The 113621-nt window shown below is 62.1% G+C and carries 107 protein-coding genes (2 of these 107 only partly in view); 60 read left to right on the top strand and 47 right to left on the bottom strand.

The features are described 5' to 3' along the window. A protein-coding gene (locus ACFT1A_RS10270) for an SEC-C metal-binding domain-containing protein (protein WP_378446887.1) crosses the window boundary here: on the top strand, positions 1–903 show its 3' end. It extends 1020 nt beyond the left edge of the window; 903 of the gene's 1923 nt are visible here — the last part of the coding sequence; the start codon falls outside the window, past its left edge; its stop codon occupies positions 901–903. 36 nt (positions 904–939) lie between these two features. On the opposite strand, the gene ACFT1A_RS10265 is transcribed toward ACFT1A_RS10270, so the two are convergent. Next, entirely contained in the window at positions 940–2370 is a 1431-nt protein-coding gene (locus ACFT1A_RS10265) for a coniferyl aldehyde dehydrogenase (RefSeq protein WP_378446886.1), read from the bottom strand. Positions 2371–2479: 109 nt separating this feature from the next. On the opposite strand from ACFT1A_RS10265, the gene ACFT1A_RS10260 reads away from it, so the two are divergent. The 5 genes from ACFT1A_RS10260 (at position 2480) to ACFT1A_RS10240 (ending at position 8185) form a co-directional block, all read left to right on the top strand. Continuing rightward, positions 2480–3277 carry an enoyl-CoA hydratase gene (locus tag ACFT1A_RS10260; RefSeq protein ID WP_378446885.1) on the top strand — a complete coding sequence of 266 codons (798 nt, stop codon included), beginning with the start codon at positions 2480–2482 and terminating at the stop codon, positions 3275–3277. 45 nt (positions 3278–3322) lie between these two features. Then, positions 3323–4843, top strand: coding sequence for an acyl-CoA synthetase (locus ACFT1A_RS10255; protein ID WP_378446884.1), 1521 nt, complete (start codon positions 3323–3325; stop codon positions 4841–4843). 120 nt (positions 4844–4963) lie between these two features. Then, positions 4964–6130: an acyl-CoA dehydrogenase family protein gene (locus tag ACFT1A_RS10250; RefSeq protein WP_007729538.1), complete on the top strand. Its 1167-nt coding sequence runs from the start codon at positions 4964–4966 to the stop codon at positions 6128–6130. Between the two features lie 44 nt (positions 6131–6174). Beyond that, complete coding sequence (gene fabG / locus ACFT1A_RS10245) at positions 6175–6915, top strand: 3-oxoacyl-ACP reductase FabG (RefSeq protein WP_214880049.1); 741 nt, start codon at positions 6175–6177, stop codon at positions 6913–6915. A 73-nt stretch (positions 6916–6988) separates the two neighbouring features. Then, the gene (locus tag ACFT1A_RS10240) at positions 6989–8185 is read left to right on the top strand and encodes a CaiB/BaiF CoA transferase family protein (RefSeq protein WP_378446972.1); all 1197 of its coding nucleotides are present in this window, start codon (positions 6989–6991) and stop codon (positions 8183–8185) included. A 6-nt stretch (positions 8186–8191) separates the two neighbouring features. Here the strand turns inward: ACFT1A_RS10240 and ACFT1A_RS10235 are convergent, their stop codons facing one another. Then, positions 8192–9412 (bottom strand): acetyl-CoA C-acetyltransferase, encoded by a 1221-nt coding sequence (locus ACFT1A_RS10235; protein ID WP_378446883.1) that lies wholly within the window; start codon positions 9410–9412, stop codon positions 8192–8194. Between the two features lie 308 nt (positions 9413–9720). On the opposite strand from ACFT1A_RS10235, the gene ACFT1A_RS10230 reads away from it, so the two are divergent. Beyond that, positions 9721–10911, top strand: coding sequence for an acyl-CoA dehydrogenase family protein (locus tag ACFT1A_RS10230; RefSeq protein WP_378446882.1), 1191 nt, complete (start codon positions 9721–9723; stop codon positions 10909–10911). Between the two features lie 77 nt (positions 10912–10988). On the opposite strand, the gene ACFT1A_RS10225 is transcribed toward ACFT1A_RS10230, so the two are convergent. Further along, positions 10989–12659, bottom strand: coding sequence for a chitobiase/beta-hexosaminidase C-terminal domain-containing protein (locus ACFT1A_RS10225; protein WP_378446881.1), 1671 nt, complete (start codon positions 12657–12659; stop codon positions 10989–10991). A gap of 182 nt (positions 12660–12841) precedes the next feature. Between ACFT1A_RS10225 and ACFT1A_RS10220 the strand changes: the two genes are divergently transcribed. Further along, positions 12842–13732, top strand: coding sequence for a LysR substrate-binding domain-containing protein (locus ACFT1A_RS10220; RefSeq protein ID WP_378446880.1), 891 nt, complete (start codon positions 12842–12844; stop codon positions 13730–13732). Here the strand turns inward: ACFT1A_RS10220 and ACFT1A_RS10215 are convergent. Further along, a complete protein-coding gene (locus ACFT1A_RS10215; RefSeq protein ID WP_378446879.1) occupies positions 13666–14610 on the bottom strand; it encodes a LysR family transcriptional regulator in 945 nt (314 codons plus the stop codon). The two genes, ACFT1A_RS10220 and ACFT1A_RS10215, sit on opposite strands and share 67 nt — an antisense overlap. A 187-nt stretch (positions 14611–14797) precedes the next feature. On the opposite strand from ACFT1A_RS10215, the gene ACFT1A_RS10210 reads away from it, so the two are divergent. Genes ACFT1A_RS10210 through ACFT1A_RS10185 form a run of 6 tightly spaced genes read left to right on the top strand, consistent with a single transcriptional unit; the run spans position 14798 to position 20842 of the window. Continuing rightward, positions 14798–16357 carry an AMP-binding protein gene (locus ACFT1A_RS10210; protein WP_378446878.1) on the top strand — a complete coding sequence of 520 codons (1560 nt, stop codon included), beginning with the start codon at positions 14798–14800 and terminating at the stop codon, positions 16355–16357. Beyond that, the gene (locus ACFT1A_RS10205) at positions 16354–17400 is read left to right on the top strand and encodes an MBL fold metallo-hydrolase (protein WP_378446877.1); all 1047 of its coding nucleotides are present in this window, start codon (positions 16354–16356) and stop codon (positions 17398–17400) included. Before ACFT1A_RS10210 ends, ACFT1A_RS10205 begins: the two co-directional genes overlap by 4 nt. A gap of 38 nt (positions 17401–17438) precedes the next feature. Further along, positions 17439–18200: a crotonase/enoyl-CoA hydratase family protein gene (locus ACFT1A_RS10200; protein WP_283302961.1), complete on the top strand. Its 762-nt coding sequence runs from the start codon at positions 17439–17441 to the stop codon at positions 18198–18200. Beyond that, positions 18197–19009 (top strand): enoyl-CoA hydratase/isomerase family protein, encoded by an 813-nt coding sequence (locus ACFT1A_RS10195; protein ID WP_378446876.1) that lies wholly within the window; start codon positions 18197–18199, stop codon positions 19007–19009. Before ACFT1A_RS10200 ends, ACFT1A_RS10195 begins: the two co-directional genes overlap by 4 nt. Before the next feature lie 30 nt (positions 19010–19039). Further along, the gene (locus tag ACFT1A_RS10190; RefSeq protein WP_378446875.1) at positions 19040–19942 is read left to right on the top strand and encodes a LysR family transcriptional regulator; all 903 of its coding nucleotides are present in this window, start codon (positions 19040–19042) and stop codon (positions 19940–19942) included. A 3-nt stretch (positions 19943–19945) separates the two neighbouring features. After that, complete coding sequence (locus ACFT1A_RS10185) at positions 19946–20842, top strand: LysR family transcriptional regulator (protein ID WP_378446874.1); 897 nt, start codon at positions 19946–19948, stop codon at positions 20840–20842. On the opposite strand, the gene ACFT1A_RS10180 is transcribed toward ACFT1A_RS10185, so the two are convergent. The 5 genes from ACFT1A_RS10180 to ACFT1A_RS10160 all read right to left on the bottom strand — a co-directional run bounded on the left by ACFT1A_RS10180 (position 20839) and on the right by ACFT1A_RS10160 (position 27038). Next, positions 20839–21801 (bottom strand): NAD(P)H-dependent flavin oxidoreductase, encoded by a 963-nt coding sequence (locus ACFT1A_RS10180; RefSeq protein WP_378446873.1) that lies wholly within the window; start codon positions 21799–21801, stop codon positions 20839–20841. The genes ACFT1A_RS10185 and ACFT1A_RS10180 overlap by 4 nt on opposite strands. Continuing rightward, positions 21798–23495 (bottom strand): class I adenylate-forming enzyme family protein, encoded by a 1698-nt coding sequence (locus ACFT1A_RS10175; RefSeq protein WP_378446872.1) that lies wholly within the window; start codon positions 23493–23495, stop codon positions 21798–21800. Before ACFT1A_RS10175 ends, ACFT1A_RS10180 begins: the two co-directional genes overlap by 4 nt. Further along, positions 23492–24256, bottom strand: coding sequence for an SDR family NAD(P)-dependent oxidoreductase (locus ACFT1A_RS10170; RefSeq protein ID WP_378446871.1), 765 nt, complete (start codon positions 24254–24256; stop codon positions 23492–23494). Before ACFT1A_RS10170 ends, ACFT1A_RS10175 begins: the two co-directional genes overlap by 4 nt. Before the next feature lie 53 nt (positions 24257–24309). Next, on the bottom strand, positions 24310–25440 hold the full coding sequence (locus ACFT1A_RS10165) for a thiolase family protein (protein ID WP_317552091.1): 1131 nt from the start codon (positions 25438–25440) through the stop codon (positions 24310–24312). Between the two features lie 134 nt (positions 25441–25574). After that, on the bottom strand, positions 25575–27038 hold the full coding sequence (locus ACFT1A_RS10160; protein WP_378446870.1) for an MFS transporter: 1464 nt from the start codon (positions 27036–27038) through the stop codon (positions 25575–25577). A 195-nt stretch (positions 27039–27233) separates the two neighbouring features. Here ACFT1A_RS10160 and ACFT1A_RS10155 point away from each other — a divergent pair, with 195 nt between their 5' ends. Then, positions 27234–28391, top strand: a complete 1158-nt coding sequence (locus ACFT1A_RS10155; protein ID WP_378446869.1) for an acyl-CoA dehydrogenase family protein — start codon at positions 27234–27236, stop codon at positions 28389–28391. A gap of 66 nt (positions 28392–28457) precedes the next feature. On the opposite strand, the gene ACFT1A_RS10150 is transcribed toward ACFT1A_RS10155, so the two are convergent. From ACFT1A_RS10150 to ACFT1A_RS10140, 3 genes are read right to left on the bottom strand one after another with little or no spacing between them, the layout of a single operon-like run. Then, on the bottom strand, positions 28458–29678 hold the full coding sequence (locus ACFT1A_RS10150) for a CoA transferase (protein ID WP_378446868.1): 1221 nt from the start codon (positions 29676–29678) through the stop codon (positions 28458–28460). Between the two features lie 31 nt (positions 29679–29709). Beyond that, positions 29710–30708 carry a MaoC family dehydratase gene (locus ACFT1A_RS10145; protein ID WP_378446867.1) on the bottom strand — a complete coding sequence of 333 codons (999 nt, stop codon included), beginning with the start codon at positions 30706–30708 and terminating at the stop codon, positions 29710–29712. Then, positions 30705–31580: an HpcH/HpaI aldolase/citrate lyase family protein gene (locus ACFT1A_RS10140; RefSeq protein WP_378446866.1), complete on the bottom strand. Its 876-nt coding sequence runs from the start codon at positions 31578–31580 to the stop codon at positions 30705–30707. The genes ACFT1A_RS10145 and ACFT1A_RS10140 overlap by 4 nt, the downstream gene beginning before the upstream one ends. 199 nt (positions 31581–31779) lie before the next feature. Here ACFT1A_RS10140 and ACFT1A_RS10135 point away from each other — a divergent pair, with 199 nt between their 5' ends. From ACFT1A_RS10135 to ACFT1A_RS10115, 5 genes are all read left to right on the top strand, one after another. Beyond that, the gene (locus ACFT1A_RS10135; protein WP_003940468.1) at positions 31780–32931 is read left to right on the top strand and encodes an acyl-CoA dehydrogenase family protein; all 1152 of its coding nucleotides are present in this window, start codon (positions 31780–31782) and stop codon (positions 32929–32931) included. Between the two features lie 31 nt (positions 32932–32962). Then, the gene (locus ACFT1A_RS10130) at positions 32963–33709 is read left to right on the top strand and encodes a GntR family transcriptional regulator (RefSeq protein WP_003940169.1); all 747 of its coding nucleotides are present in this window, start codon (positions 32963–32965) and stop codon (positions 33707–33709) included. Positions 33710–33767: 58 nt separating this feature from the next. Continuing rightward, positions 33768–34220 (top strand): MaoC family dehydratase, encoded by a 453-nt coding sequence (locus tag ACFT1A_RS10125; RefSeq protein ID WP_378446865.1) that lies wholly within the window; start codon positions 33768–33770, stop codon positions 34218–34220. Positions 34221–34260: 40 nt separating this feature from the next. Further along, complete coding sequence (locus ACFT1A_RS10120; RefSeq protein ID WP_378446864.1) at positions 34261–35457, top strand: acetyl-CoA C-acetyltransferase; 1197 nt, start codon at positions 34261–34263, stop codon at positions 35455–35457. A 61-nt stretch (positions 35458–35518) separates the two neighbouring features. Further along, entirely contained in the window at positions 35519–35908 is a 390-nt protein-coding gene (locus tag ACFT1A_RS10115; RefSeq protein WP_378446863.1) for an ArsR/SmtB family transcription factor, read from the top strand. A 7-nt stretch (positions 35909–35915) separates the two neighbouring features. Here ACFT1A_RS10115 and ACFT1A_RS10110 read toward each other — a convergent pair whose 3' ends face one another. The 3 genes from ACFT1A_RS10110 to ACFT1A_RS10100 all read right to left on the bottom strand — a co-directional run bounded on the left by ACFT1A_RS10110 (position 35916) and on the right by ACFT1A_RS10100 (position 38145). Then, the gene (locus ACFT1A_RS10110) at positions 35916–36413 is read right to left on the bottom strand and encodes a hypothetical protein (protein WP_378446862.1); all 498 of its coding nucleotides are present in this window, start codon (positions 36411–36413) and stop codon (positions 35916–35918) included. A 111-nt stretch (positions 36414–36524) separates the two neighbouring features. Continuing rightward, positions 36525–37175, bottom strand: a complete 651-nt coding sequence (locus ACFT1A_RS10105; protein ID WP_378446861.1) for a pyridoxamine 5'-phosphate oxidase family protein — start codon at positions 37173–37175, stop codon at positions 36525–36527. A 16-nt stretch (positions 37176–37191) separates the two neighbouring features. Continuing rightward, positions 37192–38145, bottom strand: a complete 954-nt coding sequence (locus tag ACFT1A_RS10100) for a DNA-3-methyladenine glycosylase family protein (protein WP_378446860.1) — start codon at positions 38143–38145, stop codon at positions 37192–37194. Positions 38146–38190: 45 nt separating this feature from the next. Between ACFT1A_RS10100 and ACFT1A_RS10095 the strand changes: the two genes are divergently transcribed. Beyond that, positions 38191–38742 (top strand): ribonuclease H, encoded by a 552-nt coding sequence (locus ACFT1A_RS10095; protein WP_317552080.1) that lies wholly within the window; start codon positions 38191–38193, stop codon positions 38740–38742. Positions 38743–38747: 5 nt separating this feature from the next. Here ACFT1A_RS10095 and ACFT1A_RS10090 read toward each other — a convergent pair whose 3' ends face one another. From ACFT1A_RS10090 to ACFT1A_RS10080, 3 genes are all read right to left on the bottom strand, one after another. Continuing rightward, the gene (locus ACFT1A_RS10090) at positions 38748–39746 is read right to left on the bottom strand and encodes an MDR family oxidoreductase (RefSeq protein WP_378446859.1); all 999 of its coding nucleotides are present in this window, start codon (positions 39744–39746) and stop codon (positions 38748–38750) included. Positions 39747–39826: 80 nt separating this feature from the next. Beyond that, positions 39827–40960, bottom strand: a complete 1134-nt coding sequence (locus tag ACFT1A_RS10085; protein WP_378446858.1) for a 12-oxophytodienoate reductase — start codon at positions 40958–40960, stop codon at positions 39827–39829. 4 nt (positions 40961–40964) lie between these two features. After that, positions 40965–41492 (bottom strand): nuclear transport factor 2 family protein, encoded by a 528-nt coding sequence (locus ACFT1A_RS10080; protein ID WP_378446857.1) that lies wholly within the window; start codon positions 41490–41492, stop codon positions 40965–40967. Between the two features lie 125 nt (positions 41493–41617). Between ACFT1A_RS10080 and ACFT1A_RS10075 the strand changes: the two genes are divergently transcribed. Continuing rightward, positions 41618–42523, top strand: coding sequence for an amidohydrolase family protein (locus tag ACFT1A_RS10075; RefSeq protein WP_378446856.1), 906 nt, complete (start codon positions 41618–41620; stop codon positions 42521–42523). A 43-nt stretch (positions 42524–42566) separates the two neighbouring features. Here ACFT1A_RS10075 and ACFT1A_RS10070 read toward each other — a convergent pair whose 3' ends face one another. Both ACFT1A_RS10070 and ACFT1A_RS10065 read right to left on the bottom strand, forming a co-directional pair. Then, complete coding sequence (locus ACFT1A_RS10070; protein WP_283302923.1) at positions 42567–43310, bottom strand: SDR family NAD(P)-dependent oxidoreductase; 744 nt, start codon at positions 43308–43310, stop codon at positions 42567–42569. 27 nt (positions 43311–43337) lie between these two features. Beyond that, a complete protein-coding gene (locus tag ACFT1A_RS10065) occupies positions 43338–44276 on the bottom strand; it encodes a 3-oxoacyl-ACP reductase (protein WP_378446855.1) in 939 nt (312 codons plus the stop codon). Positions 44277–44549: 273 nt separating this feature from the next. Between ACFT1A_RS10065 and ACFT1A_RS10060 the strand changes: the two genes are divergently transcribed. Together ACFT1A_RS10060 and ACFT1A_RS10055 are read left to right on the top strand one after the other, a co-directional pair. Then, positions 44550–44693, top strand: a complete 144-nt coding sequence (locus tag ACFT1A_RS10060; RefSeq protein WP_378446854.1) for a hypothetical protein — start codon at positions 44550–44552, stop codon at positions 44691–44693. 68 nt (positions 44694–44761) lie between these two features. Continuing rightward, positions 44762–46357: an acyl-CoA synthetase gene (locus ACFT1A_RS10055; protein WP_378446853.1), complete on the top strand. Its 1596-nt coding sequence runs from the start codon at positions 44762–44764 to the stop codon at positions 46355–46357. Between the two features lie 56 nt (positions 46358–46413). Here ACFT1A_RS10055 and ACFT1A_RS10050 read toward each other — a convergent pair whose 3' ends face one another. The 3 genes from ACFT1A_RS10050 to ACFT1A_RS10040 all read right to left on the bottom strand — a co-directional run bounded on the left by ACFT1A_RS10050 (position 46414) and on the right by ACFT1A_RS10040 (position 49204). Beyond that, positions 46414–47661 (bottom strand): Nramp family divalent metal transporter, encoded by a 1248-nt coding sequence (locus ACFT1A_RS10050; RefSeq protein WP_378446852.1) that lies wholly within the window; start codon positions 47659–47661, stop codon positions 46414–46416. A gap of 127 nt (positions 47662–47788) precedes the next feature. Continuing rightward, complete coding sequence (locus ACFT1A_RS10045; RefSeq protein ID WP_003939809.1) at positions 47789–48280, bottom strand: nuclear transport factor 2 family protein; 492 nt, start codon at positions 48278–48280, stop codon at positions 47789–47791. Positions 48281–48328: 48 nt separating this feature from the next. Further along, on the bottom strand, positions 48329–49204 hold the full coding sequence (locus ACFT1A_RS10040; protein WP_378446851.1) for a TIGR03619 family F420-dependent LLM class oxidoreductase: 876 nt from the start codon (positions 49202–49204) through the stop codon (positions 48329–48331). Positions 49205–49342: 138 nt separating this feature from the next. Between ACFT1A_RS10040 and ACFT1A_RS10035 the strand changes: the two genes are divergently transcribed. The 4 genes from ACFT1A_RS10035 to bphC all read left to right on the top strand — a co-directional run bounded on the left by ACFT1A_RS10035 (position 49343) and on the right by bphC (position 53513). Then, positions 49343–50251, top strand: coding sequence for an IclR family transcriptional regulator (locus tag ACFT1A_RS10035; RefSeq protein ID WP_378446850.1), 909 nt, complete (start codon positions 49343–49345; stop codon positions 50249–50251). A 76-nt stretch (positions 50252–50327) separates the two neighbouring features. After that, positions 50328–51197, top strand: coding sequence for an alpha/beta fold hydrolase (locus ACFT1A_RS10030; protein WP_019745379.1), 870 nt, complete (start codon positions 50328–50330; stop codon positions 51195–51197). A gap of 181 nt (positions 51198–51378) precedes the next feature. Continuing rightward, positions 51379–52557, top strand: coding sequence for an acyl-CoA dehydrogenase family protein (locus ACFT1A_RS10025; RefSeq protein ID WP_378446849.1), 1179 nt, complete (start codon positions 51379–51381; stop codon positions 52555–52557). Between the two features lie 35 nt (positions 52558–52592). Continuing rightward, a complete protein-coding gene (gene bphC, locus ACFT1A_RS10020) occupies positions 52593–53513 on the top strand; it encodes a biphenyl-2,3-diol 1,2-dioxygenase (protein WP_007732786.1) in 921 nt (306 codons plus the stop codon). Positions 53514–53577: 64 nt separating this feature from the next. Here the strand turns inward: bphC and ACFT1A_RS10015 are convergent, their stop codons facing one another. From ACFT1A_RS10015 to ACFT1A_RS10005, 3 genes are all read right to left on the bottom strand, one after another. Then, positions 53578–54891 (bottom strand): bifunctional o-acetylhomoserine/o-acetylserine sulfhydrylase, encoded by a 1314-nt coding sequence (locus tag ACFT1A_RS10015; RefSeq protein WP_378446848.1) that lies wholly within the window; start codon positions 54889–54891, stop codon positions 53578–53580. Between the two features lie 38 nt (positions 54892–54929). Then, the gene (locus ACFT1A_RS10010; RefSeq protein ID WP_007732784.1) at positions 54930–55445 is read right to left on the bottom strand and encodes an OsmC family protein; all 516 of its coding nucleotides are present in this window, start codon (positions 55443–55445) and stop codon (positions 54930–54932) included. Positions 55446–55686: 241 nt separating this feature from the next. Beyond that, entirely contained in the window at positions 55687–56448 is a 762-nt protein-coding gene (locus ACFT1A_RS10005; RefSeq protein ID WP_378446847.1) for an enoyl-CoA hydratase-related protein, read from the bottom strand. Positions 56449–56564: 116 nt separating this feature from the next. On the opposite strand from ACFT1A_RS10005, the gene ACFT1A_RS10000 reads away from it, so the two are divergent. Continuing rightward, the gene (locus tag ACFT1A_RS10000) at positions 56565–57158 is read left to right on the top strand and encodes a TetR/AcrR family transcriptional regulator (RefSeq protein ID WP_378446846.1); all 594 of its coding nucleotides are present in this window, start codon (positions 56565–56567) and stop codon (positions 57156–57158) included. Position 57159: 1 nt separating this feature from the next. On the opposite strand, the gene ACFT1A_RS09995 is transcribed toward ACFT1A_RS10000, so the two are convergent. Then, positions 57160–57831, bottom strand: a complete 672-nt coding sequence (locus tag ACFT1A_RS09995; protein ID WP_378446971.1) for a TetR/AcrR family transcriptional regulator — start codon at positions 57829–57831, stop codon at positions 57160–57162. A 274-nt stretch (positions 57832–58105) separates the two neighbouring features. On the opposite strand from ACFT1A_RS09995, the gene ACFT1A_RS09990 reads away from it, so the two are divergent. From ACFT1A_RS09990 to ACFT1A_RS09925, 14 genes are all read left to right on the top strand, one after another. Then, positions 58106–58909, top strand: coding sequence for an SDR family NAD(P)-dependent oxidoreductase (locus tag ACFT1A_RS09990; RefSeq protein WP_019745372.1), 804 nt, complete (start codon positions 58106–58108; stop codon positions 58907–58909). A 64-nt stretch (positions 58910–58973) separates the two neighbouring features. Continuing rightward, the gene (locus tag ACFT1A_RS09985) at positions 58974–60095 is read left to right on the top strand and encodes a DUF5938 domain-containing protein (protein ID WP_378446845.1); all 1122 of its coding nucleotides are present in this window, start codon (positions 58974–58976) and stop codon (positions 60093–60095) included. A gap of 72 nt (positions 60096–60167) precedes the next feature. Beyond that, entirely contained in the window at positions 60168–61688 is a 1521-nt protein-coding gene (locus ACFT1A_RS09980; protein ID WP_378446844.1) for an AMP-binding protein, read from the top strand. A 205-nt stretch (positions 61689–61893) separates the two neighbouring features. Next, positions 61894–63273, top strand: coding sequence for an MFS transporter (locus tag ACFT1A_RS09975; RefSeq protein WP_378446843.1), 1380 nt, complete (start codon positions 61894–61896; stop codon positions 63271–63273). Positions 63274–63412: 139 nt separating this feature from the next. Beyond that, positions 63413–63955, top strand: a complete 543-nt coding sequence (locus ACFT1A_RS09970) for a VOC family protein (RefSeq protein ID WP_378446842.1) — start codon at positions 63413–63415, stop codon at positions 63953–63955. Positions 63956–63957: 2 nt separating this feature from the next. Beyond that, positions 63958–64722 (top strand): SDR family NAD(P)-dependent oxidoreductase, encoded by a 765-nt coding sequence (locus ACFT1A_RS09965; RefSeq protein WP_378446841.1) that lies wholly within the window; start codon positions 63958–63960, stop codon positions 64720–64722. After that, the gene (locus ACFT1A_RS09960; RefSeq protein ID WP_378446840.1) at positions 64712–65632 is read left to right on the top strand and encodes a 3-keto-5-aminohexanoate cleavage protein; all 921 of its coding nucleotides are present in this window, start codon (positions 64712–64714) and stop codon (positions 65630–65632) included. The genes ACFT1A_RS09965 and ACFT1A_RS09960 overlap by 11 nt, the downstream gene beginning before the upstream one ends. After that, positions 65619–66047: a hypothetical protein gene (locus tag ACFT1A_RS09955; protein WP_378446839.1), complete on the top strand. Its 429-nt coding sequence runs from the start codon at positions 65619–65621 to the stop codon at positions 66045–66047. Before ACFT1A_RS09960 ends, ACFT1A_RS09955 begins: the two co-directional genes overlap by 14 nt. Next, on the top strand, positions 66047–66481 hold the full coding sequence (locus tag ACFT1A_RS09950; RefSeq protein WP_378446838.1) for a hypothetical protein: 435 nt from the start codon (positions 66047–66049) through the stop codon (positions 66479–66481). The genes ACFT1A_RS09955 and ACFT1A_RS09950 overlap by 1 nt, the downstream gene beginning before the upstream one ends. Beyond that, the gene (locus ACFT1A_RS09945) at positions 66478–67473 is read left to right on the top strand and encodes a dihydroxyacetone kinase subunit DhaK (protein WP_378446837.1); all 996 of its coding nucleotides are present in this window, start codon (positions 66478–66480) and stop codon (positions 67471–67473) included. The genes ACFT1A_RS09950 and ACFT1A_RS09945 overlap by 4 nt, the downstream gene beginning before the upstream one ends. Before the next feature lie 30 nt (positions 67474–67503). Beyond that, complete coding sequence (gene dhaL, locus ACFT1A_RS09940; protein ID WP_378446836.1) at positions 67504–68136, top strand: dihydroxyacetone kinase subunit DhaL; 633 nt, start codon at positions 67504–67506, stop codon at positions 68134–68136. Next, positions 68133–69026, top strand: a complete 894-nt coding sequence (locus ACFT1A_RS09935) for a 3-keto-5-aminohexanoate cleavage protein (protein WP_378446835.1) — start codon at positions 68133–68135, stop codon at positions 69024–69026. The genes dhaL and ACFT1A_RS09935 overlap by 4 nt, the downstream gene beginning before the upstream one ends. Next, a complete protein-coding gene (locus tag ACFT1A_RS09930; RefSeq protein ID WP_378446834.1) occupies positions 69019–70749 on the top strand; it encodes an IlvD/Edd family dehydratase in 1731 nt (576 codons plus the stop codon). Before ACFT1A_RS09935 ends, ACFT1A_RS09930 begins: the two co-directional genes overlap by 8 nt. Further along, positions 70736–71491 carry an SDR family oxidoreductase gene (locus tag ACFT1A_RS09925; RefSeq protein ID WP_378446833.1) on the top strand — a complete coding sequence of 252 codons (756 nt, stop codon included), beginning with the start codon at positions 70736–70738 and terminating at the stop codon, positions 71489–71491. The genes ACFT1A_RS09930 and ACFT1A_RS09925 overlap by 14 nt, the downstream gene beginning before the upstream one ends. A 5-nt stretch (positions 71492–71496) precedes the next feature. Here ACFT1A_RS09925 and ACFT1A_RS09920 read toward each other — a convergent pair whose 3' ends face one another. From ACFT1A_RS09920 to ACFT1A_RS09910, 3 genes are all read right to left on the bottom strand, one after another. Beyond that, positions 71497–72282 carry an IclR family transcriptional regulator gene (locus ACFT1A_RS09920; RefSeq protein WP_378446832.1) on the bottom strand — a complete coding sequence of 262 codons (786 nt, stop codon included), beginning with the start codon at positions 72280–72282 and terminating at the stop codon, positions 71497–71499. Between the two features lie 92 nt (positions 72283–72374). Then, entirely contained in the window at positions 72375–73931 is a 1557-nt protein-coding gene (locus ACFT1A_RS09915) for an alpha/beta fold hydrolase (RefSeq protein WP_378446831.1), read from the bottom strand. Positions 73932–74007: 76 nt separating this feature from the next. Further along, positions 74008–74775: a MerR family transcriptional regulator gene (locus ACFT1A_RS09910; RefSeq protein WP_378446830.1), complete on the bottom strand. Its 768-nt coding sequence runs from the start codon at positions 74773–74775 to the stop codon at positions 74008–74010. 174 nt (positions 74776–74949) lie between these two features. Here ACFT1A_RS09910 and ACFT1A_RS09905 point away from each other — a divergent pair, with 174 nt between their 5' ends. Further along, positions 74950–75897, top strand: a complete 948-nt coding sequence (locus ACFT1A_RS09905) for a TauD/TfdA dioxygenase family protein (protein WP_378446829.1) — start codon at positions 74950–74952, stop codon at positions 75895–75897. 26 nt (positions 75898–75923) lie between these two features. On the opposite strand, the gene ACFT1A_RS09900 is transcribed toward ACFT1A_RS09905, so the two are convergent. Then, entirely contained in the window at positions 75924–76304 is a 381-nt protein-coding gene (locus tag ACFT1A_RS09900; protein WP_378446828.1) for a nitroreductase family deazaflavin-dependent oxidoreductase, read from the bottom strand. Between the two features lie 109 nt (positions 76305–76413). Between ACFT1A_RS09900 and ACFT1A_RS09895 the strand changes: the two genes are divergently transcribed. The 7 genes from ACFT1A_RS09895 to ACFT1A_RS09865 all read left to right on the top strand — a co-directional run bounded on the left by ACFT1A_RS09895 (position 76414) and on the right by ACFT1A_RS09865 (position 83363). After that, entirely contained in the window at positions 76414–77088 is a 675-nt protein-coding gene (locus ACFT1A_RS09895) for a TetR/AcrR family transcriptional regulator (protein WP_378446827.1), read from the top strand. A gap of 195 nt (positions 77089–77283) precedes the next feature. Beyond that, entirely contained in the window at positions 77284–78756 is a 1473-nt protein-coding gene (locus tag ACFT1A_RS09890; protein WP_378446826.1) for an aromatic amino acid ammonia-lyase, read from the top strand. Positions 78757–78855: 99 nt separating this feature from the next. After that, the gene (locus ACFT1A_RS09885) at positions 78856–79971 is read left to right on the top strand and encodes an ABC transporter ATP-binding protein (RefSeq protein ID WP_378446825.1); all 1116 of its coding nucleotides are present in this window, start codon (positions 78856–78858) and stop codon (positions 79969–79971) included. Then, positions 79968–80618 carry an ABC transporter permease gene (locus ACFT1A_RS09880; RefSeq protein ID WP_378446824.1) on the top strand — a complete coding sequence of 217 codons (651 nt, stop codon included), beginning with the start codon at positions 79968–79970 and terminating at the stop codon, positions 80616–80618. Before ACFT1A_RS09885 ends, ACFT1A_RS09880 begins: the two co-directional genes overlap by 4 nt. Further along, positions 80615–81355, top strand: coding sequence for an ABC transporter permease (locus ACFT1A_RS09875; RefSeq protein WP_378446970.1), 741 nt, complete (start codon positions 80615–80617; stop codon positions 81353–81355). The genes ACFT1A_RS09880 and ACFT1A_RS09875 overlap by 4 nt, the downstream gene beginning before the upstream one ends. An 11-nt stretch (positions 81356–81366) precedes the next feature. Beyond that, positions 81367–82275 (top strand): ABC transporter substrate-binding protein, encoded by a 909-nt coding sequence (locus ACFT1A_RS09870; RefSeq protein ID WP_378446823.1) that lies wholly within the window; start codon positions 81367–81369, stop codon positions 82273–82275. Positions 82276–82592: 317 nt separating this feature from the next. After that, the gene (locus ACFT1A_RS09865; protein WP_378446822.1) at positions 82593–83363 is read left to right on the top strand and encodes a hypothetical protein; all 771 of its coding nucleotides are present in this window, start codon (positions 82593–82595) and stop codon (positions 83361–83363) included. Between the two features lie 22 nt (positions 83364–83385). Here ACFT1A_RS09865 and hutG read toward each other — a convergent pair whose 3' ends face one another. From hutG to ACFT1A_RS09810, 11 genes are all read right to left on the bottom strand, one after another. Beyond that, the gene (gene hutG, locus ACFT1A_RS09860; RefSeq protein WP_378446821.1) at positions 83386–84354 is read right to left on the bottom strand and encodes a formimidoylglutamase; all 969 of its coding nucleotides are present in this window, start codon (positions 84352–84354) and stop codon (positions 83386–83388) included. Positions 84355–84377: 23 nt separating this feature from the next. Next, positions 84378–85568, bottom strand: a complete 1191-nt coding sequence (gene hutI, locus ACFT1A_RS09855; RefSeq protein ID WP_378446820.1) for an imidazolonepropionase — start codon at positions 85566–85568, stop codon at positions 84378–84380. Between the two features lie 37 nt (positions 85569–85605). Then, complete coding sequence (gene hutU / locus ACFT1A_RS09850; RefSeq protein ID WP_317552059.1) at positions 85606–87279, bottom strand: urocanate hydratase; 1674 nt, start codon at positions 87277–87279, stop codon at positions 85606–85608. A gap of 51 nt (positions 87280–87330) precedes the next feature. After that, entirely contained in the window at positions 87331–88767 is a 1437-nt protein-coding gene (locus ACFT1A_RS09845) for a purine-cytosine permease family protein (RefSeq protein WP_378446819.1), read from the bottom strand. 202 nt (positions 88768–88969) lie between these two features. Next, on the bottom strand, positions 88970–90334 hold the full coding sequence (locus ACFT1A_RS09840) for an FAD-binding oxidoreductase (protein ID WP_378446818.1): 1365 nt from the start codon (positions 90332–90334) through the stop codon (positions 88970–88972). Between the two features lie 16 nt (positions 90335–90350). Then, entirely contained in the window at positions 90351–91424 is a 1074-nt protein-coding gene (locus ACFT1A_RS09835; protein ID WP_378446817.1) for a histidinol-phosphate transaminase, read from the bottom strand. Beyond that, positions 91421–93001 (bottom strand): histidine ammonia-lyase, encoded by a 1581-nt coding sequence (gene hutH, locus ACFT1A_RS09830; RefSeq protein ID WP_378446816.1) that lies wholly within the window; start codon positions 92999–93001, stop codon positions 91421–91423. Before hutH ends, ACFT1A_RS09835 begins: the two co-directional genes overlap by 4 nt. A 110-nt stretch (positions 93002–93111) precedes the next feature. Continuing rightward, complete coding sequence (locus ACFT1A_RS09825) at positions 93112–93903, bottom strand: IclR family transcriptional regulator (RefSeq protein WP_378446815.1); 792 nt, start codon at positions 93901–93903, stop codon at positions 93112–93114. 91 nt (positions 93904–93994) lie between these two features. Next, entirely contained in the window at positions 93995–94657 is a 663-nt protein-coding gene (locus tag ACFT1A_RS09820; protein WP_317552053.1) for an IclR family transcriptional regulator, read from the bottom strand. Between the two features lie 37 nt (positions 94658–94694). After that, complete coding sequence (locus ACFT1A_RS09815; RefSeq protein ID WP_378446814.1) at positions 94695–95837, bottom strand: CaiB/BaiF CoA transferase family protein; 1143 nt, start codon at positions 95835–95837, stop codon at positions 94695–94697. Between the two features lie 11 nt (positions 95838–95848). Further along, positions 95849–97018: an acyl-CoA dehydrogenase family protein gene (locus ACFT1A_RS09810; RefSeq protein ID WP_317552051.1), complete on the bottom strand. Its 1170-nt coding sequence runs from the start codon at positions 97016–97018 to the stop codon at positions 95849–95851. A gap of 233 nt (positions 97019–97251) precedes the next feature. On the opposite strand from ACFT1A_RS09810, the gene ACFT1A_RS09805 reads away from it, so the two are divergent. From ACFT1A_RS09805 to ACFT1A_RS09780, 6 genes are all read left to right on the top strand, one after another. Continuing rightward, on the top strand, positions 97252–101898 hold the full coding sequence (locus ACFT1A_RS09805; protein ID WP_378446813.1) for an NAD-glutamate dehydrogenase: 4647 nt from the start codon (positions 97252–97254) through the stop codon (positions 101896–101898). Between the two features lie 109 nt (positions 101899–102007). Next, complete coding sequence (gene hutC, locus ACFT1A_RS09800) at positions 102008–102763, top strand: histidine utilization repressor (RefSeq protein WP_378446969.1); 756 nt, start codon at positions 102008–102010, stop codon at positions 102761–102763. A gap of 217 nt (positions 102764–102980) precedes the next feature. Continuing rightward, a complete protein-coding gene (locus ACFT1A_RS09795) occupies positions 102981–104375 on the top strand; it encodes a serine hydrolase domain-containing protein (protein ID WP_378446812.1) in 1395 nt (464 codons plus the stop codon). A 98-nt stretch (positions 104376–104473) separates the two neighbouring features. Beyond that, the gene (locus ACFT1A_RS09790; protein WP_378446811.1) at positions 104474–105553 is read left to right on the top strand and encodes a dipeptidase; all 1080 of its coding nucleotides are present in this window, start codon (positions 104474–104476) and stop codon (positions 105551–105553) included. A 32-nt stretch (positions 105554–105585) separates the two neighbouring features. Next, a complete protein-coding gene (locus ACFT1A_RS09785) occupies positions 105586–106521 on the top strand; it encodes an alpha/beta fold hydrolase (protein ID WP_378446810.1) in 936 nt (311 codons plus the stop codon). An 87-nt stretch (positions 106522–106608) separates the two neighbouring features. Beyond that, positions 106609–107115 carry a ClbS/DfsB family four-helix bundle protein gene (locus ACFT1A_RS09780; protein WP_378446809.1) on the top strand — a complete coding sequence of 169 codons (507 nt, stop codon included), beginning with the start codon at positions 106609–106611 and terminating at the stop codon, positions 107113–107115. Here ACFT1A_RS09780 and ACFT1A_RS09775 read toward each other — a convergent pair. After that, positions 107106–107684: a GNAT family N-acetyltransferase gene (locus ACFT1A_RS09775; RefSeq protein WP_378446808.1), complete on the bottom strand. Its 579-nt coding sequence runs from the start codon at positions 107682–107684 to the stop codon at positions 107106–107108. The genes ACFT1A_RS09780 and ACFT1A_RS09775 overlap by 10 nt on opposite strands. Positions 107685–107898: 214 nt before the next feature. On the opposite strand from ACFT1A_RS09775, the gene ACFT1A_RS09770 reads away from it, so the two are divergent. Beyond that, a complete protein-coding gene (locus tag ACFT1A_RS09770; protein ID WP_378446807.1) occupies positions 107899–108693 on the top strand; it encodes an SDR family NAD(P)-dependent oxidoreductase in 795 nt (264 codons plus the stop codon). Between the two features lies 1 nt (position 108694). Here the strand turns inward: ACFT1A_RS09770 and ACFT1A_RS09765 are convergent, their stop codons facing one another. Genes ACFT1A_RS09765 through ACFT1A_RS09750 form a run of 4 tightly spaced genes read right to left on the bottom strand, consistent with a single transcriptional unit; the run spans position 108695 to position 111461 of the window. After that, positions 108695–109153 carry a nuclear transport factor 2 family protein gene (locus ACFT1A_RS09765; protein WP_378446806.1) on the bottom strand — a complete coding sequence of 153 codons (459 nt, stop codon included), beginning with the start codon at positions 109151–109153 and terminating at the stop codon, positions 108695–108697. A gap of 51 nt (positions 109154–109204) precedes the next feature. Next, complete coding sequence (locus ACFT1A_RS09760) at positions 109205–109993, bottom strand: SDR family NAD(P)-dependent oxidoreductase (protein WP_378446805.1); 789 nt, start codon at positions 109991–109993, stop codon at positions 109205–109207. Positions 109994–110023: 30 nt separating this feature from the next. Then, the gene (locus ACFT1A_RS09755) at positions 110024–110320 is read right to left on the bottom strand and encodes a hypothetical protein (protein ID WP_378446804.1); all 297 of its coding nucleotides are present in this window, start codon (positions 110318–110320) and stop codon (positions 110024–110026) included. Next, positions 110298–111461 carry a Rieske 2Fe-2S domain-containing protein gene (locus ACFT1A_RS09750; protein ID WP_378446803.1) on the bottom strand — a complete coding sequence of 388 codons (1164 nt, stop codon included), beginning with the start codon at positions 111459–111461 and terminating at the stop codon, positions 110298–110300. Before ACFT1A_RS09750 ends, ACFT1A_RS09755 begins: the two co-directional genes overlap by 23 nt. 237 nt (positions 111462–111698) lie before the next feature. Between ACFT1A_RS09750 and hsaA the strand changes: the two genes are divergently transcribed. Further along, positions 111699–112865 (top strand): 3-hydroxy-9,10-secoandrosta-1,3,5(10)-triene-9,17-dione monooxygenase oxygenase subunit, encoded by a 1167-nt coding sequence (gene hsaA / locus ACFT1A_RS09745; protein ID WP_378446802.1) that lies wholly within the window; start codon positions 111699–111701, stop codon positions 112863–112865. A 38-nt stretch (positions 112866–112903) separates the two neighbouring features. Continuing rightward, a protein-coding gene (locus ACFT1A_RS09740) for a glutamine synthetase (protein WP_378446801.1) crosses the window boundary here: on the top strand, positions 112904–113621 show its 5' portion. It continues 575 nt past the right edge of the window; 718 of the gene's 1293 nt are visible here — the first part of the coding sequence; the start codon lies at positions 112904–112906; the stop codon falls past the right edge of the window.

Raw genomic sequence — 113621 nt, 5'->3', positions numbered from 1 at the left:
CGCCGAGTCAAGCCGGCAGCGCACTGGCTGGCGGGCAAAGCTTCGGACCGTCTCGGCAAGATCCTGGCCGCTGAGGCGTCGTACGAATCAGCGCACGATCTTGATCCCGACTGGACTCCGGCGATCTTCGATCTGGCGCTACTGGCGGCCGATCGCAGCGATGTGACGCGAGCGCTGGCTTTGCTGGGCCGGATCGAGGGTGGCGAGTCCGAAGTTCTGCATGAGGTTCTTCAGCGCTATGCACCGGCCGAGCATCCTGAGCTCGGTCGAAATGACAAGTGCTGGTGTGGTTCCGGTCGAAAGTTCAAGGTTTGCCATCTCGGTAAGTCCGAGGTGACTTTCGATGACCGGGCCAGCTGGCTCTACGTCAAGGCTCAGTTGTTCTCGCGCACGCCGGAGTACTTCGACGCCGTATTCGATCTCGCGCTCATTCGTGCCGAGCAGTTCAACAGCGAAGAGGCACTGACGCTGGCCGTCGAAGGTGGTTTGGCCGTCGATGCTGCCTTGTTCGACGTCGGCATCTTCGAGGCGTTTGTCGAGCGCCGCGGAGAACTGCTGCCCTCCGACGAGCGGGAACTGGCCGACGAGTGGTTGAAGATTGCGCGCTCGGTGTACAAGGTTGCCTCGACGGAGCCGGGACAGTTGGTGACCCTCAGCGACGTCCGCAACGGGCATCTGGTGAAGGTCACGGACGAGTGGGGCTCGCTGAACCTCGAGCCAGGCACACTCGTGTGTGCTCGTGTTCTTCCGGCCGGGTCCACGATGCGCACCTTCGGTGGCATCGAACCGCTTGCGGTAGAAGACAAGAAAGAGCTGATCCAACTGATCGAGTCGGACGACACCGAGCCGGGTCAGTTGGTGGAGTTCCTCAGCCGAGGCCTTGCCGGTGCGCCTTTCCGGTAGCGCGAACTACCAAAAAGGCGCACGGGGCCGGAGGCCCTAGGGCGTGACCTGAGCCAACATCATCTGCTCGAAACCCTCACCGTAAGGCGGGAGCATTCCCCACTCGCCGCGCGGATCATGCTGCGCTGCTTCGAATACCGTTCGCGCGTGACTGAACTCGAGGAAACCCTCGCGCCCGTGGTAGTGCCCGATACCCGAAGCCCCGACGCCGCCGAAGGGTGCGTCGCTCAGTCCGGGGTGAGACATCGCGTCGTTGATGGTGACGCCACCCGAGACGGTGCGTTCGAGTACGGACTCCTTCTCGTCCAGATCGGTTCCGAAGTAGTACAGCGCCAGCGGCTTCGGACGTGAATTGATGTCCGCGACAACGCTGTCGAGTTCGTCGTACGGCAGGATCACGACGGCCGGCCCGAAGATCTCCTCCTTCATGATCTGTGCGTCGGTCGGAGGGTCGACCACAATTCGCAGTGGGCGTCGACGAGTGTCAGCGGAGAGTTCTTCGTCGGGAACGGTGATGATTCGTGCTCCACGTTCTTCGGCGTCCTCGATGTACCCCTCGATGCGTGCGAGGTGACGATCGCTGACTATCGAGACCATGTCCTTGTTGTCGGCGATGGTGGGGAACAGTCCCGTGAACTGATCGGTGAATGCGCCGATGAACGCTTCCGTGTTCTCGCGTGGGACGTAGATCAGATCGGGAGAGACGCAGAGTTGACCGGCGTTGGTCGACTTCGCGATAGCCAAACGCGAAGCAGCAGAGGTGATATCGGCACTGCGGCTCAAGACGCTCGGTGACTTGCCGCCGAGTTCGAGGGTGACCGGAACAAGGTTCTTCGCAGCATTGGCCATGACCAGCTTGCCGACGGTCGTGCTGCCGGTGAAGACGAGGTGGTCGAAAGGCAGGGACGTCAGCAGATCAGCGACTTCCGGGCCGCCGGTCACCACCGCGACCTCCACGGGGTCGAGCGTTCGTCGCGCCGCCTCGGCCAGGACGGCCGCAGTGTTGGGCACGATCTCCGACGGTTTGAGAACCGCGCGATTTCCCGCTCCCAGAGCGCAGGCGAGGGGACTCAGGAGAGTGAAGAGTGGTGCGTTCCAGGTTCCGATGATGCCGATCGAACCCTTGGGTTGGTACGACACGTACGCCGTGGCACCGAGTTGGTCCTGCATCGCTCCGGTCGCTCTCGGTGAGCGAATCATCCACTCTTCGAGAGAATCACGAACGTGCTTGAGTGAAACCATCGATCCCAGAACGTCATTCATCACCGAGTAGGCCGGAATTCGACCGCCGAAGTCTTCGTTGATCGCTTCGGTCAAATCCTTGTGGTTTGCGACCAGGAGATCGACGACGCGTTGGATGCGCTCGCGTCGTGTCTGCGCGGACGGAAGCCCGGCGGCGCGAGTTGCTTCCTGCTGGGCGCGCAGTATCTGTTCGAGATCGGTGGTGACGGCGACATCGGTGCTCATGGGCACTCCTCGTAGTGGCGAAGTATTGACCGGACCGTATCGACGCGGCGCGAGCGGATGCCCTTTTCGTCTCGTTGACCGGGACGGATTCGATTGGTAGAGAGAACACATGTCGCAGACACAGGTAGAAAACACTGCAGTGAAGATTTCCGTCGAGGAATCGGTGGGACTCGGTTTCCTGACGCTCGATCGGCCGGCGCGCCGCAATCCGCTCTCGGCGGAGACCATGCGCGAGGTGACGGCTGCCCTTCTCGAGTTGGCTGCGGACGAGCGCGTACGGGTTGTCGTCGTGCGCGCCGAAGGCCCGGTGTTCTCCGCGGGCCACGATCTGACGGAGATGATCGGGAGAACCCTCGAGGACGAGCGGGCGATCTTCGACGGCTGTACCGAGATGATGGAGACCGTGCAGCGGATTCCGCAGCCGGTGATTGCCGCAGTCCAGGGCCCGGCTATCGCGGCGGGCTGCCAGTTGGCCGCGTCGTGTGATCTGGTCGTTGCAGCGTCGAACGCTGTTTTCGGTACTCCCGGCGTCAAGATCGGACTGTTCTGCTCGACGCCGATGGTCGCTCTGAGCAGGGCGGTAGGGCGCAAGCGGTCGATGCAGATGTTGCTGACCGGTCAGACGATCGACGCCGAGACCGCTGCGGACTGGGGTCTGGTGAACTTTGTCGTCCCGCCCGAAGACCTTGACCGGGAGGTGCGCGAACTGGCCGCCAAGATCACGACGGCCAGCCCCTTGACGGTGAAGATCGGCAAGCAGGCGTTCTATCACCAGATCGATCTGCCGCAAGCGCAGGCGTACGAGGCGATGGCGGAAACAATGGCAATCAACGCCGTGACCTGCGACGCTCAAGAAGGTATGCAAGCCTTCGTGGACAAGCGAAAGCCCGAATGGCGCAATAAGTAACGATCGCTCTTCCGGTTTAGTTGGACGTCCTATAACCTGAGGCGCATGAGCCTGGATCCACGCACCAACACCGTCGACGGAGTGCTTCGGCGCTCGGCAGCCAAGTACCCCGACCGCGTAGCCGTCGTCTTCGAGGATCGCACCCGCACGTACCGCGAACTCGACGACGCGGTCACCCGGGTCGCGGCCTATCTGCTCGGTCTGGGTCTCGAACACGGCGACCGCGTCGCGGCATACGGAACCAACTCCGATGCCTATGCAATCGGATTCCTTGCTTGTGCGCGAGCAGGTTTGGTGCATGTTCCGGTCAATTACGCACTGAAGGGGGAGGAACTCCGGTACCTCGTGGCGCAGTCGGGCGCCCGCGCGGTGTTGGTGGATCCGGCATTGGCGCCGACGCTCGACTCGGTACGCTCCGACCTCGATCTCGACCACGTGATCGCACTGCGGGACGCGGAACTGTCGGTCGTCACGATCGGTGACGCAGGCGAGGTGCCGGTCTTCGAGCCGCGTGCGACGTCGACGGATCTGGCGCAGCTGCTCTACACCTCGGGTACCACCTCGAAGCCCAAGGGCGCCATGATGTCTCACGGTGCGCTGGTTCACGAGTACGTGTCCTCGGTGATCGCGCTGGGGCTCGACAAGAGTGACAACCCGTTGATCTGCATGCCGATGTACCACTCCGCGGGCATGCACGTCTTCATGCTGCCGTACCTGTCCGTGGGCGCAACGGTCAGTCTGATGCAGGCGCCGGACATCCCGGAGATCCTGCGCCGTGTCGAAGCCGAAAAGATCGGATCGCTGTTCCTGGCTCCGACCGTGTGGGTACCGCTGGCCAACCATCCTGACCTCGAGACCCGCGATCTGTCCTCGCTGAAGAAGGCGCAGTACGGCGCCTCGATCATGCCGGTCACCGTGCTCAATCGCCTGCGTGAGCGTTACCCGGACATCGGCTTCTACAACTGCTTCGGCCAGTCCGAAATCGGCCCACTGGCAACAGTTCTCCAGCCCAGCGAGCATGCCGATCGTCCGTCTTCCTGCGGTCGCGCGGTGTTCTTCGTCGAAACCCGCGTGGTCGACGCCGACGGAAACGACGTCGCCGACGGTGAGTCCGGTGAGGTTCTCTACCGCTCGCCGCAGCTGTGCAACGGCTACTGGGAGAACCCGGAAGCCACCGCCGAGGCCTTCCGTGACGGCTGGTTCCATTCGGGCGATCTGGTCGTGCGGGACGAAGAAGGTTTCATCACGGTCGTCGACCGGATCAAGGACGTCATCAACACCGGCGGCATCCTGGTGGCGTCGCGCGAGGTCGAAGATGCGGTCTACACGCACCCTGCCGTGGCGGAAGTTGCAGTGATCGGTACGCCCGACGAGAAGTGGATCGAGGCCGTCACGGCGATCGTCGTGCTCAAGGACGGCAACGACGAGTTGACGCCCGAGGCGTTGATTGCCCACGTCAAGGAACGGATCGCTCCGTTCAAGGTGCCCAAGCACGTCCGTTTCGTGGCCGAACTCCCGCGCAATCAGAGCGGCAAGCTACTGAAGCGGGAACTGCGCACCGTCTGAGACTTGCTATAGGTTCTGCCTTACCTTCGGTTCGTTTTCAGGTCTTTGACTCCGATTGCCTCACGGTATTGACTTCGGAGGACGGCATGGACTTCGGAAACAGCAAGGTGAGTGGTGAGAATGCAGGTCGATGCAGATGACTTCGCAGATATCTTGGCGACTGCGCGGGAGTTCATCCGAAAGGAAGTCGTTCCGCGTGAGCAGGAGATAGCCGACACCGACGCCATTCCTGAGGACATACGCAAGAAAGCCGCAGCCATCGGGCTCTTCGGCTACGCGATCCCTCAGGAATGGGGTGGGCTCGGACTCGACCTCACCCAAGACGTCGAATTGGCAATGGAATTCGGCTACACGTCCCTGGCGCTGCGCTCGATGTTCGGTACCAACAACGGAATTGCCGGGCAGGTATTGGTCGGCTTCGGTACCGACGAGCAGAAGGCTCAGTGGCTCGAGCGCATCGCCTCCGGTGACGTCGTGGCTTCGTTCGCTCTGACCGAACCGGGCGCGGGCTCCAACCCGGCCGGCCTTCGGACCAAGGCAGTTCTGGACGGATCCGACTGGGTCATCGACGGTAACAAGCGGTTCATCACCAATGCTCCACTGGCGCAGCTGTTCGTGGTGTTCGCACGCACCCGCCCGGCGGACTCCGATGGCCCGGGAATCGCAGTGTTCCTGGTTCCGGCCGACACGCCGGGCGTCACGGTCGGTCCCAAGGACAAGAAGATGGGTCAGGAAGGTGCTTGGACCTCCGAGGTCACCTTCGACAACGTCCGGGTTCCCGAGTCGGCCCTCGTCGGTGGCGACCAGGACACCGGATACCGCGCTGCGATGACGTCTCTCGCACGCGGACGAGTCCATATCGCGGCGCTCTCGGTGGGAGCAGCACAGCGAGCGCTCGACGAATCTGTCGCGTTCTCCGTGGTCACGGAACAGGGCGGTACCGCTATCGGCGACTTCCAACTGGTTCAAGCGATGCTGGCCGACCAGCAGGCAGGTGTCATGGCCGGGCGTGCGATGGTGCGCGAGGTAGCCGCGCGGTACGTCAGCGGTGAGGATCGACGTCTCGGCCCCTCGGCGGCAAAGCTTTTCTGCACCGAGATGGTGGGCAAGGTCGCGGATCTCGCCGTGCAGATCCACGGCGGCAACGGGTACATGCGCGGTGTGCCGGTCGAACGCATCTACCGTGAAGTTCGCCTGTTGCGCCTGTACGAGGGAACCAGCGAGATCCAGCGACTGATTCTCGGCGGTGGGCTCGTGGCACAAGCGAAAAAGCAAAACCAGCGCTGACACCTTTTTACCTGACGAGCTTTAACCTCACGAACGGAGTGGACATGGGATTGTTGGACGGCAAGGTCGCAGTGGTGACGGGCGGAGCACAGGGGATCGGGCTCGAAATTGCGCGCACCTTCATCAAGGAAGGCGCGACCGTCGTCATCGGCGACATCAACGAAGGCGTGGGAACGGCTGCGGTCGCCGAACTCGGCGGAGAGTCGGTCGCCCGTTTCGCTTCCTGCGACGTTCGGGACTCGGGACAGGTCGAGGCAATGCTCGATCTGGCTGAAAGCGCTTTCGGCCCAGTCGATGTCATGGTCAACAACGCCGGCATGACTCGCGATGCCACGATGCGGAAGATGACCGAGCAGGACTTCGACGACGTGATCGCCGTTCACCTCAAGGGAGCGTGGAACGGGACACGCGCTGCCGCCGCCCGCATGCGTGAGCGCGAAACCGGCGCGATCGTGAACATCTCGTCGATCTCCGGCAAGGTCGGCATGCTCGGGCAGACCAACTACTCCGCCGCCAAGGCCGGCATCGTCGGTCTGACGAAGGCCGCGGCAAAAGAGGTCGCGTTCAAGAACGTTCGCGTCAACGCCGTTCAGCCCGGACTGGTCCGCACGGCAATGACCGAGGCGATGCCCGAACGGATCTGGAACGAGAAGCTGGCCGAGATTCCGATGGGGCGCGCAGCCGAGCCTTCGGAAGTTGCTTCGGTTGTGCTGTTCCTCGCGAGCGACCTCTCGAGCTACATGACGGGTACGGTTCTCGAGATCACCGGCGGCCGCCACATCTGAAACGGTCCTGTTCGAGTGCAAGAATTCAGAGTGCAAAACTTCTGGGTGTAAAACTTCTGGGGTGACTACTGACATGGGACAGCCGAACTCGGACCTTCCGCTCGACGGAATCACCGTAGTTGCACTCGAACAGGCGGTGGCGGCACCGCTCGCCACCCGACATCTCGCGGACATGGGTGCGCGGGTGATCAAGATAGAACGCGTTGGCGAGGGTGACTTTGCGCGTCACTACGACCAAGCGGTTCACGGTCAGGCATCACACTTCGTGTGGCTCAACCGTTCCAAGGAATCCATCGCCGTCGACGTGAAATCGGAATCCGGCCGGCAGATCGTTCTCGACCTTGTCGCGCGAGCCGACGTGTTCCTGCAGAACCTGGCTCCTGACGCTGCCGCGAGACTGGGGTTCGGCGCGGAAGAACTGCGCGAGAAATTCCCACGGCTCATCGTGATCGACATGTCCGGCTACGGCAGCGCCGGCCCACGGCGCGAGCGCAAGGCCTACGACATGTTGGTCCAAGCCGAGACCGGAATGATCTCCGTGACAGGCACGCCGGAAACGGCCACCAAGACCGGCATCCCGGTTTCGGACATCGCGGCAGGAATGTACGCGCTGACTTCGATTCTGAGCGCCCTGCTCCGTAGAGAGCGAACGGGCAAGGGAGCGCTCGTCGAGGTCTCGATGTTCGATTCGACCGTCGAGTGGCTGGGTCATCCGATGTACATGAAAATGTATGCGGACAAGCAGATTCCGCGCGTCGGTCTCGGCCACGCGGCCATCGTTCCCTACGATTCGTATCCGACTGCCGACGGCGAGATCCTGATCGGCGTCCAGAACGATCGTGGATGGCGGGCACTGATGGTGGACGTGTTCGAGCGCGAGGATCTGGTCGATCATCCGCGGTACCGCACCAATATCGTGCGCGTCGAAAACCGTGGTGAGGTAGACGAATTGGTGGGTTCTCTGACTCGTCTGTACTCGACGGCAGATCTGGATCAACGCCTGGCCGCCGCTGGTGTTCCGGCTGCGGCACTCAACGACATGGCCGGTCTGCTGGAACATCCGCAGCTGGAGAAGCGTGCCAGGTGGCGGTCCGTGGGCACCGAACACGGTCCGATCGATGCCGTGTTGCCTCCGATGACGTACTCGGATGTCGAAATGCGCATGGGTGATGTTCCAGCTCTCGGCCAGCAGACGGATTCTCTGCTGGCCGAGTTGGGGCGGACCGACGATCAGATCACGAATCTCCGACAAGACGGATCGATCGGTTGACGCTCCCTAGCGTCGAAGGTTCTCGAACACCGCTGCAATCCCTTGTCCGCCGCCGATGCACATGGTCTCGATCCCGTACCGTCCCTGGCGCCGGTCGAGTTCGCGCAGCAGATTTGCAAGGATCCGCCCACCGGTAGCGCCGACAGGATGTCCGAGCGAGATGCCGGAACCGTTGACGTTGAACCGTTCCTCGATGTCCTGGGCGCTCAATCCCCAGGCCTTGGCGCACGCGAGAACCTGGGCCGCGAAGGCCTCGTTGACTTCGATGAGGTCGATGTCGTCGAGTGACAGGTCGACACGGGAGAGTGCCTTCGCCACGGCAGGAACCGGGCCGATGCCCATCCGGTTCGGCTCCACACCGGCCACACCCCAGCTGACCAGTTTCGCGAATGGTCGCAGGCCCAGCCGTTCGGCGTTGGCAACTGTAGTGACGATCGCGGCTGCGCCGGCGTCGTTCTGGCCGCACGCATTACCGGCGGTGACCGTGGCTTCGGGATCGACGCGACCTCGAATGGGGCGCAGTGCAGCGAGATCGGCCAACTGAATCCCTCGGCGCGGATGCTCGTCGCGAGTGACCACCGTCTGCTCACCACGGCGTCCGGGCACCGAAACGGGAATGGTCTCGTCGTCGAAATACCCGCTGTCCTGGGCATGAACTGCCCGCTCGTGTGATCGGACCGCGTAACGGTCCTGCTCGTCGCGAGTGATCGAGTACTCCCGACGCAAGTTCTCGGCGGTCTCGATCATCCCGCCCTCGACCGGGAAGTTGACTCCGCCGGAGTTCGTGCGCGGTTTGGCCAGTCGGTCGTGGAACTCGACGGAAGGGCGCTTTGTGCCCCAACGCATGTCGGTGGAGTAGAACTCGGTTCCGCTCATGCTCTCGGCGCCGCCGGCGATGACCAGTTCGCTCATCCCGGTCTGTACTTGCATCGCGGCGTATATGATCGCTTGCAAACCTGAACCGCAACGGCGATCGAGTTGTATTCCGGGAACGGACACGTCGAGACCGGCGTCGAGTGCCGCGATTCGCCCGATGGCCGCAGCCTCTCCGTTGGCGTAACCCTGACCGAAGATGACGTCGTCGACATCTGTGGACGCAATGCCGGTTCGTTCGACGAGGCCACGCACAACAGTGCCGGCGAGAGTGGTGACGGGAACGTCCTTGAATACTCCGCCGAATCCGCCTACCGGGGTGCGAACGGGTTCACAGATGACTGCGTCGTGCATGGAATGCGCCTGTCTCGAGGAGAGGTGGGGAATGCGTCGCGTGAAGGGACCGATCGAAGGGCCACCGCGACCTGGCCACTCGAATATCCAGCACGCGCGGCGGGATTGTCAACAGTGGGAACGACCTGTTCGGACATAGTTTCCGCCATACGGTTCGTATGCGAAATCGACTTTGACACATATACCGTTCAAGGATTGAATGGACGCACGACCTCTGCTGAGCACGGCTCGCCGCTGGTTGAAAGTTCCTGTAGTCGAATCTGTTTCGTCGACAGGAGAGTGCGAAGTACCGACTGACAGGTGGAACAGTGACTCGTTTGGCGCAGACGGCGGGATTGACCGAAACCCAGACCGACATCGTCGGGGCCGTACGAGAGTTCGTCGATCGCGTCGTCATCCCCGCGGCGCAGGAACTCGAACACTCGGATACGTATCCGACCGACATCGTCAAGCAGATGAAGGACATGGGTCTGTTCGGACTGACCATCGACCCCGAGTACGGGGGAATCGGCGAATCACTGCTTACCTATGCGCTGTGCGTCGAAGAGTTGGCCCGCGGATGGATGAGCGTGTCCGGTGTCATCAACACGCATTTCATCGTGGCTCACATGATTTCCGCGCACGGGACGCCGGAACAGAAGGCGAAGTACCTGCCGCGTCTGGCGTCCGGAGAGCTCACCGGCGCATTCTCCATGTCCGAACCTGCATTGGGTTCGGACGTTGCTGCGATCACCACCAGGGCGCGGCGCACCGAATCGGGCGACTACGTCGTCAACGGCCAGAAGATGTGGCTGACCAACGGTGGTTCGTCGACGCTGGTTGCAGTCCTGGTCAAGACGGACGAGGGCGCGGAGAAGCCGCACAACAATCTGACGACGATATTGATCGAGAAGCCCGCAGGTTTCGGTGAGGTACTCCCGGGCCTGACCATTCCGGGCAAGCTCGAGAAGATGGGCTACAAGGGAATCGACACCACGGAGATGATCTTCGACGGTTTCGAGATCGCAGCCGAAGAGGTTCTCGGTGGCACCCCCGGTTTGGGATTTCGGCACATGATGGACGGCGTCGAGATCGGCCGGGTCAACGTCGCTGCTCGCGCTTGCGGAATCGCCCAGCGCGCTTTCGAACTGGCGGTCACCTACGCCAAGCAACGCGAGACTTTCGGCAAGCCGATCGCCGAGCATCAGGCCATCGCGTTCCGGATCGCCGAGATGGGCACCAAAGTCGAAGCGGCCCATCTGATGATGGTCAACGCTGCCAGGCTCAAGGACTCGGGTGAGCGCAACGACGTCGCCGCAGGCATGGCGAAGTACCTGGCGAGTGAATTCTGCTCGGAGGTCACGCAGGACAGCTTCCGTATCCACGGTGGGTACGGCTACTCCAAGGAATACGAGATCGAGCGGTTGATGCGCGAGGCGCCGTTCCTTCTGATCGGTGAAGGCACCAGCGACATCCAGAAGCAGATCATCAGCAAGGGTCTGCTGCGTACTTACAACTGAACCGAGAAGCGGCACCGCGAAACTTTTGCGGTGCCGCTTCGTCGTGTCGGATCAGCGGGTGAAGTCAACGGGTAACGTCAGCGCTTGAATGCCAAGGTTGTCACTGGTGACCGATTGCCGTATGCGTCAACGGCTTCGACACGAGCTTCGTACGCGGTGCCCGCTGCTGCATCGGGAATCGGAATGTCGAGGCTGTTCGGCCGCGGCATGAAGTAGAAGTCGGAGAGCACCTTCGACGAGACCACCTTCGCTCCGGTGGCCGTGTCCGTGACCTCGACGGCGTAGTGGTGCACCATCTGATCGTCCTTGGCCTGCGCGATCCTCAATGCGGTCGCACCGTTTTCGCCGGTCGTCACCGAGAGCGGGGTGGTCGTGGTGAATTCCGGTGCGTGCGTGTTCCGTGCACCCTGGATGTAGCGGAAGTTGTCCTTGATCTGCTGGTTGGTCGAACCGTCGAGCTTGACCGTCCACCCCGAACCGCTCAGAGTGCCGGCGCTCGAGTACGGCGGCTGCCAACTCGCCGACCACGCGCCGCCGGCGTAGATGTCGTGCTTGTCTGCCGCCATGTTGATGCGGTTGATCTCCGTGCGGTCTTGGTAGACCTCGACGAAGAGTGCTTGGGCCGTGGGAGATTCGAATCGGTTGGCGAGACCGGATTCGGTCACCATCTGATAGCCGTGATCGATTTCGATGTACGACATCGAACCGTCGTTGACCGACGTGAAGTCACGCTGATGGATCGACCGATCGTCGTTGTTGTTCAGATGCGAGTGTCCGGAGAAGAAGATTGCCTGTGGGAAGGCGCTCAAGTCCTCTGTCAGTCGTGGATTCGACGCTTGCTGGCCGTCCATGGCCGTGTTGCTGGCAGGTCGGTGGCCCTGTACGAGAATCGGTTTGGTCAGGTTCGCCGAGTCCGAGGTGATTTCGGTCAGGCGGGACTTCAGCCAATTGCGTTGTGCTGAATCATTGTTGTATGTCTCGGTGTTCACTGTGAAGAGATGGACACCGTTGACGTCGGATTCGTAGTATCCGCCACCGGAATCCGGGAACCACTCTGTCGGGTATCCCGCTCTGATCGCCGCGAGACTTGCATCGTGGTTGCCGTTGGAGATCAGCAGTTGGGTGTCGTTCATACCCTTCCTGGCGAGGTTTGCCTGGAAGATCTCTGCGACGATCTTGTGATCGGGGCCCTTGCCGTCTCCGTTGTCGTTGATCATATCGCCGTTGGACAGGATTGCGTCTGGTTTCGGGAAGATGGAACCGATTGTGTCGAAGAAGCTTTCGTACTTCTTGTCGTTGTTCGCGTGATCGCCGACGTGGACGTCGGACATCACGACGACCTGAGCCAGCGGCTTTTCCGAGGTCTTGATCAGGTAGCCGAACGAGACGGCCGCGCTCGCGTGATCGCCGCGGAAAGCGGCGACAGTGACGTTGGTGTCCTGTGCGATCTGCAACGGATGTCCCGGAGTGGCAGCTTGGCTGTCGGTGGTGGGTGTCGTTCCGTCCAAGGTGTAGCGGACGGTGGCGCCGCGCTCGGCGGTGAAGGTCAGGTCGACGGGGTGCTCGTACCGTCCGCCGGGGACACTGACGCCGGGCGCTGCGGGCGGCGTGTTGTTCTCACCCGAAGAGCTGCCCCATTCGAAGGACGAACTGCCCCAGCCGGGTTCGGCTTGGGGTTCGGCGGGGGCGATGCCGGGAACGGCGAGAGCCGCGGTCACGGCTGCTATCGCGATGGTCGTACGTCTCACGGGGATTCCTTGTCTTCGACGCGGTGGTTCAGACCTATCCGTAATTGGTCTGGACCAATTACGGTAGGTGGCGCCGGGTAGAAGAAGGTGTGTCCTGAATGTCCGATTAATGAAGGGTGCATGAACACCCTGCAGTGCTTGCTACCGGTATACCTGGCTGCGTTTATGGCAAAGTCGACGGCGTGGACCTACGTCAGATCGAGTACTTCCTCGCCGTTGCCGGTGGGGAGTCTCTGTCGACGGCAGCGCAGAATCTGTCGGTCACCAAGCCGTCGCTGTCGCAGGGGATTCGTGGTCTCGAGCGCGAACTCGGAGTCGAACTGTTCCACCGTGTCGGTCGCGGTTTGGTTCTGACGGCAGCAGGTCGGGCGTTGGTAGGGCCGGCCAGGCAGATGATGCGCAGTAGTGCGGCCGCGTTCAATGTCGCGATCGGTACGGCCGACGAGCCGCGTGGGCGGCTCGACATCTTTTCCGCGGCACATGGTCTCGAAGGCCCGATCGCACGCATCGTGGCGAACTTTCGTGAGCAGTGGCCTGGTGTCACCGTACGTGTCGGTGAACTACCGCAGGGTGCGACAACCGAACAGGTCCTGGCAGACGGCGCGTGCGAGGTGGTCTTCAGCTATTGGCCCCCGGACATGTCGGCGCTGTCGACAAAAGTGATCGGGGTGAACGAGTACTGGCTGGCAGTGCCGTCGGGGGTACACCCGGATGTGTGGCCCAATGGCATGAAACCCGCTGCAGGAGAGCCGGTGTCATTGACGGAACTGCCCGATCTTCCGGTGGTGGGCGTGCTCAAACACTCGCGGGCGCGGCTCGCCATCGAGTCGTCCCTGCAGGCTGCCGGTGCCAGGACTCGAATGTCGACGGAGCTGGCGCAGCGGGAGACCGTCGGCGCGTTCGTCTTTGCGGGTTTGGGTATGGCGTTCATGGAGCGTTCGCTGGCCGAGAGATCGGTCGCGTCCGGCGCGGAGATATTTCCGGTGGAGCCGGCGATCTCGCTGAATTACGGCGTCGAATTCGATCCGGAGACGCTCTCCCCGTTAGGCAAGTTGTTCGTCGAAGGCTTGTGAAATGTCGAGAGTTTCTCGATGTACGCGGACCCGGCCGGCGAGAGCGGGCCGTCGCGGTAGACCAAGATCGTCTGCCGGGTGATCGGTGGGAACAGCGAGCGAACCTCAGCTGCCGGGGAGTCTTGTTCGGCGATCGATCTGGGAAGCAGTGCGGCGCCTACGCCTTGGCCGACCATCTCCCGGACGGCAAGGCGATCAGGTACTTCCACCACGATGTTGGTGAGTTCCAGGTCGTCGTCGACCGAATGCCCGCGCCTGGCTGCAGAGGCCTCGACCACCATCGGCAGGCCCGCAACCACAGCGCGTGGAACCGGGTCGGGTAGTTCTGTGGCCAGGTGAACGGGGACAGACAAGACCGTTTCCTGGGTACTCACGGAGATTTCTCGAAGCCCGTCGGAGACACCGGCACCCGGGTGGGCTTCGAGAAACCCGAGTTCACACGCGCCTGCTCTGACCAGTGCTCGCACGTCCTGTGCGTTCGCGGCGGCGTTCGTGGAGAACCGAATTCCGGGTGCCGTCAGATGGAGGCGTCCGGCGACCTCGGCCACCGGGTCGATGGCCAGATCGGACTGGACAGCTAGGGCGAGTTCCCCGGCACGCAAGGTGGTTACCGCAGCCACCGCGGCTTCGGCCCGGGCAACGTCGGACAGCAACGCACGGGCAGACTCGGTGACCGCCAGTCCGACTGTGGTGGGAGTCAAACCGCGAGTGGTGCGCTCGAAGAGTGTGGCTCCGAGTGCTCGTTCGAGGTTGCGTACGGCCTGCGACAGTGACGGTTGCGAGATACGCAGGACGTCCGCGGCCGCAGTGACGCTGCCGTGGTCGACGACGGCGACGAGATACTGCGCGCTGCGTATGTCCATCCCGGGTGCCTGCATCTGACGAATTCTCCCAGATGACGGTGCCCTGGCTGTGGTGACTTGCTGCGACCTGCAGACATAGGTCTGAGCTATGGCTCTGTGCGCCTTCTCGTCTTTGTGGCGCAGGCCATAGCGATGGTCGACTGTTTCAGTACCACTGACCGCGGTTCGCGCTCGGTGAGTACCTGGAACACAGGAGCGTGATGTGAGCGAGCTTCACCTACCCAACCGGATACGCCACTCGGCGTCGACACGGCCGTTCGATCCGGCGATCACGTGCGGCGACCGAGCTTTGACGTGGGCCGAGCTGGACGGCGAGACCAGTGCCTTGGCGAGTGCGTTGGCAGAAGTAACCGCGACGGGCGCTCGTGTCGGCGCGCTACTGCGGATGGGTCTCGAAGGCGCGGAAACCTTCATCGCGTGTGCGAAGACAGGCGCTGTGTTCATTCCGTTGAACTGGCGGCTCAACCCACGCGAACTTGTCGACATCGCCGAGGACGCAGAACTCGACGTCTTGATCGTCGACGACGAGTTCGCAGTGGGCGCGGCAGCGATTTCCACAGCGTTGCCGCACATCGAGGTCATCACCGTGGGAGCCGCAGGGGGTCTGCCGGATTCGCGAACCTGGGCGGAGTTCGTGGCGTCCGGGACGGGCGTCGATCCCGGACTTGGGCACGAGCCAGACGCAGCGGTTCTGCAGCTGTACACGTCCGGGACCACCGGTCGGCCCAAGGGAGTCGTGGCCACGCATCGGAATCTGTACAACGAACCCGCGGGGTTCGACGTGTACGAATTCGGTTCGAATGCGGTGGCACTCGACGCGCTGCCCCTCTTTCACATCGCCGGTGCAGGCTGGATGAGTACGTGCCTGTCCGCCGGAGTGCCTTTGGTGCTGCTCGGAGACATGGCGCCGGCTCGGGTCGCTGATGCCATCGCGACTCACCACGTCACCCACGCATTTCTGGTGCCTGCGGTCATTCAGACGCTGGTAGATCTGCCCACCCTCGACAGTTTCGATCTCTCCAGCTTGCAGGTGGTCGCGTACGGGGCGTCGCCGATCACGCCGGCACTCCTCGCCCACGCGATGAACGTGTTGAACTGCAAATTCGTTCAGCGATACGGGATGACCGAGACAACGGGTTCGGTATCCGTCCTTCGCGCCTACGACCATCATGTGAGTGGGCCGCGATCGGACTTGCTCCGCTCTGCAGGAAAACCGATGATCGGCGTCGAGATCTCCATTCGAGACGTCACGACTGGTGCAGAATTGCCGCCCAACGAGTCCGGTGAGATCGTCGCGCGCAGTAGAAACAACACTCGCGGGTACTGGCGACGTGAACGTGAGACCGCCGAATTGTTCACCCACGACGGTTTTCTCCGAACGGGCGATGCCGGTCATCTGGACGACGAGGGCTATCTGTTCGTCACCGATCGTCTCAAGGACATGATCATCACCGGCGGCGAGAACGTTTATCCGATCGAGGTGGAATCCATTCTGGCCGAACACCCTTCGGTTGCCGAGGTCGCGGTGGTCGGGGTTCCCGACACGCGCTGGGGTGAATCCGTGACCGCAGTCGTCAAACTCGTCGACGGTGCCGCGGTGCCCAGCGTCGAGGAGTTGATTGCTTTCAGCACAGCGAAGTTGGCGTCGTACAAGAAGCCTCGCCAGATCCATTTCGTGGACTCTCTACCTCGCAATGCGAGCGGGAAACTGCTCAAGTCGAGCCTGCGGACCATGCTGAACGCGAGCGGAGAAGCATCATGATCGTGACCGAAGACGTCGGCGTCGCACAACGTGAGGCGTGGGCGAACAAAGTCCTTCCACCGGTGGAGCAGGTACGGGACGGATTGTGGTCGATCCCTGTTCCCATGCCGGACAACCCTTTGCGCTACGTGCTCGTCTACGCACTCGCCCTCGACGACGGACTAGCCCTCATCGACGTCGGTTGGGATCACGAACAGTCGTGGCAGGCTCTGGTCGACGGCATAGCGTCGATCGGATACCACGTTTCCGAAGTGCGGTATGCGGCAATCACACACCTACATCCCGATCACTTCGGCCTGGCGCCGCGCCTTCGGCAGGTCAGCGGTGCAACGCTGGCGATGCACGTGGCCGACGCGACGCTTCTCGGATACCACGGCCCCGAGCAGACTCGCAACGACATCAGTGGTTGGAACTTGCAGTTGTCCGAACTCGGCGCGCCGGCGGAAGTGCTCGACGCCTCTCGGGTCGACCTGGTGCGGTTCGCTGAGCACGAATCCATCGACGTTGTTCTGGGCGATGGGGATTCACTCGACCTACCCGGATGGAATCTTCGCGCCCAGTGGACGCCCGGGCACACCCCTGGACATCTCTGCTTCGTGGAAGAGGACCGGGGGTTGTTGTTCAGCGGCGATCACATGTTGCCGAGGATCAGCCCGAACATCTCCACGATTCCCGGTGAACTCGAGAACCCGCTCCATCGTTATCTGCTCTCGCTCGAGGCGACGACAACCCTTGGTGAATGCGAAGTCCTTCCGGCACACGAATATCGATTCCGGGGGATCGCTGATCGTGCACGTCAATTGATGGGGCACCACGAGGAAAGATTGGCGGAAATTGTGGAGGCGGTGCAGGCCGAGCCCGAGTCCACGGCCTGGGACCTCTCGCGCACGATTTCCTGGTCTCGCCCGTTCGATCAGATGTCGCCGCGGCTACTTCGCCTGGCAGTCCGCGAAACACATGCTCATCTTGTTGTTTTAGCCAAGCGGGAGATCGTGACACCGTCCGGCGGCACGCCCGTGCGATGGAGCCTCCGCGCTCAGTGACCTTTCAAAAAATCTCATCACGGAAGTAGGAACCGAACATGAGCGTCGTGCTCACCGACTTCGCCGACGGCATTGCCGTCATCACACTCAATCGTCCCGAGGCCAAGAACGCGGTCAACCTGGAACTCGCGAAGGCCTTGGCGGCCGCGATCGACGAGTTCGAGGAACGGTCCGATCTCACCATCGGAATTCTGACCGGCGCTGGTGGAACCTTCTGCGCAGGTATGGATCTCAAGGGTTTCGCGCGCGGAGAACGACCATCGCTGCCTGGTCGTGGGTTCGCCGGTTTGACCGAAGCTCCGCCGTCGAAGCCGCTGATCGCAGCCGTCGAGGGTTGGGCACTCGCCGGCGGTTGTGAACTGGCGTTGGCAGCCGATCTGATCGTGGCATCTTCCGACGCGAAATTCGGCTTACCCGAAGTGAAGCGGGGGCTTGCCGCGGCCGCCGGTGGCCTTCTGCGTCTGCCCAAGATTCTCCCGTATCAGCTCGCCATGGAGATCGCTATCACGGGTGACCCGCTCAGTGCCGCCGTGGCGCATCATCACGGCCTGGTCAATCGACTCGCCGAACCGGGGCAGGCTCTGGCTGTCGCACGCGAGCTGGCGGCACGAGTAGCGGCAAACGGTCCGCTGGCTGTGCGCGCGACGAAGCAGGTGCTGGCAATGTCCGCCAAGTACACCGATCCGGATGCCTTTGTCGCGCAACGCGAATTCATCGATCCGGTCTTCGCGTCCCGCGATGCCAAGGAAGGCGCCACCGCATTCGCCGAGAAGCGCTCTCCCGTGTGGAGTGGTTCATGAGTGCCGAAACCGTCGAGCGCGCGGCCGTCAGTATCGAACGCACGGGCGCTGTCGCAACGATCGTTCTCGATCGACCGCATCGCCGCAACGCGCTCGATCTTGACGCCTGGATCGCGCTCCGTGAAGCAGTTCTCGAACTTCAGGAGGACTCGCAGATTCGCTCGGTGATCCTGACCGGCGCGGGTGGCACCTTCTGCGCGGGTTCCGATCTGGACAAACGGGGCTCGTCGCATCCGCTCGATCGGATGCGCGTCATCAACGCAACGGCAGCCGCCCTGGGTGAGTTTCCCAAGCCCCTGGTGGCAAAGGTCGACGGGTTTGCCGTCGGAGCCGGATGGAACATGGCGTTACTCTGCGACTTCGTCGTGGCAGCCAAAGGCGCGAAGTTCAGCCAGATCTTTGCCAAACGCGGGTTGTCGGTCGACTTCGGGGGTTCGTGGATCCTGCCGAGACTGGTCGGACTCCAGCAAGCCAAGCGACTGGTGATGCTTGCCGAGACGATCGACGCTCAGGAAGCCTACGAACTCGGATTGGTGACCTATCTGGTCGAACCGGCCGAACTGGACGAACACGCGTCGACACTGGCGCTACGGCTCGCCGACGGTCCGCCTGCTGCATTGAGTCAGTCTGCGGCCATGCTCGAACATCACACCTCGCTCTCGTTGCGGGAAGCACTCGACAACGAGGCAAGGGCACAAGCCGTCAATTTCGCGACGGACGCTACCGACGCGGTTCGTGCCTTCGTGGAAAAGCGGGATCCGATCTTCACCGGAGAGTGGGCGGTACCAGGGGTAACTCGCGTGGAGTGAGCGACAGATCGCTGGTCGTATGATGAGTGAGTGGACCTGCACTTTGTCACCTACTTCGTCGCTGTTGTCGACCACGGTGGGATAACGAAGGCCGCTCAGGCTCTCTACATTTCGCAGCCGTCTCTTTCACAGGCAATTCGTACGCTCGAGCGTCGACTCGGCGCCACGCTGTTCGACCGGACGGGTAGACGGTTGGTTCTCACCGATGCCGGACGAACTTTCGATCTCGCGGCCAGGCGAATACTTGCCGACGTCGAGCGCGCGAAGGCCAAGGTGACCGCCGTTCGCGAACTCGAGTTCGGCCGTGTGGACGTCGTCTCGTACTCGGCGTTCTCGATCGATCCGATGGTCGAGTTGGTCCGTCGATTTCGGGCCAACTTCCCGAAGATCGTCGTGCGCGTTCTCGACACGTACGGCCCGGCCGGGGTGGACAACGCGTTGCGGCGCGGATCGGCCGAGGTCGGTGTCACCGATCTGAGTATCGGGTACGAAGGATTGGTCACGGCTCCGATCGTCACTCAGGAGTTGGTACTCGCCACGCACGCGTCGTTGTCCGGCCGCTTGGTGGCGCCGTTGATCGATCCGGTGCCTCGAGCGCTACTGCACACTTTGCCTCTCGTCGTCGACCTCGGTGACCAATCGAACCAGTTCCGTGGTTTGCTCAGCGAAGGCGCCGAGAACGTCGTCGTCGATTGTGTCCATCCGGTCACGACGTGGGACCTGGTCCGTCGCGGAATCGGCGCCACAGTTGTTCCGAGAAAGGTTGCACAACAGAAGATGTCGGATGTGTGTGCCTTCTCGTTCGATCCGCCGCTTCGGCGCGACGTCGGCATCGTCTACCGCTCAGGCGAGCAATCGCCGGCCGCTGCAGCGCTCATCGCGACGGCTGCCGAGATGGCCGCGACGTACTCTTCAGCCTCTGGGAAGGACTGAGCGGTGGAATTTCGACAGATGGAGTACTTCCTCGCGGTCGTCGAGAACAAGGGAATCAACGGCGCTGCAGCGGCTTTGGGCGTTGCTCAGCCGACGGTGTCCCAGGCGTTGCGCGGGTTGGAACGTGAACTGGGAGTGAGGCTTTTCCACCGGATCGGGCGCGGAATGGTGCTCAGTGCAGCCGGTCGCAGCTTGGTCGGCCCGAGTCGACAGGTTCTGCGAGACGTTGCAGCCGCGGCGGAACAATTGACTGCATCCGACGGTGCGATTGTCGGTCGACTCGACATCATGGCTTTTCCTGCTCTGACCTCCGGGACGATCGTCGATCTGATCGCGGAGTTCTGTCGACGGTATCCGCAAGCGCGAGTCAGATTTTCGGAACTCGAGCGGGAGGACAATCTGGAAAGTCTCATCCGGGACGGTCACTGCGAATTCGCGGTGGCACATCTGCCGCTCGAGGCCGGCGAAGGGCTCGAGATCGTAGAATTGGGGGAGCAGGAGTACCGCCTGGTCTATCCGGCGGGAACTGATCTACCCGAGGGGCCGGTACGCCTTTCGGAAATGCCGGACATTCCCATGGTGTTCGTTCCTCGCGGGGCGGCGATGGGTGACGCGATCGAAGATTCGATCCGAAAGGCCGGTACGAGAACGGAACTCGCAGTGGTCACGGAGCAGCGGGAGTCGCGGCTACCGATGGTCATCGCTGGGCTCGGCGGTTCGTTGGTCGAGCGCTCGGTGGCGAAATCGATGCCAGGTCAGGTGGTGGAGCGAGCCTGCGAGCCGAAATTCCTTCGTGCGTACGGTCTCGCCTTCGACCCCTCGACTTTGTCGCCGGTGGGACAGGCATTCGTGAGCTTGGTCCACGAATACCTGTCCGACGACTATCTGTCGCAGCCCTAGCGTCGGCAGATACGCTCGCGGGCCGCCTCGTACTCGGATGCGAGACGCTCGACCACTGCATGCGTCGGAAGAACTGCGTCGACCGAACCGATTCCCTGGCCCGCGCCCCAGATGTCGCGCCAGGCCTTGGTGTCGGTATCGGTGGTCGCGAAACTCATTGCGGAAGGATCGGATTCGGCCAAGTTTTCCGGGTCCAAACCGGCGGCAACGATGCTGCCACGCAGGTAGTTCCCGTGTACGCCGGTGAACAGATTGGAGTACACGATGTCCGAAGCGCCGGAGTCGACGATCATCTCCTTGTACGCCGGATCGGCGTTGGCCTCTTCCGTAGCGATGAAAGCCGAACCGACATAAGCCAGGTCGGCACCGGCCGCGAGTGCAGCAAGAATCGAATCACCGTGAGCGATCGCACCCGACAGCAGTAGCGGACCGGCGAACCACTGACGAATCTCCCGAATCAGGGCGAACGGCGACTGTCTGCCGGCATGTCCGCCTGCCCCGGCGGCGACCGCGATCAGCCCGTCCGCGCCTTTCTCGATCGCCTTGCGTGCAAAGCGGTTGTCGATGACGTCGTGGAGAACGATTCCGCCGTACGCATGAACCGCATCGTTGATGTCCGTGCGTGCACCGAGCGAGGTGATGACGATCGGGACCTCGAACTCGGCGATGGTGGCAAGGTCCTCTTCCAGGCGGTTGTTGGACCGATGGACGATGAGGTTGACCGCAAATGGTGCGGAGGGCTTCTCCGGGTGCTCACGATCATGCTCCTCGCGCGCCACCGTGATCAGCTTGAGCCAATCCCGAAGTGCTGACTGCGGACGAGCATTCAGAGCCGGGAAAGACCCGATGATCCCGGACGTGCACTGCGCGATGACGAGGTCGGGCGTCGAGATGATGAACATCGGTGACGCGAGAACGGGTACCCGCAGTTGCGACGTCAGATCTGCGAAGGTTGTCATTTGGAACCTGCCTTGTCGACCGACTCGAGAAGCCTCGACCGGAGATCGGTTTTGAGGACCTTGCCGGCAGCGGAAGTCGGGAGTAGCTCTACCTCGACGACATCGCGAATCTTCTTGTACGGCAGCACTTGCTCGGCGACAAACGCCTTGATCTGCTCGGCGTCGAACTCGGCGCCCGGAATCATCACCACGAAGGCGACGGGTTCTTGACCGTTGCTCCCCACTTCGCGGCCGACGACCGCAGCAGTCGAGATTGCAGGATGCGAGACCAGAATCTCTTCGAGTTCACGCGGATAGACGTTGTACCCCTTGTAGATGAGCATGTCCTTGGCCCGGTCACAGATGAAGAGGTATCCGTCCGAGTCCACGTACGCGATGTCGCCCGTGTCCAACCAGCCGTCGACGAACTGTTCTGCGGTGGTTTCCGGATGTCCGAGATAGCCGTCGGTGACCTGAGGTCCACGTACCCACAGTTCGCCGCGTTCGTTCTCGCCCAGTACGGTCTTCCGGTCGAGTTGATCGCGAATCTGTATCTCGGTGTCGAAGATCGGGAGGCCGACGCTGCTCTGACGGTATTGCGAGCCGTTGATCAGCGGTGCGGCCGTGACCACACAAGTGGCCTCCGTCAGTCCGTATCCCTCGACGACCAGCGCTTTGGGAAATGCGCGGCGGAGCGCAGCGAGCGTGACGCTGTCGATCGGGGCGGCGCCGGAGGACACGACACATACGCTGTCGGTGTTACGCACCGTAGCGTCGGGATGAACCGACAGTGCGTGCCACATGGCGGGAGACCCGGTGAGGTAGGTGGCCCCGTGCTTTTCGATCAGGTCGAGCATCCGGCCGGGTTCGAACCGGCCGGCAAATACCTGAGTGAGCCCGGAAATCAACAGGAACGACGTGTTGAGCAACGAATGTGCGTGGAAGAGAGGTGAGACCACGATGGTCGCACCGGTTCCCGGCGTCGGACCGAGCACGTCGAGGCCGTCGATGCGTCGTGGCGTGACCAGACCGTCGGCACCTGCCTCCAATTCGTGTCCGGTTCTCCAACCACACATCTGCGTGATGTTGCCGACGACGTTGCGGTGAAGAACGCGAACACCTTTGGACACCCCGGTGGTTCCGCCCGTGAACGCGATGTGTGCGATGTCGTCGCTACGGACGGTGGCTGGGGTGAATTCGGTGGGTAGGTCCGCGATGAAGGCGTCGAACGCGACGACCGACTCCGGTGCGTCGAGCGCGCCCTCGGTGTCCTGGACCATCACGATCGTACGTACGGTGGTTCCTGCAGAAGCGGCCAGAAGGACGTGCAGCTGCGAACTCTGAGTGACCGCAGCAACGGCGGACGTCTCTTCGATCTGCTTGCGTAGGCCGAGCTCTGGCTGCAGCGGATTGACCAACGTAACGGTCGCTCCGGCTTGCAGGCAGCCGTAGTAGGCCTGGAGGAACTCGACGCAGTTCCCGAGGTGCATCAACACCACGTCGCCGACGCCCACTCCGGCTTGCCGCAATGCACCGGCGAATTGTGCACTGCGCTGGCCGAGTTCGCGGAATGTGCACGTGCGCTCGCCGTCCACGACGGCGAGGCGATCACCGTACAGTGACGCCATGCTGGGTGCCCAGTAGGCCATGGTGGTATCCGGGTAGTGCATGTTGTGGCGTAGTTGTGGATTGGCGATCACGCTGGCGCCCGTCACCGGGGAGCCATCCGGATAGCGCCGTCGAGCCTGATGGTTTCGCCGTTGAGATAGCCGTTCTCGAGCATGGAGACGGCCAGCTGACCGAACTCGTCGGGGCGACCCAACCGTGAAGGGTTGGGAACCGAAGCTTCGAGGGCGGTGCGCACGTCTTCGCGCAGGCGCGCCAGCAGGGGAGTGTCCATGATGCCAGGAGCGATGGTGTTGACGCGGATTCCTCGGCTGGCGAGATCGCGAGCAGCGGTGACCGTCATACCGACGATGCCGGCTTTGGATGCCGTGTAATTGATCTGACCGATCTGACCTTCGAATGCCGCGACCGACGCCGTCATGACGATGGCACCTCGCTCACCGTCCACGGCGTCGAGTTCGGCCATCCGCTCGGCGCCGAGTCGGAGTGCGTTGAACGAACCGACCAGATTCAGTTTGACGACGAACTCGAAATCCTCGACCGATCCGGCTTTTCCGTCCTTGTCGAGAATGCGCATGCGACGCCCGGCGCCCGCGCAGTGGACGACGCCACGCAGTCCGCCGCGCTCGTGCGCCGCGTCGAGTGCTTCCGCGAATTGTTCGCTGTCGGTGACGTCGGCCGCGGCGAATTGTGCGGCAGCTCCGAGATCGGCCGCCACCTGCTTACCGTCGGAAGAAGGCAGATCGATCAACGTGACCTGCGCCCCGGCGTCGAGCAGTCGTCGAGCGGTGGCCAGGCCGAGACCTGAAGCGCCGCCGGTGATCGCGGTGGAAAGTCCCTCGAGTTTCATGAATCAATTCTTCTTTCCTGCTGGATGACGTGTGGCCCGAAAGCGTTGTCGGGTCAGATCAATTCGAGAATGGTCGCATTGGCCATGCCGCCGGCCTCACACATCGACTGGAGTCCGTAGCGAATTCCCTGATCGCGCATGTGATGTGCCAGGCGAGTCATCAAGATCGCGCCCGATCCGCCGAGTGGGTGCCCGACCGCGATCGCGCCGCCGAGCGGATTCACACGATCTACGGCCGCGCCGGTTTCGGCCTGCCAGGCAAGCGGGACGGGCGCGAATGCCTCGTTGATTTCGAAGGCGCCGATGTCGTCGATGGACAAGCCGGAGCGATCCAATGCCTTTGCGGTGGCGGCAATCGGACCGGTGAGCATGATGACCGGGTCATCGGCCGCGACCACTGCGGTGTGGATACGGACGAGAGGCTTCCACCCGCGTGCCCGGGCGTACTCACTGGTCGTGACGAGTGTGGCGCCCGCTCCGTCGGAAATCTGAGAAGAGTTGCCGGCGTGGATGACTCCGTCGGCGTCGAAGGCCGGGGGCAGCTTCGCGAGCGACTCCAGACTTCCGCCTCGCCGAATGCCTTCGTCCTGGGACAAGCCGGCGATCGGAGCGATCTGCCCTGTGAACGCACCTGCATCGGTGGCGGTGGCCGCGAGGTCGTGTGAGCGAAGTGCGTATTCGTCCAGAGCCGTTCGTGTGAGCGCCCATTTCCGGGCCATCATCTCGGCGCCGGTTCCCTGGCTGAAACTGTCCACCCCGAAGCGTTCGAGTACCGAAGCGGGGAAGTGCTCACCGTTCTTGCTGGCGGTCCCCATCGGTACTCGCGACATCGATTCGACGCCTCCGGCTACGACCACGTCGTTCTGGCCGGAGATGACGGTGGCCGCAGCGAAGGACACTGCCTGCTGGCTCGATCCACAGGCTCGGGTCAGCGTGACACCGGGAACGCTGTCGGGCCAGCCGGCGGCGAGTGCCGCTGTGCGGGCGATGCTTCCGGCCTGCTCGCCGACCTGACTCACGCATCCCCAGATCACGTCGTCGACCGTCGCCGCGTCGAGTCCGGTCCGTTCAGCGAGCGCACGCAGTACGTGTGCGGACAGCTCGGCCGGATGGATCTCCGAGAGGGCGCGGCCGCGACGGCCGATCGGTGTACGTACTGCGTCGACGATGACGGCATCTCGCATGTATCTCTCCTGCTGTTCGTGCCCGGTGTTGCGACTGTGCGGTTGGGGCGTTACTCGAGTCGATCACGAGCGGGACGACCCGGCAATGTCTTTCGGTGAATGGCTGTGTTAGCGAATGGCTATACGTGGAGTACTCAGCCGCGGATGAGCTTGCGGTCGCGTTCGGGGTTGGCGAAGACGAGGACCAGAACCGCGGCGACGACTCCGATGATGCCGATTGCCTGGAAGGACTGGGCGTAGCCGTCGGCCGGTGTTGCAGCGTTGTCCACGATGACTCCCGTTGCGTAGGGAGCAATCAGGCCGCCGATCGACATGATGGCGAGGAAGAATCCCATCGTTCCGGCAGTCTGCTGCGGCGGGCACAGTTCGGAGATCGCAGCGTTGATGAGCGGGAAGGTGATTGCCGAGAATCCGTAGCCGATCGATACCATGGCGACGGCGACGATGGGAGTGGAGATCTGAGGCAGGAACAGGAGGATCGATCCGCAGATCAGAACGCCGACACAGGGGACGATGACACGAACCGTGCGAGAGGTGTAGCCGCGGCCGATCAACTTGTCCGTGACCGAACCGGAGGTGATCATGAGAACCAGACCGACGATCGAGGGCAGCGCGAACATCGAACCGGCTTGCATCGCACTGTATCCGAGGCCGACCTCGAAGTACGACGGCAGCCAGGTGAGAACGACGGTGGTCAGCGCGTAGATGGTGGCGATGAGGAAGCAGCAGCTGACGAAGGTGCGGGAGAGCAGGATCTTGCGCCAAGGAACGTTGGGCTCGGTGACTGCCTTCGTTGCTGTCCCGGCTGCCTCGCTTGCTTCTGTATCTGCATTCTTGGTCGCCTTGACGGCCTTGCTCGTGTACGGGCCCTCGGACCAACCGGCCAGCCAGCAACCCATCCACACGAGTCCGAGGACGGAGAGCGAGAGAACCGCTGCACGCCAGCCGTAATGAACGGCGATGAAGGTCAGTACCGGTGCGAGGGCGATCTTTGCGACAGATGCGGATCCGGCGAGCATTGCGCCGGGAAGGCCGCGCTTGGCCGGCGGGTGCCACGAGTACGCGGCGGTGTGCATCAGTGCCGAGCTGGGACCCTCGGCGAATCCGAGGAGCATGCGCGAGACGATCAACATCGCGAGGCTGGCGCCGAGAACGAGGGGAAGCATGACCACGGACCAGATGGCGGCCAGGATCAACAGCGCCCAACGTAGGGTCAGGTACTTGTTGAGCGGTCCGGCGAGGAATCCACCGATGCAGAACATCAGGAAGAAGAGCGAGCCGACCATGCCGATTTGCGACGACTTCAGTCCGAGCTCACGAGCGAGGGGCTGAGCGATGATTCCGAGGACTGCCTTGTCCGCGTAGTTGACGATGTAGAGGAAGACGACGAGTCCGGTCATCGTCCACGCACGCTTGCGGGTACCGAAGACAGGGACTGCTGACGAATCTGGCGTTGCTGTTGCTTCGGGCTGGACGTCGTTACGCTGTGGCGCGATGGGGGTCACGTGGCGTCCCTTCGAGACTGGTGGGCGGATGCGATCGTGCTCGAAGCGCGGCCTCGAAGCGATCGATGGTGTTGTATTTGCCGGCTGACCCATTCAACGTGTTCTGGATCACTTTGAGCAATGTCGCGTCGATGATCGGAACGATAGCGGTTGCCTATGTATCGCAGGTCAGGCCATATTGGTACGCCCTATCGGAGCCATAGCCGATGAGTGTTGGATCGGATGCGGAACAGTGAGGCAAGGTGAGATCGGGATCACCCTGTTCCCTCGACCGACTGGAGTTCATACATGCAGCGCACCGTGTTCAACGAGGATCACGAGGCATTCCGGGCGACCGTCCGCGATTTCATCGCGAAGGAAGTCACCCCCGTCCACGAGAAGTGGGAAGAGGACGGTTACCCGCCCCGTGACTTCTACCGGCGGCTGGGAGAGCTGGGCGTACTCGGAATTCAGGTGCCGGAGGAATACGGCGGAGGCGGCGAGAAGTCGCTCAAGTTCAACGTCGTCGTCGCCGAGGAAGTTGCTGCCGCCGGGGCGTCCTTCGGCTCGCAGTCGGTGCATACCAACCTGATCCTGCCCTACCTGCTCGAGTACGCGAACGACGAGCAGAAGAGCCGCTGGTTGCCGGGCTTCGCTTCGGGAGATCTGATGTTCGCGATTGCGATGACCGAACCGGGGACGGGTTCGGATCTGGCGAACATCGCGACGACGGCCAAGCTGTCCGAGGACGGTACGCATTACGTTGTCAATGGTTCGAAGACGTTCATCACCGGCGGGGTACTTGCCGATCGCGTCCTGGTTGTGTGCCGCACCGCGCCCAGCACGGCGGAGAACCGACGCACTGGTTTGTCGATTCTGGTGATCGATACGTCGTCACCCGGATACTCGGTGGGGCGCAAGATCAACAAGATCGGTCTCAAGACCTCCGACACTGCGGAGCTTTCGTTCGTCGACGTACAGGTGCCCGTCGAGGACCGACTCGGAGAAGAAGGTGACGGGTTCAGCTATCTGACTCACAACCTGGCTCAGGAGCGGTTGACCATCGCGTTCGGAGCAGCGGCCACCGCGCGCGCCGCGCTTCGCTTTGCGATCGACTACGTCAAGGACCGCAAGGTGTTCGGTAAACCCGTCGCGGCATTCCAGAACACCAAATTCGTTCTGGCCGAATGTGCTACCGAGGTCGATGCCATCCAGCTGGTGTCCGACAACGCACTCGAATGCCATGACCGCGGCACGCTGACGATTCCCGACGCAGCGAAGGCGAAACTGTTCTGCACCGAGGCGGCAGGTCGAGTAATCGACAAGTGCCTTCAACTGCACGGCGGATACGGCTACATCACCGAGTACCCCATCGCACGTCTGTACGCAGACACACGTGTCACGCGAATCTACGGTGGCACAAGCGAAGTCATGAAGACCATCATTGCGAAGGATCTTGGTCTCTGAAGTGCAAGCTACGAACTTTCGGCCTCGGAACGATGTTCCGAGGCCGAAAGTGTTTTCGTGGGTGGGTCAGTTCGCCGGAACCCCGACGACGCCGTCCGCGATCAGCGTCGAGGCGTGATCGGCGTTGGTTCCGAGGATGTCGGCGAGAACCGCGATCGAGTCGCCGCCGACCTCGGAGGCGGGTCCGGTGCCCAGGTGCGCGCCGTCGAACGAGGCGGGGTTGGCGGCAGCCAGATAGCGTCCGATTCGAGGTTGGTCGAGTGCGGAGAACATCGGGTTGTTCTCGAGTTCACCGGATTTCACAACCTCTTCGAAACTGCGGTACCTCTCGAACAGAACTGACGATGTGTCCAGCGCTGCAGCGATCTCGGCGCCGCTGTGTTCCCGGAACCAGTGTGAGAACAGGGCAGTCAGCACCTCTCGATGACGGTAGCGGTCCGCTTCGGTGGAGAAGTCCGCTCCGAGTGCGGTTTCGACGGCGTCGACAGCCGCCGTGGTGCCGGTGACCGACGCAAGGTCGCGGAAATGGCGAGTAGTGAGGGCGACGATCATGAACCGTTCGTCGTCACTGGAGACGAAATCGATTCCGTACGTGCCGTAGACGGCGTTGCCACCGGACTCACGACTGCGGCCGTTCACCTGCACTTCGGTGAGGTAGCCGAGAGTTCCTGCGGTGGCCAACGCGACGTCTTCGAGCGGGAGCGTGATCCGAGATCCATGTCCGGTCGAGTCACGTTGGCGCACTGCGGCAGTGATCGACAGGGCGGCGTAGAGCCCGCATGCGACGTCCCAGGCAGGCAAGGCGTGATTGACAACACCGGCGTAGTCCGCGGGGCCGGTGATCTGTGGAAATCCCAACGCGGCGTTGACCGTGTAGTCGACTCCGGGACTGCCGTCGCGGCGCCCGAGGATCTCGAGAGTGATGACGTCGCTGCGCAACTGGGCCAGGGAGTCGTGGCTCATCCAGTTGCGGCCGCCGGCGTTGGTGACCAGGATTCCGCCGCCAGGTCCCGGAGCCGTGACCAGTTGGCGAATCAGTTCCTGGCCGCGCTCGGCACGCATGTCCACCGAGAGTGAGCGTTTGCCCTTGTTGAGCCCGGTCCAGTAGATGCTTTCACCCTCGGCCGTCACCGGCCATCGGTTGTAGTCGGAGGCTCCTCCGATCGGATCGATCCGGATCACGTCGGCACCGAGTTGTGAGAGAGTCAGCCCGCACAGGGGTGCGGCGACAAAGCTCGAGACCTCGACGATGCGAAGCCCGGACAGCGGGCCTGGGGTCTGAGTCATCTGTGTTCCTCCGGGGTAGAAGAGTGTGCGGTCATGCCATCAACACGGTGAAACGCCAGTCGAGGACCGGAGTTTGTGTTGCAGAAGCATTGTGGGAGAACACGAGTGAACGCAGCTGCACTGCGGTTCCGTGTTCGAGGGGCGACGAACCTTCGACGTGCAGTTCGCTCGAGAGGGTATCGCCCTCGTGAACGGGTCCGGTGTGATCGCACGAGTGCCACCCCAGCACTGTCACCACGTTCGGCAGTGCGCGAGTTGCCTGGGCGAGAGCAATCCCGATGGTGTGGCCGCCGTAGACGAGGCGACCGTGAGTGCCGACGCGCTCGTCGTGGTGCGTTGCTGCGATGTTCAAGCTCAGGCGGGCAAGTTCGGGGGCGCTCGAGACGACGTCGCCGCTGCTACGGAACACGGAGCCCACCAAACCTGATTCGAAGTGCTTGCCGGGCACCCGCTCTCGATATGTGTCGAGGTCCCAGCCACTTGGTGAGACGTACGGAGCCGGTTCGAGCGGACCGATCGCCCCGAGGTCGTCGGCGTGGCGGGTTCTCGTCTCGATCGGGTCGGGGCTCAGCGGGAGCATGGCGCAGCGGTAGAAGTCGAGGACCGTGTTGCCGTTCTGGTCAGCGGACGTCATCCGTAGCGCCGCAAGTCCGGTGGCGGCGCGTCCCGGCTTGGCCGAGTTCTCTCGTAGACCGACCACTTCGGTCCGTGTGTACAGGGTGTCGCCGAGCACGGGGAAGCGGTGGAATCGCAGTCCGCGGTAGAAGAGGTTCGCCTTGACGTGGTGAGTGACCACGGTGGACTGACCGATGGCAATGTCGGTGACCAGTCCTGGATTCGCCACTGGAGCAGCGGAACCCGTGACGCTCGACGACAAGTGCGCGTCGAGGGGCAGGCGCATGCGGTCGCCGAGAATTGCCTGATGGGCGGCGGCGAGTCCACTGGTCAACGTCACCGCGGGGGCTTCGTCGAAGATCTGTCCGTGGGTCAGCTCGTCGAAGTACGGTCCTCCTACGTAGTGCTCGCTCATACGGTGACTCCTTCGGCTCGGGCAAGCGTACGACGCGCTGCCACAGCCACAGCTTCGTCGAGCATCTGACCGTCGAGTTGGGCGGCGCCCGAACCCAGGGTCTCGGCTTCTTCGAGTGCGGTCAATACCCGCCGGGCCTCACTGACGGCGTCCTCCGAAGGGGTGAATGCGCCAGTGGCCGAGTCGATCTGCGCCGGGTGGATGACCCATTTGCCGTCGAATCCGAGAGCGCTGGTCCAGGTCGCAGCGCGCCGGAAGGCGTCGTCGTCGGTGATGCCGAGAAAGGGCCCGTCGATTGCTGCGATGCCGGCCGCACGGCAGGCGATCAGGATTCTGTCCTGGACGGCAAGCCAGTGTTCCGGCAGCGCCGAGCGCGAGCGACCCAGTGCTGCACCGAGATCGGCGTATCCGATGATCGCGCCCTGGAGGCGAGGAGTCGCGCGGGCGATGGAGTCGGCATTCTGGACGCCGAGCGGAGTTTCGATCAGTGCTTGCAAGGTTGTGTGGTGCCCGCCTGCAGTCGCGAGGATCCGTTCGGCCTCGAGCAGCTCGTCGGACGACTCGACCTTCGGGACGATCACGCTGGTCAGCGATTCTCCGAGGGCGCCGCAGGCGATCAGGTCGTCGCGGGCCCACGGCGTTGCCAGGCCGTTGATCCTCACCGAGATGGTGCGCGTCGCACCGAACTCCTGCACCAGCGCGGTGACGAGGGCTCGCGCCAGGTCCTTGTTTGCCGAAGTGACGGCATCCTCGAGGTCGAGAATCACCTCGTCTGCGCTCGATGCGATGGCTTTGCGCGCCTTGCGCTCGTCCGAACCCGGTGCGACCAGGGACGCGCGGCGTCTGGTCGAGCGGTAGTGGTTCTCGTCCATGTGTGTCGATTACCTCGATCTGGGGTTCAAATGTACGGCCAGTTGTGAAAGTGATGAGCTGCCGTGAACGGCGTTGATGTGCACCGAACTGCCTCGATGCTGGCAGTTGCTGCGTATCCATGTCAAGGAGCGGTATTGACATTGCGCGAACAATATCGAAATATGGCCGTACAAACTTTTTTCAAGTCGAGGCGGATTCATGCTCAAGCTCAACGACGAAGAGACATTCCTGATCGAAACCGTGCGCCGGTTCGTCGACCGAGAGGTCAAGCCCACGGTTCAGGAGGTGGAGCACGCGAACGAGTATCCCGAGAAGTGGATCGATCAGATGAAGCAGATCGGGATCTACGGTCTCGCGATTCCCGAGGAGTACGGCGGATCGCCGGTGTCCATGCCTTGTTATGCGCAGGTGACGCAGGAACTGTCGCGAGGGTGGATGTCCCTGGCGGGAGCGATGGGCGGTCATACGGTGGTCGCGAAGCTCATCTCACTGTTCGGTACCGAAGAGCAGAAGGTGAAATACCTGCCGCGAATGGCAACCGGTGAGATCCGGGCAACCATGGCGCTCACCGAGCCCGGCGGTGGCTCCGATCTGCAGGCCATGACGACCAACGCCAAGAGTGACGGCACAGATCTGGTCGTCAACGGGGCCAAGACGTGGATCACCAATGCCCGCCGGTCCGGCGTGATCGCCTTGCTGTGCAAGACCGATCCGAGTGCAAGCCCTCGGCATGCGGGCATCTCGATTGTTCTCGTCGAGCACGGCGAAGGACTGACGGTCTCCCGCGATCTCCCGAAGCTCGGGTACAAGGGCGTCGAGAGTTGTGAATTGTCCTTCGACAACTACCGAATCTCCGAGTCGGCCATTCTCGGTGGCACTCCTGGCAAGGGATTCGGGCAGATGATGAAGGGGCTCGAGACCGGCCGTATCCAGGTGGCCTGCCGTGCGCTGGGCGTCGCCACGGCTGCACTCGAGGATTCGCTTGCCTACGCGCAGCAGCGCGAGAGCTTCGGGCAGCCGATCTGGAAGCACCAGTCGATCGGGAACTATCTCGCCGACATGGCAACCAAGTTGACTGCGGCACGGCAGCTGACCTGGCACGCGGCGCAAATGTACGACAGCGGCGAGCGGTGCGACATGGAGGCAGGCATGGCCAAGCTGTACGCCTCCGAGGTGGCAATGGAAATCGCGTTGTCCGCCGTGCGCATCCACGGTGGTTACGGCTACTCGACGGAGTACGACGTCGAACGGTATTTCCGTGATGCGCCGCTGATGATCGTCGGTGAGGGAACCAACGAAATTCAGCGCAACGTGATCGTTTCGCAGTTGGTTGCCCGCGGCGGTCTGTGACGGCCCGGTGAGCAAGTAGGATCATGTCGCTATGAGCGGTAAGGAAAGAGAGACGGAGCCGGCGTACCAACGCCTCTCTCGTGAGCTTCGTCAGCAGATCTCTGCCGGTACCTACCGCGACGGCATTCAACTGCCCACCGAATCCGAACTGGCGCAGCATCATGGCGTGAGCCGGCAGACGGTCCGCCGAGCCTTTCACGACCTCGTTGCCGAGGGCATCGTGTACCGGGTACCCGGGCGCGGAACGTTCGTGACCGAGAACAGTGGCCGCTATCTCCGTCATCTCGGGTCCATCGAAGATCTCATGAACCTTTCGCGGGACACGACGATGGAAGTAGTCTCACCGCTGCAGCGGCGCGTGGACATCGAGGCTGCCAGTCGGCTTCGGCTCGACACCGACGTCGTGTACACCGTGGTCTTTCGGCGGATACACGAAGGAGTTCCGTTCGTTCAGACAACGGCGCATCTGCCGGAGGCGATAGCTCGTCAGATCATCGACCTACCCGCAATGGCTGCCGGTGCGGTGAGCGCAAATACCGTGATCGGCTTGCTGGAACCGCTGATCGACAGTCCGATTGTCGAAGCAGCACAATCGATCACGGTGTCCCCGGCGACGGCGGACGTGGCCAGGGACGTCGATTGCGAGATCGGGCACGCCATGCTGCGGGTGGATCGGTTGTACTCCAACGCGCAGGGCGTCGCCAACGAGTTGTCGGTGAGTTATTTCTTGCCGGAGCAGTACACGTATCGGGTCACCCTGCGCCGGGGCGCACATTAGAACTGCGCCCGGGCGCTGTAATTTCTCTTTGCTGTTCAACACCTTTCAGGAGAGAACTATGCGAATTTTCAACGGAATCGACGAAGTAGAGACGGCTGTCGGTGAGCACTTGGGCTACAGCGCGTGGTTCCCGGTCACACAGGATCGGATCGACAAGTTCGCCGACGCCACCGAGGATCATCAGTGGATTCACGTGGATCCCGAGCGCGCAGCGCAGGGCCCTTACGGCGGCACCATTGCCCACGGCTATCTGACCCTGTCGTTGTTGCCGGTGCTGGGCGCTCAAGTGATGCGCGTCGACGGAATTTCCATGACCGTGAACTACGGCAGCAACAAGGTGCGATTCCCCGAACCGGTCAAGGTCGGTTCGTCGGTGAGAGCGGGCGCGGAGATTCTCTCCTTCGAGCGCACGGCGAAGGGCGCGACGATTGTCGTGCGGTACACGATCGACGTCGACGACGCGGGCAAACCGGCGCTGGTGGCAGATACCGTGCGCTTGCTGATTGCCTGAGTCCTTTTCCATTCTTCCAGAACGAGATTCGAGGTCAGTTGTGAAACGAGCAGCATTGGTCGCGCCGGTCCGAACCGCAGTGGGCCGCTTCGGAGGGGCACTTCGAGACGTGCCGGCGGAAAGCTTGGCCGCCACCGTCGTCAAGGAGACTGTGCGTCGTAGTGGAATCGATCCGTCTCGCATCGACGACGTCGCGATGGGGCAGTCGTATGCCAATTCGGAGGCGCCGTGCATCGGTAGGTGGGCGGCACTCGAGGCCGGGTTGCCCATTTCGGTGGCCGGCTTCCAAACGGATCGCCGATGCGGAACGGGCCTGCAAGCCATCGTCACTGCGGCCATGATGGTCCAGACGGGTGCTGCCGACGTGGTTCTGGCGGGCGGTGTCGAATCGATGAGCGGGATCGAGCACTACACCACCGGAGCGCGGTGGGGCACCAAAGCCGGTGGGCTGCAACTGTTCGACCGCCTCGATCGTGGTCGCGAGCGCTCGCAACCCGAGTGGCGTTTCGGCCGGATCAGCGGAATGATCGAAACGGCCGAGAACGTCGCGACACGCTGCGGGATCAGTCGGGAAGAGTCGGACGCGTTTGCCGTCGACAGTCACCGAAAAGCAACACTGGCAAGAGATTCCGGCCGGTTCGACGCCGAAATCGTCACCGTCGAACTGAAGGATCGGAAAGGGAACGTCACACAGTTCCGTGCTGACGAAGGGATCCGTTCGGACACCTCACTCGAAACTCTGGCACGGCTGCGTGCGGTAACCGAGGGTGGCGTCGTGACCGCCGGTAACGCCAGCCAACAGAATGACGCTGCCGCAGCGATGTTGGTGGTCGCCGAGGATCGTCTGGACGAACTGGGGCTGGAGCCCATCGGGTTCCTCGACAGTTGGGCCGCGGCCGGTTGTGAACCGGCGCTGATGGGCCTCGGGCCGGTCGCCGCCGTCTCGAAACTGTTCGCCAGGACGGGCGCAGGCTTCGCTGACTTCGAGCTGGTCGAACTCAACGAAGCGTTTGCGTGCCAGGTTCTCGGTGTCGTGAGGGAATGGGGTTTCGAGGACCTCGATCGCCTGAACGTCAACGGTTCCGGCATCTCGCTCGGGCACCCGGTGGGAGCGACGGGTGCGCGTATGGCGACGACGGCCCTTCACGAACTCGGCCGCCGCGGCGGCGGAAAAGCGCTGTTGACCATGTGCATCGGCGGTGGCCAGGGCATGGCGGCCGTGGTGGAGTCTGCCTGACGAGGTCGCGCTTCTGGGTACACTTGCGGCGGGGGATCGGAAGTTCTACGGAGGCAGTCGGTTGACGAATGCAGGTGCAGCAGACACCAGCGGCGCGCTGAGCATCGAGGATGTTCGTCGCGCCAGGGCTGCACTCGAGGGTTTGGACGTCACCAGTTGGTCCGGCCGCTTCGAGCTGCTCTCCGATGCCAACCGTCTGCGTCTGCTGCTCTGCCTTCACCACGCACCGGGTATCTGCGTCACGGATCTGTCCGTGGCGCTGGGGATGAGCGGCACTGCCGTCTCACATGCGCTGCGACTGCTGCGTAGCCAGGGATGGGTGAGCGCGACGCGTGACGGCCGATCGATGCGATACCAACTGGCAGACGACACCGTTCACCAGTTGCTGCATTCGATCGGCGCCACGCATTTTCACGAGGAGTCACACACCCCTGGGCACACGCACGGCTGAGCGGCTCTCAAGGAGTCGCGAAGAACTTCTCGACGGCCGGTGCAGCGTTCGGGTTTCCGTTGGTGATTCCTGCGCCGACTCCGGCAACCGTGCCGATGACTCCACCGACGATGCAGCCGGCGATGAAGTTCGGGAAGATCGACAGGCAGCCGATACCGACGCCGAGGTTGGCTCCGATCAGGGTCGACTGCAGGCCACCGTTGTTCCAACCGATATTGACCTCGTTGGCCATGGTGTCGAACGCGGCCTGCTTCGGATCATTGCCGGGAAAGAGCATCAACGCCGCCTGGCTGTTCGACTCGGCGGTCGGGGTCAGTAAGGGTTGGGACGGATCGAAGCCCGCATTCGGGGGCGCTGCGACGGCAGTGCCGGCTCCGGCGCCGACAGCGGCGACAACGAGAACGGACATCGTGAGAGTTCGGGACAGTTTCATGGGGACGGCCAATCTGTCTGTGTGGAACCGGTCGTGAATGGAGGCGGTGCAGTTCGTTAGCCAGAACTCCACCGTCAGGATCGATCGTGCGGACCTCCTCGGGCACAACGGGACCCGTCGTCTCCGCGCGACGGGCCGTGTTTGGTGGCTACCCGACTCCGTGTGCCCTGAAACCGCCTAGTCTCATTCGTTTTTCGACAAGCGTGCGCGCAGTTCTTCGACCTCGGCAGTAAGGCGATCGACCTCGGCTTGCAAGGGTTGGCGTGCCAGAGCGAGGGATTCGTCCATGCGTTCCTTGTCGAAGCGAGGCGTGATGTTTCGACTGCAGTTCCAGTCGAATGCTTCGACGTCGATGACGATGGAGCGCTGAGCTTTTGCCGTCATGGTGCCGCCGGGAACCTGCAAGAGTTGTTGCAGCAGTTCGGGGTCCTGTTCCGCTTCGATCACCTGCGCGCGCCCGTAGATCTTCAATCTCGTCCGCGTCGGGTAGTCGATGACGAACAGCGAGATGCGATTGTTCTCTTCCAGATTGCCGAGTGTCACGAATTGCTGATTGCCGGGCAGATCGGCGAATCCGATTCGATTCGGACCCAATACATGCAGGAATCCGCGCGGGCCGCCGCGATGTTGGACGTACGGCCAACCGTCGGGCGTCACCGTGGACATGAAGAAGGAATCCACGGATTTCACGAATCCCTGAGCGCGGAAATCGAATTCCATCGGGCCTTCGTCGGGCTGATCGAGTTTCGAACCGTAGACGGTGAAGCTACCGGTCGACCGCTGACGCTCCACCGCGGCGGGTGAGAAGGCGATGTGTGCGTATCGGGTCGACATTTTGCTCTCCTGGTGCTCAGTGCCAGCGGTGGTCGGCAACGGCTGTTCGCGGACCGAACTTGGGTTTGACTGCTTGACCGCTGACCTGCAGCAGTCGTACAGCGCGGTATCGATGCGGTTGGAGGGGAGCGAGGTACTGCACCATCTGGGCGTCGTCGATCGGTTCACCCAGCAGCGACCACCCGACGACCGCGGCGAGGTGATAGTCACCGACCGAGAGTGCGTCGGAATCGCCGAAGGCACGCTGCGCCACTTCGGCGGCAGTCCAGATCCCGACGCCGGGGACCGCTCGCAATCGTTTGGTCGCTTCCGCCCTGGAGAACGTGGATGCCTGCTCGAGGCGGTCGGCGACGCGAGCGCACTGAACGATCGTCTTGGACCTTGCGGGATCGACGTTCGCACGGTGGAACTCCCACGACGGCATTCGACGCCATTGGTCCGCGGTGAGTGGAACGCGCATTCCGTCGGGCGCGGGGCCGGGTGGGCGCTCACCGAACTTGGTCAACAGGCGGCGCCACGCGGCAAACGCGTCGATGCCGTGAACTCGTTGCTCGAGGATCGCTGGTACGAGAGCTTCCATGACGCGGCCGGTGCGGCCGATACGCAGATGAGGGAAGCGTCGATGGGCTTCGGCGAGCTTGGGATGTTCGGGAGCAAAATCTTCGGCTTCGTCGTCGAGACCGAGCAGCGCGTCGGCGCCTTCCAGTAATTCCGTGGCACCGGGACCCCACGCCTGCACGCGGACCGTGTGCCGATCCGACTGCGTGATGCGGTAGGTCACAGGACCCGAAAGTTGGCGGGAAACTCGCCAGATCGCTCCGTCGGCGGACCGCCGATGTGCGGGGTCGCCGGGTCCGCGCTGATGCGGGCTGAGCGTCAGCGCGGCATCGAGTGGTCGCTGAGAAGTCACCGTGACTTCGTCGGCCGGAGATAGCGGCGTCATCGAGGTCAGCGTATCGCCACCGTCCATCCTCCGTTAAGGCGTGTGTCGGTGGCGCAACGTATTGTCCGAGCCATGATCATCGTGAGCACCGACGGATCCTGTCTGCGAAACCCCGGTGGGGCTATCGGCTGGGCGTGGGTCAATCACGAGGGTCCGAGCATGTCCGGCGGAGAAGCGTCCGGCACCAACCAGATTGCCGAGTTGCGTGCCCTCTTCGAGGCCGTCGTCGCGCATCCGGGTGGGGATCCTCTGCTCATCGAATCCGACTCGCAGTACGCCATCAAGTGCGCGTCGGAATGGCTGCCGAGTTGGAAGCGCAAGGGATGGAAGACCGCGAGCGGTGGGGCGGTCAAGAATCTGGAACTGGTGCAGAGCATCGACCGAGCCATCACCGACCGTGTCGGACCGGTGCGCTTTCGCTGGGTGCGCGGGCATGTCGGCAACCACTACAACGAGATGGCCGACAAGTTGGCCGGCGAAGCCGCACGCGCCATCGTCTCGGGGGACATCGCGTCGGTCCCGCTTGCGGCGCCGGTGAAGAAGGAACCGACCGTCGTGAACTCCTCGTACAAAGAGAAGTCCACGACGGCCGAAGAACCGGCAGATTTGTTCACACTTTTCTGAGCGGTTCAGAAACCGTCGGCAACCTGAACCAGCGCCCGGCCCGTGTACTTGCCCTCGCGTACCTGATCGATCACCGAGACGACGTCGCGGACGGCAACGAGGTTCGTGATTTCCTTCAGATGACGTGGCGCAAGGTCGGAGCCCAGACGTGCCCACAGTGCACGACGGGGTTCGATCGGCATCAGTACCGAGTCCATACCCAGCAGTGAGACTCCGCGGAGAATGAACGGCAGCACGGTCGTAGGCAGCGCGGCGCCACCGGTCAATCCGCTGGCAGCGACAACACCGCCGTAATTGATCGTGCTCAGTACGTGGGCGAGGGTCTTTCCACCGACGCAGTCGACGGCCGCCGCCCACTGGGATTTTCCGAGCGGACGGGGCTTGGCGTCGGGATCCTCGGGGAGCCGGCCGATCACCGAAGACGCACCGAGAGACGTCAGAAGGTCTGCCGCACCGGGCTTGCCACTGGAGGCGACCACGTCGAAGCCTGCGCTTGCCAGAAGGTCGACGCTGACGGTGCCGACTCCGCCGCTCGCGCCCGTCACCAGTACCGGACCGTCGGCGGGCTTCACTCCGCCGGCCAGAATGGCTTGGACACTCATGGCGGCGGTGAATCCAGCCGTGCCGATTGCAGCAGCGTCGGCAGTGGAGATGCCGTCGAGCTTCACGATCCACTCGGCGGGCAGCCTGGCGATCTCCGCGTAGCCGCCGTTGCGGGCGGTCCCGATCTCGTACCCGTGGGCCACCACCTTGTCGCCGGGGGCGAAAGCGTCGGACTCGGAGGCAATGACCTCGCCGGCAACGTCGATACCGGGGACGATCGGGTAGTCGCGAACCACCCCGCCCTTCGGGGTGACCGCGAGGGCGTCTTTGTAGTTGACGCTCGAATACTCGACGCGAATCGTGACCTCACCTGCAGGGAGGAAGGATTCGTCGACGGTTTCGGGGGCGAAGTCGATGGTGCCGTCGCTGTCGCGGGCGACCCAGGCGTTGAAGGTAGTCATAGGTCGAACATAAAGGCCTTCGGCCCTGTGCGCCTTTTTGGTAGTCCGCACTACCAAAAAGGCGCACAGGGGCGGAGCCCCTAGATCAAGCTGCCCTCATGCACCGCTCGATCGAAAGCCGGCAGCGGACCGCCCGCGCGCAGGGTCGTCGCCAACGCAGGATCGGCGAGATGGAGACGGCCGATCGCGATCAGATCGAACTCACCACTGCCGATGCGCTCCTCGAGTTGCGGGATGTTGTCCACGACAGGTGCGACGCCTTCGATGCGACTGTCGCGCAGTGACTTTCCGATCCCGACGCTACCGACGGCCATCGTGACGGCACCGGTCAGCTTCTTTGCCCAACCGGCCAGTGAGAGGTCGCTGCCTTCGAAGGCCGGGACGTCGAAACGCCTGATGCTGGCGTCGAGGACGTCGACTCCGGCGTCGACCAGCGCACCCAGGATGACACCCAACTCCTCGGGAGTTTCCGCGATCTTCGCGGTGAAATCCTGCTGCTTGTGCTGCGAGAAACGGTAGATGATCGGCAGATCCGGGCCGATCGCCGCGCGGATTGCAGCGACGACGGCAGCCGGGAACTTGGTACGACGCTCCAGGTCGCCGCCCCACGCGTCGTCGCGCTGGTTGGTGCCCTCCCAGAAGAAGGAATCGAGGAGGTAGCCGTGACCGCCGTGGATCGCGATACCGTCGAAGCCGAGTTCGACAGCGTGCTTCGCGCTGCAGACGTAGGCGTCGATGACGTCCTGGATGTCCTGCTCGGTCATCGCCTCGGTGCTCGCCTGCGCGCGCTCGACGTAGGCAGCGGAGTACGAGGTGACGCCGAGCGGGCCCCATTCACCGGAGGGGCGCATCGGCTTGAGTGACGGGTCCATCTGCGTCATCGCGCCCCACAGCGGTCCGACGTGCCAGAGCTGAGGCACGATCTTGCCGCCCGCAGCGTGCACGTCGTCGACGACCTTGCGCCATCCAGCCTGCGCAGCAGGGGTGTGGAGGTTGGGGACGTTGGCGTGATCGACAGCAGTCTCGTGATCGATCGCGACGCCTTCGGTGACGATCAACCCGGTGCCGCCCTCAGCGCGTCGGCGGTAGTAGTCGGCAACGTCGCGGCCGGGCACACCCTCGATGGAGTACGTGCGCGTCATCGGCGACATGACTATTCGGTTGGACAGTTCGAGCGAACGGATGCGGAGCGGTTGGAACAGCGGGTTTGTCACTTCGTCACAGCGCTTTCATGAATCGGAAGAATCCGGGGTCCTGGTCGACTCGGAGTCGCGTCAGAGTTCGGTAGCTGATCAGCCACTTACCGTCTTCTTTGCGGTATTCCTCGTGGTAGTGGCCGTAGCCGTGCAGATGCAGCTCTTTCTCGCCGTCGTTCCACCACAACATGTCCTCCATTGCCCAGATACCGGTTGCGGTGGTGGGCGAGGTCAGCACGATTTCGGGGGTGTGCGCGTGGTGCGCTGTGGTGAGGGGGATGTCGCCGTCGAGCATGTTCCGAATTGCTGCGGTGAGCTTGTCGATTCCCACTACCTGGTTCGAGGTGTCACCGGTCTTGGGTTGCTTGTCTGTCGGGAGTCCGCCCCACGTCTCGCTGACGACGTCTGAGGTGTGCAGGGTTGGGTAGACGTGCCACTGCTTGGTGTCCATGCAGCGTAGGCGCGCGGCGAAGACACGCTTGATTTCCTCGATGGCGAGCAGTTCCTCGACGGCACTGATCGACTCCACTTCGGACTCGGTCTGAGACATTCAACCTCCAACAGTGATCGGCAATATGGGTTCACATTCGGGTGCTCGGGTCAGGCCGTCAACGACCTGTCCCGGTGAGCGCGACGGCACTCGGTATGGTCGAGCGAACGAAAGGGGTGTCAGACGTGTGTACCGAAGAGGTCCCATCGACCGGACCGGAAGAGATTGCCGAGGTTCGGGCTTTCTGGCGCGATTTGGGTGTTCCGGGTGTGATCGACGTCCATACCCATTTCATGCCGAAGAGTGTCATGGACAAGGTGTGGGGCTACTTCGATTCCGCGGGACCGATGATCGGTCGACCGTGGCCCATCGCCTACCGACTTGCCGAGGAAGAACGGGTACACCGTCTCCGCGAGTTCGGCGTCCGGGCTTTCACGTCGATGATCTACCCCCACAAGCACGCGATGGCCGAATGGCTCAACCAGTGGGCCGTCGAATTTGCCGCGCAAACACCTGATTGCCTGCACACGGCCACGTTCTATCCCGAGGAGTCGGCGGCGTCGTACGTCGGGAAGGCGTTGGAGTCCGGGGCGCGAATCTTCAAGTCCCACATCCAGGTCGGAAACTACGATCCGAACGATCCTCTGCTCGACAAGGTCTGGGGTCAGCTCGAGGACTCCGAGACGCCCATCGTGATTCACTGTGGTTCGGGACCGGCTCCGGGGGAGTACACGGGGCCCGATCGCATCGCTTCGCTGCTGGCACGGTACCCGCGCCTGCCGTTGATCGTCGCGCACATGGGGATGCCCGAGTACAGCGAATTCCTCGATCTTGCAGAGGCTTACGGCAACGTCCGCCTGGATACGACCATGGCGTTCACCGACTTCACGGAAGAGCAGTGCGCCTTCCCGAAGGCCGATGTTTCTCGGCTCGTCGACATGCAGGACCGGATTCTGTTCGGTAGCGACTTCCCGAACATTCCGTACCCGTATCTCACCGCCTTGCAAGCGGTTACGCGCTTCGATCTCGGTGACGAGTGGTTGCGAGCCGTTGTGCACGACAACGCTGCCAAGCTCTTCTCGGTGAGCTGAGCCCACCGAGAAGAACTTCGACTCAGCCGGTGAGGAGCTTCGCTCAGCGGAGTTTGATGCTGCCGCCGTCGGCCATCAAGGTCTGACCCGTCATGTACTTGGAGTCCTCGCTCGCCAGGAACACCACGACGGGAGCGATGTCGGTTTCGGGATCACCGATGCGTCCGAGAGGTACCTTGGCAACCGATGCGGCTGCGCGCTCAGGGAAGGCTTCCTGCCACTTGACGACGCCTTCGGTGGCGGCGAACGGGCAGACAACGTTGACCCGAATACCCTCTGGCGCCCACTCGTTGGCGACGACGCGCGTCAGGCCTCGCACAGCTTCCTTGGCTGCCGCGTAGGACGTCTGGGTGGGCATGCCGTCCAGGCCGGAGCCCGACGCGAAGTTGACGACCGAACCCTTGGTCTTCGCGAGTTCGTCGTGGCATGCCTGCATCAGGTGGACGACAGGGTAGAAGCCGGTGTTGAAGGACAGGTCGAACATGTCCTGCGTGGTTTCGAGCAACGGAGCCTGCCGGGACGCGTGAGCGTTGTTCACCAGGATGTCGAGCTTGCCGAAAGCCTCGAGCGCGGCGTCACGGATCTGCTCGGCAGAACCTGCGGCAGCAAGGTCGACGTTCAGGAATTTGCCGGCCCCGGCCAGTTCCTCCTCGAGTGCCTGGCCCTGCTCGTCGTTGATGTCGACGAACAGGACCTTCGCGCCTTCACGAGCGAAGACGCGGGTGATGGCACGACCGATTCCGCCGGCGCCGCCGGTGACGATCGCTACCTTGCCGTTCAACCTCATGAAAACGCTCCTCTTCGTAGGTGCTGCTTAAACTGTTGCGGTCTCGTCGACTGCAAGGGCAATCTTTTCGAGGCCGGCGATGCTGTAGGCAGCGTAGGTCTCGTACGGTCCGCGGCCTGAGAAGTAGGACGAGAGCTGGCCACCGAGCTCTTCGACCGTGAACGCGGATCCGGCTGCGTCGAAACGATTCTCGACCTTGGGTGCTTCCATCAACGCCACCATCTTGCCGTAGACGACAAAGACCTGGCCGTTGATCTCGTCGGAATCGGGGGATGCGAGGTAGCTGACCAGGGTCGCGACGCGCTCGGGCGCCAGCGGATCGAGACCGCTTACGCCGGTGTTGTTCTCGCCGAAGGCTTCTGCTGTCATGGCGGTGCGGGCGCGGGGGCAGATCGCGTTGGTGCGGACGCCGTAGCGGGAGAGGCCTGATGCGCTCGAGAGCGTCAGAGCGGTGATACCGGCCTTGGCTGCCGAGTAGTTGGGCTGTCCGGCGCTGCCGAAGAGGAAGGCCTCGGACGAGGTGTTGATGATGCGGCCGTATACCGGTGCGTCGGCTGCCTTGCTGGCTGCGCGCCAGTGGACTGCGGCTGCGTGCGAGGTGGCGGCGTGACCCTTGAGGTGCACGCGGATGACGTCGTCCCAATCGGATTCGGTCAGGTTGAAGATCATCTTGTCGCGCAGGATGCCTGCGTTGTTGACGAGGATGTCGAAGGATCCGAAGTTCTTGACAGCTTCTTCGATGATGCGCCCGCCGAGCGACCAGTCGGAGACGTCGCCGGTGATGGCGAGTGCCTGTCCACCTGCGGCCTTGATCTCGTCGACCACGTCGTTGGCCGCTGCGCCCATGTCGTTGACGATGACGGCTGCGCCGGCAGCGGCGAGTCCGAGTGCCTCGGCGCGACCCAGGCCGGCGCCGGCGCCGGTGACGGCGGCAACTTTGCCTTCCAAGCTCAGTGATTGCGTCATGTCGTGCTCCTTCGATCCGGTCTGGCGGTAAGTTCGGCAAAATTAGTATTCATTCTAATTTGAAGTCGAGAGTTCGGTTGCCGTTCCGAAAAAATCATTCGAACAAAATCAGAATTAGTTCTAGTTTTGAACACAAGTCTGGCCATCTGAGGGGCAGTCCCACTCAGCGGGAGCGGTGATCTGGGTCACGAGCCGTGCATGCCACCTTGGGGCGACGCGGCGATCCCACCGCGTACGCGCTTGCGTCACCACCGATCCTGTCCCGGAGCCATCATGGTTGTCGACACCCAGAAACGTCCCCACCCCACACCTCCGTCGGAAATCCTCACGGCGGGATCGGCTTTCGCGACCTCTGGTGGTGCGACGGGTGAATCCGCTCAGTTCCTGGCCGCATTCGTCGGCGCCAGGATCGGATAGTTCTCACCGCAAACGCAGTACGGTCGGCCCCGAATTCGCCGGGCCGGACATCAAGGAAGGCACCAGCAGTGTCATTGAATTTGGCAGATCTGTACGAGGGTATTTCGGATTTGATTCCGGACCGCACGGCACTCGTGTGCGATGGGCGTCGTCGTACCTACGTCGAACTGGACGAGGGCTCGAATCGCATCGCCCGCCACCTGGCAAGTGTCGGTGTCGGGCCGGGCGACCACGTCGCTCTGCATATGCGCAACAGCATCGAGTTCGTCGAAAGTTTGCTCGGTTGCCTCAAGATCCGCGCGGTCCCGATCAACGTCAACTATCGCTACGTCGACGCCGAACTGACCTACCTGTACAACGATTCGCAGTCGGCAGCTCTGATCGTGGACGAGGAGTTCGTTCCCGTCGTGGAGACGGTTCTCCCGGCCGTGCCGGGCATCAAACACGTCGTTGTCGTCGGCGAGTCGGCGGTCCGCGACATCGAAGGCGTCGACGTCGTTCGATATGCCGACGCTGCCGCGGAGCAACCCGCTACTCGTGACTTCGCGCCTCGCAGCAACGACGACCTGTTTGTCATCTACACCGGCGGCACGACGGGAATGCCCAAGGGCGTCATGTGGCGTCATGAAGACTTCTACTTCGCGGCGCTCACCGGCGGAAACCCGTTCGGTCCGCCGCATACGACTGCCGAAGCTCTGTTCGCCGCGGTGCCGAACGTTCCCGCGATGAACATGCTCAGCACCGCACCCCTGATGCACGGCGCGGCGTCGTACTCGCTGTTCACCGGATTCTTCATGGGCGCCAACGCAATCCTCATGGCGCGGTTCGACGCGAAGTCGACGCTGCAGCTCGCCGGGAGTGAGAAGGCCGTCTCCATCACCGTCGTCGGAGACGCGATGGCACGTCCGCTCGCAGACGAATTGGCAGCAAACGCAGCAGATTACGACCTCAGCACGGTCGGAATGGTCTCGTCCGGTGGAGCCTTGTTCTCGCTCTCACTGCGGGAGCAGCTCAAGTCGATGCTTCCGAACCTGGTGATCCGCGACGGATTCGGTTCCTCCGAGTCGGGCGTCGACGGCAATCTCGAGATCGGCGAAGACGGCCTGATGCGCATCGCCGCTCGCGACGAGACCCGCGTCGTGGACGAAAGGATGCGGCCGCTCGAGCCGGGATCTGCCGAGACCGGATACATCGCTCGCAGTGGTCACGTGCCGGTCGGCTACTTCAATGATCCGGTCAAGACCGCGGCTACGTTCCCGGTGATCGACGGTGTGCGGATGTCGGTACTCGGCGACGTCGGGCGAGTGGAAGCCGACGGCTCGATCGTCCTGCTGGGGCGTGGTTCTCAGTGCATCAACACCGGCGGGGAGAAGGTGTACCCGGAAGAGGTCGAACAGGCACTCAAGAGTCACCCGGCAGTGCTCGACGCTCTGGTCGCGGGAATTCCGGATGCGAAGTTCGGTGAGCGCGTCGCTGCGGTCATCACGACCCGCGAAGGCTTCGACGTCCCGGACGCTGCCGAGATCGGTGAGCATTGCGCGTCGCACGTTGCTCGGTACAAGGTGCCGCGCACTGTTGTCAGTGTGCCGTCGATCAGGCGCTCTCCCAGCGGAAAGGCCGACTATCGCTGGGCCAAGGCCACTCTCGCCGAGCAAGCCTCCTAATCCGGCCGGAGTCATCCAGCGCGTTTGTGAGGGACGCGTTGGGTGGCTCTGGTGCTCTAGCCTGTCACCGTCAGAACCAGCAGAGCGACGTTGAGCGCAACGATCAAACCCGCTGCAACCCATGCCGCGACGGTCGTGAGTGGGGCATTACGCGCGTCTCCCATGAGTTCGGGGTCCGAAGTCATACGCACCAGTGGGATGATCGCGAAGGGGATGCACAGGCTCAAGACCACCTGGCTGAGTACGAGTGCGAGAGTCGGATCGACGCCGAGTGCGAGAACGATCAGCGCCGGGATGAGAGTGACGATTCGGCGCGTGATCACCGGAATGCGAATGGCCAGAAGGCCATGCATGATCTCGGCGCCGGCCGCGCACCCCACGGAGGTCGACGCGAGTCCGGAGGCGAGGAGTCCGATCGCGAATACGACGGCCACACCAGGGCCGAGTGAATTCTCGATCGCGGCATGCGCGCCGTCGATGGTGTCGGTGCCGGGTACTCCGCGCAGTGCCGACGCGGCCAGGAGCAGCATGCCGATGTTCACGCCACCGGCGATGATCAACGCGACGACGACATCCCAACGCGTGACCTTGAGTAGTCGCTGCAATCGTGGCCCAGGTTTGATGTGGCCGTGGCGATCTCGAGCCAATGCGGAGTGCAGGTAGATCGCGTGCGGCATGACCGTGGCGCCGAGCATGCTGGCGGCGAGCAGTACGGTCTCGGTTCCTTCGAAGCGGGGGACCAGTCCGGCGACGGCTTCGCTACCGGATACGTCGGTGAAGGCGAGTCCGGTCAGGAAGCCGATCGTGATGATGGCCAGCAATCCCATAACCACGAACTCGAAAGTGCGCTGCCCGCGTCGACTTTGGATCGTCAGGATCACCATCGACACGCAACCGGTGATCAACCCACCGACGAAGAGCGGGACGTTGAAGAGCAGGTTGAGTGCGATGGCGCCGCCGATGACCTCGGCCACGTCGGTTGCGATCGCCATCATCTCGGCCTGGAGCCAGAACGCGCGACGGTTGTTCTTACGCAGGCGCTGACCCAGCATTTCGGGCAGGGATCTGCCGGAGACCAGCCCGAGTTTCGCGGACAGATACTGCACCAGGACGGCCATCGCGTTGGCGAGTACCAGCACCCAGATGAGGAGGTAGCCGTACTTCGCGCCGGCAGTCAGGTTGGCGGCGACGTTGCCCGGATCGACGTACGCGATGGCCGCGACGAACGCCGGACCGAGCAGGGCGATGGATCTCCCCGTAGGTCGTCGGCGCGGAGTCGTCGGCTCTTGCGTACTGGTGCTCATCGGTCTCCTGGTCGCACGTACTCGGACCTGCCGGTTCGAATATGTGAACTATAGAGTTCGGGGAGCCGAACTTTCAACCGCTGTGCGCGGTCAGTGACCGCAGAGACTCTCTAACCGCGCACAGGTGTCAGGCCGTCACTCCGGCAGCCAGCAGGGCGCGAGCCTCGGGTCGGCCGTCGAGGAGAGCGTTGGTGCGCAACTCGACCTTCCACTCGCCGTCAGTCTTGATCAGCTCCCAACGGTTTGCGGTGATGCGGAGGACCTTGAATCCCGTCGGGTTCTCGGGATCCTTGATGACCAACTGTGAATGGCAGGTAGCGACGGCCTTGTTGCCGTCGATGCGGATGTGCGCGGGCGTCATCATGTGCGCCGCGCCGTTCATGATCCAGTTCTGGTGAGAGGCGCTGTGAACCATGGCCCGCAGTTCGCCGCGGCCGTGCATCGCGCCGGTGTCGACGTCGTAGACACCGTCCTCGAGCCACAGGTTGGCGACTTCGTCGGCCGATCCGCTGTCGACGGCGGGGCTGTACGTGGTCAGCAGTTCGGTGATCGCGAGCTTGTCCTCGAGCAATTCCACTCGGGCGAGCAGGGATTCGATCAGGGCGGTCGAGTCGGTCATCGGTGGGTCCTTTGTCTAGGAAGGTTGATGGCTAGGAAGGTTGACGAATCAGGAGGTGGTGAAAGCGAAGCCCTCGGCGAGGGCGATTCGGTGAAGTTCTTCGAGTTGTTCGCAGTAGTGTTCTGCGCTTCGAGCGCCGATCGAGCAACTCGCGATGGTCGCCCCGGCGTCGTGGACGCGAGTCAAGGCGCGGACGGTGGATTCGGGATCGCCGAGGGGATCGAGCGGAGCGCCGGCGGGGAGGACGACGTCGAATCCGTCGGGGAGCGTCGTGGCGCCGAGCATTTCCTTCAGTTCGGAGAATCTCAGCCCGAACGGGACCCACCCGTCGCCGTGTGTGGTGGCCCGGCGCAACGATCTCTTGGTCCGGCCGCCGATCCACAGGGGCACACGTTTCTGGACGGCATGAGGTTCGACGACAAATCCGGAGTAGTCGTAGAACTCGCCGTGATACTCCGGAGTCGGCGTCGACAGCGATGCCCGAAGGGCGGCCAAAGCGTCGTCGGCACGCGCTCCTCGATCGGTGAATGGAGCATTTACGAGATCGAATTCTTGTTTCAGAGTCCCCACTCCGAGTCCGAGTATCAGGCGTCCGTTGCTGACGCGATCCAGCGTTCCGTAGCGCTTGGCGATCTCGAGGGGGTGGTGATAGCCCAGCACCAGCACCTGCGTCGCCAGCAGGATTCGTGACGTACGTGCGGCGAGAAAACCGAGGGTGGCGAGCGGATCCCAATAGGTTCCGCCACGTTCGGTGGCGATCTCTTCTGGAACCGCCACGTGTTCACTGCAGGTCAGATGGTGGAAACCGAGTCGATCCGCCGCGGCAGCGATTGTGGCAATCTCACCGATGTCAGCGCTCGCCTCCCACTCCGAACGTGTGCTCGGGTGCTGAATCAGGACCGGCGTGACGATTCCCAGGTGCATCGGGCGTTTATAGCCCTCCCGCACACGCGGCGGCAGGTGAATTACCGCTGATCGGGATCGAAAAGGTTGATTCACTTTCCAGAAACTGTGACCTGGGTTATAGTCGGTAGAATCAATTCCAGTTTTCGGGAGGCGTCCATGACCATCGTTGACATGAACGACACACTGTCCACCGTCCAGACCGCCGCCGGGCTACCCAAGAAGGATCTGCCGCCGTCGATGGTCGAGCGGATGACACTGATTCTCGACGCCTTCGACGGCCGCGCCGCACGGCTGACGCTGGAAGAGGTCGCGTGCCGCACTCAGTTGCCGCGGTCCACCGTCCACCGCATTCTCGATCAGCTCGTCAAACTGGACTGGGTTGATCACGCGTCGTTCGGCTACTGTCTCGGGCGCCGTGCACTCGGCCTCGGTGGTGGCGACGGCGGCCACAGCCAGATCCGCGAAGCCGCAGCGCCGCTTCTGCACGAGTTGCACCTGCAGACCGGCATGGTTGTTCATCTGTCGGTGCTCGACGGGCGCGAGAGTGTCTACCTCGACAAGGTCGGCGGGCGGTTCGCCGCGGCGCTGCCGTCCCGCGTCGGCGGCCGAGTACTCGCCCATTCGACGGCCGGAGGCAAGGCGATGCTGGCGTGGATCGACCCCGAGCGTGTCGACGCTCTGTTCGGGTCGGCTCTTCCCCGCTGCACCGAGAACACGATCACCGACGTCGCGGTGCTCCATCAGGAACTGAACCGGATCCGTCAGCGTCGGGGACTGGCCTTCGAGCGCGGTGAGTCGGCGCGTGGGGTCGCTTGTGTGGCGTCGGCAATTCGCGGACACGAGGGTCCTGTCGGCAGCATCGCGTTGTGTGGGGACATGCGGACCGCTCAGCTCGAGCGAGTTGCTCCGCTGGTCGTCGACGCGGCTCGCGAGGTCTCCCGCACGCTGTACCCCGAACTGGGCGCTCCCCGCCGTGGCCGCAAAACCCCTCCTGTTCCGACCAATACGTTCTCCGCTGAGACGATGGATCGCTTGCTGGCAGCGTCGTCCGACCACTGGATCTGACGTATTTTGACCGACTTGTCTCGCTGATCGGGACGAGTCATAGCAGCTCAGCGGTACTGATGGCACCGTTCGGACCATGACGACTGAACTGAGCTACGAGGGAACCCTGAAGGAACTGCAGACCGATCTCGGTGTGCTCCGGTACCACGAAGCCGGCGACGGCCCGCCGCTCCTGCTGCTGCACGGATCGGGCCCTGGAGTCACCGGTTGGCGTAACTACCGCGGCGTTCTCGCGGACTTCGCGGAGCACTTCCACTGCTACGTTCTCGAGTTTCCCGGATTCGGCGTCAGCGATCCCGGCCCCGACCATCCGATGATGATGGCGCAGGCATCGGTCGGCATGTTCCTCGACGGACTGGGCCTCGGACCGGTCCACATGATCGGTAACTCCATGGGCGGCATCGTCGCCACCAAGGTTGCGATCGACGAGCCCCATCGGGTCAGCAAGCTCGTCACCATCGGCGGCATGGGCAAGAACACCTTCTCTCCCGGCCCCGGTGAAGGCATCAAACTCCTCATGGAGTTCACCGACAACCCCACCCGCGAAGCTCTGGTCCGTTGGTTGCATTCGATGGTCTTCGACCGTGCAGTTGTCACCGAGCAGCTCATCGAAGAGCGTTGGGCCCTCGCCACCGAGCCGACGACGCTCGAGATCGCCCGCCGTATGTACAGCAGCAAGGCCATGGCAGCTATGGGCGCGGCTGCTGCTGCATCGACCGCCGTGCCGTACTGGGCGCAGCTGAACAAGATCAAGGCGCCGACGCTGTTGACCTGGGGGCGCGATGATCGCGTCAGCCCCGTGGACATGGCGATCCTGCCGATGCGCGACATCCCCAACGGCGAAGTTCACATCTTCCCCAACTGCGGACACTGGACGATGATCGAGGCCCGCGACGCTTGGGTTGCGTCCGTTCTGGCATTCCTTACCCGGCCTGAAGGCAAGTAGGGGGCTTCGCCCCCCGTGCGCCTTTTTGGTAGCCCCCACTACCAAAAAGGCGCACAGGGGGTGCTCCCACTCACCGGGAAGCGTTTCTGCACTTCGGCGGGCTCCCTGCCACCGTTTCATCAACAGATTTTCATTCTGCCTAGGCGCTCGCCGGGTACCGAAACCAGAAAGCCGGAAGATCATGGGTCAGGTTCTAGACAACATTTCACAGTTCGCCGACGAGATCCGCGCCGACGGAGTCGAGGGCGACAAGCTGATGCGCTTGACGGACGGCAGCGCGAAGCGACTGCGCGACTCCGGCGTCATCCGGATGTTCCAGCCGAAGGAGTTCGGCGGGCTCGAGGCGCATCCGCGTGAATTCGCCGAGACGGCAATGGCTATCGGCGCGATGGACGGTGCCACCGGCTGGGTCAGCGGTATCGTCGGTGTCCACCCGTGGGAGCTTGCGTTCTTCGACAAGAAGGCTCAGGAAGAGGTCTGGGGAACCGATCCCGATACGTGGATGGCGTCACCGTACGCGCCGATGGGTGTCGCGAGGCCGGTCGAGGGCGGGTACATCCTCAACGGCCGCTGGTCGTTCTCCTCGGGAACCGATCACTGTGACTGGATCATGATCGGTGCGATGGTCGGTGACGAGACCGGCAAGCCGCTGATGCCGCCGAAGCACCTGCACGTGCTGTTGCCGCGCTCCGATTACGACATCGACCAGGACAGCTGGAACGTCGTGGGCCTGCGCGGAACCGGTTCGAAGGATCTGATCGTCAAGGACGCGTTCCTGCCCACCTACCGCACGATCGACGCCGGAAAGGTGTACGACGGAACGGCATGGAAGGAAGCGGGCCGTACGGAGACGTTGTACAAGTTCCCGTTCTCGTGCATCTTCCCGCTCGGTATCACCTCGTCGTTGATCGGTATCGCCGAAGGTGCGTTGGCGTGCAACTTGGCTGCGCAGCGTGAGCGGGTGACGGTCAGTGGTGTTCCGATCAAGGAAGATCCGTATGTGCTGTTCGCGATCGGTGAGGCGGCTGCCGAGATCGCTGCTTCTCGGGCTGCGATCTTGGAGACGGTGGATCGTTTCTGGGACATGACCGAGAAGGGGCAGGAGGTTTCGTTCGAGCTTCGTGCGATCGGTCGGCGTACGCAGACTGCTGCGGCGTGGCGGGCGGTGCGGGCGGTGGACGAGATATTTGCTCGTTCCGGTGGTGGCGCTTTGCAGTTGAACACGCCGATGCAGCGGTTCTGGCGTGATGCTCATGCCGGTCTGGCGCATGCGATTCACGTGCCCGGTTCCATTTTCCATGCGTCGACGCTCTCGCAGCTCGGTGGCGAGCCGCAGGGCATCCACCGCTCGATGATCTAGTCCCACACACATTCTCGAAGCAAGGACGGTTAGGCATGACTGAAATTCGGGGCTTGGGATATCTCAGGATCCAAACGCAGGACGTGGCTCGCTGGCGCGAGCTCGTGGTCGACGGACTCGGCCTCGCGGTCGGTAGTGGCCCGGAAGCCGACGGCCTCTACTTGCGCCTGGACGAGCGTCGTGCGCGACTGATCGTCCTGCCCGGCGAGACGGACAAGGCTCTCGCAGTGGGCTGGGAAGTGCGAGATCAGTTCGCGCTCCAGCGTGTTCGTGAAGCGGTCGAGAAGGCCGGAGTCGAGGTCGAAGTTCTCTCCGAGGTCGACGCCAGCTACCGCGATGCCGAGCAGGTCATCGCATTCGACGATCCCAACGGCAACCGCGTCGAGGTGTTCTTCGGACCGGTGCTCGACCACAGCCCGTTGGTGACCCCGCACGGCGGCCGTTTTGTCACCGGCGATCAGGGCCTCGGCCATGTGGTGCTTCCGGTTACGCGTTTCGACGAGGCATACACCTTCTACACCGAGGTGCTCGGATTCCTCCCGCGCGGTTCCATCCGTCTCGGCGGAATCGACGCGCCGCCGCCGGCCCGTCGAGTCCGTTTCATGGGTGTCAATCAGCGTCACCACAGCCTTGCGCTGTGCCCGGCGCCGCCCGTGGACGAGCCCGGTCTCGTGCACTTGATGATGGAAGCCGAGACTCTCGACGCTGTGGGTCAGGCTCTCGATCGTGTTGCCAAGCTCGGCTTCTCGATCTCCTCGACGTTGGGTCGCCATACGAACGACAAGATGGTGTCGTTCTACGTGCGTGCACCGGGTGGCTGGGATCTGGAGTTCGGGTGCGAGGGCATGCTCGTCGACGAAGCCTTCTACACCGCTGAGGAAATCACAGCGGACAGCTACTGGGGCCACGACTGGTCCGACAGTGAACCGCTGGCTGCGTTCACTCCCAAGAGCTAGCTCTTACGCAACGGAAAAGCTCGGCCCCAATGCATATCGGGGCCGAGCTTTTTCGTGTGCTCGATCAGGAAGCTGCTGCTGCCAAACCGGTTTCGAGGTCGGCGAGAATGTCGTCGATCCCTTCGATGCCAACCGCGAGGCGGACGAGCCCCGGGGTGACGCCCGAAGCGAGCTGCTCTTCGGGAGTGAGCTGCGAGTGCGTCGTCGACGCGGGGTGGATGACGAGTGAGCGAACGTCACCGATGTTGGCGACGTGGCTGTGCAGTGTCAGGGCGTTGACGAACTTCTTGCCCGCATCGACACCACCTGCAAGCTCGAATGCGACGATTGCACCGGTGCCCTTGGGCGCCAGCTGCTTTCCGCGCTCGTGCCACGGCGAGGAGGGCAGTCCGGCGTAGGCGACCGAGGTGACCTCGGCGCGGCCGTCGAGGAACTCGGCAACATTCTGTGCGTTGGACACGTGGCGCTCGATGCGCAGGCTCAAGGTTTCGATGCCCTGCGAGATGAGGAAGGCATTGAACGGCGCGATCGCCGAACCGAGGTCGCGGAGAAGCTGGACGCGTGCCTTGAGCGCGTAGGCGGGCGCGCCCAGGTCGGCGAAGGTGACGCCGTGGTAGCTGGGATCCGGGGTGGTGAAGTTGGTGTGGCGTCCCTGAGTCCAGTCGAAGGTGCCACCGTCGACGATGACGCCGGCGATCGCGGTGCCGTGTCCGCCAAGGTATTTGGTGGCGGAGTGGACGACGATGTCAGCGCCGTGCTTCAGCGGCTGAATGAGGTAGGGCGTTGCGACGGTGTTGTCCACGATCAGCGGGATGCCGTTCTCGTGGGCGACCGCACTGATACCGGGAATGTCGAACACGTCGTTCTTGGGGTTGGAGATGGTTTCGCCGTAGAACGCCTTGGTGTTCGGACGGATGGCCGCACGCCAGTGCTCGAGATTGTCCGGGTCTTCGACGAAGTCGACGGTGATACCCAGCTTGGGCAGCGTGTAGTGGAAGAGGTTGTACGTGCCGCCGTACAGACGAGGGCTGGAGACGATGTGGTCGCCGGCCTCGGCAATGTTGAGGATCGCGAAGGTCTCGGCGGCCTGACCGGACGCAACCAGCAGAGCTGCGACTCCACCTTCGAGGGCGGCGATGCGCTGCTCGACGGCATCCTGCGTCGGGTTCATGATGCGGGTGTAGATGTTGCCCGGCTCGGCGAGGCCGAAGAGCGCTGCCGCGTGGTCGGTGTTGTCGAAGACGTAGCTGGTGGTCTGGTAGATCGGCAGTGCCCGAGCGTTGGTGGCGCTGTCCGGGCCCTGTCCGGCGTGGACCTGCTTGGTTTCGAACGACCAATCGGCGGTCGGATCGGTGTCGACGGGGGTGTTCTCGCTCATGAATTCATACTCCGTGGTGAAGGGTGGGTTGATGCGGGTCAGGCGGTTTCGACGACTGTATGCACTGGGACGGGATTGCGGGTGAGATCGAGTACGGGGCAGTGGGCGTCGACCGTCTCCTGCAGCTCCAGGTAGCGCTCGCGAGTTTCCGGACCGGTCAGGGTGACGACCACGCGGACCTCGGAAAATCCCGGACGGACCGCGTCGTCGAAGCCGAAGAATCCACGAACGTCGAGATCGCCTTCGGCTCTGGCCGAGATGTCGTCGAGCGCGATACCGAGTTTGTCGGCCCAGACGCGGTAGGTGACCACCTGGCAGGACAGAAGAGAAGCGAGGTAGTACTCGACTGGATTGGCTGCGGTGTTCTCGCCGCCGAGGGCCGGTGGCTCGTCGACCTCGACGCTGTACTTACCGAGAGAAATGGTGCTGGCAACGGCGTCGTGCGCCTGGGCGGAAGCCTTGAAGACGACGTGCGCTTTGCTCGCGTCCTTGTCGATGGCGTCGGCGTTGGCTGCTACGACGGAACTCAGGTGGGAGATGGAAGCGGTGGTCATGACAGAAATGTCCCCTGATCTGGGCGTACATACGAGTATCGACGCGAGCGGCGCTCACGTCGTAGGTCCGATCAGAAGATCGGACACCCGGAGGTACAGACATGCGCAAAGTCGACGTGGCGTCGCCGCGTCAGCAGCGTGCCCGTCTCGTATGCGCCAGTTCCCGTCACAGGAGAGACTGTAACCGGTTCACACCCTTTCCGACCAGATGTATAGGAAATCTGTCTCGGATCGTGGTCCGTCATGTAGGCGACAGTCCGCTCCACCGGGGTGTCCGACGACCCGCAAAAGCGTCGAGTCCTTCGGCGATGTCCGGTGAACGCAACACTGCTTCCTTGGCATCGTCGGTGACGTTCCATCCGACGGCATCGGCTTCGGCGTAGAGAGCGTCGATCGCCTTCAGGGTCAAGCTCACCGAGGTGGGGGAGGACTCGCAGATCTCGGCCGCCATCACCAACGCCTCGTCGAGTGCCTTGCCTGGCGCAGTGACCACGTTGACGACGCCGAGGTCCCTGGCCCGTTCGGGATCGAGTGTGCGGCCGGTGATCAGGAGTTCGCGGGCGATGTTGATCGGAAGTGCCCGAGGTGCCCGAAAGAGTGCACCGGACGTTGCAACCAAACCGCGCTTGGTTTCGGGAAGGCCGAATTGTGCTGTGGCGGAGGCGACGATGAGATCGCAGGCCAAAGCGATTTCGAAACCTCCACCCAGTGCGTATCCCTCGACGGCAGCAATCAGAGGCTTGTTCCGCTGACGCCGGATCACCCCGTACTCACCGCCGCGGGGCATGCGAAGGTCGGCTCGTTCGCGGATATCGGTTCCGGCGCAGAAGATGTTGGGGGTTCCGGTGATGATGCCGACCCACAGGGACGGGTCGTCGTCGAGGAGGTTCAGTGCGTCTTCGATTCCCTCGGCAGTTTCGCGATTGATCGCGTTACGACGTTCTTCGCGTTCGATCCTGACGATGAGGACGCGGTCGTGGCGTTCGGTGGAAACAGTCGACATAATTGGACTGTAGTCCATCTATCGAAGGGGTGGTGCGTTACCCGACGGTGCGGACATTGGACACATTCCGGACTGTGGCGAAGACTGTGTGCTGAGGCGGAGAAAGGCAGGTCGACGTGATTTCCAAACGAGAACAGAACAAGCGCGATACCAACGACAGGTTGCTCTCGGCTGCTCGAATTCTGTTCTCGGCACAGGGTTTCGCCAGCACGACTGTCGACGACATCGCCGAGCGCGCCGAGGTGTCGCGAGCCACCTTCTTCAATTACTTCCAGGGCAAGGACTCGGTTCTCGAAGCGCTGCACAGTGATCATCTCGATCAGCTTGCGGCACTGGTGGATCAGCTCATGGAGTCGCCGATGCCGACCGCTGATCGGATCTCCAGGATCTTTCAGGACTTTGCGCAACAGGCGATCATGCATCCGCGCTATCTGCGCATGGTGACTGCAGAACTCGAGCGCGACTTCGCCTCCTCCGGAGCGGGGGCGGCCCACGATCATCGGTTCCACGTGGAACTTCTGCGGATCGTCACTGCCGGGATCGAAGCCGGCGAAGTGCGATCGGACTACCCGCCGCTGTTTCTCGCGCAGATGATCGGCGGTACGTACGGCGCGTTGGTTCGCTTCTGGCGGCAAGACGCCGACTACGACGTGGTCGGCGAATTCGATCGCGGAGCCAGGTACGTCGCGGAAGGCATCGCTGCTCGCTGACTCAGGGAGTGGGCACTACCAGGGGCAGCATCTGCTGGACGCTCTCCGAAAGATAGTTCGCAGCAGTCTGATCGCCGGACAGATGACGCAGCAGACTCTGCTGGAACAGGCCGTCGAAAATCGCGTACATCGCCGGCGAGGTGACCGAGGGCTCCACGTCGAGAAGCTCGGCATAACGAGAAACGATGCGCCAGATCATGTTTTCGAGACTCTCGTCGATCGCGGCGACGTCGGCTCGGAAGGACTCCTCGAACATCGACTGCGCGCGCAGGTCGTACCAGAGGCGGTGCATCGTCGGTTCGTCGATCATGGTCTCGGCGAGCAGTGCCCCGAAACCGGTTTTCAGTTCCTCCGGCGTCCGGGCGGTGGCGACGATGCCGTCGTAGCGGGTGACACAGCGCGCCTTGTAGTGGCGGACGCAGTGGGTGATCAGGTCGACCTTGTCGCTGAAGTAGTAGTGCAGGACGCCGTGTGAGAACTCCGAATTCTGGGCAATTTCGCGCAGACTGGTGCGCGCGTAGCCCAGTTCGGCCAGCGTTTGCAGTGCGGCCTCGGCCAGTTGATCGCGCCGCTCGGAGAATTTGTCGACCTGACGACGTGACACCTTGTCGGCGTTGGACCGCTTATCTGTGTTGGACCGCTTATCCGTGTTCGACCGCTTATCCGAAGCGATAGGTGCAGCCTTTTTCCCTGCCTCACTAGGCTTCTCGACTGTCGTGGTCACGATGGCACGTCCTGTTCCCTGCGATTTCCACAGCGGCACGATCGCCGCGTCCGAATCAGTGTAACCCCTGGTCTTTGACGAGCGTGTAACAAAATCTTGACAGTCGTCAAGATTTCTCTTGACACTCGTCCAAAGTTGAATACTCTGTGACTCACACCACTTGGCAGCGTCGCTGTGAACGGTGGCATCGCGAGAGTCGTTTCAGTCATGGAGGCAGTCGAAAATGAGCGTGTTTGATCTCGAGGGACGAAAAGCACTGGTCACAGGTGGTGCCAAGGGGCTCGGAGCCGGAATGGCTGAGGCGTTGGCGAAGGCGGGAGCGTCGGTGATGATCGGCGACGTTCTCGAAGACGAGGGTCGCGCCACCGCGGAAGCCGTCGGTTCGGGCGGAGTCAAGACCGGCTTCGTGAAGCTGGACGTCACCGACGACGCCAACTGGGAAGAAGCAGTTGCGGCAACCGCGGAGACTTTGGGCGGCTTCGACATCCTCGTCAACAACGCCGGCATCGAAATTTCCTCGCTGGTGGTGGACCTCGATCCGGGCGACATCCGCCGCATGTGTGAGGTCAACATCCTCGGAACGGCGCTCGGAACCAAACACGGGCTGCGCAGCATGCGTCCGGGTGGCGTCGCCGGAACCGGCGGATCCATCATCAACATTTCGTCGGTGGCAGCAACCATTCCATTTCCCGGCATCAGTGGTTACTCCGCGACCAAGTCCGCGGTCGACCGCTTCACCAGGGTTGCTGCAGCCGAGTCGGGAAAGCTCGGCTACGGAGTCCGCGTCAACTGCATCTACCCGGGTCTCGTTGCCACGGAGATGGGTCTCGGGCTCGCAGCGGACATGGAGAAGCTCGGCCTCTGGCCCAGTGCCGAAGCAGCCGTCGGCGACGTCATCGGCCTCACCCCGCTCGGCCGTCTCGGCGAAGTGAACGACATGGCGGACGCCGTGGTGTTCTTGTCCTCCGACGCCGCACGATTCATCACCGGTATCGGCCTCCCCGTCGACGGCGGCATGGGCATGTAACGCGCCCCCCCAATTCGTACGTACACCCTCCTCTCGTCTCACGTCTCCGAAAGGTTCCACGAACATGTCCGAAAAGAAGCCAGTCATCGTCTACGGCGTCTCCGGGTACACCGGCCGTCTGGTGTGTGAATACCTGCGCGAGTTCAACATCCCGTTCATCGCGGCCGGCCGCGACGCCGCTCGCATTCAAGAGGTTCTCGACAAGATCCCCGGTTTGGACACCGTCGATCACGAGGTCGTCGAGGTCGAGCACACGGTCGAGGCGCTCACCGAACTGTTCACCGGTGCACAGGTTGTCAGTAACATGGTCGGCCCGTTCATCAAGCTCGGCGGCACCGTCGTCGAGGCCGCCTTGAATGCCGGTTGCCACTACATGGACACCACCGGTGAGCAGGACTGGGTACTCGATGTCCAGGAGAAGTTCAGCGACAAGTACCAGGAGAAGGGCCTGCTCCTCTCGCCCGGCATCGCTCAGATGTACACGACCGGTGAGATCGCGGCCAACATCGCATTGGAAACGCCGGGCCTCGACACGCTCGACATTCTGGTGCTGTGGAAGGGATTTCCCACTTATGCGTCCACTCAGACGATCTTCACCATCCTCAAGGCGAACTGGTACTACCTCGAGCAGAACAAGTACGTGCAGTGGGCGCCCGGTCAGACTTTCGACGTCGTCGTTCCCGGCCAGCACGAAACCGCGCTGGCTTTGCCGTGGGGCGGAACGTGTCACCCGGTGTGGTTCAAGAACGATCCTCGGGTTTCCAACGTCAAGGCTGCTGGCGGTGTGTTCGACCGCACCGTGATGGAAGGCGTTGTCGCGACTCAGAAGATCGTGGAAGAGCAGATCAAGACCCTGCCCGCCGACGAGCAGGAAGCTGCCTTGGCCGAGATCGCAGGTTCGGTGCAGGCCGGCATGCCACCGCGTGAGAACCCACGCATCAACACCTCGATGGACTCCGTCTACGCGTCCGGCCCGCTCGGTCGCTCACACGTCGTGATCCACGGCAACTGCAACTACAAGCAGACCGGACTCCTGCACGCATACGCAGCGCACTCGTTGCTTCAGCAGGCGCCCAAGCGCACCGGACTCGCCTCGGCCTGCCAGGCATTCGGGCATCGCGAACTGCTCGGCGCGCTACGCAGTTTCGGGCTGGCACTGGAACCGGAAGTAACCATCAACACCTAGTCCACGCCCTCGTCATCACGTTCACGGCTCCCGGCGTACATCGCGCCGGGAGCCCCGCCCTGGAGGCTCCCCATGCGTTTGACCGACTATCTCGACAAGGGAGCCTCTCTTGGTTCCACCGCACCGTGTTTGACGATGGGGGAGCGCACTCTCTCCTACGGCGAGGTGCAACAGTTCAGCCGTCGCTTCGCAGCTTCGCTAGCGGCATCGGGCATCGCGCCGGGTGAGAAGGTCGCGATTCTGTCCGGCAATGATCCGATCTCGTTCTCGTGCGTATTCGGAATAAGCCGGGCCGGCGGCGTCTGGTGTCCGATCAATCCTCGCAACGAAGCTGCGGAAAACCGAGATCTGTTGGATCTGTTCGATTGTCGGGCTCTCTTCTTCCAGAAGTCGTACGCCCCACTGGTCGACCAGATCAAGGATGCGCTTCCCCAGTTGGTGACGCTCGTCTGCATCGACGGCGAATGGGATTCGGCTCAGTCTCTCGAAAGCTGGCTCGGGGAAGAAGAACTCGACGTCGTTGCGCCCGACGACGTCACCATGCTGGTCGGCACCGGTGGTACGACGGGTCGGCCCAAGGGTGTGATGCTGACCGGGCACAACATCGAGACGATGACGGCCATCACCTTGATGAGCTATCCGTTCGAAGGACGACCGGTGTATCTGGCGCTGGCGCCGTTGACTCATGCCGCCGGCGTTCTGTGCTTCCCGATCATGGCCCTCGGCGGCGAAGTGGTGATCATGCCGAAGCCCGACCTCGGGTACTTCCTCGCGAATGTTCAGAAGCACAGGGTGACTCACACCTTCCTGCCGCCGACGCTCATCTACATGCTGCTCGAGCACGAGGACCTCGCGGCAACGGATCTTAGCCCGCTGCAGTGTTTCTGGTACGGCGCGGCACCGATCTCCCCGACCAGGCTCGAGGAGGCGATCGACAAGATCGGCCCGGTCATGGCTCAGCTGTTCGGGCAAAGTGAAGCCCCCATGATGATCTCGACGATGTCACCGAAGGAGCACTTCGGCTCCGACGGCACTGTCGCAACGTCACGACTTTCCTCGGCGGGTCGACCGTCACCTCTGGTGACCGTGGGGATCATGGACGACAAAGGCACACTGCTCGGACGTGGCGAGCGTGGTGAGGTGGTGATTCGCAGTTCGTTGGTGATGGCGGGCTATTACAAGAACCCCGACGCAACCGCGGAAGCGTCAGCCCACGGCTGGCATCACACCGGCGACATCGGGTACCTGGACGAGGACAATTTCCTGTTCATCGTCGATCGCGCCAAGGACATGATCATCACGGGCGGTTTCAACGTCTACTCGGTCGAGGTCGAGCAGGCGCTCATGGCGTACCCGGGGATTCAGGACTGCGGAGTGATCGGGTTGCCGGACGACAAGTGGGGAGAACGTGTTGTGGCAGTGGTGCAGCCACACCTCGGCGCCGAAATCGACGGCGCCGAGGTAATGGCTTTCGTGAAGGCTCGCATCGGAAGTGTGAAGACTCCGAAGCAAGTCATCGTCTGGGACGATCTACCTCGCTCCAAGGTCGGCAAAGTTCTCAAGAACGAGATCAAGAGCGAGCTGACTGGCTGAATACCCTCGGGACGCCTATGTTTCACCGCGCGGAGTGCCTGTCGAAACCGACAGGCACTCCGCTTTCTTGTCACCCCGGCTGGTCGATTGCTCACGAATCGAGTACCGATCATCGGGAATCGTGTCTGTGAAGTTCGAATCGCCACCCGCATCGTCTCTGTGTCAGCCATCACAATGATGTGTTCGAATGAGTACGAGGTGAATCATGCGTCACGAAAGAACAGTCACCGAGCAACTTCCCCTTCCGGCCAGGACCGTCCGGAAGGTCATGCTCCGCTTCATGCCGGTCATCGGATTGGCATACATCGTCCTGTATCTCGACCGATTGAACATCGGCGTTGCAGCATTGACGATGAACAAAGAACTCGGAATATCGGCCTCGATGTTCGGGTTTGCGGCCGGAATCTATTTCTGGAGTTACACGATCTGCGAACCCCCGAGTAACTACATCCTCACAAAGGTCGGTGCGCGGCGCTGGATTACACGAATCATGATCACGTGGGGCGTGGTCACCATCGGAACCGCGTTCGTGCAGGGCGCCAGCGGCCTGGTGGCAGCCCGCTTTCTATTGGGTATTGCCGAGGCAGGATTTTCGCCCGGCATGCTGTTCTTCGTCTCCAAATGGTTCCCAAACCGGGATCGAGGCAAAGCCATGGCTTGGATCGTGACCTTCATCTGCATCTCAGGTTTGGGCACTCCGATCACGACGCATCTGATGGCAATCGACGGCTTTCTCGGGCTTTCCGGCTGGCGATGGGTATTCATCCTCACCGGCGTCCCCGCTGTCGTCATGGCCTTTGTGATCTACAAGGTTCTGCGGGACAAGCCTTCCGAGGCTGAGTTTCTTACCGAGGAGGAACGTGGTTGGCTCACCGATACGCTCGAGTCGGAGGCACAAGAGCGCGAAGCGGTTGTCGGTAAGCACAGCTTCCTCCAGGGACTCGTGCACCCACGCGTCCTGGTGTTGATCGCCGTGTTCATTTGTTTCACGTTCAGTCTCAATGGTTTCCAGATTTGGATGCCGCAGATTTACGCACAGTTCGGGATGAGCACCAATCAGATCGGATGGGTTGCCGCCCTACCTGCACTGATTGCGATCGGACCGATGATCTGGTGGACACGTCATTCAGATCGTGCCGGCGAGCGCCCCGTGCATTTCGCCATCGCCGCATCAGTCGCAGCACTCGGATTCGCCATCGCTGCATTGTTCTTCACCACGCCGGTCGTGGCAATCTTCGGATTCTGCATTGCCGGAATCGGGCTCTACAGTTCGATGAGCATCTTCATCACCATGCCCTCGAGCTTCCTCACCGGTGCTGCCCTTGCAGCAGGTTTCGGTGTGATCAACGGAATGGGTAACCTCGGCGGCTATTTCGGGCCACAGGTGACCGGCTGGATCAAGGATGCGACCAACAGCTTCACGCCGGCAATCGGGGTGTACTCCGCAGTACTGGCGACCGCAGCTCTGATCGTTTTGTTGCTCAAGGTGATCACCAGAAAGGCCGACAAGGCGAACGCGCAACTGACGCTCGACTACCGGGCAGAGCGCGACGCCGGAACCTTGGTTGCACCCGAGCAGGGTTGAGCAAAAGATTTTGATCGGAAGATTCCCGATCAACGGGACTTCTTGGTTCTTTATGCGCGCACGCGCAAGACATCATCACTTATCTGGATCACAGCCGTCGGCCAGGGAATTCGTCGGCAAAACGACAAACGAGGAATTCGTGAGTAGATACTTCGGGCCTTTACGCCAATTGGGATACGTCGTCAACGACATCGACAGTGCGCTGAAGCATTGGATCGACGTTGTCGGTGTCGGACCCTTCTTCTTCGTGGACGACCAACCGTTGAACGACTTCGTCTTCCGCGGCAAGCCAAGTGCCCCGCGATTCAGCGTAGCGCTGGCTCACAGCGGATGCGCACAGATCGAGCTGATTCAGCAGCACAACGACGAGCCGTCAGCGTTTCGCGAGTTCGCTGATCGAGGCTTCGAAGGACTTCAGCATATTGCTTACTGGACAACCGATTTCGATCGGCACTTGGAGGAATCCAAGAATCGAGGACTTGTCGAATTGCAGAGTGGTAGGTCTGGCAGCGGCGCGCCGGACGAGCGATTCGTGTACTTCGAGGACGGCCCGTATCCGGGAACGGTCGTCGAACTCTCAGAAATCAGCGGCAGGAAGGGCGATCTGTTTCGCGCAGTCGAGGCCGCGTCGAGGGATTGGGACGGGTCGAACCCCATTCGCGACATGAGGAAGGTGCTGTAGTCGTGACCAGGAAAGTAGCGATCGTCACTGGTGGCGCGTCCGGGATCGGACTGGCAACGTGCAAACGATTTGTCGAGTTGGGTTGGAACGTCATCTCCGCCGACCTGTCACACCAACCGGGAGGCGCTGCGACAGAATCAGATACACGGACAGTCGGTGTTCGAGTGGATGTCACCGATGAGGGTGACATCCGTCGGCTCCGCGACGTTGCCGAAGAAGCATTCGGTCGCGTCGACACGGTTGTAACCTCGGCGGGAACCGCCGACAACGCGCCGATCCGGCAAACCACGCCCGATCGATTCAGGCGAACGCTCGAGCTGAACCTCGTTTCTACCTTTGGTGTGATCAGAGAGTTCGTGGATTTGCTCGCAGGAGATAGCGGGGGATCGGTGGTGACGATTGCCTCGGTATCCGGCCTTCGCGGCAGCGTGGATCGTGCTGCCTATTCCGCTTCGAAAGGTGGTGTGGTCGCGTTGACAGCGCAACTTGCGATCGAGTTGGCGAGCGAGGGAATCCGAGTCAACTGCGTCGCACCTGGTTCGACGCTGACCCCGCTCGCCCGCCGGGCTCAGAGTCCCGAAATGCAGAGCGCGATCTTGCAATCGATCCCGTTACGCCGGTACGCGGACCCGTCTGAGATTGCCGAAGTCGTGACTTTTGTCGCCGGACCCACCGCCGGTTTCGTAACGGGTCAGACGTGGACAGTCGACGGAGGTCAGTCGATGACGGCCGGTTGGAATCTTCAGAAGGAGCGACATGAATCTTGATGCAATGTCGAGTGCAACCGAGAAACCCGTGGTCATCGGAGTTCACGTCAATGAGAACACCATGCGAGTACCCAATCCTCACATTCCGTGGACTCCCAGCGAAATAGCCGACGCTGCCCGCGCTTGTGAGGATGCAGGGGCGTCATTGATGCATTTTCACGGTCGTACAGTGGACGGCGCCGCCGATCACTCGGCGGCAACCTACGGGGCGATCATCGAGCGAGTTCGGACGGTCTCGAATCTACTGCTGGCGCCGTCGATGGCTAACGTTCCCGGGTTCACAGTCGAGGAGAGGCTGTCGAATCTTGCCCCGAATCAGGGTGATCCGAGTAGACGTTCGGATTTTCTGGTCGTCGATATGGGTTGTGCGGCGATGGATTTGATCGATGTGACGACGGGCCGTTACACAACCGATTCCAGAGTCTTCGTCAACGACACGGGGACGCAGATCGAGTTGCTCTCGCGTGCTCAGGAATTGGGAATGGTGCCGTACCAGACGTCCTTCAACGTGAGTTGGACGCGGGCGATTTTTGCTCACGAAAGGGTGCGGAATTTGCTGTCACCATTGGTAATTGCGTTCATTCTCGGCGGTGACGAGTTTCCCGCAGCGCATCCGGCGACGGCAGCAGGACTGAGTGCACAACTGGATCTCCTTCCGACAGATCTGCCAGTGGAGTGGATTGTCTCAGCCTACCGCGGCAATGTTCTTGCAGCAGCGGAAGAGTCGATCAAGCGTGGTGGCCACGTGGCAATCGGCGTCGGTGACTACCACTACGCAGAACTGGGATACCCCTCCACCCCCGATCTGGTCGCAGAAGTTGCCGCGATTGCACGGAAGTACGGACGCGAACCTGCAAGTCCTGATCAGGCCCGTCGAATTTTAGGGGTGGATGTCCATGCGCATAGTTGAAACCGAAGGCGTCGAACCCACTTTGGTGTTTGCATCGAACGGAACGAGAGTGTGGATCATGGATTCGATCGCGTTCGCTTCTTCGGCTCAGGCCGGTGACGTGATCGTGACCGGGTCACACGGAGGGGCCAGTGCCGGAGAGTACGCCGTCGAGTTCGGCGTTCGTGTTGTCGTGTGCAACGACGCGGGCGTGGGGAAGAACCGGGCCGGAATCGCAGGTTTGGCTGCGGTCGACGCGGATGGAATCGCCGGAATCGCAGTGGGACACGAAAGTTCGCGTATCGGAGACGGCAACGACGTGTGGGAGTGCGGCATCGTCACCTATGTCAATCCGACTGCAATCGCTGCTGGAGTCCGTATAGGCAGGCATGTTTCCGAAGAAGTTCTGGCACTGGTCGAAAGGAGCGTCGACTGATGTTTCGGAACATTGTCGGTGTGGAGAACGGTAGACAGATCGTTGTCATGGACAGTATGTCGCAGATCGAACGCTCGGATCGCGATCGCATCGTAGTGGCAGCCTCCAACGGTGGTCAAGAGTCGGGGCGGATGGCGATTGCCACGGGCTGCGCTTTGGCCGTCCTGAACGACGCGGGAATTGGTAAAGACGAAGCGGGGATCATCGGGATCATCCGGATGGGAGAGGCGGGGCTTGCCGGTGTCGCCGTCAGCCACGACTCTGCCGAAATCAGCAATGGAATGGATATGTGGCACAACGGAACTGTTTCCTACGTCAACGAGCCCGCAGAGTCAGCAGGGATACGAGTCGGTGACAACGTTCGTACGTGCGTGAGTGCGTTCGCCGTTCGATTCCCTCTGGGAAACACCTCGGGATCCGAGAGTTCGTCGTGATCGGCCATGTGGTCAACAGACCAGAGGATGCGGTCCGCGAAGCGCTCGAAGGACTTCAGATTCTGCACCCGGAAACGCTCTCGTACCATCGCGATCCGGCGTACGTGACTCGCGCGTTGGTGGCCCGAGATAAAGTTGCGCTGGTATCAGGTGGCGGGTCCGGTCATGAACCGCTACACGCGGAGTTCGTCGGATCCGGCATGCTGGACGCAGCAGTTCCGGGATCGGTCTTCGCCAGCCCCACAGCCTTTCAGATCCGCGCGGCAGTCGAGGCTGTCGAGACCGGCCAAGGCGCCCTTCTCATCGTGAAGAACTACACCGGGGACAAACTGAATTTCTCGATCGCGGCCGAGTTACTCGGAACAGAGCGGCAAGTGGAGATCGTGATGGTCGACGACGACCTCGCGACGGCGACAGAAGACGAGGGTGGACCCGGGCGTCGTGGCACCGCTGCAGTGATTGCCGTGGAAAAGATGTGTGGGGCGGCCGCTGAACGACACTGGGCGCTTCCAGAGATCGCTGACCTGGGACGACGGGTGGGGTTGGCGTCGGCGACGTTGGGTGCAGCTTTCCGTTCGTGTACGCCGCCCGGACACGATCGTCCGTCATTTGAACTGGCGCCGGGGGAGATGGAGTTCGGCGTCGGAATCCATGGCGAGCGTGGGCGGGAGACGCGTCCGACCGTTCCCGCTGCCGAACTAGTCGCGCAATTGTCAGCGCCGATACTCGCAGCGATCGGGACAAAGCGCGGGGACGGTGTGATCGCGATCGTCAACGGACTGGGAGCAACTCATGGACTCGAACTGTCCATTGCCACTTCGGAATTGAAGGCGTTTCTCGCAGCTTCCGGTATTGGTTTGGATCGCGTGATCGCAGGCTCCTTCGTTACTGCATTGGATATGCACGGGCTTTCGATCACTCTTGTCCGTTCGACAGAGGAGTTTTTGGATTTGTGGGATGCGCCCGTGCGGACGCCTGCACTCGCTTGGTAATTCGAATGCGCACTAATGGAAAAGAGCTTCATGATGACAATGTTGAGCGTCGAGGGCACTCGGTCATGGATCGATCGATTCGCCGACGCCGCCGAAGATCAATTCGATTCCCTGACAGATTTGGACAGGCTCGTCGGAGACGGAGATTTCGGAATGAATCTGCGAACGGGTCTGCGAAGTGCGGTGCAGCGACTCCGTTCTGATCCGCCGACCACCCCTGGTGGGGTGTTCGCCCGTGCGTCGGATGCGTTTCTCGACATCGGGGGTACCAGCGGCCCTCTTCTCGGTCTGTGGTTCGGCCGGATCGGAGCAGTCCCTGGAATTGACGTGACCGTACAAGACTTTGCTTCTGCTCTGAACACGGCGACAACCGCGGTGCAACGTCTGGGCAATGCTCAGGTGGGTCACAAAACCATGGTCGACGCCATGGTCCCGGCGACCCGCGCCATGATCGATGCGGCAGCTCACGGGTCGAGTGCCTCTGTCGCATTGGACGCCGCTGCGACAGCTGCCAAGGTGGGGGCCGAATCGACTCGCGACATGCTCGCTCGTCGAGGGCGTGCGTCCTATGTCGGCGAACATGCCCGGGGTGTCGAGGATCCCGGGGCATCGGCGATAGCCATGTTCTTCGCCGCAGCCAACAACACGAGCGTTGTGGCATGACCGATCTGCGAAACAAGGTCGTCGTGACAGTTGCCCCGACGGGTGGCTTCCTCACTGCTGCTGACAATCCGTTCATTCCGACCCAGCCCGAGCAGATTGCGGCGGACGTCGCGCGGTGCCACAGTGCCGGCGCGAGCGTGGCAGCGCTTCATGCTCGAAGACCAGACGATCAAGCGACCTGTGATGCCGCAATCTATCGGCAGATGAATGCGCTTGTCCGCCAGCGCTGCGACATCGTGGTGAACAACTCGACCGGCGGTGGTGTCAACGGTGACATGGTGCGAGTCTGCAATGACGGGACGCGCGTCGTGGACTGGGATGCGAGGCTGCAGGGCCTGCACGGTGGTGCAGACACGTGCACGCTGGACGCGATTACGGCCTACGTGACCTCGCCGGTCGGTGAGGTACTGATGGACACGCCACCGAGTCGTGCCGCAGAACTGGCGGCGTCCATGCGCGAGCTCGGAATCAAACCTGAATGGGAGGCGTTCAGCCCGTCGCATCTTCTTCAGGAGATACGCGCGTTGACCGACGGAGTGCCCGGTCCACACCTCGTCAATCTGGTACTCGGACTTGATCAAACCTTTCAGAATGCGATGCCGTACTCTCCGAAGATCCTGCAGCAGATGGTGGAATATCTGCCGGAGAAGTCCGTCTTCTCCGTGAGTATCAGTGGGCCCGATCAACTGCGCGGCTTGACCCATGCGCTCGTTCTCGGCGGGCACGTGCGCGTGGGGATCGAAGACTATCCGTTTCTCCAGAACGGTGACCCGGCGGAGAATGTTCGTTTGGTGGAGAACATCGTCCGTATCGTCGAGCGGCTCGGATTGCAGCCTGCAACACCCGGGGAAGCGCGGGCAATCCTTGGGTTGGGAGGTCCCGATGAATAGAACGCCGACGAGTCGAACACTGCGGTCGCAGGATTGGTTCGGAGGCAATGACCTCAATGCATTCATCCACCGATCCTGGATGAAGAATCAGGGCATCCCAGATCGGATGTTCGACGGTCGACCGGTTATCGGAATCTGCAACACGTATTCAGAGCTCACGCCTTGTAATGCTCACTTCAGGGATCTGGCGGAGCACGTGCGTCTGGGCATTATCGAAGCGGGCGGCTTCCCGGTCGAGTTTCCAGTGATGTCGCTGGGTGAGACGATCATTCGCCCGACCACGATGCTCTATCGCAACCTCGTCAGTATGGACGTAGAGGAGTCGATTCGAGCCAACCCGATCGATGGTGTCGTGCTGCTCTGCGGTTGCGACAAAACCACTCCAGCACTTGTGATGGGTGCAGCCAGCTGCGACCTCCCCACCATTGTCGTATCCGGTGGACCCATGTTGAACGGCCGTCATCAAGGTCAGACTGTCGGATCTGGAACCTCGGTGTTCGAGATGAGTGAAGCAGTGCGAGCCGGTTGTATGAGCGAATGTGAGTTCAGAGCAGCGGAATCGGCGATGTCCCGATCACCGGGGCACTGCAACACGATGGGCACGGCGTCCACGATGGCGTCGATTGTCGAGACTTTGGGCCTCACGCTTCCCGGTAACGCTGCGATCCCAGCAGTGGATTCGCGGCGACGTGTACTTGCACGCGACAGCGGCGTGCGAATCGTGGAGATGGTCTGCGAGAATCTCACGATGTCTTCGGTCGTCGACCGAAATTCATTCGAGAATGCAATCAAAGTGAACACGGCCATCGGTGGGTCCACCAACGCTGTGGTGCACTTGCTTGCCATCGCCGGAAGGCTGGAAATTCCCCTAGAGCTCAGCGATTTCGGTGTGCAGAGTCGTGACGTTCCCCTGCTGGTCAACCTCATGCCCTCGGGTACCTACTTGATGGAAGATTTCTTCTACGCCGGCGGACTACCTGCGGTGATCGCCGAGCTCGGAGATATCCTCCATCTGGACGCCGCCACGGTTACCGGAAAGACGCTCGGTGAGAACAACTCCGGCGAGATAGTGTGGGACCGCGAGGTCATTCGTAGCACGACGGCGCCATTGCTGGAGCAAGCCGGCATAGCTGTATTGACCGGCAACCTCGCGCCGAATGGTGCAGTGATCAAGCCTTCTGCGGCATCGCCGAAGTTGCTCAGCCACGTGGGGCGTGCAGTCGTGTTCCACGGAATGGACGACTTCACGGCGCGCGTAGACTCGCCGGATCTCGATATCGAGGCCGACGACGTCATCGTCCTCACCGGCGCGGGGCCGAAGGGGTTTCCGGGTATGCCAGAAGTAGGTAATCTGCCACTCCCTCGAAGGCTGCTAGAGCAGGGCGTGCGAGACATGGTCAGGATCTCTGATGCACGAATGAGTGGAACCGCCTTCGGCACAGTCGTTTTGCACGTTGCACCCGAAGCGGAAGCGGGTGGACCCCTCGCCGCCGTTCAGGATGGTGATTTGATCGAGTTGGACGTTGCTCGTGGGGTTTTGCGTGTACTCGTCGACGATGACGAGCTGGCCAGGCGTCTCGAGGCGTTGCCGCCACGCGTACAAAGGAGCACTAGTGGGTATCAACGACTGTTCGTAGATCATGTGATGCAGGCTGACCGCGGGGTCGATTTCGATTTCTTGGTAGGCAGGCGTGGAACGGAGGTACACGGTGACAATCACTGAGCGAACCGGCCGAGTCGTGGTCGTGACCGGTGCAGGGTCGGGTCTCGGCCGCGCAATGGCCACAGCTCTACTCGACGCCGGACACCATGTCGTACTGGCTGGTCGAAACAGCGCGAGCTTGGAAGCTACAGGTGCGGGTCACGAGCGCGCAGTGGTAGTTCCCGCTGATGTGTCCTCGGCCGAATCGGTTCACCGGTTGTTCGCGTTCGTGTCGGAACGTTTCGGCAGACTCGATGTGCTTGTCAACAACGCTGGGACATTCGGGCCGTCGGGGAGTGTGGACGAAATCGACCCTGAAGCGTGGAACGCGACAGTCGCAGCCAACCTCACCGGTGTATTCCTCTGTGCGCGTGAAGCGATTCGGATCATGAAAACTCAGGATCCGGGAGGAGGTCGGATCATCAACAACGGTTCGCTTTCTGCTCACACACCCCGGCCCGACAGTGCCGCATATACCGCGACCAAACACGGTGTGTCAGGGTTGACGAAGTCGATCTCTCTCGACGGCCGAGAGTTCGACATCTGTTGCAGTCAAATCGATATCGGTAATGCAGCGACTGACATGACTGCGGGAATCGGCCACTCTGCCCGACAAGCTGACGGCACAACCAGGCCGGAGCCGACATTCGATCCTCGTCATGTGGCGGACACCGTTGTGCGACTGATCGATCTACCACTCGACGTGAATGTCCCGACTCTGACGATCATGGCCAACCGAATGCCGTACGTCGGGCGGGGTTGACGGCGTCAGCGTCGTTGTAGAACAGGGCGGACGACGGACTGGGCACTCGAGAGATCTCGTGAGATGGCGATTGCCGTCGTCCGCACCGCCGCGTCGATACGGGTCAGATTGATTCGGCCGGCCATGCCGGAAATGGAGATAGCGCCGAGGACGTCTTCGTCGGGGCCGAATATGGGCGCTGCGGCGCCGACGATCCGGGGAAACGCTTCCTGGCGGTCGAAGGCGACACCACGCTTGCGAACACGATCCAGTTCTCGGTGGAAGAGTTCGGGATCAGTGATGGTGTTCTCGGTGTGTGCTTCGAGGAGAGTGGGCATCGCGAAGTCGGCGGAGTCTGTGAACGCCAATACTGCTTTGCCTGAACAACTTGCGTGTGCAGGCCAGCGACCGCCGATCTGTTGCGGAAGGCGTGGTCCGTCGTCACCTCGGAAGACATCCAGGTAGACGACGTCGAAACCGTCCAGCACAGCGAGGCCCACGTTGTGTCCGGTTGCTTCACGCAATGCCGAGAGGTGTCGTCGCGCTGCTTCGCGGAGGTTTCGCTGCCGTGGAACAGATTCACCGATCTCGAACAAAAGGAGGCCGAGGCGGTAGTTGGTTCCTTGCCGTTCGAGCAACCCAACTCGGACGAGATCGTCGACCATTCGATACACCGTTGTTTTTGCCATACCCGTTCTACGAACCAGCGCTGCGGCGCTGAGAACGCCTGAGCTGTCACGAAATGTCTTCAAGATCGCGGTGGATCGACCAATTGCGGAAATTTCGCCATCGGCCCGATGAATGGGACTCACCGAACTATTCTGTCTGCCTGATGCGCGATTGTCGAGGGGCAATCGCGCATCAGATCATGCAGGTGCTCCGGCGACGTGATCGCCGGAATTCGTCACGATTCGCACACCACGTCTTCTGCCGGCAGTGAGCCGTCGAGCAGATACGAGTTGACTGCGGCGTTAGCGCAAGTGTTCGCATAGCTGGGGAACACCGCATGGGTACGACCTGGAACTGTCACCAGCCGTGAACCTTTCATGGCCTCGTGCATACCAAGTCCTTCCTCGTACGTCGTGCGGGTGTCACCGGTTGCCTGGATCTGCAATGTCGGAACGGTGTTGTCGATGTCGATCCGCGTCGGGGGCTCACTGCGCCAGAACGCGCACGGCATGATCGTGTTGTGGGTGCCGGCAAAGATCGGCTGATCATCACGGTGCTCTTCCAACTTGTTGCGATACCACTGGGGATCACTCGGCATCGATACGTCGCCGCAGACGATGGCGATTGTTCCGGCATAGTCGGGGCCGGTACCCAGTTCGGTCTGGAACCACGCCTGCATCAGACCCGTCAGCTGGGGATGGATGTTCTCGACGGTCTTGCCGGACGCGAGATCGCGCAACTGGACCAATACCTGTGCGAATGCCTCACTTTCCTTCTCGGTGTCCCCGGTTCCGTTGACGTACATCAGGAATGGAAGGACATGATCGTCGACGGCGTAGTCACCGATCCGAATCGGAGTGGTGGCTGCGTCCGAGATCAGCTTCTCGATGAGGGCGCGAACGTCGGCGGGCGTCGATCCGAGCGCATAGGTGGAGTTGCGTTCCGCTGCCCACTGCGAGAATCCGTCGATCGCCTTCTCGTTGGCCGGGCCCATGTCCTGGAACATCTCGTATCCGTACTTCTTCGGGTCCGGTGCACTGTCGAGAACCACACGATCGATCCTGTCGGGGAACATCTGAGCGTAGGTCGCACCAAGATAGGTGCCGTACGACCACCCGAAGTACGACGCCTTCTCCTGGTCGAGGGCGCCGCGAATCACGTCGAGATCGCGGGCGATATTCTGAGTATTGATGTGCGGCAGATAGTCCGGGTACTTGTCCCAGCATTTGTCAGCGGCTTCACGTGCGAGCGCGACACTCTCGTTCCACCCTTCGTCCGTGGTACCCGGTGAACGCATCCATGACATCTGCTCGACGCCGCAGTCGATCGGCGTGCTCTTGCCGAGTCCCCGGGTGTCCATGCCGATGACGTCGTACGCCGCCGCGACCTCCGGTGTCATGCCCGCATTCAGAATCTCGGGCAAGCCCAGACCGCGGCCACCCGGGCCGCCAGGGTTGGTGAGCAGGATCCCGCGTTGCTGCGCTGGGTCCGTGGACGCGACCCGCGAGATCGCCACTTCGATTGTCTTCCCGTCAGGGGCAGAATAGTCCAAAGGCACTGTGACCATGGCGCAGTCACTTGCCGTTGACGTTCCGGTGTCTGTGGCGCATGGTCCCCATTCGACATCCTGGTCGTAGAACGCGCTGAGATTTGGTTGTGGATCTGTCTGCGGGGCAGTAGGTTCCGAACATGCAGCCAAGGCGGGTACGGCGAGTGCGGCAGCGGCGACTGTGAAAGCCAGCCATTTTCGCGGTCGAGGCATGCGTGTTCTGGGCATGATGGATCCAGTCATTGTCGTGTCCTTGTGTCGAGCCCGATTCGGGCAGCGTTGATCACCCCACTTCGAATGTGGGGGTTTATGAGGGGTTTCAGGGTCGAGATTGGCGGGCGGCGAACTCGGCCGCCACTGCCTTCGCGAATCTTTCCTGGGTGGCGGTTCGTCGATCCGCTTGGTGTTCGCGCAGTACCGCTACCAGACGAGTCGGTGAAGCACTCTCCGGTGCAGCCTGTTCAGGTAACACGCTCTCGGTGAAGTCGCAGAACTGAATGGCAAGGGCCGCAATCGTGTCCGCGTCCGCCGGGGCGTCGGCGAGGGCGTCCATGCGAGTGATCAATTCGATTGCCTGCTCGCGGTTCGGCTCGGCCAACGCTCGGTGATGTGCGCTCAGGAGTGAATCGCAGACCTCGGGATCGCCCCCGGAGACCGTGAGCGCGAGGATCAGAAGTTCGCGCTCGTTGTCGATCCATGCTGTCGGTGCTCCGGCCACGACGTACTGTGCGAGCACTTCTGAAAACGCATCGGGTAGTTCGGGATCGGCGTTGCGTCGTAGTGACTCGATGTGGGCACGTTGAACAGCGATCTGTTCGGCCTTGGTTGCCAATTCCTTGTCGAGGGCGTCGAGCGCGGACCGAGTGTCGTGAGCATCGCCGTCCAGGAGTTCGGCGATCTTGGCGACGGGGATCCCCAGATCGCGCAGACGACGGATCCGGCTCAGTCGTGCCAGGTCCACCGCCCGGTACATGCGGTAGCCGTTGGGTTGGCGTTGTGGTTCCTCGAGAAGCCCGTTCGAGTGGTAGTAGCGCACGGATCTGACTGTGGTGCCGGCCAAATTGGCCAGCTCGCCGATGGTCATCATCGTTCTGCCCTCCCGTGATCGAAGCGGTTTCCGTCTGTGGAAACCATTCTCCAACCCTGACGCGGCGTCAGGGTCAAGGTTCGAATGAAGAACGTGATCGTTGACACGTTAAGGACATAACCTTAACCTGGATTCTGTCCGTTGCGACATCGTCGATTTCGAGGAAGTGCCCTGATGGCTACCCTTTTTCCTGCGGCAACTATCTTTCCGATTCCCACCGATCCGCTTGCGGCCTACGGTCCACTCGTTGCTCGCCGGAATCCAGAGTCGGTTACCCCGGCGCCGTACGAACACTTTGTGGTCAAGGCGGTCACTCCGACGATCGGAGCGGAAATCTCCGGTATTCGACTCAGTGGGGACCTGTCCGATTCCGTGATTGCGGAACTTCGCCGGGCCCTCCTCGAATGGAAAGTCCTCTTCTTCCGAGATCAGGACCTCGGCCGAGCGGATCATCGAGCTTTTGCCGAGCGTTGGGGCGATCTCGAGCAGCATCCGTTCTTCAAGTACACGCAACCCGGGCAGACGGACGTCGATGTCACGACACTGGCCAAGGATGCGATGGTCGGCGGAGTCGAGAACAACTGGCACAACGACGTCACGTGGCACGAGTTTCCGTCGTTCGCAGCAGTGCTTCGTGCAGTCGAGGTGCCCGAGGTAGGTGGTGACACGTTGTGGGCGGATACTGCAGCCGCCTACGACCTACTCCCGGAAGGCATCAAGAAGCGTATCGACCCACTTGTTGCAGAACATGATTGGATCAATTCGTTCGGTAGGTCGATGCCGGCGGATGCGGTCGAGATGTTGCGTCCGAAGTTCCCCGCTGTGCAACATCCGGTGGTTCGGGTCATTCCCGAAAGCGGCAGGCGGGTGTTGTTCGTCAACATGACATTCACTCAACGGATCCTCGGTGTGTCAGAAGAGGAGTCGAACGAACTCCTCGCGATGTTGTACCGCCACGTCAACCGTCCGGAGTTTCAAGTCCGTCTCAAGTGGGAGCCGAATACCGTTGCCTTCTGGGACAATCGGACGTGCCAGCACTATGCTGCCAGCGACTACTTCCCCGCGAGACGCGTGATGGACCGAATCTCGATAGTCGGCGACAAGCCCGTAGGGGTCGTGTGAGTCGACTCTGGTGAGTTTCCTTATCGTCAGGCTCGAGTTTCTGTGACATCCATGCGGAGGTACTCGGTGATGCGGAGCAGTCTCGGGGGTTGGGATACGTCTGAGGAAAGTGCTTGAAATGCTTCGTCTTTCGCGACGAGACGCGGGGCGCTTAGGCTCACCTCCGTCTCGTCGACCGACAGTCGAGCGCTTCCCGCTTTCAGGACATTCTGTACCCAGTCCGAGTCCGATCCGTACACCAGGATGAAGACGTAGCCACCGTCGACCGGATGGGCGTCGAGAGGCGTGCGATACGTTGCGCCGGACGTGCGCCCGACGTGCGTCAGCACCGGCCACTTCCCGCTCGAGATTGCACGAGGATTGAACACTCGCTTGTTGACGTGTCCCCACCATCTCGGCATCGGCATTGTGATCTCCCTTCGCGAGAGCCTTACGGGCGTAAGGCAGGCTTACAGCTGTAAGGATGACTTACGCCTGTAAGGTTGTCAACGTATTCGTTCCTCGGAGGGGGTCTGTGTGTCACGACAGCAGCGGCAGCCGCTGAACAGGGCTCGCGTGCTCGAGGGTGCGATCCGCGTTGCCGACGCGGGTGGCGTCGAGGCCATCACGATGCGACGGGTGGCCCAGGAATTGGGCATCGAGGCGATGTCGCTCTATCACCACGTGCCGAACAAGGACGCGATTCTGGACGGCGTCGTCGACGCGGTGTTCGAGGCGATCGACCTACCCGACAGCGAGTGTGCGGATTGGCGAGATGCAATTCGTGGACGCGCGTCTTCCGCTCGCAGAGTCCTGTCGCAGCACCGTTGGGCTCTCGGGCTGCTGGATTCGCGACGCAACCCTGGCCCGGCGACGCTGCGTCACCTCGACGCTGTGCTCGGAGTTCTCCGGAAGGCCGGGTTCACGGTGCCGATGGCCGCTCACGGAGTCTCGCTGATCGACAGCTACATCGGCGGATATGTTCTCCAGGAGGCGAATCTACCGATCGGCGGGCCCGGCGGCGTCGAAGAAGTTGCGAGTGACATCCTCGAGCGCCTTCCGGCTGAAGAGTTGCCCTTCCTTCACGAGATGATCGTCGATCACGGTCTGAGTCCGGCTTACGACCACACGAGTGAGTTCGCCCACGGTCTCGATCTCATCCTCGATGCGCTGGAGGCGCGTCGAGGATCTGCGACACCGGTCCTCGAATAGCGACGATTTGTGTTCAGTTGCTCACTCCTACTGAGGTGACGCACGGTGTGTGCACGCGGATGAGCTGCAGTGTCCCTATTGACAGGTGGCTGTATATACAGGACTATACATTCATCAAAAGTGACCCAAGGCACATTGCGTAGATGATGTGATGCACGCCCGCGGTGGCCGAGTCCTTCGATCGATGGAGTTCTGATGACTGAACGTCTTCCTGCGGAAGACCAGACGGGAGACAACAGTGTCCTGCTCGACGGGAGGGGGCTCTCGGTTCATCGGGTGAATGAAATTGCTCGAGAGCCGGCCTTTATCAGACCTGCCGATGCCGCGCTCGAGCTCACTCGGCGGTCATGGGAGACCGCGGTTCGGGTTTCCTCTCGTCAGGCGGTGTACGGGCGCACTACCGGGGTAGGCGGGAATCGCGAAACATCCGTCTCCGACGGTGTGCAGCAGGATCTGAGGCTTCTGAGAAGTCACGCGACGGGATCGGGCCCCAGGCTCCCCGACCGGGTGGTGCGCGCCGCGATCGTCATCCGCACCAATCAGATCCTCAACGGCGGCTCAGGTATGCATCCCGACATCATCGGCGGTTTGGTTGCTGCTGTTGCTTCGCAGAACCTGCCGACAGTGCACGCACGCGGCGCGATCGGAACGGGTGACCTGAGTGCCTTCTCCGAAATCGCAATGGGGCTGATCGGTGAGAGCCCGCTTCGCGACGGACGCAGCGGAGTCAGTTGGACTCCGCACCACGGTGATGCACTTCCGTTCATCTCCACCAACGCGATGACGGTGGCGATCGCCGGCGACACCAGTATCGAAGTTGCGGGGTGGCTTCAGCACTGCTTGATTGTCAGCGTCCTTTCCGTGCTCGGGTCTCGGAGTTCTGTCGAACCGTTTGCTGCACAGGTGCAGTCGGCAAGAATGCACTTCGGTCAAGCGGAAGTCGCAGAGCGGGTTCGCGATCTGCTGGCACCACACGACATCACACCTGTGAGGGTTCAGGACTCGTTCGGGTTTCGCGCCCTACCGCAAATCTTGGGTGCCACCTGGCAAGCGGTGCATCGACTGCAGAACACGCTGACCATCGAGATGAATTCGGCTTCGGAGAATCCGCTGGTGTCGGTCGAAGACGACATGGTGTTCCACAACGGGAATTTCCACGCGATGCCGATCGCGCTCGCAGTAGACGAGGCGAAGTTGGCGGTCGCCAGTGCAGCCCTGCTCTCGCAATGTCGGCTCGCCAACCTCTCCGATCCTGCAGTCACCGGCCTGCGCGCGTTCCTTGCCGACGGTCCCGAAGGCAGCAGTGGAACCATGCTTCTCGAATACACGACTTCTGCTGCCATTGCCGAGATCCGCTCGTCGGCGGCACCGGGGTCGTTGGGCCACACGGTAATTTCGCGCGGAACCGAGGATCACGCAAGTTTTGCATCCCAAGCTGCAACCCAATTGGCGGACATTCTTGCCCAGTCTCGATTGGTGCTGGCGTGCGAACTGATCTCGGCAGTTCGCGCACTCTCGCAACAACAGCGTGAGCTGGATCCGGCGACCGAGCTTGGTGCGTACCTCGCGCGTGCGCGTTTGGTGCTGGATGCGAGGACCGAAGACCGGCCACTCAGTGCAGATCTGAGTGCTGCCGTGAACTTTCTTTCTCAACCGCTCGACCAGTGAGCAGGTGGACCGAATCACAAGTAGGTGTGTGCTCGAACAGAACTCGACCATTTCTCCTGGGTGCGTCCGGACTCAGGTCGACACGAAAGTAGTTCGTAAATGATCAAATTCGACAAGGTCACCAAGGCGTATCCAGACGGAACCATTGCCGTCGATGCTCTCGATCTGGAGTGCCCGACGGGAAAGATCACCGCATTGGTGGGTCCTTCCGGCTGCGGCAAGACGACCTCACTCCGCATGATCAACAGGCTGATCGAACCGACGTCAGGCACGATTTCGCTTGACGGTGAGTCAGCAGCGGGAATGGATCCGGCTCTCCTGCGTCGACGCATCGGGTACGTGATCCAGCACGCGGGTCTCTTTCCCCATCGCACCATCGTCGACAACATTGCGACGATGCCTCGATTGCTCGGCGCGAGTAAAAAGGAATCTCGAACTCGCGCTATGGAACTGCTCGAAACGGTTGGTCTGACAACCAACTTTGCCGACCGCTATCCGTGGCAGCTCTCCGGTGGACAACAACAGCGAGTCGGTGTCGCGCGAGCGTTGGCCGCGGACCCGTCATTCATGCTGATGGACGAACCGTTCAGCGCCGTGGATCCGGTCGTCCGTGGCCAACTGCAAGACGAGTTTCTCCGCCTGCAAAAGGAGATAGGAAAAACGATCATCATCGTCACCCACGACATCGACGAAGCCCTGAAACTCGGGGACCAAGTGGTGGTTCTGCGTACCGGAGGCATTCTTGCGCAGGCGGCGACACCCCTCGAGTTGCTGACTCAACCTGCCGACGAATTTGTAGCCGATTTCGTCGGGCGGGATCGTGGGTACCGATCGTTGGGATTCACGACTTTGGACGGCGAGCTGCCGACAGTTTCAGAACCCGTCGCACATCTGGGCGATTCCGCTGCGGCGGCCCGCGCACTCACAGGCGATACGTGGCTCTTGGTAGTGGACCCCGCGAACAAGCCGCTCGGGTGGGTGAAGCCGGACGCACTCACGGATCGAATTCGCCCGGACGACTTGAATCTCAGTGGAACACTTGCAGATTCCAAGGGCACGATGCGCGCTTTGCTGGACGCGGCGCTGTCAGCGCCGAGCAAGCGTGGCGTTGTTGTGGACGATGCCGGGCGGCTGGTGGGAACCGTCACCGCGCACGCTGCGGTGGAAGCCATCGAAGCCGCCGACCTGGCCGAGGCGGGGAGGGCACTCCGATGAACTTCGAATGGCTCGGACGCCAGTCCGATCGGATCATGGACCTGGTGGGTTGGCACATTCTTCTGTCGTTGATTCCCTTGGTGATCGGCTTGGTGGTCGCCTTGCCGATCGGCTGGGTCGCCTATCGCAGTCGCCGATTGCATCCCTACGTGGTGGGCACGGCTGGATTGCTCTACACGATCCCTTCGCTCGCGCTGTTCGTCCTCCTGCCTCCGATTCTCGGTACCAAGATTCTCGATCCGATGAACATCATCGTGGCGCTCACTGTGTACACCGTTGCCCTGCTCGTACGGGTAGTGGCCGATGCGCTCGATTCGGTTCCGCCGGAAACGGTTCTGGCGGCAACGGCGATGGGCTACCGGCCATACCAGACGCTGTTGAAAGTGCAGTTGCCGGTTGGAGTTCCGGTGATCTGCGCGGGTTTGCGCGTAGCAGTCGTCTCGAACGTCAGCCTTGTCTCACTCGGCGCACTTCTGGGGATCCCGCAGATTGGTTCGTTGTTCACTCAGGGATTTCAGTTGCGCTTCTACACGCCCATCATCGCGGGTATCGCTCTGTGCCTGGTGCTGGCGTTGATCCTTGATCTCCTCATCATGTTGGCGAATCGGTTGCTGACGCCGTGGACCCCGAAAGTGACTACATCATGATCAACTACCTTCTCGACGGATCCCACTGGACCGGGCCGGACGGCATCCCCACCCTTCTCGTGCAACATCTGATGTATACATTCGCTGCGCTGGCGGTGGCTGCGGTCATCGCGATCCCGCTCGGTCTCTACATCGGACACACCGGACGGGGATCCGTTGTGGTTGCTGGACTGGCAAACTCGCTGCGAGCGCTGCCGACCATCGGTCTGCTGATCCTGCTGGTTCTCATCATCGCGCCCTCCTTTCCGAACAAACTCGCGTACCTGATTCCCAGTCTCATCGTCCTGGTACTTCTCGCGATCCCTCCCATTCTCACCAATACGTATGCTGGTGTGCGAGCGGTCGATCAGGCTGCAGTCGATGCCGCGCGTGGGATGGGATTTCGGTCGATGCGGATCTTGACCGAGGTCGAAATTCCGTGCGCCCTGCCACTCATGTTGTCCGGCATCAGAAGTGCTGTTCTTCAGATCGTCTCCACCGCGACTGTCGCCGCGTACATCTCGTTGGGTGGACTCGGCCGGTTGCTGATCGACGGAAAGGCCCAGAGCGACTACGGCCAGATGGCGGCTGGAGCCGTATTGGTATCGCTGATCGCCCTGGTCTTCGATCTCGGAATCGGTGCACTGACCGCGCGAGTCGTTTCGCCCGGCATCACCAGGCGCGATCGGAAGAAGAAGACAGAGAAGACCGCCGCCCCATCACAGCGCACTGCTGTGCCTGCGCCCGCACCGATCTGAGGACATTCGAGATGAAGAAGGTATTGATCGCCGCGTTGGTCGGTGTGACAGCGGTTGCGTTGTCCGGCTGCGGAATCGGCAAGGACCCCTTGGCTGCGGACGGCGGTGGTAGTGCTGAGGGCGCCATAGTGATCGGATCCGCCGACTTTCCCGAGAGTCAACTGATTGCGACCATTTACGCCGAAGCGCTTCGTGCCAACGGTATCGACGTTACCGAGAAGTTGAACATCGGTAGTCGAGAACTCTACGTACCGGCATTGCGCGACGGTTCCATCGATCTGATTCCCGAGTATTCCGGCGCCTTGTTGCAATATCTGGACAGTAAGACAACGGCGACGGCGTCAGATGAAGTGTCCGCTGAAATCGATGCAAAATTGCCCAAGGGCCTGGTAGCTCTCGAGCCGTCACCCGCAGAGGACAAGGACGTACTTGCCGTCAAACAGGAGACAGCGGACAAGTATTCGCTGGAGACCATCGAGGATCTGGTGCAGTATGCCGACGAGTTGACGCTCGGCGGACCCCCGGAATGGAAGACGCGTGAAAACGGCGTTGCGGGGTTGAAGACCAAATACGGCCTGACTTTTCGGGAGTTCCTGGCGCTCGATGCAGGTGGGCCCCTGACACTCAACGCGCTTCTGAGCGGGCAGATACAGGTAGCCGATGTCTTCAGTACCGATCCTGCGATGCGCTCGGAAAACTTGGTCGCGCTCGAGGACACGAAGCACCTCTTTCTGGCCGAGAACATCACGCCGATCATCAACGAATTGAAGGCTCGCGATGACGTCCGCTCCGTGCTCGCGGGGGTTTCGGCGGCGCTGACCACCGAGGACCTCATCGAGATGAACCAGCGCGTCGCTGACCTCGACGACATGAGTGACATCGCTCAGGACTGGCTGCAGGAGAACTCCCTGGTGCCATGATCGAAGGCCCGGTGTTGTTCTCGTCGTCGGTCGAACAGACGATATCGGTAGGACGCGGGCCGGGGTAACGTCGCGAAGTCAGGCGTGCCTCGGCCTCGCGGGGAGCCGTTCAGACCAAGGATTTCCACATGCCGAGAAGCCGACCGCGCACACCCGTTGGACGAGTTCGGAACGACGCAGCCACTACAACCAGGGTTGTAGTGGCCGGCGTGTGCCTGGTGTTCTCGCTCGGTGCCTGTTCATCCGACAGTCGCGACAGCACAGACGAAACGTCATCGCCGGCGTCTGAACCGAGCACTGTTGTTTCGAGTAGTCCCGTGAGTGTATCGGCGGTGGCAGAAGCAAGTTCAGAGAAATTCGGTCCGCTCACGCTCGGTATGACACAAGCAGAAGTATTGTCGTCCTTGGGAGATCAAGCCGGAGCGGTTGCTCAATTCTCGAGTTGCACGGTGGTCCCGTTCACGATGCCTGGGGGCGCCGGACGGGCAATTCTCACCAGCGCGGGCGTCACCGTCATCGAATCACCGCCGGGAACGCTGACCGACCGCGGCGTTGGTGACGGCTCCACCGTCGCTCAGATCGAATCGGCTTACGGCAACGATCATTCGACAAGGATGATTCAGACTGAGTCAGGCCAATCGATCTTTGTCACCGCCGGTGATCCGAGTCAAGTCGGCAATGGCGACCCAGGAGGATTGATCGGCTTTTCGATTCACGACGGCACGGTCGGGCCTCCCGTGGTCGGTGGCGTCCCCGGCTTCGAGTACTGCTCGGGCAATTCGTCGACTTTGCCTTCACAATTGCCGACGGCGTCCACATCCGAGGGGTGCGGAACAATCACGTACCCCCAGACAGGAGCCATCGCCTCCATCGACAATCTGCAAGGCGGCATCAATTGTGAGGTGGCAATGGATGTCGCCGAAAGGTACCTGAACGACACGTCGCTCAGCCATGCCGGAAACACCTGGTCAGCGGAGTTCGACGGTTGGCTGTGCAGTGTCTTGACTGCAACCGCCAGCGAGGTCGAAGGACATAGTTTGGAGTGCTCGGACAGAACTCGTGGAATCAGTTTTCAGGCAGCCCCGTAGATTTGTTGGAGGCACGCCGAGGCTAGCGCTGAATCGGCACGTGCTTCGTGACTATGCGGTGGATCAGGCGAGCAGCCGTTCGGGCAGTGCGATTGTCGACGTCGAGGCTCGGGTTCAGTTCGGCGACATCGAGAACCGCGAGCTTGCCACTGGACGTGACTCGATCACAGACGTACTGGATGGTTTCGAGGCTGACTCCGTAGGCCGCAGGTGCGCTGACGCCCGGCGCCACAGCTGCAGGCAGGACGTCGAGGTCGATGGTCAGGTAGACCAGATCGACGTCGTCGAGGAAGTCTGCGAGGAACTGATCCACGACGCCTCGACCGATCGCTCCGCATTCTTCGTCGAGCAGATAGCGAACGCCAAGGCGGTGAGCAGTGTCGAACAGGGCAGTGGTGTTGCTCGGCTGGCTGATTCCGATCACGCTGTACTGATGCGAGGTGCCCGCCGATGCTTCGTCCTCGGCGATCTGACGAAAGGGTGTGCCGGAGCTGGGTATCGGGTCGCCCCGCAGGTCGAAGTGCGCGTCGAGATTGAGAATTCCGAGTTTGGCTCCGGCGGTACGCATCTCGGATCCTGCGACGCCGAGGTACGTGCCGTAGGCGATTTCGTGTCCTCCCCCGAGAACGACGGGGAAGTGTCCCGAATCGAGCGCAGCGCTGACGGCGTTTCCGAGTGCGGCTTGACCGGCCTCGAGCTCTTCACCCGACACGGCAACGGTTCCCGCGTCCTGAATCTGCAGCGGTTCGGCCAGCGCCATGGAGGCCAACCCCGCTCGCAAAGCGTCCGGGCCGTTTGCAGCACCGCGCCGTCCCTTGTTGCGCCGGACGCCTTCGTCGCTGGAGAAACCGATCAGGACGCAGTCGCCGGGCGCCTGGTCTACCGAATACGGTTGCACGGCATGGTGCCAACGCAAATGCTCGGCGGTGGTGCCGTCGGAGCGCCCCGTCCACGGCGTGGGTTCGATGTCGACTGCGATCTGATGTGCCACGACGGCCTCCCGGTGAGTGTATTTCAGTAGCTGGTGGCGAGTTCGCCGTTTTTCCAGACCTCGCGCACCAGCGGCACGCCCGGGCGGTAGGCGAGGTGGAGGTACGACGGTGCATCGAGCGCGATGGCGTCGGCACGTGTTCCGAGAGAAAGGGTTCCGACGTCGGAGCGCTGCAGAGCCCGGGCGCCTCCTGCAGTGGCTGCCCAGACTGCCTCAGCGGGCGTCATGTGCATGTCTCGCACCGCAATTGCGATACAGAACGGAAGGCTGGTGGTGTAGCAGGTGCCGGGGTTGCAGTCGGCGCCGAGAGCTACGGTGACTCCGGCGTCCAGCAGTGCGCGGGCGTCGGGGTACTTGTTGCGGGTGGAGAAGTCAGCACCTGGTAACAGTGTTGCGACGGTGGAACTCTGAGCCAAGGCGTCGATGTCCTCGGCGGTGACGTAGGTGACGTGGTCGACGGACGCGGCACCCATTTCGACGGCGAGCTGGACTCCTGGTCCTTCGCCGAGTTGGTTTCCGTGGACGCGGGGGATCAGTCCGGCGGCGACGCCTGCGCTCAGGACCGCGTGTGCCTGTTCGCGATTGAACGCACCGCGCTCGCAGAAGACGTCGATCCATTTCGCGTGTGGCGCACAGGCAGGGATCATCTCGTCGCACGCCATGGCGACGTAATCATCGGCGCGACCGGCATATTCGGGTGGTGGAACGTGGGCCGCCAGCAGTGTGACCTCGTCGGTGAACTGCCCGGCGATCATCGCGCTGCGTAGTTCGCTCTCGGTGTTCTGCCCGTACCCGGTCTTGCATTCGACGGTTGTGCTGCCCGAGCGCAGGGATTCGTCGAGTAGGCGTCGAACATTGGTCTGTAATTGTTCGTCGGTGGCCGAGCGTGTCGCTTCGATGGTGTTGCGGATGCCACCGGCAGCGTACTTTTCGCCCGCCATCCGAGCCGCGAATTCCTCGGCCCTCTCGCCACCGAACACCAAGTGCGAGTGGCTCTCCACGAAGCCGGGCAGGAGTGCCCGGCCGCCGATATCCTGACCGATATCGGCAGCCGGGGCGTCGGCGGAATCGCCGACCCAAGCAACAACGCCGTCGTCGAAGACGATTGCCGCGTCGTGTCGTACACCGAGCGTGCCCTCACCCAGAGTCGGGTCATTGGTGACGAGGGTTCCGATGTTGGTCAGAACTGTGGTTCGAGAACCATTCGTGGTCAATGTAATTCCTAAGTCAGGGTGAGGTGGTGGAGCTGGTTCAGTTCTCGGTCATCGGGATACGGACGCCGCGGGTGGCTGCGGTGTCGATGGCGTGGTCGTATCCTGCATCGGCATGCCGGATGACGCCCATACCGGGGTCGTTGGTGAGAACTGCTTCGAGCTTCTTGGCTGCGAGTTCGGTGCCGTCGGCGATGCACACCTGTCCTGCATGGATGGAGCGTCCCATACCGACTCCGCCACCCTGGTGAAGTGAAACCCATGAAGCGCCGGACGCGGTGTTGACCAGGGCGTTGAGCAGCGGCCAGTCGGCGATCGCGTCGGACCCGTCGATCATCGATTCGGTTTCGCGGTACGGCGAGGCGACCGATCCGGAGTCGAGGTGATCGCGGCCGATGGCGATCGGTGCGGACAGCTCGCCCGAGGCGACCATCTCGTTGAACTTGAGACCCGCGAGGTGACGCTCACCGTATCCGAGCCAGCAGATGCGAGCCGGAAGGCCCTCGAAGGCAACCTTTTCGCCTGCCATGGTGATCCAGCGGCGCAGGTGCTCGTTCTCGGGGAAGAGTTCGAGGATGGCCTTGTCGGTGGCCTCGATGTCCTTGGGATCACCGGAGAGTGCTGCCCAGCGGAAGGGGCCGAGGCCTTCTTCGAAGAGCGGGCGGATGTAGGCGGGAACGAATCCGGGGAAGTCGAAAGCGCGGTCGTAGCCGGCCTTGCGAGCCTCGTCGCGGATGGAGTTGCCGTAGTCGAACACCTCGGCGCCGGCATCCATGAATCCGACCATGGCCTTGACGTGTGCGGCCATCGCATTGCGGGAATCTTCGGTGAACTTCTGCGGATCCTTCTCCGACATGGTCTTCATGTCGGAGAAGTCGATGCCGATCGGCAGGTAGGCGAGGGGATCGTGCGCCGAGGTCTGGTCGGTCACGATGTCGATGGGGGCCTTCATCTCCAGCAGCGCCGGGAAGATCTCTGCCGCATTGCCTTCGAGGCCGATGGAGAGTGGCTTCTTCGCATCGCGTGCCGCGGTCGCCAATTCGAGCGCGTGCTCGATGCTGTCGGCCTTGGTGTCGAGATACTTGTGGGCGATACGACGGTCGATGCGGGTGATGTCGCAGTCGACGCAAATCGCGACGCCGTCGTTCATCGTGACGGCGAGAGGCTGAGCGCCGCCCATGCCGCCGAGACCCGCAGTGAGGGTGATCGTTCCGGCGAGCGATCCGTTGTAGCGCTTTTTCGCGATGGCGCCGAAGGTCTCGTACGTACCCTGCAGGATTCCCTGGGTGCCGATGTAAATCCAGGAGCCTGCGGTCATCTGGCCGTACATGGTCAGGCCGAGGTCTTCGAGACGGCGGAACTCTTCCCAGTTCGCCCAGTCACCGACCAGGTTGGAGTTGGCGATCAGCACTCGCGGTGCCCACTCGTTGGTGCGGAAAACACCGACCGGCTTGCCGGACTGGACGAGCATGGTCTCGTCGTTCTTCAGCGTCTTCAGCGTGGCGACCATGGCGTCGAAGGCAGCCCAACTACGTGCTGCGCGACCGGTTCCGCCGTAGACGACGAGGCTGTCCGGGTGCTCGGCAACATCGGGGTCGAGGTTGTTCATGAGCATGCGCAGGGCGCCCTCCTGCTGCCAACCGAGCGTCGTGAGCTCGGGGCCGCGGGGAGCACGGACGGGGCGCGGCTCGTGGCCGGGGGTGCTGATTTCCATTGTGTTCTCCTAGCTTGCTGAAGTTCGAGCTGTTCGAAAAGTGGTGGGGGATCAGACGCGAGAGTCGGTCATCGCGGTGTGATCGGGGTAGATCATCGACGCAGGCGGATTGCTGGTGCGCTTGGCGAGTGGGTAGTAGATCAGGCCGGTGAACACGATTCCGACGATCCAGGAGATGTCGGCGCCACCGAGCATGTCCGTGACGGGGCCGGTGTACAGCTTCTGCGCGAGGAACGGGATCTGGGCGAGAACGCCGGCGGCGTAGCAGGCCAGCGCGGTGAAGTTCCATGCGCCGTATCGACCGTTGACGTCGTACAGCGCCGGAATGTCGATGCGCTCCTTGGAGATCAGGTAGTAGTCGATCAGGTTGATCGCACTCCACGGCGTGAACACCATGAGCAACACCAGGACGAAGTTCTTGAAGTTGTCCAGGAAGTCGGCGCTGGCGGCGATCGCGATCAGTACCGAGATCGCAGTGAAACCGAGGATGTAGAGGGTGCGTGCGGTGCTCGAGATTCGTGACTGTCCGTTGAAGGCTGTGACGGTGGTCAGAATCGACATGAATCCGCCGTAGGCGTTGAGCACGTTCACCGTCAGCTTGCCGACCAGGATGACGAAGTAGATCAGGAAGGCGATGGCGGCCGGCCCGGCCAGGTCTCCCATGAAGCCGACCTGGTTACCCAGGAACGCATCGCCGGCGCAGGCCGCGACGAGGACGCCGAAGGTCATGGACCACTGCGATCCGATGACGCTGCCGAGGAACGTCGACCAGAAGGTGGTGCTCTCGGAGGTGCTGCGCGGCAGGTAACGCGAGTAATCGGCGACGTACGGGCCGAAGGTGAGCTGCCAACCGGCACCCAACGAGATCGCGAGCAGGAAGGTGACGATGTCGAAGCCCTTGATGCCGACGTATGAGGCGACGTCGTACTCGAGGAACAGTCGAACGGCCAGGTAGGAGAATCCGACGATGCCGACGACGGTCGCGACCTTGCCGACGATGTGGATGAGCTTGTAGCCGGTGACCGCGACGAATGCGGTGAGGAGGCCGAAGACGACGATGCCGACGGTGGGGCTGTCGATGTGCAGGATCTTGTTGACGGCTTGTCCGGCCAACACGGTGCCCGTGGCAGCGAAGCCGAGGTACATCAAAATGACGAGAACGAGCGGGACGACGGCTCCCTTGACACCGAACTGTGCGCGACTCGAGATCATCTGGGGGAGGCCCATGCGCGGACCCTGTGCGGAGTGCAGCGCCATGACAGCGCCACCGAAGATATTGCCGATCAGAAGTCCGACGATCGCCCAGATGGCGTCGGCGCCGAATACGACGGCGAGGGCACCGTCGACGATTGCAGTGATCTGCATGTTGGCGCCGAACCAGAGAGTGAACTGGCTGCGCGGGGTGCCGTGTCGTTCTGCATCCGGGACGACGTCGATAGTGCGTCGTTCCGGAGTGAGGATGACCTCGGCCGGTCCATCGTGAGTCATAGGCCTGTCTTTCTGCTGCGAGCCCGTCGAGCGACGGAATCGACGTCGGGGTATTGCCCACCTTCTTCGTGCTTTGTGCCTGTTGCTCGGCGCTCTGTGCGCTGGGTCACTGTCACTGCGGATAAATGTATATGCCTGTATATACAGGCGTCAATACCCGGAACCCGTTTTCACGTAAATGCTGTGTAACACCACTCGGGAATCAGAAACCCTTACCCGGGTTGAGGATTCCGAGCGGATCGAACGCGGCCTTGATTGATCGGTGCAGTTGCATGCTGTCCTCGCCGAGCTCGAGAGAGAGCCAGCGTCGCTTCAGAACTCCGACGCCGTGCTCGCCCGTCAGGGTTCCGCCGAGTTCGAGAGCGCGCCGGAAGACCTCGTCTGCGGCGGTCCACACGGCGTCGGGAACCGAGCCGTCGGGACTGCGGTCGAACACGAACGTCGGATGGACGTTGCCGTCACCGGCATGCGCGACCGTCATGATCTTCACCGAGTGCTCGGCCGCCGCCCGGTCGATACTTTCGAGCATGTCGGGCAGTTTCGACCGCGGAACTCCGACGTCTTCCACGAGGCATTGCCCGAGTCGTTCGGACGCGGGGTAGGCGAGCCGGCGGATCTCGAGTAGCTGCGCGGCTTCCGCTGCGTCTTGTGAGACGGCGACAAAATCTGCGCCGGCCTGCTCGAAGTGGTTCTCCATCGCTGCCGCTGCTGCGTCGGCGTCGACCCCGTCGGCCTGTGCGATCAGCATCGCGGCCGTGTTGTCTTCCAATCCGATTCGTTTCCAGTCGTCGACTGCGCGCAGAGTCGCTCGATCGATCAGCTCCAACAGACTCGGCCCGATCCCGTCACGAACGACAGCGGCAACTGCGTCCGCTGCCGAGCGGAGAGAATCGAAACTGCCGACGACGGTGACCGGTGCTCTCTTGGGCTTGGGCTGCAACTTGAGGGTGGCGCTCGTGACGACTCCGAGAGTTCCTTCCGAGCCGACGAGAAGACTGGTCAAGTCGTATCCCGCAACACCTTTGACGGTCCTTCGGCCCGTCCGCACGATCCGACCGTCGGCTAACACCACCTCGAGACCCAAGACAGAATCGCGGGTGACGCCGTACTTCACACATCGAAGTCCGCCGGCGTTGGTGGCGATGTTTCCACCGATCGTGGAGATCTCGAAACTGCTCGGATCGGGGGCGTACATCAGCCCGTACTCGTCTACCGCTCGACTGATGTCGGCGTTGATCACCCCGGCTTCCACGACAGCGAGCTGATCGTCCGGATTGACCTCGAGAATCGAGCGCATGCGAGTGGTCGAGATGACCAGGCAGCCCTCGACGGCTGTCGACCCGCCCGCCAAACCGGTTCCCGCGCCGCGAGTTACCACCGGGACCCGGTGAGCAGTAGCCCATTTCAGAGCCTCCGAGATGTCGACCGCAGTTTCGGCGAGCATGACGGCCGCCGGCTGGCCGGGTTCGGCGAGATGGGCCTCGTCGCGACGGTACGAGTCCATTACCGACGGGTCGGTGATCAGGCGACTCGAACCGATCGACCGAGCGAGTTCGTGGACGGACATTCTTATCTCCAGTCGGTCAAAGGTTGTGTGCGAGTGCGTCCACAGCGGCGATCACGGCGTCTTCTGCTGCCCGCTCGCCGACGGTGACCCGCACTCCCTCGCCGGGGAACATCCGGACCGAGACACCTTGCGCGACGCAGGCCGCTTCGAGTGCAGACGCTCTCTCGCCGAGGGGGATCCACACGAAGTTGGCGCCGCTCGGGACCGTCTCGACGCCGCGCAGAGTCAATTGCTCACGTAGGTGAGCGCGACCCGCAGTCACCGTTTCGACTATCGAATCGGTGTGCGCCGGATCGGTCAGGGCCGCGCAGGCCGCGGCCTCGGCAACTGCGCTGAGGCCGAAGGGCGGTGCAGCGCTGCGAAGATCGGCTGCGATCGCCGAGTTGGTGACGCCATAGCCGGCACGAAGTCCGGCCAATCCGTAAGCCTTGGAGAAGGTTCGGAAGACGACGATGTTGGGAAAGGTTCGAAGCAGGTCGACGCCGTCGACGTCGCTGGTCGCGAACTCCCGGTAGGCCTCGTCCAGGAGGATGAGGACATCGCTCGGGATTGCGCGGGCGAACGCGACGAACTCGGCGGTCGAGAACTCGCTACCGGTCGGATTATTGGGGTTGCAGACGAGTACCGCACGGGTCTGCGGGGTCACGGCTGCCGCCATTGCACTCAGATCGTGCCGATGTTCGGAATCGAGTGCGACGGGGACACCGCTCGCCCCGGCGATTCCGATCAGTATCGGGTACGCCTCGTAGCTGCGCCACGGGTAGACGACCTCGGTGCCCGGACCCGTGTACGCAGTCAATACCTGCTGGAGCAGTGCCAACGAACCGGCGCCGACCAATACCTGGTCGTCGCCGACGCCCAGGCGATCGCTCAACCGGGCGATCAGCGTGTCGCCGAACAACGACGGGTACAAGTGTGATTGTGACGCCGCGAGATTGACGGCGTCGAGAATTGCGGCCGAGGGTGCAACCGTCGACTCGTTGCTCGACGCCCGCCACCGAACCTGCTCGAGGCCGGCTGCTTTGGAGTATCGCGGAAGTGCTTCGATCTCGGGTCGAGGACGAGGCCTCAGCGCTCCGGGCGCGGTCATGCCAGGGCACCGATCGCGTTCTCCGCGGCGGCAACGAGTGCGCCGGACGCGGCCAAGTCCACTGCCGCCTCGATCTCGGGCGACAGGAAGCGATCGGTACCCGGTCCCTGCACCTTCTCGCGCAGGGTTCGGAGTACTGCTCCGGTGGCGGGGGAGGGCTCGAGAGGGGAGCGCAAATCGATTCCTCGTGCTGCAGTGAGTATCTCGATCGCAAGTACCCGGGTGAGACCGTCGATGGACCGGCGGAGCTTGCGTGCACCCGACCATCCCATGGAGACGTGATCTTCCTGCATGGCCGAGGAGGGAATCGAATCGACACTGGCGGGGCTCGCGAGTCGCTTGAGTTCGGACACGATGGCAGCTTGCGTGTACTGCGCGATCATCAGTCCGCTGTCCACTCCGGGATCGTCAGCGAGGAAGGGGGTAAGACCGTGATTGCGTGCTACGTCGAGGAATCGGTCGGTGCGGCGTTCGCTGATACCGGCGACGTCCGCGGTCACGATGGCGAGGAAGTCCAAGACGTAAGCCACGGGAGCTCCGTGGAAGTTGCCGTTCGAACGAACCCTTCCGTCGAGAGTGACGACGGGATTGTCGACAGCACTGGCCAATTCGCGTCCGGCGACGAGGCGGGCGTGATCGACGGTGTCGCGTGCGCCGCCGGCGACCTGCGGGGCACAGCGAAGTGAATACGCGTCCTGAACTCGGGTGCAGTCAGGGCCCGCGTGGCTGGCGACGATCGGGGAGTCGGCAAGCAAGCGCACCATGTTCGAGGCCGCCGCGCCCTGCCCGGGGTGGGGACGAAGAGCCTGAAGATCGGCGGCGAATACCTGATCGGTGCCGAGCAGACCTTCGACGCTCATCGCGGCCGCGATGTCGGCCAACTTGAGCAGATGATCGAGATCGGTGATCGCGAGGGCCAGTTGGCCGAGCATCCCGTCGGTGCCGTTGATCAGTGCGAGGCCTTCCTTCTCAGCCAGGACCACCGGTTCGAGGCCATGGGCAGCCAATGCCGTTGCCGCATCGGTGAGTTCACCGTCCGCGGTGCGGACGGAACCTTCTCCGATGATCGCCATCGCCACGTGTGCCAGTGGCGCCAGATCTCCCGAGCATCCGAGGCTGCCGTATTCGTGGACCACCGGGGTGATGCCTGCAGTGAGTAGGTCGGCGTACGCCTGTGCGACTACAGGGCGCACTCCGGTCCGTCCGGTGGCGAGCGTCGACAGACGCAGGAGCATCAAGGCCCGAATCACTTCGCGTTCGACTTCCGGGCCCGAACCTGCCGCGTGTGAGCGGATCAGGCTGCGCTGCAACTGCGTCCGCAGATGCGCCGGGATGTGGCGGGTGGCAAGTGCGCCGAATCCCGTGGAAACTCCGTAGACCGGCGTGGGGTCTGCAGCCAGGGCCTCGATGCGTGCGCGACTTTCGGCGATCGCGGCCAGTGAGTCCGCGGTCAATGCGACGCCGTGACCGTTGCGCGCGACGTCGACGACGTCGGCGATGGTGACAGCGCCGATTCCGACCTCGATGGTTCGGGTGGCTGTCCGGGTGGCTGTCCGGGTGGCGGGGGTGGCGTTCATGGGACTCCAATGATGATGCGATGGCTGTCTAATAAAGTCTTGTATACGAGACTCTAGTCTTGAATATGAGACGAAAACAAGACCCGAGAAGGCCGGAACGGAGAAATTTGTTACATGTCGGCGGGCGGAGTCTCCACCATTCGATCGCCGAGATCGGCGGAGAACTCGGCGCTGACCGTGCGTACTCGGTCGGCGATCAGTGCACTCTCCTCGGCGGATTTGGAGCCGGAGAGGAAGGTGACGCCGAGAGCTGCGACCGGACGGCCGTCCCGCGTGATCACAGGACTGGCGATGCAATTGATCCCGGATGTCGTCGCATTTTCTTCGACCGCATACCCGCTCTCGCGCGCTGCGGCGAGCAGTTCTCGCAGTTCGGGGAGCGTCGACGGTCCCGTTCCGGTCCGCGTCGGCCAGGTGTATCCCTCGTAGAGCGCGCTGATCTGTTCTGCATCCAGACGGCTCAGAATCGCCCGCCCGACTGCGGTGAGGTGAGCCGGAAGGCGGGTCCCGATTTCGGTCACCAACCGCACGCCCGGCTTGAGCGGTTCACGTTTGTCGAGGTAGATGACATCGGAACCTTGAAGTACCGCCAGATGGGACGTCTCATCCGTCGACTGAGTAAGGGCCAGCATGAATCGTTGGCCCTCGCGGTGCAGTGGGCCGGAGCGCATGTACGACGCACCGACTTCGAACGCCGAGACACCCAGGGTCCAGGCGCGTTGATCAGCCCAGTACGAGACGAACCGTCGATCTCGCATGACGTTGAGAAGATGATGCGTCGTACTCTTCGGCAGGTCGAGGGCGCTGGAGATTTCCGCGGTCGCCAGCGGCACACCCCGACGAGCCAGGAGATCGAGCACGTCGAGCACACGCTCAGCGGATTTCACGCGGCTCGTGCTCATGGGGGTATGTCCTTACAGGTAGGTCGGAAGGCGGAGCGGGGGAATCACATTGTCTCGGATACGAGACTGGATCGCCAAGTGCTCGGGGCGGTTAGTGAGTCTGGCTGCCTAGTTCAGCGGACAACCGGGCGCAGTGCTCCACCAAGACGCGGCCGTGGCTGGCGCAGACCTCGTCCGTCAGACGGAAGGTCGGGCCGACCACGCTGAGCGCGCCCGCAATCTGACCGACTGCGTTGTAGATCGGCGCTGCAACTCCGGTCGAGTGATCCTCGATGGTGTCGTGGGCGATGGCGTACCCGCTCTCACCTACCTTGCCGCTCAACGCTGCGCCGACGGCGGTGCCGTCCAGGGGAACGCTCTGGCCAACCCAACCCATGTGACGGATAGCGTGTGTGCCCTCGATCTGATCGAGATACAGCGCAGTGTCTTTCGGTCCCATCGTCGACAGATAGGTCGACTCCCTCGTGGTTTCGGCGATGGCCTTCATCGCGGGCCGGGCCCTCGGCAACAGTTGATTGTCGCCGAGAGCGCGAGCCCCGATCTGCAATAGCCGCGGGCCGACGCGATAGACGTTGTCCTCGCCGCGGACGACGAACTCGGTTTGTTCGAGGCTTCTGATCAGGCGAAGCGCGGTACTGGTTGCCAGATCGGTCGCCTTGGCGGCGTCGCCGAGCGTCAACCCGCCGTGCTCGACGATCGCACCGAGAAGTTCGAACGTGCGATTCGCGCTGCGGGTCACGTCGCCGGGGGCCATGTCCTACTCCAAGTGCCGAGGGATGTCTGCGCTGAATCTATCGCGAGCCCGGCAGCACCTCACCGTGGTGCTCGTCCAGCAGGGGGCTGCGGCGAACCTGCGGGCGTCGGCTCTCACCGAACACGACGGGTTGCCGTACGTAGGAGATCTTTCCTGCTACCGGGTGCTCGAACGATTCGACGACCCCCCGATACTCGGCCTGCGCGGAGGTGAGTGCCTGCTCGACGTCCCAGATCTCCGAGCCGGCGAGGCCCGCGTCGCCGAGAATGCCGACCACGCCGGCGACGGTCTTTCCGGCAGCCCAGTTTTCGATCTCCTTACGCAACGCCGGCTCGTTCTCGGTCCGGGCGGTGTCGTCGGCAAAACGAGGATCTGCGATCAGGTCGACGCGATTCATCGTCTGCGCCAATTTCTCGAAGCCCGATTGGCTCGCAACCGCGAGGACAAAGAGTCCGTCGTCGGCCTTGTAGGTGTCGAAGGGTGTGGAGACCGGATGTCGGTTGCCGACGCGTGGGGGAGTGAGCCCGGTGGACTGCAGCTGGCTGTGCGCTGTCGGCAGCATGGCGAGCATGCTGTCGAACATCGCGACGTCCAGGTGCTGCCCGAGTCCGGTCGCCTGTGCGCTCAACAGGGCGGTGCTGATTCCCCAGGCAGCGAACAGCCCGGCGACCAGGTCTCCGAACGACTCACCCAACCGGGTCGGCCCGGATTCTTCCGAACCGGTGATGCTCATGATTCCCGAAAGAGCTTGGACTACAAGATCGTAGGCGGCGGCTCCGGACATCGGTCCGTCCTGTCCGAAACCGGAGATGGACGCGTACACGATCCGCGGATTGCGAGCCCGCGCAGCCTGGTAGTCGATTCCCAGGCGCTTGGTGACACCCGGGCGAAAGTTTTCGACGACGACGTCCGCGGTCTCGATGAGCGTCAGCAGCGCCTCACGGTCCTCCTCGTTCTTGAGGTTGAGCGCCACCGAACGCTTGCCGCGATTGAGCACGTTGAAGTAGATGCTCTCGCCGTCGCGGAACGGGCCGAGGTGCCGAGAGTCTTCACCGTGTTCGGATTCGATCTTGACGACGTCTGCGCCGGCATCGGAAAGCAGTGCGGTGCAGTAAGGCCCGGCGAGGACACGTGAGAGGTCGATGACCCGGATGCCGTCGAGTGGGGGAAGTGCAGTCATGTCCGCGCCTTTCAGAATTCGGTGGAACGCGGCGACGGAGCATTGCCGGCAATGGTGAGCAATTGGATCTGCGAGGTGCCCTCGAAGATGCGGAGAATGCGGCAATCGCGGTACAGGCGTTCGATTTCCGATTCGCGCATGAAACCTGCGCCACCGTGGATCTGCACGGTTTGATCGACGATCGAGAAGCAGGCTTCGGTAGCGACGTACTTCGAAATCGATGCGGCGCGGCGGATGTCCTGGCCGGCGTCCTTGACGTCGGCGGCCCAGTCGGCGGTGACGCGTGATGCGACAAGTTGCGCGTCGCAGCCACCGAGGAGTAGCTGGATTGCCTGGAAGTCGAAGATCGGCGTGCCGAACTGCTTTCGCTCCGTTGCGTACTCGCGTCCCAATTCCCAAGCGCGCAACGCGATGCCGTTTGCCATTGCCGCCACGTCGATGCGCGCGCGGTTCAGGGCGGTCAAGGCGATGTTGCCGCCGCGACCTTCGGTGCCGATCACGGAGTCGAGCGGCAGAACGACGTCGTCGAGGTAGACGGTGTATGTCGGAGCCGAACGAATTCCCATCTTGTCCTGCGGCTCCGAGTAGCTGATTCCCGGAGTTCCCTTGGGGACGACGAAGGCGGTGATGCCTCGGAATCCTGCGCTCGGGTCCGTCTTGGCGAAGAGCACGACCAGGTCGGCTTCCTTGGCGTTGGAGATGTACGTCTTGGATCCGGAGAGATGCCAGCCGTCGTCCTCGCGTCGGGCGACGGTACGCATCGAGGCGATGTCGGAGCCGGCATCGGGTTCGGTGAGTGCGAAGCCTGCCAGCAGTTCGCCCGAGGCGAGCTGGGGCAACCAGCGCAGCTTCTGTTCTTCGGACCCGCCGACGAGAATCGGCTCGAGGCCCAGGTAGTGGGCGGTGTAGATCGATGCCAGCGCGGCGTCGGTGCGTGCAACTTCTTCGATGGCGACCAGTTGGGTTCGTGTCGACAGACCCAGTCCGCCGAATTCCTCCGGCACGGAAATGCCCATGAGGTCCTGCTGCCCGAGGCGTTCGACCAACCGTGCCGGGAACTCTTTGGACTCGTCGCGTGCGGCTGCTCCTGGGTGGATCTCGGCGTTGGCGAAGGCTCGGACGGTACTGCGGAACTCTGCGAGATCAACGCTGTCGATGTCGTGCGCGGTCTGGGTGGTCACGGGGGCTCCTTCGAAGCGAGGCGTTTGCGAATTTCATCTAATGAAATCTAATTGCCACTAGTTGGCATAACTGACTATGGCCGAGGGTGGCGAATTTGTCCAGGGGTGAAGCTGTTGTGTCGCGGCTCACGTTCTGCAATGATCAACTTGTCTAAGCCTGTATAGACAAGTTGATCGCGGATGGAACCCACTACCAGTCGGAAGCAGCGTGGCTTTCGGCGGAAGGTGCTGACATGAGCCTCGTTTCAGTCGACACGACACCGGACTCCGAGAATGTGAGGAGGGTGTCCAGTACGTATTTCGAGGGCTTGTCGGCTGATCGATACGCGGCGCTTGCCGAAGAACGCAAGCTTGCGATTGTCGCCGCGCACATGGACCTTTCGCACCGAAGAGGACTCAATTCGTCGATCTCGCGACTCGCGCCGGCCGGGGAGTTAGGGGATGGCCCGGCGATCCAATACGTCGGCGACGACATGCCGCAGCTCGTCGAAGCGGTACTGGCGACACTTGCCCGCGCCCGCGTGGAACCGGAATTCGTGGTGCACCCCGTGCTTCGCACAGTCGTGCAACCGGCGCACAGCACTGAAGACTCCCAGGTTGGGGAGCGGACCGAATCATGGATTCACATAGGACTACCCGCACATTGTTCGGACGAGCAGGCGCAGGTGATCGCTCACGACGTCGCCGGAATCCTCGACCGTATTGCGCGTGCCTTCCGCGATTCCTTGCCCCTGCGCGATCTCGTCGACGAGGCGCGCGAGCAATTGGACTCGAACGCCTACGCCGAAGAAGCTGACTTTCTCCGGTGGTGCAGCGCCGGAAACTTCAGTGTCGTCGGCGGTGTGCGGACTATCGACGGTGACGAGCCGTACGCCCTCGGCGTGCTCCCCGATCCGACCGGCTCTTCGGATGCGAAAGCGGCGCCCCTCTCGATCGCAGTGGTGTACCTCCGGCAAGGGTTCGGTGGATCCGAATACGCCACCGAGATCGACGTGTCGATCGGTGACCGTGCGTACCGATTCATCGGGTTCTTCACCGCGACTGGTCTGGTCGCCGACGTCAGGCGAACCCCGCTCGCGCGAGGACGCGTCGCAGACATCTTCGATGCCTCCGGATCCTCCGTCGATTCGTTTGTCGGACAATCGATGCTGGCAGTGATCCAGTCGATTCCGGTCACAGTGCTCCTGGCAGCCGAACCGGCCCGAATCGCGGACGCGCTGGACGAACTCACTTCCGTGGACGGCCGAACGTCGATCCATCTGTTCTTGCAACCGGTGGGAAGTTCCCCGGCTACGGGGCGAGATCAAGAGTTGTCGGCTTTGCTCTTCGTTCCGCGCGAGAAATTCAGTACGACGATCAGAACAACGGCCGAGTCGGTACTCGCCGCCGCACTCGGTGCCCGCAATATCGAGTTCTCCAGTCGAGTCTCGGAATCCCCCTTGGCCGTCGTACATTTCACGGCCACGGTCGGCGGCGGCGCGAACTTCGCGACGGCGCGACAAGCACGGGAGATTCGGGACCTCGTCGTCGACGCGTGCCTGACCTGGGACGAGCGATTCGTTCTGGATGCTTCGAACTACGACGAGCGGCGCAGGCGTGCTCAGTTCGCCGAGCGAGTTCCGGTGGCGTACAAGCAGGATTTCGACGCCGTCCGAGCCGCCGAGGACATGGTGGTGTTCGAGGGCCTCGAGCCCGGAGAGGTGAGTCCACGACTGGCCCGATCTGTCGACGGACCCGGTACTCACCGACTCGGACTGTACGTATCGGGTGACCCACTCTCGCTGGGCGAGGTGCTGCCGGTATTGCAGAGCCTGGGTGTCGACGTGGTCGACGAGCGGCCGTACGAGATCGCACCGGTGGGATCGGAACAGTCCTGGATCTACGAGTTCACGCTCGACTATCCGAGCGCTCCGGTCGAGCGCTTCGACAACTTTGCCGCGCGGTTCGGGGCGGCGTTTGCCGCGGTTCGAAACGGCTCCGCCGAGCCGGACTCGTTCAACGAACTTGTCGCGATCGCGGGACTCGGTTGGAAACAGGTAGTGGTGCTGCGGGCATATGCGGAGTTCTTGCAGCAAGCGGGATTTCCGTACAGCACCAGTCGCGTCGCCGAGGTGCTTGCCGATCATCCCGAGATCGCCGGCCGTCTGTGTGAAGTGTTCGAGAGCCGTTTCGATCCCGACGTCGTCGACGGAGACCGAGGCGCACGTGCAGCAGCGGAGGTGGAAACGGCCGTGGCACAAGTGCAAGGACTCGACGCCGATCGGATCCTGCGCGCATTGTCCGAACTGGTCCGTAACACGTTGCGTACCAACTACTTCGTCTATGACGATGCGTCGCTCGGCGCTCTCTCGCTGAAGTTCCCTTCGGAGAAACTGTCCGTACTACACTTCCCTCGGCCGAAGTTCGAGATATTCGTGTACTCACCCGATGTCGCAGGTGTGCACCTTCGCTTCGGTAATGTCGCTCGCGGCGGCCTGCGCTGGTCGGATCGGAAAGAGGACTTCCGCACCGAGGTACTGGGATTGGTGAAGGCGCAGGCAGTCAAGAACGCAGTCATCGTGCCTGTCGGCGCGAAGGGCGGATTTGTCGTCAAACGCCCGCCGGTTCCAGGACTGGGTGCAGACGCAGACCGGGAAGCTGCGTTGGCGGCAGGGATCGATTGCTACCGAACCTTCATCCGCGGACTACTTGATCTGACCGACAACGTCGACAAGCAGAGCGGCGCAGTTGTTGCGGCGCGAAGGGTCGTTCGCCACGACGGTGACGACACGTATCTTGTTGTCGCCGCGGACAAGGGAACTGCAAAGTTCTCCGACATCGCGAACGAGGTGGCCGCGGAGTACGAATTCTGGCTCGGCGACGCCTTTGCATCCGGCGGGTCGGTCGGGTACGACCACAAAGCCATGGGTATCACCGCGAAGGGCGCCTGGGAAAGTGTCAAGCGGCACTTCCGTGAGCTCGGCGTCGACACCCAGAACGACGACTTCACCACGGTGGGGATCGGAGACATGAGCGGCGACGTCTTCGGTAACGGCATGTTGTGCAGCAAGCACATTCGCCTGATCGCGGCGTTCGATCATCGGCACGTGTTTGTCGACCCGAGCCCGTCACCGGAGCGCTCGTACGTCGAGCGATCACGTCTCTTCGCTCTCCCGCGATCCTCGTGGGCCGACTACGACCCGACCTTGATCAGTGCGGGCGGCGGAGTGTGGGAACGCTCGGCGAAGCGCGTCCCGATCAGTGACGAGATGCGTCAGGCGCTGGGTCTCGAAGACGACGTCACCGAACTGACTCCACCGCAGCTGGTTCGGGCGATTCTGTGCTCACCGGCAGATCTGTTGTGGAACGGCGGTATCGGGACGTACGTCAAGGCGTCCGGTGAGTCCGACCTCGAAGTCGGCGACAAGAGCAACGACGCGGTTCGGGTGAACGGCAACGAAGTCCGTGCTCGAGTGATCGGTGAAGGAGGCAACCTCGGTCTCACCCAGGCGGGGCGTATCGAATACGCACGCGACGGCGGGCGGATCAACACAGATGCCCTCGACAATTCTGCGGGCGTCGATTGCTCCGATCACGAGGTGAACATCAAGATCCATCTCGACTCCCTCATCAGTTCAGGCGTCGTCGCAGACTCACATCGTGACGCACTGCTGGAATCGTTGACCGACCAGGTCGCCGAACTCGTTCTTGCAGACAACCGTTCACAGAACGAACTGATGGGCACCACGCGTGCGGACGCGGCGTCGATGATCGGTGTGCACGGCAGGGTCATTTCCAGCCTCGAATCCCGAGGGATCGTCGACCGAGCCATCGAGGGGTTTCCGACCAAGAAACAGTTCGCCGCGGCCGAGAAGACGGGAACGGGGCTGACGTCACCGGAACTCGCCACACTGATGGCGCACGTCAAGCTCGATCTGAAATCCACGCTGTTGGCGGGAAGTTCGATAGACAATCAGATCTACCGTGAGGCGCTGGCGAACTATTTTCCGGAGGGTGTTCGAGATGCCGGGGGTGACGCCCTCGACCGGCACCCGCTGCGGCGCGAGATCGTTGCGACCGTGCTGACGAACAATGTGGTCGATCGTGGCGGCATCACCTATGTGTATCGGCTCGGTGAAGAGGTCGGCGCCGATCCGGAAGACGCAGTGCGTGCCTTCACCGTGGTCTCCGAGGTATTCGGACTGTGGGAATTGTGGAACGACATCAGCGAAGCCTCGATCTCGACTGCCGTATCCGACGAGTTGATCCTGCTCACCAGACGACTGCTCGACCGGGCGTCACGGTGGATGCTGACGCGTCGGCCTCAACCGCTGGCAGTCGGGGCCGAGATCAGCCGATTCGGTGATCGCATCGCGGAGGCGTCGGCAGAACTCGGTGGCTGGCTGGTGGGCGCCGATCAGCGGAACCTGGCTGCGCGAACGGTCCTCATCACGGACAAGGGCGCGCCCGAGAACCTGGTCAGGCGAGTGGAGATTCTGCTCGATCAGTTCGGACTGCTCGACGTGGTGGAGATCGCGGACCTCGCCGATCGCGCGATCTCGGAGACCGGCGAACTCTACTTCCGGCTCGGTGAGCACGTCGGGCTCGTGCCGATGCTCAACCGAGTGTCTGCATTGAGCAAGGACGGAAAATGGAATGCGTTGGCGAGGTTGTCGTTGCGTGACGAGTTGTACTCGACGGTGCGAGCCTTGACCCTCGACGTCTTGGCCGACGCGGAAACAGGTGACTCGACAGCGGAAAAACTTGCGAGGTGGGAAGAAAGGAATGCGTCGAGAATAGAGAGGTCCACTCTCGCGCTCGCGGAGATCGAGGCATCCGGGCAACACGATCTTGCTGCGCTTTCGGTTGCGACGAGCCAATTGCGGCGCATGGTGGGGTAGGTCGGGCGCCGGCGCTCGCGGTTGGATCGGAAAGGTGCACCAGGCGGATAGACTTCGGAGGCCGAACGGGAGAACCGACTCGGTGGTTTTCGACGAACGGGTGGTGGCGATGGCGATTGCTGAAGTGGACGCAGAACTCGCCGTGCTGTTCAACGAGGCAGGCGGCGAGTCCGCCCCTGCCTACGAACGGGTCAAGAACCTCGTGATCTCGCAGATCAACTCGGGTCGATGGACCGAAGGTGATCAGTTGCCTTCGGAGAATCAACTGGTCAGTGCGCTGGGGTTGTCACGTATGACGATCAATCGAGCGCTTCGCGAACTCACCAGCGACGGTCTGATCGTGCGGATGATGGGGGTCGGTACCTTTGTCGCCGCCACGAAGACCGCGTCCCCGCTGTTCGAAGTCAAGAACATCGCCGACGAGATTCAGCGGCGCGGCCACCGTCATCGAACCGAGGTCGTGTTCGTTCGTGAGGAAGAAACCGACCACGGTCAGACGTTCCTTCGTGAATCGGTGGGTAAACGGGTGTTCCATTCGCTGATGGTGCACTTCGAGGACGAAACTCCGATTCAGGTGGAAGACCGGTTCGTGAATCCGAACGAGGCGCCCGACTACCTGCGCCAGGACTTCACCGCGATCACCCCCAACAACTACCTGAGTGACGTTGCGCCTCTGGTTCGCGGCGAGCACGTCGTGGAAGCGGTGTTGGGGAGCCCGGACGAATGCGAACTGCTCCGCATAGATCGAGGGGAACCGTGCCTGCTGATTCGCCGCCGCACCTGGTCGGCCAACGGGTTGGTCAGTGCGGCGCGCTTGATCCATCCGGGTTCGCGCAATCGCTTGGAAGGAACCTTCGAGCGCTGATCGCTTCGAATGGCGAGACCTGAACACAGGCTCGTCCGATCGCACCATTTTCGGGTGCAACTTCGGTGCAATCGACCAGGACGTGACTGCGAGCACACTGAGATCATGGGTGGACGGTTATCGCTTCCGCAACCTCACTTCCCGACGAGTGAGACCCGAGCGGATCGCAGCAACACCGTCCAAGCCACTCGCTTCCATGATCGAAGGAGTTCGACCTGTGACCGACTTGCCCAAGGACCTACTTGTCGCCCCGAAGTGGCAGGAACGCCTCGACGAACTGGCAGCCAAGCATTCGGTACCGGGTGCGCAGGTCGGTGTGATCGCGCTGGGCGAAGACGGCACTGCGGACATGCGTGTCATCACCACCGGAGTGACGAGCCTGAACACGCGCGTCGACGTCGACGCCGACACTCTGTTCCAGTACGGATCCGCGAGCAAGATCTGGACGACGACGCTGATCATGCAACTCGTCGACGAGGGCAAGCTGACGTTGGACACCCTGGTGGTGGAGGTGCTTCCGGAGTTCACGATCGCAGACCCTTCCAACACGAAGGAAATCACGATCCGCCAGTTGCTCACGCACACAAGCGGTATCGACGGAGACCTGTTCAACGACACCGGTGACGGTGACGACTGCGTCGAGAAGTACGTCGACGAACTCGCTACGGCGATCAGCGTCACCAAGCCCGGTGGGCATCTGAGTTACAGCAACGCGGGTTTTGCCGTTGCCGGCCGCATCGTCGAGGTCCTTCGTGAGATGACGTGGGACGAGGCGTTGGTCGAATACCTCTGGAAGCCACTCGGATTGACGCACATCATCACCAAGGCCAAGGACGCCCCGCTGTTCCGCACCGCCGTCGGCCACGTGGCCAACCCGGATCGGACGGCGCCGGACAAGGTGGTTCCGACCAAACAGTGGCTGCTCCCGCGCGGTATCGGACCGGCCGGCATCATCACCGGATCTGTCAGCTCTCTGCTGACGTTCGGAGCTGCACACATGCGTGACGGACTCGCTCTGACGGGTGAGCGCATTCTGTCCGAAGAATCCGCGCGTCTGATGCGCACCCCGCAGTTCGACCTGACCGCGGTCTCGAGCGTCGATCAGGCTTGGGGTCTCGGCTGGATCCTGTCCGACTGGGGCGGTGTGACGTCCGCGCAGCACGGTGGTGCGACGATCGGCCAGATCACTCGTTTTCACACCTTCCCCGAACTCGGCCTGGCCATGGCCGTTGTCACCAATTCGCGTGGCGGCGGTGCACTCGCCCACGACATCGAGAAGGAGATCGCTCAGGAGCTTGATCTCGTTCTGCCGGAACCGAAGTCCGAGGCGGATGCGGCTGAGATCGACCTGTCGCACATTCTCGGAACCTATGAATCGACCACCGTTCGAATCGAACTCACGCGCGGCGACGACGGCGGATTCCAGGTTCAGAACTTCGCCAAGGTCGAGATCGACGGCGAGCCCCCGGCCCCGCCCACCAAGGTCGTGCCGCTGTCTGCTTCCCGGTTCTCGATCAGTAACGAGAGCGCCTCGGGGGAGATGGCTCATCTCACGATCGATGGCGAAGAATATTTGTACATGACAAGACTTTTCAAGAAGATTTCCGACTAGCCGCGGCGAGATGATTCTCTCCGCTGAATGAAATCTCGGGCAGGTCGAGGGCGATGAGGGCCCTCGACCTGCCCGCACTACTTTCTCGAGGACAACTCATGATGAAACCGCTCGCTCCTTTCCCGGACGTGAATCACCCAGCGGCATTGGATGCTTACGGCCTTGCGCCGGTCATCGACGGTCACAACGATCTGGCATGGACGGCTCGCGAGACTGCCGACTACTCGGTGGAGAATCTCGAGAAGGATTCCATCTTCCAAACCGATATCGACAAACTCGGTCGCGGTGGAGTCGGTGCGCAGTTCTGGTCGATTTACACCCCGTGTGACATGACCGAGCCAGAGGCGGTTCAGTACACATTCGAACAGATCGACTTCGTGTACCGGATGATCGAGCGGTACCCGGATACTTTCGAATTCGCGCGCACCGGCGACGACGTGCGTCGAATCTGGAGTGAGGGCAAGGTCGCGTCCTTGTTGGGCGCGGAGGGCGGTCACAGCATCGGCAGCTCGCTCGGTGTCTTGAGAATGATGGCGCGCCTTGGTCTTCGGTACATGACCCTGACGCACAACGACAACACCGGGTGGGCGGACTCCGCGACGGATACGCGAGTGCACGGCGGTCTCACCGACTTCGGTCGCGAGATCGTGCGCGAAATGAATCGGCTCGGCGTACTCGTCGACCTGTCGCACGTTTCGGCGGAAACGATGAGAGATGCCATCGAGACGTCGTCGGCACCGGTGATCTTCAGCCATTCGTCCTGCACTCAGCTGTGCGGTCACCCACGCAATGTTCCCGACGACGTCATGCGGTTGCTCGCGGACAACGGAGGCGTGATCATGATCGCCTTTGTGCCCATGTTCCTTTCTGCCGAATACAACGAGTGGTTCAAGGGCGGACGGGTCGGCCCACGGCCTGCGATGACGGTGGACCATCTGGCCGATCACGTCGAGCATGCCCGAGACGTCGCGGGCATCGACCACATCGGTTTGGGTAGTGACTACGATGGGTTCGACGACTTTCCGGACGGTATGCAGGACGTATCCGGTTTCGCGGTGTTGATAGACCGTCTGGCGGAACGCGGTTGGTCCGCAGAGGACTTGGCAAAGCTGATGGGCAACAACGTGTTGCGTGTGCTCGACGAGACCAGTGCGGCCTCGCTATCGAGCCTTTCCTAGCCGTATCGACGCCCGAGAAGATGAGGATGAGAATGAAGAAGATTCGTACCGTTGCACTGAGGGTGGTTGCTTCGGTGTCCGTAGTTCTGGTTGTGCTGGTATCGATTGCGCTCGTGTTCAATGTCAGCTCCAGCAAGGCGAGCGTTCCGACCGGGGAGACGGGCAACCAGTTCGTGTCCGTCGACGGAAAGAACATGAGCTACTCGATCCGCGGCAACGGCGATCAGACCATTGTGCTGCTACCGGGGTTCGGAACGTCCGCACCGATCCTCGACTTCAAGTCGCTCATCGATGAACTTGCACCTGACTACCGGGTCGTCACGATCGAACCCTTCGGCTACGGGTACAGCGACGCAACGGACAAGGACCGCACGGCTGAGAACATCGTCGGAGAAATACATGAGGCTGTGCAGTCTCTGGGGATCGACCAGTACATCCTCATGGGTCACTCCATCACCGGAATTTATGCGCTGGACTACACCACGAAGTATCGCGACGAGGTCACCGCTTTCGTGGGCATCGACAGCAGTGTCCCGGGGCAGCCGAACATGGACACCAAGTTTCCGATCGAAGCCCTCCGCGTTGCAAAGAAATTGGGATTCTCCGACGTTCTGGCGAGACTCAGTGGCAGCGAGGAAACCGATGCATACCTCGATGATGCCGAGAAGGCAGAGATGAGCCGACTGGTCGCGAAGAACAACTTCAGCGACACGTACCTCAACGAAATGGATCACCTCTCGAGCAACTTCGCCGAGTCGATCGGCAAGACGTTCCCGGCCGATCTTCCGATTCTGTTGTTCGCTGTACAGAATTCGAAGGTCCAAGGCTGGACAGCGCTGCACGAAGGCCAGGCAGCCTCCGTTGATCATGGCGAGTTGGTGCTGCTGGAGGGGGACCACTATCTGCACCACACCAAGTCGAAGGAGATCGCCGAGAACCTCGGAAGGTTCCTGGGGGAGCTCAACTGAAGTCGCTAGGACGTTAGTGTCGAATGCGGGGCCGTCGAGTCGAGATGGCCCCGCTTCTTCGTTCTTTACTGATCGTTCGGAGGCATTGTGGCGCAGACCTTGTCACGCGAAGAACTGGCGAGTGAGCTGGACTCGGCGTATTCGAAACTCGACGTGCTACTCGACGGCGTCGTCGACGCCGATTTGTTCGACGCCATTGCCGTCGACGGGTGGACGGTGCACGACGTACTGGCGGTGCGCGTCTGGTGGGCAGAGGCCGTCGCAGAGTGGATAGGTGCCGGGCTGCGAGACGAGACTCCGCAGACGCCGGCGGCGGGTTACAAGTGGACGCAAACACCCGCACTGAATCAGTCGGTTGTCGACGCGAGCACAGACATTCCGGCTCAGGAGCTTCGGGATCGATTGGAAGCTGCCGTGGCGTTGTTACGCAGCTACGTCGAGACCCTCGACGACGATCAACTGCTGTCGGTCGGGGTTTTCTCGTGGACCAGGACCTGGCCGGTGTCGAGGTGGATTGCCGTCAATACGATCACCCAGTATGGGTCTTTGTCGAAAATGATTCGGAGACTACTGAAATCGGCGAATCAGCTCTGAATGCGGTGCATCCGCCAGACCGTCGGTCCGTCGGGCAGTGAGATTTCGCCTGCGATCGTGAAACCGAACCGTTGGTACAGCGGTAGATTTCGTTCGGTCGACGTATCGAGCCAGCAATCCTGTTCGGTTCGATCCAGCTCCGCCAAAGCATGTTTCAGTAGTGCAGAACCCAATCCGGTTCCGCGTGAGCGCGGGGTCGTACCGATCGTTGCCAGCGACCACGCGTGCTCGGGTACGGGAAGCGCAGAGAGTTGTTCGTCTGCCTGAAGTACGCGCTCGAACCGTTCTCCGTGCAGTTCCACGATCTTCGCGACCGTCGCTTCATCAGGCTCCGGTGTGTCCGGCGGAAGGACTGCGATGACGCCGTTGCCTGAATCATCGATGTAGGAACGCCCGAACGGTAGTGCCAGGTGTTCGAGGTAGATCCGTTGCAGAGCCGCGACGCGTTCCACGTGGGAGTCTTCGGCGACGCACCAGTTCGTCCAGGGGTAGTCGGCAAAGGCCTCGCCGAGAACCTCGGCGGCACGGTCGAGGTCGTCGATGGACAGCGGTCGAACAGAGATCTGCATAGTGCCACTTCAGCACAGTCGAGCCTGCCGTCGCCACTCGATTTCGGCGGTGTAGCAGGCGCACGGGCAGTGGTCACGTACTTGTGAGTTCATTCAAGAAAGTTGGACGCAGCCGTCGAACCTGCGTTCACTGGTAGTGATCGGCTAATCGCCCAGCTGTCAATTCCGGGCACGTGAGATCCGGGTATGGCGATTCTCCGCGAAGGGAACGGATATGAACAGGCTCGAAGGCAAGAACGTGGTGATCACCGGCGCCGCCAGTGGAATCGGGCGTGCAGCAGCAGAACTCATGGCGGCAGAAGGCGCGAAGGTGCTGGTTGCCGACCTCGATCCGGCGCGAGCCGAGGAAGCGGCGACGGCGATACGCGAGACCGGTGGCAATGCACTGGGTTTCGGCGTCGACGTCATGAACGAGGACTCTCTGGCTGCGATGATCGAAAAGGCGGTCGCCGAATTCGGCGGCATCAACGTCTTGTGCAATCACGTGGGCGGTAGTAATCCGCGCAAGGATCTCGACCTGCTCCGGATGGACTTGGAAGAGTGGGATCGCGTGATGTCGTTCAACGTGCGTAGCACCGTGGTCGCTTCACGCCTTGCCATTCCGCACATGAACAGTGCCGGCGGAGGATCGATCGTCAACACGGCCTCGGTGGGTGGATTGATCGGCGATTCCCTGCAATCTGCCTACGGATCAGCCAAGGCGGCGGTCATCCGGTTGACTCAATACATTGCAGTCCAGTACGGAGCGAACGGTGTTCGGTGCAACGCTGTAGCGCCGGGTGCGATCATGACACCCGCACTCGTGGACAACATCCCAGCTGACGTCATCGAAGGCATGAAGCAGGCCAACGCCCTGCCTTACCTCGGCGAACCCGAAGACATCGCACACGCCATGGTCTACCTGGCGTCGGACGAATCTCGCTACATGACGGGGCAGACTCTGGTGCTCGACGGCGGACTCACCAGCAAGAGTCCGCTCGCGACAGGCCGTTCGTCGATGTTGAGCTGAGTCAGCTCCGCCAAGCGCTGGGGCCGGCGCCCAGAACCTCGATAGATCCCTGACTGGCGTGTGAATGCTTGGTGCGGTGCGTCATTCGCCACGCGCCGTCCACCCGAGCCCAAGAATCGTGGTAGTCGCCGAGGGTGAAGAAGTTCAGGTGAGCTTTGCTTCCGGTGCCCACATGCATGTCGCTGACGTAGGAGCGACTGGTGGCGAGATCGCCGACCACCTCGACCAGAACGTTGCCGATCAGATGTTGGGTGGGTCCGCACTCGTCGAGGAACGAGCGGATGGACGCCACGACCTCGGCGGGCCCGCGGAGAGTTCCGGTGCCCAGTTCCGCCGTAGCGTCCGGCGTCATGATCCGGTGGAGTTCATCCCAGTCGCGGGCGTCCATGGCTCGCGCGAACTCGAAGATGGCGCGGGTGATCTCGCGTTCGTCGAGGAGAGTGGTGATGTCGATGCTCATGCTGTGCGCCTTTCTTAACGTCGGGGGGTTAATAAAGGCGCACAGCAGATGTCAGCGGTTGAGCAGCTTACGCATCGCTTCGGCAGCGCCCTTGACCATCTTGTCTCGGGGGAAGCCACTGCGCTTCTTGGCGCCTTCGTAGTTTCCTGCAGCAACCCAGATCGGGCCGTCGGCAAGGTGTTCGAGACCTTCACGTGCAACATCTTCGGGCTCTGCGACGTTCATTCCCGGGATGTCGAAGTTCAGTCCCGCGCGAATCATAGCCGGTGTGCGAGTGACACCGAGAATGAACTCGACGACGTGAACACCGTACGGTTGGAGTTCGAGCCACAGGCTTTCGGCGAAGATGCGCCCGAATGCCTTGGACGCCGCGTAGATGCTCTGGTGCTCGGAACCCATGAAGCCCGCAAGTGAACCGAGCAGCATGATGCCGCCGCGTCCGCGATCCTTCATCAAACCGCCGAAGTGGTGCGAGAGTTCGAGTTGCTTGTTGATGTTCAGCTCGATGACTCCGGCAAATCCGTTCAGATCGCCGGTGACGAACTCATGGCCGTAGCTGTTGGCACCGGCGTTGAAGATGAGCAGACCCACCTCGACGTCGTCGGTGACGGCTTTGATCTGATCGAGCGCGTCGGGAACGAGCAGATCCAATGCGAGAGTGCGTACTTCGACGCCATTGGCGCGCGCCTTGGACGCGGTCTCCTCGAGCGGACCCGGTTTGCGGGCGATGAGCACCAGATTGATGCCGAGCTTGCTGAGCTCGTCGGCGAACCCTGCGCCGACACCTTCGGAACCGCCGGCGATGACTGCCCACGGGCCGTAGTACTGAGGATCGATCATTACTACCTTCTTCGAAAGATGTTGGCTTGGCTAGTGAAACGGAGCCGGTACGGGTTCACTGTTGTCGACGATCGGCTTGGGCACCGGGTCTTCGTCGAGGATCTCGATCTTCCCGGCCCTGGCCGCATTGACGATGGACGCGATCAAGGCGCCGCACTCCTTGCGGGGAGCACCCGGTCGACCCTCTCGTTGCCCGAATTCACGTTCGTCGGCAATTTCGAGGCACTTGGCGCGGGCCTGGTCGCTCCACTGAACAGTGGTGTGTTCCCAACTGTTCTTCTGGACCAGGACCTGCGCCTTGCACTCAGCGCACTGAAGAGGCTGCATCTTCTTCGGCCTTCTTCGCCGCGAGGTTGTCTTCGACTTCCTTCTGCCAGGCGGCGACGGGGCGTGCGGTATCGAGTTCGAATTCGAATCGCTCGGTCATTTCGGGAGCGATGTCCGCGACGTCGACGTAGAACTGCTCGTACCAGCGGCGGAGCTGGTAGACCGGACCGTCCTCTTCGCACAGGAGCGGGTTCTCGATGCGAGTCTTGTTCTTCCAGATCTCGACGTCCTGCTCGAAGCCCTTGGCGATGAACGTGCCGAAGTTCGCGGCCATCGCGTCGGCGGCTTCGCCCTGGAAACGATCCGACTTCTTCACGATGATGCCGTACTGGAGCACGAACTTGTCCGCACTGACCGGGTAGTGGCAGTTGATGAGCACGGAGTCGACGTTGTAGTCCTCGTACTCGTAGGTCAGGTCGTCGACCATGAAGGAGGGACCGAAGTACGTGGCGACCGAGTTGCTGCCGACCATCTTCGGGGTGCCTGCTGCGTGCGGACGCATGTCCGAGCGAGCGACGCCGCGCATGTACTGCGTTGCTGCGTGGCCTTCGAAGACGTTCTTGAAGTACGTCGGGAACGAGTAGTGCACGTAGAAGAAGTGCGCCATGTCGACGATGTTGTCGACGATTTCTCGGCAGTTCGTGTCGACGGTGGTTGTGTACCAGACCCAGTCGCTCCACTCGTCGCTGAGCGCGCCTTCGATGCGGGGGATGGCCACGTCGTCGGTCGGCGGGTTGCCCTCGGGGTCGTGCCAGACGAAGAGCATGCCGTCCTGGTCGAGGGTCTGCCATGCGCGCGTCTTGGCGAGCGGGGGAACGCGGCGTGCATACGGAATCTTCTGGCACTTGCCGTTGCCGCCCCAACGCCAATCGTGGAACGGACAGGCAATGGCGTCGCCCTTGATGGTGCCCTGGCTCAGGTCGCCACCCATGTGACGGCAGTACGCGTCGAGGATCTTGACGTTGCCTTCACTGTCGGCGAAGACGACAAGTTTGGTGCCGAACGCCTCGATCGAGTGCGGCTGGCCGTCCTTGAAGGACTCCGTGAGTCCAATGCAGTGCCATCCACGTGCAAAGCGAGTGGGCGCGGTTCCAGCTTGGATCTCGCGAACCTCGTCGTTGTCGGACTGAGTGATCGTCACGATGAGTCCCGTCCTTTCCAGGGGCAGTGTCGACGCCCGACGCTAGGGGAGCGTGAATTGCCTCTGGGGCGTCGTCTCACTGGCCGGGACCAGCGGAGAGCGCGAGGATCGGGCGGCTGATCCCGGCCTCCGGGACTTCGGATCACCGGAACGCGCGACCGACATATCGTGACGGGGCAGCCGTTATGTCTATCTGCCGATCCGCTCCCTCACGGTTCGGTGCGAGGAGTGTCTCCCATGGTCAACAAGGTTCTGAGCACAGTCCGTGATCTGCTTCCGAAGATCGCGGCCCGCGCTCAGAAGGTCGACGATTCGCGCAAGATCTCCGAACGGACCATCCGAGAACTGTCCGAAGCCGGCGTGTTCTCGATGCTGGCGCCGAAGAGATACGGAGGCGCCGAGAGCGACCCGGTCCACTTCTACGAAGTGATCCGGGCAATCTCCGCTGCCTGTGGCTCGACGGGCTGGGTCGCCTCGGTGGTGGGGGTGCACCCGTGGCATCTGGCGCTTTTCGACGACCAAGCCCAGGCCGACGTGTGGGGAGAGGATCAGACGACGCTCATCTCGTCCGCCTACGCACCGGTCGGACGGCTGACGGCGGTGGACGGCGGCTACGAGCTTTCGGGCCAGTGGGGCTTTTCCTCCGGCTGTGATCACGCGAGTTGGGCGTTGCTGGGAGCGATGGTGGTCGGCATGGATGGCCGTCCCGTCGATTTCATGACGGTGTTGGTGCCGCGCACCGATTACGAAATCCGTGACGTGTGGGATGTCGTGGGTATGCGGGGCACCGCGAGCAACGAGATCGTGGTCGACAAGGCCTTCGTTCCCGAGCACCGATTGAAGCGCAACTACGAGACCGCACAACTGCGTGGACCCGGCCAAGCGGTCAATCCTGGCCCGCTGTACAAACTTCCGTTCGGGAGCATCTTCACCTCGACGGTGGCCGCCCCGTGTGTTGGCATCGTTGCCGGTTGTTACGAGGGGTACCTGGACGTGATGCGTGAGCGCGTCCGTCTGAGCTTGGGTGGTGGACGGTTCAGCGAGGATCAGTTCGCTCAAGTTGCCGTCGCACGTGCGTCATCGGAGATCGACGCTGCGATTCTGCAGATGGATCGCAACATCCGGGAGATGTACGAACTTGCTGTAGCCGGCCAAGAGTTTCCGCTCTCGATGAGGCTTCGGGCCCGTCGTGATCAGGTTCGCGCGACGGAACGTTCGGTGGAAGCGATCGACATGCTGTTCAAGACAGCAGGCGGTAACTCCCTCTCCCGTGGAAACCCGATCGAGCGCGCGTGGCGCGACGTTCACGCAGGGAGCGTTCACGTTGCCAACGAACCGGAGCGCGCGTTGGCGCTGTACGGCCGGGCAGCGTTCGGGCTGCCGGTGGAGGACAACCTGATCTGACAGGTTGGCGCGACGCCGGGCGGGGTATTTGCCTCTGGATGAGGGAAGTTCCGGCTCTGACCATCGGCTCGCTCGTCGACATGGCAGGTGTCGCGCGAGCGAAAGTGATGCCTGCGGCCCGAACTGGTGTCTTCGAGGAAATCGGTGCGGGAGTCTCGCCGAGTTGGAACGTCTTCTGCAGCGACGACCGGATTGCCTTCACGGATTCCTTTTCAGTCGTGGGCGATCTCCGACTACGTATCGACCGATCCGACCTCCGTGATCTCGGCGGTGGTGTGTCCTGGGCGCCCGCGACTGTGCACGAGCAGGACGGTTCGACGGCTGCCGTGTGCACGCGTTCCGCGCTTGCCGCCGTCGTTGCGCGGCTTGCCTCCGACGGCCTCGAAGCCCGTGTCGGCCATGAGGTCGAGTTCACGCTTTTCGGTGACGCGTGTGGCGGTGAATGGTCGGCCTACGGGCTGGATGCGGTCGTTCGGCATGAGGACTTTCTCAAGGACCTCCTGCACAATGCCGAACGCGCACAACTACATATCGAGCAAGTCCATGCCGAATACGGGCCCGATCAATTCGAGATATCGATCGCTCCGAGCGCTCCTGTTCAAGCCGCCGATCTCGTGGTGTTGGCTCGGATCTTGATCAGCCGTACGGCCAGAGCGCACGGATTGGCGGCCTCGTTCTCGCCGATTCCCACCCTGGGCGGCGCAGGAAACGGCGCACACCAGCACTTTTCGTTGACCGCGAATGGTAGTTCGGTCT

This window comes from Rhodococcus sp. NPDC057135 (genome assembly GCF_042670865.1).
Classification (GTDB): domain Bacteria; phylum Actinomycetota; class Actinomycetes; order Mycobacteriales; family Mycobacteriaceae; genus Rhodococcus_F.
The sequence above is the reverse complement of the archived record's forward strand: the minus strand, read 5'-3'. Positions and strand labels throughout refer to the sequence as shown.

Bases quoted from the DNA above. Each gene is read 5' to 3' on its own strand.
- ACFT1A_RS10180 (WP_378446873.1), bottom strand. From the start codon at position 21,801: ATGACAACCTTCGCAGATCTGACGTCGCAACTGCGGGTACCCGTTCTC.
- ACFT1A_RS10265 (WP_378446886.1), bottom strand. From the start codon at position 2,370: ATGAGCACCGATGTCGCCGTCACCACCGATCTCGAACAGATACTGCGC.
- ACFT1A_RS09815 (WP_378446814.1), bottom strand. From the start codon at position 95,837: ATGACTGCACTTCCCCCACTCGACGGCATCCGGGTCATCGACCTCTCA.
- ACFT1A_RS10135 (WP_003940468.1), top strand. From the start codon at position 31,780: ATGCTCAAGCTCAACGACGAAGAGACATTCCTGATCGAAACCGTGCGC.
- ACFT1A_RS09785 (WP_378446810.1), top strand. From the start codon at position 105,586: ATGAAGAAGATTCGTACCGTTGCACTGAGGGTGGTTGCTTCGGTGTCC.
- ACFT1A_RS09955 (WP_378446839.1), top strand. From the start codon at position 65,619: ATGCGCATAGTTGAAACCGAAGGCGTCGAACCCACTTTGGTGTTTGCA.
- ACFT1A_RS09980 (WP_378446844.1), top strand. From the start codon at position 60,168: ATGCGTTTGACCGACTATCTCGACAAGGGAGCCTCTCTTGGTTCCACC.
- ACFT1A_RS10255 (WP_378446884.1), top strand. From the start codon at position 3,323: ATGAGCCTGGATCCACGCACCAACACCGTCGACGGAGTGCTTCGGCGC.
- ACFT1A_RS10150 (WP_378446868.1), bottom strand. From the start codon at position 29,678: ATGACTCAGACCCCAGGCCCGCTGTCCGGGCTTCGCATCGTCGAGGTC.
- ACFT1A_RS09825 (WP_378446815.1), bottom strand. From the start codon at position 93,903: ATGAGCACGAGCCGCGTGAAATCCGCTGAGCGTGTGCTCGACGTGCTC.
- ACFT1A_RS10050 (WP_378446852.1), bottom strand. From the start codon at position 47,661: ATGAGCACCAGTACGCAAGAGCCGACGACTCCGCGCCGACGACCTACG.
- ACFT1A_RS09835 (WP_378446817.1), bottom strand. From the start codon at position 91,424: ATGACCGCGCCCGGAGCGCTGAGGCCTCGTCCTCGACCCGAGATCGAA.
- ACFT1A_RS10040 (WP_378446851.1), bottom strand. From the start codon at position 49,204: ATGCACCTGGGAATCGTCACGCCGGTCCTGATTCAGCACCCGAGCACA.
- ACFT1A_RS09845 (WP_378446819.1), bottom strand. From the start codon at position 88,767: ATGACTCACGATGGACCGGCCGAGGTCATCCTCACTCCGGAACGACGC.
- ACFT1A_RS10140 (WP_378446866.1), bottom strand. From the start codon at position 31,580: ATGGACGAGAACCACTACCGCTCGACCAGACGCCGCGCGTCCCTGGTC.
- ACFT1A_RS10235 (WP_378446883.1), bottom strand. From the start codon at position 9,412: ATGCACGACGCAGTCATCTGTGAACCCGTTCGCACCCCGGTAGGCGGA.
- ACFT1A_RS09960 (WP_378446840.1), top strand. From the start codon at position 64,712: ATGAATCTTGATGCAATGTCGAGTGCAACCGAGAAACCCGTGGTCATC.
- ACFT1A_RS10205 (WP_378446877.1), top strand. From the start codon at position 16,354: ATGATCGTGACCGAAGACGTCGGCGTCGCACAACGTGAGGCGTGGGCG.
- ACFT1A_RS10250 (WP_007729538.1), top strand. From the start codon at position 4,964: ATGCAGGTCGATGCAGATGACTTCGCAGATATCTTGGCGACTGCGCGG.
- ACFT1A_RS10240 (WP_378446972.1), top strand. From the start codon at position 6,989: ATGGGACAGCCGAACTCGGACCTTCCGCTCGACGGAATCACCGTAGTT.
- ACFT1A_RS10165 (WP_317552091.1), bottom strand. From the start codon at position 25,440: ATGCGAGATGCCGTCATCGTCGACGCAGTACGTACACCGATCGGCCGT.
- ACFT1A_RS09975 (WP_378446843.1), top strand. From the start codon at position 61,894: ATGCGTCACGAAAGAACAGTCACCGAGCAACTTCCCCTTCCGGCCAGG.
- dhaL (WP_378446836.1), top strand. From the start codon at position 67,504: ATGATGACAATGTTGAGCGTCGAGGGCACTCGGTCATGGATCGATCGA.
- ACFT1A_RS09805 (WP_378446813.1), top strand. From the start codon at position 97,252: ATGAGCCTCGTTTCAGTCGACACGACACCGGACTCCGAGAATGTGAGG.
- hutC (WP_378446969.1), top strand. From the start codon at position 102,008: ATGGCGATTGCTGAAGTGGACGCAGAACTCGCCGTGCTGTTCAACGAG.
- ACFT1A_RS10215 (WP_378446879.1), bottom strand. From the start codon at position 14,610: ATGCAGGCACCCGGGATGGACATACGCAGCGCGCAGTATCTCGTCGCC.
- ACFT1A_RS09950 (WP_378446838.1), top strand. From the start codon at position 66,047: ATGTTTCGGAACATTGTCGGTGTGGAGAACGGTAGACAGATCGTTGTC.
- hutH (WP_378446816.1), bottom strand. From the start codon at position 93,001: ATGAACGCCACCCCCGCCACCCGGACAGCCACCCGGACAGCCACCCGA.
- ACFT1A_RS09930 (WP_378446834.1), top strand. From the start codon at position 69,019: ATGAATAGAACGCCGACGAGTCGAACACTGCGGTCGCAGGATTGGTTC.
- ACFT1A_RS10035 (WP_378446850.1), top strand. From the start codon at position 49,343: ATGACCATCGTTGACATGAACGACACACTGTCCACCGTCCAGACCGCC.
- ACFT1A_RS10070 (WP_283302923.1), bottom strand. From the start codon at position 43,310: ATGAGGTTGAACGGCAAGGTAGCGATCGTCACCGGCGGCGCCGGCGGA.
- ACFT1A_RS10195 (WP_378446876.1), top strand. From the start codon at position 18,197: ATGAGTGCCGAAACCGTCGAGCGCGCGGCCGTCAGTATCGAACGCACG.
- ACFT1A_RS09900 (WP_378446828.1), bottom strand. From the start codon at position 76,304: ATGCCGATGCCGAGATGGTGGGGACACGTCAACAAGCGAGTGTTCAAT.
- ACFT1A_RS10025 (WP_378446849.1), top strand. From the start codon at position 51,379: ATGGGTCAGGTTCTAGACAACATTTCACAGTTCGCCGACGAGATCCGC.
- ACFT1A_RS09820 (WP_317552053.1), bottom strand. From the start codon at position 94,657: ATGGCCCCCGGCGACGTGACCCGCAGCGCGAATCGCACGTTCGAACTT.
- ACFT1A_RS10030 (WP_019745379.1), top strand. From the start codon at position 50,328: ATGACGACTGAACTGAGCTACGAGGGAACCCTGAAGGAACTGCAGACC.
- ACFT1A_RS10045 (WP_003939809.1), bottom strand. From the start codon at position 48,280: ATGACCGACTCGACCGCCCTGATCGAATCCCTGCTCGCCCGAGTGGAA.
- ACFT1A_RS10130 (WP_003940169.1), top strand. From the start codon at position 32,963: ATGAGCGGTAAGGAAAGAGAGACGGAGCCGGCGTACCAACGCCTCTCT.
- ACFT1A_RS10015 (WP_378446848.1), bottom strand. From the start codon at position 54,891: ATGAGCGAGAACACCCCCGTCGACACCGATCCGACCGCCGATTGGTCG.
- ACFT1A_RS09885 (WP_378446825.1), top strand. From the start codon at position 78,856: ATGATCAAATTCGACAAGGTCACCAAGGCGTATCCAGACGGAACCATT.
- ACFT1A_RS10260 (WP_378446885.1), top strand. From the start codon at position 2,480: ATGTCGCAGACACAGGTAGAAAACACTGCAGTGAAGATTTCCGTCGAG.
- fabG (WP_214880049.1), top strand. From the start codon at position 6,175: ATGGGATTGTTGGACGGCAAGGTCGCAGTGGTGACGGGCGGAGCACAG.
- ACFT1A_RS09790 (WP_378446811.1), top strand. From the start codon at position 104,474: ATGATGAAACCGCTCGCTCCTTTCCCGGACGTGAATCACCCAGCGGCA.
- ACFT1A_RS10200 (WP_283302961.1), top strand. From the start codon at position 17,439: ATGAGCGTCGTGCTCACCGACTTCGCCGACGGCATTGCCGTCATCACA.
- ACFT1A_RS10100 (WP_378446860.1), bottom strand. From the start codon at position 38,145: ATGGACGGTGGCGATACGCTGACCTCGATGACGCCGCTATCTCCGGCC.
- ACFT1A_RS09755 (WP_378446804.1), bottom strand. From the start codon at position 110,320: ATGCAGCCTCTTCAGTGCGCTGAGTGCAAGGCGCAGGTCCTGGTCCAG.
- hutU (WP_317552059.1), bottom strand. From the start codon at position 87,279: ATGGAAATCAGCACCCCCGGCCACGAGCCGCGCCCCGTCCGTGCTCCC.
- ACFT1A_RS10095 (WP_317552080.1), top strand. From the start codon at position 38,191: ATGATCATCGTGAGCACCGACGGATCCTGTCTGCGAAACCCCGGTGGG.
- ACFT1A_RS09760 (WP_378446805.1), bottom strand. From the start codon at position 109,993: ATGATCGATCCTCAGTACTACGGCCCGTGGGCAGTCATCGCCGGCGGT.
- ACFT1A_RS10105 (WP_378446861.1), bottom strand. From the start codon at position 37,175: ATGTCGACCCGATACGCACACATCGCCTTCTCACCCGCCGCGGTGGAG.
- ACFT1A_RS09935 (WP_378446835.1), top strand. From the start codon at position 68,133: ATGACCGATCTGCGAAACAAGGTCGTCGTGACAGTTGCCCCGACGGGT.
- hsaA (WP_378446802.1), top strand. From the start codon at position 111,699: ATGGTCAACAAGGTTCTGAGCACAGTCCGTGATCTGCTTCCGAAGATC.
- ACFT1A_RS10155 (WP_378446869.1), top strand. From the start codon at position 27,234: ATGCAGCGCACCGTGTTCAACGAGGATCACGAGGCATTCCGGGCGACC.
- ACFT1A_RS10060 (WP_378446854.1), top strand. From the start codon at position 44,550: ATGGTTGTCGACACCCAGAAACGTCCCCACCCCACACCTCCGTCGGAA.
- ACFT1A_RS09910 (WP_378446830.1), bottom strand. From the start codon at position 74,775: ATGATGACCATCGGCGAGCTGGCCAATTTGGCCGGCACCACAGTCAGA.
- ACFT1A_RS10090 (WP_378446859.1), bottom strand. From the start codon at position 39,746: ATGACTACCTTCAACGCCTGGGTCGCCCGCGACAGCGACGGCACCATC.
- ACFT1A_RS10065 (WP_378446855.1), bottom strand. From the start codon at position 44,276: ATGACGCAATCACTGAGCTTGGAAGGCAAAGTTGCCGCCGTCACCGGC.
- ACFT1A_RS10125 (WP_378446865.1), top strand. From the start codon at position 33,768: ATGCGAATTTTCAACGGAATCGACGAAGTAGAGACGGCTGTCGGTGAG.
- ACFT1A_RS10010 (WP_007732784.1), bottom strand. From the start codon at position 55,445: ATGACCACCGCTTCCATCTCCCACCTGAGTTCCGTCGTAGCAGCCAAC.
- ACFT1A_RS09890 (WP_378446826.1), top strand. From the start codon at position 77,284: ATGACTGAACGTCTTCCTGCGGAAGACCAGACGGGAGACAACAGTGTC.
- ACFT1A_RS09915 (WP_378446831.1), bottom strand. From the start codon at position 73,931: ATGACTGGATCCATCATGCCCAGAACACGCATGCCTCGACCGCGAAAA.
- ACFT1A_RS09905 (WP_378446829.1), top strand. From the start codon at position 74,950: ATGGCTACCCTTTTTCCTGCGGCAACTATCTTTCCGATTCCCACCGAT.
- ACFT1A_RS09775 (WP_378446808.1), bottom strand. From the start codon at position 107,684: ATGCAGATCTCTGTTCGACCGCTGTCCATCGACGACCTCGACCGTGCC.
- ACFT1A_RS10160 (WP_378446870.1), bottom strand. From the start codon at position 27,038: ATGGGTCAGCCGGCAAATACAACACCATCGATCGCTTCGAGGCCGCGC.
- ACFT1A_RS09840 (WP_378446818.1), bottom strand. From the start codon at position 90,334: ATGTCCGTCCACGAACTCGCTCGGTCGATCGGTTCGAGTCGCCTGATC.
- ACFT1A_RS09880 (WP_378446824.1), top strand. From the start codon at position 79,968: ATGAACTTCGAATGGCTCGGACGCCAGTCCGATCGGATCATGGACCTG.
- ACFT1A_RS09990 (WP_019745372.1), top strand. From the start codon at position 58,106: ATGAGCGTGTTTGATCTCGAGGGACGAAAAGCACTGGTCACAGGTGGT.
- ACFT1A_RS09770 (WP_378446807.1), top strand. From the start codon at position 107,899: ATGAACAGGCTCGAAGGCAAGAACGTGGTGATCACCGGCGCCGCCAGT.
- ACFT1A_RS10080 (WP_378446857.1), bottom strand. From the start codon at position 41,492: ATGTCTCAGACCGAGTCCGAAGTGGAGTCGATCAGTGCCGTCGAGGAA.
- ACFT1A_RS09765 (WP_378446806.1), bottom strand. From the start codon at position 109,153: ATGAGCATCGACATCACCACTCTCCTCGACGAACGCGAGATCACCCGC.
- ACFT1A_RS09870 (WP_378446823.1), top strand. From the start codon at position 81,367: ATGAAGAAGGTATTGATCGCCGCGTTGGTCGGTGTGACAGCGGTTGCG.
- bphC (WP_007732786.1), top strand. From the start codon at position 52,593: ATGACTGAAATTCGGGGCTTGGGATATCTCAGGATCCAAACGCAGGAC.
- ACFT1A_RS09875 (WP_378446970.1), top strand. From the start codon at position 80,615: ATGATCAACTACCTTCTCGACGGATCCCACTGGACCGGGCCGGACGGC.
- ACFT1A_RS09985 (WP_378446845.1), top strand. From the start codon at position 58,974: ATGTCCGAAAAGAAGCCAGTCATCGTCTACGGCGTCTCCGGGTACACC.
- ACFT1A_RS10145 (WP_378446867.1), bottom strand. From the start codon at position 30,708: ATGAGCGAGCACTACGTAGGAGGACCGTACTTCGACGAGCTGACCCAC.
- ACFT1A_RS10170 (WP_378446871.1), bottom strand. From the start codon at position 24,256: ATGAAACTCGAGGGACTTTCCACCGCGATCACCGGCGGCGCTTCAGGT.
- ACFT1A_RS10005 (WP_378446847.1), bottom strand. From the start codon at position 56,448: ATGTCGACTGTTTCCACCGAACGCCACGACCGCGTCCTCATCGTCAGG.